This window comes from Luteimonas aquatica, from assembly GCF_022662575.1.
GTDB lineage: Bacteria > Pseudomonadota > Gammaproteobacteria > Xanthomonadales > Xanthomonadaceae > Luteimonas > Luteimonas aquatica.
This window is the reverse complement of record NZ_JALBFU010000011.1, coordinates 1-83,033: the sequence shown is the minus strand read 5'-3', so window position 1 is coordinate 83,033 and position 83,033 is coordinate 1. Positions and strand designations below refer to the sequence as shown.

71 protein-coding genes and 1 tRNA gene are annotated in these 83,033 nt (G+C 69.8%); 37 read left to right on the top strand and 35 right to left on the bottom strand.

Annotation, left to right across the window (positions count from 1 at the left end; genetic code table 11):
- The 4 genes from MD221_RS15190 to MD221_RS15175 form a co-directional block, all read right to left on the bottom strand.
- Nucleotides 1–258: hypothetical protein (locus MD221_RS15190; RefSeq protein WP_242112753.1), on the bottom strand; the 258-nt coding region annotated here is incomplete at its 3' end.
- 160 nt (nt 259–418) lie between these two features.
- A complete protein-coding gene (locus MD221_RS15185; protein ID WP_242112752.1) occupies nt 419–1,309 on the bottom strand; it encodes a patatin-like phospholipase family protein in 891 nt (296 codons plus the stop codon).
- A 13-nt stretch (nt 1,310–1,322) separates the two neighbouring features.
- Nucleotides 1,323–2,291, bottom strand: coding sequence for a helix-turn-helix transcriptional regulator (locus MD221_RS15180; RefSeq protein ID WP_242112751.1), 969 nt, complete (start codon nt 2,289–2,291; stop codon nt 1,323–1,325).
- A gap of 76 nt (nt 2,292–2,367) precedes the next feature.
- Entirely contained in the window at nt 2,368–2,715 is a 348-nt protein-coding gene (locus MD221_RS15175) for a DUF7709 family protein (RefSeq protein ID WP_242112750.1), read from the bottom strand.
- 204 nt (nt 2,716–2,919) lie between these two features.
- On the opposite strand from MD221_RS15175, the gene MD221_RS15170 reads away from it, so the two are divergent.
- From MD221_RS15170 to MD221_RS15150, 5 genes are all read left to right on the top strand, one after another.
- A complete protein-coding gene (locus tag MD221_RS15170) occupies nt 2,920–5,790 on the top strand; it encodes a molybdopterin oxidoreductase family protein (protein WP_242112748.1) in 2,871 nt (956 codons plus the stop codon).
- Nucleotides 5,787–6,578 carry a 4Fe-4S dicluster domain-containing protein gene (locus tag MD221_RS15165; protein WP_277928919.1) on the top strand — a complete coding sequence of 264 codons (792 nt, stop codon included), beginning with the start codon at nt 5,787–5,789 and terminating at the stop codon, nt 6,576–6,578. The genes MD221_RS15170 and MD221_RS15165 overlap by 4 nt, the downstream gene beginning before the upstream one ends.
- Nucleotides 6,579–6,635: 57 nt before the next feature.
- Nucleotides 6,636–7,598: a dimethyl sulfoxide reductase anchor subunit family protein gene (locus MD221_RS15160; RefSeq protein ID WP_242112746.1), complete on the top strand. Its 963-nt coding sequence runs from the start codon at nt 6,636–6,638 to the stop codon at nt 7,596–7,598.
- Between the two features lie 196 nt (nt 7,599–7,794).
- Nucleotides 7,795–8,478 carry a DUF481 domain-containing protein gene (locus MD221_RS15155; RefSeq protein ID WP_242112745.1) on the top strand — a complete coding sequence of 228 codons (684 nt, stop codon included), beginning with the start codon at nt 7,795–7,797 and terminating at the stop codon, nt 8,476–8,478.
- Nucleotides 8,479–8,616: 138 nt separating this feature from the next.
- Nucleotides 8,617–9,393, top strand: a complete 777-nt coding sequence (locus tag MD221_RS15150; RefSeq protein ID WP_242112744.1) for a DUF481 domain-containing protein — start codon at nt 8,617–8,619, stop codon at nt 9,391–9,393.
- Nucleotides 9,394–9,431: 38 nt separating this feature from the next.
- On the opposite strand, the gene hemC is transcribed toward MD221_RS15150, so the two are convergent.
- The 8 genes from hemC to MD221_RS15110 all read right to left on the bottom strand — a co-directional run bounded on the left by hemC (nt 9,432) and on the right by MD221_RS15110 (nt 18,199).
- Entirely contained in the window at nt 9,432–10,346 is a 915-nt protein-coding gene (hemC, locus tag MD221_RS15145) for a hydroxymethylbilane synthase (RefSeq protein ID WP_242112743.1), read from the bottom strand.
- A gap of 80 nt (nt 10,347–10,426) precedes the next feature.
- Nucleotides 10,427–11,164 (bottom strand): LytR/AlgR family response regulator transcription factor, encoded by a 738-nt coding sequence (locus tag MD221_RS15140; RefSeq protein ID WP_242112756.1) that lies wholly within the window; start codon nt 11,162–11,164, stop codon nt 10,427–10,429.
- 82 nt (nt 11,165–11,246) lie between these two features.
- Nucleotides 11,247–11,915 (bottom strand): alpha/beta hydrolase, encoded by a 669-nt coding sequence (locus tag MD221_RS15135; protein ID WP_242112742.1) that lies wholly within the window; start codon nt 11,913–11,915, stop codon nt 11,247–11,249.
- 57 nt (nt 11,916–11,972) lie between these two features.
- On the bottom strand, nt 11,973–13,883 hold the full coding sequence (gene mdoH, locus MD221_RS15130; RefSeq protein ID WP_242112741.1) for a glucans biosynthesis glucosyltransferase MdoH: 1,911 nt from the start codon (nt 13,881–13,883) through the stop codon (nt 11,973–11,975).
- A complete protein-coding gene (locus MD221_RS15125; RefSeq protein ID WP_242112740.1) occupies nt 13,880–15,400 on the bottom strand; it encodes an OpgD/OpgG family glucan biosynthesis protein in 1,521 nt (506 codons plus the stop codon). Before MD221_RS15125 ends, mdoH begins: the two co-directional genes overlap by 4 nt.
- A gap of 113 nt (nt 15,401–15,513) precedes the next feature.
- The gene (locus MD221_RS15120) at nt 15,514–15,981 is read right to left on the bottom strand and encodes a hypothetical protein (RefSeq protein WP_242112738.1); all 468 of its coding nucleotides are present in this window, start codon (nt 15,979–15,981) and stop codon (nt 15,514–15,516) included.
- 47 nt (nt 15,982–16,028) lie between these two features.
- Complete coding sequence (locus MD221_RS15115; RefSeq protein WP_242112736.1) at nt 16,029–17,087, bottom strand: sensor domain-containing diguanylate cyclase; 1,059 nt, start codon at nt 17,085–17,087, stop codon at nt 16,029–16,031.
- Between the two features lie 101 nt (nt 17,088–17,188).
- A complete protein-coding gene (locus MD221_RS15110) occupies nt 17,189–18,199 on the bottom strand; it encodes a helix-turn-helix transcriptional regulator (protein ID WP_242112734.1) in 1,011 nt (336 codons plus the stop codon).
- 86 nt (nt 18,200–18,285) lie between these two features.
- Here MD221_RS15110 and MD221_RS15105 point away from each other — a divergent pair, with 86 nt between their 5' ends.
- The 3 genes from MD221_RS15105 to MD221_RS15095 all read left to right on the top strand — a co-directional run bounded on the left by MD221_RS15105 (nt 18,286) and on the right by MD221_RS15095 (nt 20,166).
- Nucleotides 18,286–18,867 (top strand): DUF1579 domain-containing protein, encoded by a 582-nt coding sequence (locus MD221_RS15105; RefSeq protein WP_242112733.1) that lies wholly within the window; start codon nt 18,286–18,288, stop codon nt 18,865–18,867.
- Between the two features lie 8 nt (nt 18,868–18,875).
- Entirely contained in the window at nt 18,876–19,460 is a 585-nt protein-coding gene (locus MD221_RS15100; RefSeq protein ID WP_242112731.1) for a hypothetical protein, read from the top strand.
- A gap of 82 nt (nt 19,461–19,542) precedes the next feature.
- Complete coding sequence (locus MD221_RS15095) at nt 19,543–20,166, top strand: hypothetical protein (protein WP_242112730.1); 624 nt, start codon at nt 19,543–19,545, stop codon at nt 20,164–20,166.
- Nucleotides 20,167–20,181: 15 nt separating this feature from the next.
- Here the strand turns inward: MD221_RS15095 and MD221_RS15090 are convergent, their stop codons facing one another.
- The 6 genes from MD221_RS15090 to MD221_RS15065 form a co-directional block, all read right to left on the bottom strand.
- Complete coding sequence (locus MD221_RS15090) at nt 20,182–21,189, bottom strand: alpha/beta fold hydrolase (RefSeq protein ID WP_242112728.1); 1,008 nt, start codon at nt 21,187–21,189, stop codon at nt 20,182–20,184.
- 82 nt (nt 21,190–21,271) lie between these two features.
- The gene (locus tag MD221_RS15085) at nt 21,272–22,138 is read right to left on the bottom strand and encodes an alpha/beta fold hydrolase (protein WP_242112726.1); all 867 of its coding nucleotides are present in this window, start codon (nt 22,136–22,138) and stop codon (nt 21,272–21,274) included.
- Between the two features lies 1 nt (nt 22,139).
- Nucleotides 22,140–22,295, bottom strand: a complete 156-nt coding sequence (locus tag MD221_RS15080; RefSeq protein WP_242112725.1) for a hypothetical protein — start codon at nt 22,293–22,295, stop codon at nt 22,140–22,142.
- Between the two features lie 108 nt (nt 22,296–22,403).
- A complete protein-coding gene (locus MD221_RS15075; RefSeq protein ID WP_242112724.1) occupies nt 22,404–23,234 on the bottom strand; it encodes a helix-turn-helix transcriptional regulator in 831 nt (276 codons plus the stop codon).
- Nucleotides 23,235–23,287: 53 nt separating this feature from the next.
- Complete coding sequence (locus MD221_RS15070) at nt 23,288–24,319, bottom strand: transporter (RefSeq protein WP_242112723.1); 1,032 nt, start codon at nt 24,317–24,319, stop codon at nt 23,288–23,290.
- A gap of 439 nt (nt 24,320–24,758) precedes the next feature.
- Nucleotides 24,759–25,187, bottom strand: a complete 429-nt coding sequence (locus MD221_RS15065) for an organic hydroperoxide resistance protein (RefSeq protein WP_242112722.1) — start codon at nt 25,185–25,187, stop codon at nt 24,759–24,761.
- A 119-nt stretch (nt 25,188–25,306) separates the two neighbouring features.
- Between MD221_RS15065 and MD221_RS15060 the strand changes: the two genes are divergently transcribed.
- The 5 genes from MD221_RS15060 to MD221_RS15040 all read left to right on the top strand — a co-directional run bounded on the left by MD221_RS15060 (nt 25,307) and on the right by MD221_RS15040 (nt 30,400).
- Nucleotides 25,307–26,137, top strand: a complete 831-nt coding sequence (locus MD221_RS15060; RefSeq protein WP_242112721.1) for an AraC family transcriptional regulator — start codon at nt 25,307–25,309, stop codon at nt 26,135–26,137.
- Nucleotides 26,138–26,182: 45 nt separating this feature from the next.
- Nucleotides 26,183–26,611, top strand: coding sequence for a CopL family metal-binding regulatory protein (locus MD221_RS15055; protein WP_242112720.1), 429 nt, complete (start codon nt 26,183–26,185; stop codon nt 26,609–26,611).
- Between the two features lie 118 nt (nt 26,612–26,729).
- Entirely contained in the window at nt 26,730–28,595 is a 1,866-nt protein-coding gene (locus MD221_RS15050; protein ID WP_242112719.1) for a copper resistance system multicopper oxidase, read from the top strand.
- Nucleotides 28,592–29,599 (top strand): copper resistance protein B, encoded by a 1,008-nt coding sequence (locus tag MD221_RS15045; RefSeq protein ID WP_242112716.1) that lies wholly within the window; start codon nt 28,592–28,594, stop codon nt 29,597–29,599. Before MD221_RS15050 ends, MD221_RS15045 begins: the two co-directional genes overlap by 4 nt.
- 9 nt (nt 29,600–29,608) lie before the next feature.
- Nucleotides 29,609–30,400 (top strand): c-type cytochrome, encoded by a 792-nt coding sequence (locus tag MD221_RS15040; RefSeq protein ID WP_242112715.1) that lies wholly within the window; start codon nt 29,609–29,611, stop codon nt 30,398–30,400.
- 249 nt (nt 30,401–30,649) lie between these two features.
- Here MD221_RS15040 and MD221_RS15035 read toward each other — a convergent pair whose 3' ends face one another.
- The 3 genes from MD221_RS15035 to MD221_RS15025 all read right to left on the bottom strand — a co-directional run bounded on the left by MD221_RS15035 (nt 30,650) and on the right by MD221_RS15025 (nt 36,357).
- Nucleotides 30,650–31,882, bottom strand: coding sequence for a M23 family metallopeptidase (locus MD221_RS15035; RefSeq protein WP_242112713.1), 1,233 nt, complete (start codon nt 31,880–31,882; stop codon nt 30,650–30,652).
- 684 nt (nt 31,883–32,566) lie between these two features.
- Nucleotides 32,567–33,241, bottom strand: a complete 675-nt coding sequence (locus MD221_RS15030; protein ID WP_242112711.1) for a hypothetical protein — start codon at nt 33,239–33,241, stop codon at nt 32,567–32,569.
- Between the two features lie 74 nt (nt 33,242–33,315).
- Nucleotides 33,316–36,357: an HsdM family class I SAM-dependent methyltransferase gene (locus MD221_RS15025; protein ID WP_242112708.1), complete on the bottom strand. Its 3,042-nt coding sequence runs from the start codon at nt 36,355–36,357 to the stop codon at nt 33,316–33,318.
- Between the two features lie 288 nt (nt 36,358–36,645).
- On the opposite strand from MD221_RS15025, the gene MD221_RS17665 reads away from it, so the two are divergent.
- Both MD221_RS17665 and MD221_RS15020 read left to right on the top strand, forming a co-directional pair.
- The gene (locus MD221_RS17665; RefSeq protein ID WP_425602292.1) at nt 36,646–37,173 is read left to right on the top strand and encodes a tyrosine-type recombinase/integrase; all 528 of its coding nucleotides are present in this window, start codon (nt 36,646–36,648) and stop codon (nt 37,171–37,173) included.
- A gap of 371 nt (nt 37,174–37,544) precedes the next feature.
- Nucleotides 37,545–38,783: a HEPN/Toprim-associated domain-containing protein gene (locus tag MD221_RS15020; protein ID WP_242112707.1), complete on the top strand. Its 1,239-nt coding sequence runs from the start codon at nt 37,545–37,547 to the stop codon at nt 38,781–38,783.
- 171 nt (nt 38,784–38,954) lie between these two features.
- Here MD221_RS15020 and MD221_RS15015 read toward each other — a convergent pair.
- Together MD221_RS15015 and MD221_RS15010 are read right to left on the bottom strand one after the other, a co-directional pair.
- Nucleotides 38,955–39,027, bottom strand: a tRNA-Ile gene (locus MD221_RS15015).
- Between the two features lie 170 nt (nt 39,028–39,197).
- Complete coding sequence (locus tag MD221_RS15010) at nt 39,198–41,549, bottom strand: GH92 family glycosyl hydrolase (protein WP_425602291.1); 2,352 nt, start codon at nt 41,547–41,549, stop codon at nt 39,198–39,200.
- 281 nt (nt 41,550–41,830) lie between these two features.
- On the opposite strand from MD221_RS15010, the gene MD221_RS15005 reads away from it, so the two are divergent.
- The 4 genes from MD221_RS15005 to MD221_RS14990 are packed head-to-tail and all read left to right on the top strand — an operon-like array spanning nt 41,831 to nt 45,949.
- Entirely contained in the window at nt 41,831–43,138 is a 1,308-nt protein-coding gene (locus MD221_RS15005) for a sugar MFS transporter (protein WP_242112706.1), read from the top strand.
- Nucleotides 43,138–44,202, top strand: coding sequence for a carbohydrate kinase family protein (locus tag MD221_RS15000; protein WP_242112705.1), 1,065 nt, complete (start codon nt 43,138–43,140; stop codon nt 44,200–44,202). The genes MD221_RS15005 and MD221_RS15000 overlap by 1 nt, the downstream gene beginning before the upstream one ends.
- A gap of 39 nt (nt 44,203–44,241) precedes the next feature.
- Nucleotides 44,242–45,537 carry an AGE family epimerase/isomerase gene (locus tag MD221_RS14995; RefSeq protein ID WP_242112704.1) on the top strand — a complete coding sequence of 432 codons (1,296 nt, stop codon included), beginning with the start codon at nt 44,242–44,244 and terminating at the stop codon, nt 45,535–45,537.
- 43 nt (nt 45,538–45,580) lie between these two features.
- Nucleotides 45,581–45,949, top strand: coding sequence for a nuclear transport factor 2 family protein (locus MD221_RS14990; RefSeq protein ID WP_242112703.1), 369 nt, complete (start codon nt 45,581–45,583; stop codon nt 45,947–45,949).
- Nucleotides 45,950–46,040: 91 nt separating this feature from the next.
- Here the strand turns inward: MD221_RS14990 and rpoD are convergent, their stop codons facing one another.
- Entirely contained in the window at nt 46,041–47,897 is a 1,857-nt protein-coding gene (gene rpoD, locus MD221_RS14985) for an RNA polymerase sigma factor RpoD (protein ID WP_242112702.1), read from the bottom strand.
- A 137-nt stretch (nt 47,898–48,034) separates the two neighbouring features.
- Entirely contained in the window at nt 48,035–48,487 is a 453-nt protein-coding gene (gene dtd / locus MD221_RS14980; RefSeq protein WP_242112701.1) for a D-aminoacyl-tRNA deacylase, read from the bottom strand.
- Between the two features lie 145 nt (nt 48,488–48,632).
- On the opposite strand from dtd, the gene MD221_RS14975 reads away from it, so the two are divergent.
- The 3 genes from MD221_RS14975 (at nt 48,633) to MD221_RS14965 (ending at nt 51,667) form a co-directional block, all read left to right on the top strand.
- Nucleotides 48,633–49,553, top strand: coding sequence for a lauroyl acyltransferase (locus MD221_RS14975; protein WP_242112700.1), 921 nt, complete (start codon nt 48,633–48,635; stop codon nt 49,551–49,553).
- Between the two features lie 100 nt (nt 49,554–49,653).
- Entirely contained in the window at nt 49,654–50,139 is a 486-nt protein-coding gene (locus MD221_RS14970; protein ID WP_425602293.1) for a PH domain-containing protein, read from the top strand.
- Between the two features lie 25 nt (nt 50,140–50,164).
- Nucleotides 50,165–51,667, top strand: coding sequence for a PH domain-containing protein (locus tag MD221_RS14965; RefSeq protein ID WP_242112754.1), 1,503 nt, complete (start codon nt 50,165–50,167; stop codon nt 51,665–51,667).
- Nucleotides 51,668–51,712: 45 nt separating this feature from the next.
- On the opposite strand, the gene MD221_RS14960 is transcribed toward MD221_RS14965, so the two are convergent.
- The gene (locus tag MD221_RS14960; protein ID WP_242112697.1) at nt 51,713–52,762 is read right to left on the bottom strand and encodes a UDP-N-acetylglucosamine 2-epimerase; all 1,050 of its coding nucleotides are present in this window, start codon (nt 52,760–52,762) and stop codon (nt 51,713–51,715) included.
- Between the two features lie 135 nt (nt 52,763–52,897).
- On the opposite strand from MD221_RS14960, the gene MD221_RS14955 reads away from it, so the two are divergent.
- The 3 genes from MD221_RS14955 to MD221_RS14945 all read left to right on the top strand — a co-directional run bounded on the left by MD221_RS14955 (nt 52,898) and on the right by MD221_RS14945 (nt 56,192).
- On the top strand, nt 52,898–54,451 hold the full coding sequence (locus MD221_RS14955; protein ID WP_242112695.1) for a DUF6798 domain-containing protein: 1,554 nt from the start codon (nt 52,898–52,900) through the stop codon (nt 54,449–54,451).
- Nucleotides 54,448–55,239 carry a glycosyltransferase family 2 protein gene (locus MD221_RS14950; RefSeq protein ID WP_242112693.1) on the top strand — a complete coding sequence of 264 codons (792 nt, stop codon included), beginning with the start codon at nt 54,448–54,450 and terminating at the stop codon, nt 55,237–55,239. The genes MD221_RS14955 and MD221_RS14950 overlap by 4 nt, the downstream gene beginning before the upstream one ends.
- A gap of 134 nt (nt 55,240–55,373) precedes the next feature.
- Nucleotides 55,374–56,192 (top strand): glycosyltransferase, encoded by an 819-nt coding sequence (locus MD221_RS14945; RefSeq protein WP_242112692.1) that lies wholly within the window; start codon nt 55,374–55,376, stop codon nt 56,190–56,192.
- 24 nt (nt 56,193–56,216) lie between these two features.
- Here MD221_RS14945 and MD221_RS14940 read toward each other — a convergent pair whose 3' ends face one another.
- From MD221_RS14940 to def, 5 genes are all read right to left on the bottom strand, one after another.
- On the bottom strand, nt 56,217–57,212 hold the full coding sequence (locus MD221_RS14940; protein ID WP_242112691.1) for a glycosyltransferase: 996 nt from the start codon (nt 57,210–57,212) through the stop codon (nt 56,217–56,219).
- Nucleotides 57,213–57,317: 105 nt separating this feature from the next.
- The gene (locus tag MD221_RS14935) at nt 57,318–59,036 is read right to left on the bottom strand and encodes an ArnT family glycosyltransferase (protein ID WP_242112690.1); all 1,719 of its coding nucleotides are present in this window, start codon (nt 59,034–59,036) and stop codon (nt 57,318–57,320) included.
- Between the two features lie 102 nt (nt 59,037–59,138).
- Nucleotides 59,139–60,431 (bottom strand): 16S rRNA (cytosine(967)-C(5))-methyltransferase RsmB, encoded by a 1,293-nt coding sequence (rsmB, locus tag MD221_RS14930; protein WP_242112689.1) that lies wholly within the window; start codon nt 60,429–60,431, stop codon nt 59,139–59,141.
- Between the two features lie 127 nt (nt 60,432–60,558).
- Nucleotides 60,559–61,482, bottom strand: a complete 924-nt coding sequence (fmt, locus tag MD221_RS14925) for a methionyl-tRNA formyltransferase (protein ID WP_242112688.1) — start codon at nt 61,480–61,482, stop codon at nt 60,559–60,561.
- Nucleotides 61,483–61,677: 195 nt separating this feature from the next.
- Entirely contained in the window at nt 61,678–62,193 is a 516-nt protein-coding gene (def, locus tag MD221_RS14920) for a peptide deformylase (protein ID WP_242112687.1), read from the bottom strand.
- A 135-nt stretch (nt 62,194–62,328) separates the two neighbouring features.
- Between def and MD221_RS14915 the strand changes: the two genes are divergently transcribed.
- The 8 genes from MD221_RS14915 (at nt 62,329) to tsaC (ending at nt 70,782) form a co-directional block, all read left to right on the top strand.
- A complete protein-coding gene (locus MD221_RS14915; protein ID WP_242112686.1) occupies nt 62,329–63,510 on the top strand; it encodes a LysM peptidoglycan-binding domain-containing protein in 1,182 nt (393 codons plus the stop codon).
- Between the two features lie 79 nt (nt 63,511–63,589).
- Nucleotides 63,590–64,771 carry a DNA-processing protein DprA gene (gene dprA / locus MD221_RS14910; RefSeq protein ID WP_242112685.1) on the top strand — a complete coding sequence of 394 codons (1,182 nt, stop codon included), beginning with the start codon at nt 63,590–63,592 and terminating at the stop codon, nt 64,769–64,771.
- Entirely contained in the window at nt 64,768–65,241 is a 474-nt protein-coding gene (locus MD221_RS14905) for a DUF494 family protein (protein WP_242112683.1), read from the top strand. The genes dprA and MD221_RS14905 overlap by 4 nt, the downstream gene beginning before the upstream one ends.
- 100 nt (nt 65,242–65,341) lie before the next feature.
- A complete protein-coding gene (locus MD221_RS14900) occupies nt 65,342–65,863 on the top strand; it encodes a pilin (RefSeq protein WP_242112682.1) in 522 nt (173 codons plus the stop codon).
- A gap of 88 nt (nt 65,864–65,951) precedes the next feature.
- On the top strand, nt 65,952–66,476 hold the full coding sequence (locus MD221_RS14895) for a pilin (RefSeq protein WP_242112680.1): 525 nt from the start codon (nt 65,952–65,954) through the stop codon (nt 66,474–66,476).
- Between the two features lie 52 nt (nt 66,477–66,528).
- Nucleotides 66,529–67,416: an RDD family protein gene (locus tag MD221_RS14890; protein WP_242112679.1), complete on the top strand. Its 888-nt coding sequence runs from the start codon at nt 66,529–66,531 to the stop codon at nt 67,414–67,416.
- Nucleotides 67,417–67,607: 191 nt separating this feature from the next.
- Nucleotides 67,608–70,163 carry a DNA topoisomerase I gene (locus tag MD221_RS14885; RefSeq protein WP_242112678.1) on the top strand — a complete coding sequence of 852 codons (2,556 nt, stop codon included), beginning with the start codon at nt 67,608–67,610 and terminating at the stop codon, nt 70,161–70,163.
- Nucleotides 70,164–70,218: 55 nt separating this feature from the next.
- Nucleotides 70,219–70,782 (top strand): L-threonylcarbamoyladenylate synthase type 1 TsaC, encoded by a 564-nt coding sequence (tsaC, locus tag MD221_RS14880; RefSeq protein ID WP_242112677.1) that lies wholly within the window; start codon nt 70,219–70,221, stop codon nt 70,780–70,782.
- Nucleotides 70,783–70,830: 48 nt separating this feature from the next.
- On the opposite strand, the gene MD221_RS14875 is transcribed toward tsaC, so the two are convergent.
- Nucleotides 70,831–71,145, bottom strand: coding sequence for a hypothetical protein (locus MD221_RS14875; protein WP_242112676.1), 315 nt, complete (start codon nt 71,143–71,145; stop codon nt 70,831–70,833).
- 688 nt (nt 71,146–71,833) lie between these two features.
- Between MD221_RS14875 and gltB the strand changes: the two genes are divergently transcribed.
- The 4 genes from gltB to MD221_RS14855 all read left to right on the top strand — a co-directional run bounded on the left by gltB (nt 71,834) and on the right by MD221_RS14855 (nt 79,643).
- The gene (gene gltB / locus MD221_RS14870) at nt 71,834–76,330 is read left to right on the top strand and encodes a glutamate synthase large subunit (RefSeq protein ID WP_242112675.1); all 4,497 of its coding nucleotides are present in this window, start codon (nt 71,834–71,836) and stop codon (nt 76,328–76,330) included.
- A 145-nt stretch (nt 76,331–76,475) separates the two neighbouring features.
- On the top strand, nt 76,476–77,996 hold the full coding sequence (locus MD221_RS14865) for an FAD-dependent oxidoreductase (RefSeq protein ID WP_242112674.1): 1,521 nt from the start codon (nt 76,476–76,478) through the stop codon (nt 77,994–77,996).
- 187 nt (nt 77,997–78,183) lie between these two features.
- Nucleotides 78,184–78,996, top strand: coding sequence for a DUF4124 domain-containing protein (locus tag MD221_RS14860; RefSeq protein ID WP_242112673.1), 813 nt, complete (start codon nt 78,184–78,186; stop codon nt 78,994–78,996).
- Nucleotides 78,996–79,643, top strand: coding sequence for a DUF4124 domain-containing protein (locus tag MD221_RS14855; RefSeq protein WP_242112671.1), 648 nt, complete (start codon nt 78,996–78,998; stop codon nt 79,641–79,643). The genes MD221_RS14860 and MD221_RS14855 overlap by 1 nt, the downstream gene beginning before the upstream one ends.
- Nucleotides 79,644–79,730: 87 nt before the next feature.
- Here MD221_RS14855 and MD221_RS14850 read toward each other — a convergent pair whose 3' ends face one another.
- The 3 genes from MD221_RS14850 to MD221_RS14840 form a co-directional block, all read right to left on the bottom strand.
- Complete coding sequence (locus MD221_RS14850; protein WP_242112669.1) at nt 79,731–80,207, bottom strand: hypothetical protein; 477 nt, start codon at nt 80,205–80,207, stop codon at nt 79,731–79,733.
- Between the two features lie 25 nt (nt 80,208–80,232).
- Complete coding sequence (locus MD221_RS14845) at nt 80,233–81,438, bottom strand: LamG domain-containing protein (protein ID WP_242112667.1); 1,206 nt, start codon at nt 81,436–81,438, stop codon at nt 80,233–80,235.
- A gap of 552 nt (nt 81,439–81,990) precedes the next feature.
- On the bottom strand, nt 81,991–83,033 hold a 1,043-nt coding region (locus MD221_RS14840), incomplete at its 5' end, for an RHS repeat-associated core domain-containing protein (RefSeq protein ID WP_242112666.1).

Sequence of the window (83,033 nt, the reverse complement as noted above, 5' to 3'; positions counted from 1 at the left end):
CGGGCCGGGCGCCGCCGCGGCGAGGACGGACGGGCGCATCGCGGCGGCCGCCCGCCCCAGCCACAGCGCGAGCAGGCTGGCCAGCGGCATGCCGAGCAGCCAGAGCGGCATCCAGCCGAAGGCGGCGCTGGCGCCGCGCGCGGCCGGCAGCGAGAGCATGGCGACAGCGCCGAGGAACAGGGCGCCCATCAGCCAGGACGCCAGCGGCGAGTCGGCGGGGGGCGTGACGGCGGAAACGAACGGACGGCGGCTGGACATGGCGGCGTTCCTGGCGGCATTCCCGGAATTGGGCGTCCAGCCTCGCCGCCGGCCATCTCACGGACTGCGATGCTCCCGGGGGTGATGCTTCCGGGTGCGATGCCCCCGAGTGCGATGTCCCCGAAGCCGACGCGGCGTCCTTCGACGTCGCGTCCGCAGTTCAGTACCCGGCCGCGTCCAGCGCCTTGCGGGTCTCGGCGCGGCCGACCTCGACCAGCTCCTTGGCGCGCCAGAATTCGTAGAAATGGCAGGCATCGCGCGGAATCTCGATCACCAGCTCGGGCGGATCGAGTGCCAGCTGCACGCGCGCGAGCTGGCCCTGCATGGTGTCCAGCGACAGGCCCATGGTGTCCACCAGCCCCTTCTCGTCCGGCCGTCCGCCCATGCGCGCGTCCAGCCAGCGCGAGAAGCGGTGGCCGCGCGACCGCGGCGGCGTCTCGGCAACCTCGGCCGGCACGCCGGGCGGCTGCTTCGGCCAGCCGTTCATGTTCACCGCGATCAGGCGGTGCGCGTCGGCCATGCGCGTGGCCGCGATCGGCAGCGGCGAAAGCAGACCGCCGTCGACCAGTTCGCGGCCATGCACCAGGTGCGGGGTGAAGAGGCCGGGAATGGCGAAGGAGGCGCGCAGCGCGTCCCACAGCGGCCCCGAGCGCAGCCAGACCTCGCGCTGCCGCTCCAGGTCCACCGCCACGGCGGTGAAGGAGATCGGCAGGGTTTCGATGTCGGGATTGCCGACCACCTCGCTCATCGCCTCGACCAGGCGTTGGCCGCCGATCAGCCCGGGGCGGCCGAGCACCGGATCGAGCAGGCGCAATACGTCGCCGCGCGTCTTGGCCTCCATGCCCTCGCGGAACTCGCGCAGGCGGCCGGCGGCGAACACGCCGCCGACCAGCGCGCCGCTGGACGCGCCGGCGATGGCCACGATCTCGAAGCCGCGCGCCTCCAGCTCCTCGATCACGCCGATCTGCGCCAGTCCGCGCGCCCCGCCCGCGCCCAGCGCCAGCGCGACCGGCTCGCGCTCGGCGATCTTCGGCGGATCGGCAGGGGTCATCGGACCGCGGGCGTCAGCTGTCGTAGTTGCTCAGCGCCAGCGCCAGCAGCGCGCGCGCCTGTTCGCGCAGGGGCGCCGGCGAGGTGATCTCGGCGTCGCTGCCGTAGTGCAGCACGTCCATCAGCAGCTCGCGCGCGGCGCTGTAGGGCACCTTCAGCTCGTAGCGGCCGTCGGGCAGGAAGCGGCCCTGCTGCTGCGAATGCCAGTGCTCGTCGGCCACCCAGCGCGCGGCCTTGGCGCTGAAGACGATGGTCGCCACGCCCTTGGGCGGGCCGGAGAAGATGCCGTAGCTGCCGGCCAGATGGCGGTCGAGCTCGGCCTCGTCGATGTCGCGCGCCGGGGCCTCGAGCTGGCGCGCGCTGGCGATGCGGTCGACGGAGAAGCTGCGCAGCGCCTCGCGATCGTGGTCCCAGGCGTCCAGGTACCAGTTGTCGCGGTAATGGGTGATGCGCTGCGGCGAGACCGTGCGCCGCGATTTCTCGTCGGTGGACCGGGCGCGGTATTCGAAGCTGATCTGCTTGCGCGAGAGCACCGCCGAGCACACCGTGCGGAAGGCGTGCTCGTCCATGCGCCGGGTGCGGTGCGGGATCACGCGCACGCGCTCCATCGGCCAGGCCTTGCCGGCCGCGTGCTCGGAGAGCAGCTTCTCGATGCGCCCCTGCAAGGGCGCCAGCGCCGAGGACAGCACGCCGCCGCCGCTGCGCGAGAGCAGTTGCTGCGCGGCGAGCAGCGCGTGCAGCTCGTCGGAGTTCAGCCACAGGCCGGGCAGCTCGAAGCGCCCGCCCTCGTCGGCGTCGTAGCGGAAGCCGGCCTCGCCGTCGCCCACCACCGGCGCCATCAGGCCGTCGCGCAGGAAGGCCAAATCGCGATAGACGGTGGCGCGCGAACATTCGAGCTCGTCCTGCAGCCGCGCCACCGTCACCGGATAGCGCGCCGTCTTGAGAATGCGGTGCAGCGAGAGGATGCGTTCGTAACGGTCCATTGTCAGTGCCGTAACCGGGGGGCGAGACGCCGATCCGCCTAGCATCGCATCGGCATTGCCGCCGCCGCCAGTCCCTTTATTGTGACGCGGGGCCTTCGGCGGTCTTTTGCGCGACATATTCGGCCGCCGCCCGGCCGACGAGGGCGCGGCCAGGATTGGCGCCGGCGATCCACTCCTGCGGCGGGAACAGCGCGAACAGGCCCACCTTGACCAGGGTCGGTACCGCCAGGCGCAGCTCCCTTTCCACCTCCCCGCGCTCGCCGAGGTTGTAGCGCTCGACGTTGCGCAGCATGGCCGCGACGGTGCCGGTCTGCACCGGGCTGCCGTCGCGCAGGCGCACCACCGGCAGCGATTCGCCCTCGGCGAGGATCTTCCGGTTGACCGCGCCCAGGCGATCGGTGTTCTCGGGGGAGGGTTTCGACATGGGCTGCTCCGCGGCGCGCCGACCGCGCAGGAAAAACATGATGCCCCGCGGCCGCTTTTCAAGCCGTCCGGCGCGCGCGCATGACGGAACCGGCGCGCGCAGGCACAATGCGGCGATGCATCCGCCAGCTCCGAATCGCAGATCCGGCCGCCAGCACGCAGCCCCGCCACGCGGCCGGCGCGCCCGTGCCGGAGCGGAAGCGGCATGAAAGAGCCCGCGCTCGATCTCTCGCCCTCGCCCGGCGATCAGGTCAAGACCACCACCTGCTACATGTGCGCCTGCCGCTGCGGCATCAAGGTGTGGCTCAAGGACGCCGGCCCCCAAGGCCCGACGATCCGCTACATCCAGGGCAACGCGGCGCATCCGGTCAACCGCGGCGTGCTCTGCGCCAAGGGCGCGTCGGGGATCATGCAGCACTACTCGCCGGCGCGGCTGGACAAGCCGCTGCTTCGCACCGGCGAGCGCGGCAGCGGCGAATTCAAGGAAATCGAGTGGGAGGACGCGCTGCGCATCGCCACCGACTGGCTGCGGCCGATCCGCGAGCGCAATCCGGACGAGCTGGCCTTCTTCACCGGCCGCGACCAGTCGCAGGCGCTCACCGGCTGGTGGGCGCAGCAGTTCGGCACGATCAACTACGCCGCGCACGGCGGCTTCTGCTCGGTCAACATGGCCGCAGGCGGGCTGTACACGCTGGGCGGCTCGTTCTGGGAGTTCGGCGAGCCCGACTGGGAGCACACGCGCTACCTGATGCTGTGGGGCGTGGCCGAGGACCACGACTCCAACCCGATCAAGCTCGGCCTGGGCCGACTGAAGGCGCGCGGCGCCAAGATCGTGGCGGTGAACCCGGTGCGCAGCGGCTACGGCGCGATCGCCGACGAATGGATCGGCATCCGCCCCGGCAGCGACGGCCTGTTCGCCTTCGCGCTGATCCACGAGCTGCTGCGCGCCGACCGCATCGACCTCGACTACCTGGTGCGCTACGCCAACGCGCACTGGCTGGTGCTGCGCGATCCCGGCGGCGCGGACGACGGGCTGTTCGCGCGCGACGCCGAGGGCCGGCCGCTGTGCTTCGACCGCAACACCGGGGCGCCCGCCGACGCCAACGCCATCGGCATCACGCCGGCGGTGGTGGGCGAGGTCGCGCTCGCCGACGGCCGCCACGCCGTGCCGGCGTTCCAGCTGGTCGCCGAGCGCTATCTCGACCCGCAGTACGCGCCGGAGGCGGTGAGCGAGCGCTGCGGCATCCCCGCCGACACCATCCGCCGCATCGCCCGCGAACTGGCGGAGGCCGCCTTCGACAGCGGACTGACCCTGCCGGTGCCCTGGACCGACGCCTGGGGCCGCGAGCATCCGGAGATGGTCGGCCGACCCGTGGCCATGCACGCGATGCGCGGCATCAGCGCGCACAGCAACGGCTTTCACACCTGCCGCGCGCTGCACCTGCTGCAACTGCTGCTCGGCGCGGTGGACGCGCCGGGCTCGTTCCGCTACCAGCCGCCGTTCCCAAAACCCATTCCGCCGCCCAACCGTCCCGGCCGGACGCGCAAGGACAACGGCGCGCTCGACGCCCCGCCGCTGGGGTTCGTGCACACGCCTGCCGATCTGCTGGTGGATGCCGAGGGACGGCCGCGCCGCATCGACCACGCCTTCTCCTGGGCCTATCCGCTGGCCGCGCACGGCATGCTGCACACGGTGATCCGCAACGCCCATGCCGGCGATCCCCATCGCATCGACACGCTGCTGATGTTCATGGCCAACATGAGCTGGAACTCGGCGATGAACACCGCCGAGACCATGCGCTGGCTCACCGACCGCGACGAGGACGGCGGCTACCGCATTCCGCGCATCATCTATTCCGACGCCTACGCCAGCGAGATGGTCGCCTACGCCGACCTGGTGCTGCCGGACACGACCTACCTGGAACGCTTCGACGCGATCAGCCTGCTCGACCGGCCGATTTCCGACGCCGACGGCGCCGCCGACGCCATCCGCCAGCCGGTGCTCGAGGCCGCGCGGCAACGCGCGCAAGACGGCAAGCCGCGCGACGTGCGCGGCTTCCAGTCGGTGCTGCTCGACCTGGGCGCGCGCCTGGGCCTGCCGGGCATGGTCGACGAGGACGGCGCGCCGCTGTATCGCGACTACGCCGACTACATCGTCCGCCACGAGCGCGCGCCCGGCGTCGGCCTGCTCGCCGGCTGGCGCGGCGAGGACGGCGAGCAGCACGGCAAGGGCGCGCCCCATCCCCGGCAGCTGCAGCGCTACATCGACAACGGCGGCTTCTGGCGCGAGGAAGTGCCCGAGCACGCGCGCTATTTCAAGATGGCCAACCGCGGCTACCTGGAATGGGCGCGCAAGCTCGGCTTCGTCGGCTCCGCCGAGCCCATCGTGCTGCAGCTGTACTCGGAAACCCTGCAGCGCTTCCGCCTCGCCGCGCAGGGGCACGGCCCGCACCGGCCGCCGCCGGAGCACCGCGAGCGCATCGCCGCGTATTTCGATCCGCTGCCGATCTGGTACGAGCCGTTCGAGCACGACCAGACCAGCCGCGAGGCCTTCCCGCTCAACGCGGTGACGCAGCGGCCGATGTTCATGTATCACGCCTGGGGTTCGCAGAACGCCTGGCTGCGGCAGATCGCCGCGCGCAACTATCTCTACCTGCATCCGGACACCGCCGCGCGCCACGGCCTGGCCGACGAGGACTGGGCGGTGGTCGCCTCGCACCACGGCCAGATCACCGCCCAGGTGAAGTTCGCCGGCAACGTGCAGCCGGACACGGTGTGGACCTGGAACGCCATCGGCAAGCGCCGCGGCGCCTGGCGCCTGGACAAGGACGCGCCCGAGGGCAGCGAGGGCTTCCTGCTCAACCACCTGATCTCCGACCGGCTGCCGCGCGGGGACTACGCCAACGCCGACCCCGTCACCGGGCAGGCGGCCTGGTTCGACCTGCGCGTGAACCTGCGCAAGGCCGACGGCGCGGACCAGGCGCAGCCGCAGTTCCCGCCGCTGCCCTACGCGCCGGCCGACCCGCGCCCGCTGCGCTACGGCGCCGACCTGCGCGCCAGGAGCAAGACGCGATGACCGCGCTGCCGCCGCCGTCGAAGAAGAAGCTGGGCCTGGTCATCGACCTGGACACCTGCGTCGGCTGCCATGCCTGCGCCACCAGCTGCAAGGAATGGAACGCCGCCGGCATCGCCGGGCCGCTGACCGACGAGCGTCCCTACGGCAAGGACCCGAGCGGCGTCTGGTTCAACCGCGTGCACAGCTACGAGCTGGCCGGCGGCGACGGCGCTTGCCCGCCACCGGCCATGCCCGCGCCGCCGGCGCTTACTTTGCCGGCTCTTACTTTGCACTTCCCGCGCTCGTGCCTGCACTGCGAACAGCCGGCCTGCGTCACCGTCTGCCCGACCGGCGCCAGCTACAAGCGTGCCGAGGACGGCATCGTGCTGGTCGACGAGGACAAATGCATCGGCTGCAAGCTGTGCAGCTGGGCCTGCCCCTACGGCGCGCGCGAATACTCGGCGGTCGAGGGCGTGATGAAGAAATGCACGCTGTGCGTGGACCGCATCTACAACGAGCATCTCGACGAGGCCGAGCGCCAGCCCGCCTGCGTGCAGGCCTGCCCGACGCGGGCGCGGCATTTCGGCGATCTCGCCGATCCGGAGTCGGACGTCTCCCGGCTGGTGGCCGAGCGCGGCGGCGTCGACCTGATGCCGCAGCTGGGCTACCGGCCGACCAACAAGTACCTGCCGCCGCGGCCGCGCCGCGCCGGCACCGAGGCCGACGCCGCGGCGCCGGCGGAGGACACGCTCGAGCGCGACAAGCTGCCCGCCGCGCTGCGCTGGCTGGACCGGATGCTGTCGCGATGAGGACGATGCGCGCGGACACGGCACGTCGCGGGCGTGTCCGCCGGGAGCGATGCTGACATGCATCCGGCCTGGTCGGTCATCGTCTTCACCACACTGTCGGGCGCCGGCTACGGCCTGATGGTCTGGCTCGGCGCGCTGCAATGGATGGGCCGTTTCCCCGTCGACGGCGCGCCGCCGTGGCTGTGGGCGGCGCTGCTGCTCAAGGGGCTGGTGCTGTCGACGCTGGGGCTGCTCAGTTCGATGCTGCACCTGGGCAAGCCCGGCCGCGCCTGGCGCGCGTTCTCGCAATGGCGCACGTCCTGGCTCTCGCGCGAAGGCGTGCTGGCGGTGCTGACCGCGCTCGTCGCGCTCGCACTGCTGGCGCCCGCCGTGCTGGAGGCGGCAATGCCGCGCTACCGGCTCGCGCTGGCGCCGGCGGCGACCCGGACCCTGCTCGCCGCGCTGGTGGCCGCGCCGCTGCTGACCGTGGTCTGCACCGCGATGATCTACGCCTCGCTCAAGCCGATCCCGGCCTGGCGACACCGCCTGGTGGTGCCGGCGTATCTCGCCTTCGCCCTGCTCAGCGGCGCGGCGCTGCTGGGCGCGGCGCAGGCGGTGACCGCGGGCGCGGTGCCCGCCGCCGTCGCGATCGCGATCGCGGCGCTCGCGCTGCTGACCGGCGCGCTGAAATGGATCTACTGGCGCGACATCGACCGCCAGGCCCTGCCCGTCACGCGCGGCGACGCCATCGGCCTGCCCGGCCGCGAACCGCAGGTGTTCGAGCGTCCGCACACCGAGGGCAACTACCTCACCCGCGAGATGGGCTTCGTCCTGGCGCGCAGGCACGCCCGCAAGCTGCGCGCGATCGCGCTGTTCCTGTTCGCCGCGCTGCCGGCGCTGCTGGCCGCGCTGGCGCTGGCGGTCCCGGCGGCGGCGCTGGTCGCGCTGCCGGCGGCGGCGGTCGCGGTGCTGCTGGGGGCGATGACCGAGCGCTGGCTGTTCTTCGCCCAGGCCCGGCACGTGGTGATGCTGTATTACTGAGCGGCCATGGCCGGGACGGAGGCCATCGACAGGGCAAGGCCCGGCCGAAACGGAAGCCGCGCCCAGCCCGGCTTTCGATCCGCGCCGGGGGCATAACGTGCTCTAAACGCGGAAGGCGAAAACCTCGCGGCCGTCTTGGGCGCGTCAAGCGACGCTGGCATAATCCGGTACTTGTAACCGTTTCCAAGGTGCGCTCGTGTCCACGGCATGGTGGCTGGCGCTCGCCGGCCTGCCCGTCTTCCAGCATCCCTTGCCCGAATCGCCGGGCGAGCCGGCCCTGGTCGCCATCGCGGCCGGACGGGCCTCGCTGCGCATGCCCTGCTACGAGCTGGTCTGTCCCGACGCCGAGTGGATGGCGCCCACCCGCTACACCGCCCTGCGCGCGCCCAAGGCGCCGGGCGCGCTGCCGCGCCTGCGTCCGATGCGCACGCCGCTGCTGGCCACGCGCAGCATCACCTCGCTCTCGGCGCCCACCTCGCGCCGCGACTGGATCAATTCGGAAATCAGCAACACCAAGATCGGCACCAGCTACGGCTTCGAGGCCCTGCGCCGCCCCGGCACCGACCTGCGCGTGCAGTTGGGCACCGGCTACCGCATCGTGCCCTATGCCGATTACGGCACCGCCATGCCCGGCCCGATCGCGCGCGGCGGCTTCGTGCTGTCCCAGGACCTGAGCGACCGCGCCCGCCTCGACCAGCAGGTGATGGTGGAAACCGGCCGCCGCAACACCTACGTGCGCCAGACCATCGGCGTGGACGTCACCGTGGCGCCGCAGTGGACGCTGCGCTCGGACCTGGAAATGCGCCACGACAGCGCCGCCAACAACGGCAAGGGCGCCACCGACACCGAAGGTTCGGTAAAGCTGCGCTATTCGTTCTGACCTCCTTGCGGCGCACGTTCGACCGCGATTGCGCGTGACGTCCATCACGCGATATTCAGCCCGAACCCTTCACCCTCGCCCGGCGGGCCGCAACAGCGGCCCGCTTTTTTGCGCCCATTTCGAAGGAATTCCCCGCTCATGACCTGCAAATCTCTGCTGTCGCTGCTGCTGGCCGCGGCCCCTCTCTCCGCCCTCGCCCAGGAGGCCGCGCCGGCCGCCGATACCGGCTGGACCGCCACCGGCGAGCTCGGCCTGGCCCTGGCCCGCGGCAACGCGCGCTCGGAAAACCTCAACGCCAAGCTGTCGCTGGGCAAGGAGGACGCGCAGTGGAAGCACGCCTTCTACGGCACCGCGCTGCGCGCCAAGGGCGAGGTGACCGGCGATTTCGACGGCGACGGCATCGAGGAGGAGAAGTACGAGCTGAGCGCCAACCGCTACGAACTCGGCGCTTCCAGCGCCTACAAGTTCGACCCGCGCAACTACATCGTCGGCGCGCTGCGCTACGAGAACGACGACTTCTCCACCTACGAGTACCAGGCCACCGCCTCCATCGGCTACGGCCGCAAGTTCGTCGACAACGACCGCACCCAGTTCGTCGGCGAGATCGGCCCCGGTTTCCGCCGCGCGCGCAACGCCGAGACCGGGCAGATCGAGGACGGCGCGATCGCGCGCGGCCTGCTCGACCTCAAGCACAAGCTCACCGACAACACCGAGCTCTACAACACCTTCCTGGTGGAATCGGGCAGCGACAACACCTTCATGCAGAACGACCTCGGCGTGTCGGTGGCGATGAACGACCGCTTCGCGCTCAAGGCCGGGTTGCAGGCGCGCCGCAACAGCCAGGTCGACGAACTGGCCGGCGAGAAGAAGACCGACACCCTGACCACGGTCAACCTGGTCTACAAGATCCGCTGAGGATCGCTTCACCGGCGCCGCCTCGCGGCGCCGGCGGCTCAGCGCGGCGGCAGGAAGCGCGCCGCGCCGGCCTCGAGCAGGCGCCGGGCCACCGCTTCGCCCAGCGCCTCGCCCGCGCCCGCGCTTGCGCGCGACTGCGCGCGCACCAGCTCGCCGGTGGCGGCATCGCCCACCAGCCCGCGCAGTTCGAGCGAATCGCCGTCGAGCTGCGCCAGCGCGGCGACCGGCACGTGGCAACTGCCGTGCAGGGCGCGGTTCATGGCGCGCTCGGCCTCCACGCAGGTGCGCGTGGCCGCATCGTCGAGCACCGCGCACAGCGCATGGATGCGCGCATCGTCGGCCCGGCACTCCACCGCGATGGCGCCCTGCGCCGGCGCCGGCAGCCAGTCCGGCGCGTCGAGCCGCGCGCGGATGCGTCCGGCGAACCCCAGGCGGTCCAGGCCCGCGCAAGCCAGCACGATCGCCTCGTACTCGCCGCCGTCGAGCCTGCCCAGGCGCGTGTTGACGTTGCCGCGCAGGTCGAGCAGTTCCAGGTCCGGGCGCCGCGCGCGCAGCTGCGCCTGCCGGCGCAGCGACGAGGTGCCCACGCGCGCGCCGGGCGGCAGCGCGTCGAAGGCGCCGTAGCGCGCGCTGACGAAGGCGTCGGCGTGATCGGCACGCGCCAGGATCGCCGGCAGCGCGAACGGCGCGTCCAGCGTCATCGGCACGTCCTTGAGCGAATGCACGGCGCAGTCGGCCTCCCCGCGCAGCATCGCCAGCTCCAGCTCCTTCAGGAACAGGCCCTTGCCGCCGATCGCCGCCAGCGAGCGGTCGAGCACCTCGTCGCCGCGCGTGGACATCGGCACCAGCGTCACCGCCAGGCCGGGATGGGCCACGCGCAGGCGCTCGGCGACGTGCTCGCTCTGCCAGAGCGCGAGCGGGCTTTTGCGGGTGGCGATGCGGAGCTGGCTCATGCCGGCATTATCCGCGAAAGCGGGCGGCGAACGCAGAGGAACGGGACGCGGGCGGACCGGCGATTCGCGGCGCCCGCTCCTCAAAGATGTCGGATCGTCTCGCGCAGCTGCGCCACGCAGCGCCGGCTCACTTCCAGCGGCTGCTTGCCGTGGCGCAGGATCGCGTGCACATGGCCCTCGGCGTCGCGCCGGAGCTCGACGAATTCGTGGCGCGCCACCAGGCAGTTGCGGTGGATGCGCACGAAATGCCCGGCGAACTCCTCCTCCAGCGATTTCAGCGACTCCTCCACCAGATCCTCGCCGCGGGCGTGGTGCACCACCACGTACTTCTCCTCCGCCTGCAGGTAATGCACGTCCTCGATCGGGATCAGGCGCAGGCTGCCGCGCAGGCGCGCGCACAAATGGCTGCGCGACCTGCCGGCGGACGCGCCGTCGGCGGCGAGCGCGCGGCCGCGGCCGGCGATGAAGGTGCGGGCGCGATCGAGCGCGGCGTGCAGGCGCTCGGGGCGCACCGGCTTGACCAGGTAGTCGACCGCCGCCGCCTCGAAGGCCGACAGCGCGTGGGCGTCGTAGGCGGTGCAGAACACCACCGCGGGACGCGGCTCGAACGCGGCCAGGTGGCGGGCCGCTTCCAGGCCGTCGATGCCGGGCATGGCGATGTCGAGCAGGACCAGATCCGCGTCGTGCAGGGCGCAGGCCTGCAGCGCCTCGCGGCCGTCGCCGGCCTCGGCCACCAGCTGCACGCCGGGCTGCGCGGCCAGCAACTGGCGCAGGCGGTCGCGCGCGAGCGGTTCGTCGTCGGCGATGACCACCTTCACCCAAGCCACCTCGGCCACGGACAGTTGCCGACGATAGTAGCGATCCGGCCGCGCCGAGGCCAACGGCGCGACGCGCAGTGCGTCAAGCTTTCGCGAGGCGAAGCGACATCCAGGCGCCGAGGTCGGCGATTTCCTCGGCGCAGACCGAATGCGGCATGCGGTAGTGGTGCCAGTCCACCTGGAAACCGAGCTTGCGCAGCGCCACCGCGCTCTGCTCGCCGGCGCCGAAAGGCACCACCGGGTCCTGGGTGCCGTGCCCCATGAAGACCGGCTGCGCCTGCGCGCCCTCGGCGAGCAGCGCGGCGGCGTTGGCCGCGCCCGGCAGGTAGGTCGACAGGCCGATCAGGCCAGCCAAGGGCGCCTGCCGGCGCAGGCCGGCGCTGAGCGCGATCGCGCCGCCCTGCGAGAAACCAGCCAGGAAGATCCGCGCGGCGTCGATGCCGCGCGCGATCTCGTTGTCGATCAGCGCCTCGACCTGCGCCACCGAGGCGTTCACGCCTTCCTGGTCGGCGCGATTGGCCAGGTCCAGGTCGCGGATGTCGTACCAGGCACGCATGCGCATGCCGTTGTTGATCGTCACCGCGCGCACCGGCGCATGCGGGAAGACGAAGCGGATCGCCGGCCAGCCCTCGCGCACCAGCTCCGGCACGATCGGCGCGAAGTCGGTGCCGTCGGCGCCGAGGCCGTGCAGCCAGATCACGCTGTAGCGCGGCGCGGCGCCGGTTTCCTGTTCGATGGTGTCGAGGAGCATTGAGGGGCAGGCGCGGGACGGGCGTGCAGTCTATCCGCTTTCGTCTGCGCCCACGCCCTACTGCGCCTCGTGCTTTTCCCGCAGCTCTTGCGCGCGCACCAGCACCGCCGGCGGATCGAGCTCCTCGGGCGTGGAGAAGATCCGGTGGCGGCGCAGCCATTGCCCCGGGCCGCGCGCCGAGGTCAGCATCACGATCGGGATCGACAGCACCAGGCCGAGGATCACCGGCGCCATCCATGCCGCCAGCCCCGGCGAGATCAGGTAGGCGGCCACGCCGGCGGCCGCGCCGAACAGGCTCAGCCCGCCGTAGCTGCGCAGCAGGCCGGCGAAGGGCAGGCTGCCGTCGTCGCGGCGCTGCGATTCCCAGCCCGAATCGCGCCCGGCCAGCACTTCGGCCACGCCGCGCGATTGCACGTACATGGTCACCGGCGCCATCAGCGCGGCGAGCACGGTTTCCAGCAGCATCGCGATGAAGGCGCGCACCGCGCCGCCGCAGCCGCGGCGCATGTCGCGATCGCACAGGGTGGCGATGAACCCCATGAGCTTGGGCGAGAGCAGCATCGTCATCGTGGCGACGAACACCCAGACGAAGCGTTGCGGATCCTGCTCGCGCCAGTACGCGGTGGGCGAGAAGGCCGGGATCACGAAGTTGCCCCATGCGAAGCCGGCGTGCAGCAGCGGGATCGACAGCCCGACCAGCATCAGCATAGCCCACATCGGCGCGGTGAAGTAATGGCCGATGCCGATCAGCAGGTGCCAGCGGTTGACCCAGTGCAGGCCGCGCGCCGGCAACACCGCGCCGTGCTGCAGGTTGCCCTGGCACCAGCGGCGGTCGCGGATCAGCATGTCGGTCAGCGAGGGCGGCCCTTCCTCGTAGCTGCCCGACAGGCCGGGGATCATGTGCAGCGCCCAGCCGCCGCGGCGCAGCAGCGCCGCCTCGACGAAGTCGTGGCTGAGCACGGTGCCGCGGAAGGGCTTCACCCCGCGCAGCTCCGGCAGGCCCGCGCACTCGGCGAAGGCGCGGGTGCGGATCAGCGCGTTGTGGCCCCAGTAGTTGCTCTCCGCGCCGTGCCACCAGGCCACGCCGTAGGCGATCACCGGCCCATAGACGCGGCCGGCGAACTGCTGCATGCGCGCGAACAGCGTGCTGCCGTTGACGATCACCGGCAGGGTCTGGATCAGCGCCACGTCCTGGTGCCCTTCCATCGCCCCGGCCAGGCGCACGATGGTGTCGCCGGTCATCAGGCTGTCGGCGTCCAGGATCAGGAAATGCGGATAGGCGCCGCCCCAGCGGCGGACCCAGTCGGCGATGTTGCCGGCCTTGCGCTCGTGGTTGTTCTCGCGCAGCCGGTAGTACACGCGCGCGTCCATGCCGAGCCGGGCGCGCAGGGCCGCGAACGCCGCCGCCTCGGCGGCCTGGATCTCCGGCTTGCGGGTGTCGCTGAGCACGAAGAAATCGAAATGCGCGATGCGCCCGGTGGCCGCCACCGATTCGTAGATCGCCTGCAGGCCAGCGAGCAGGCGCTCGGGGTCCTCGTTGTAGGTCGGCATCAGCAGCGCGGTGCGCGCGCCCAGCGTCGGCAGCGGCGCGTGCGGGGACAGCCCCAGGCGCGCGCGGCGGCGCGAGAGCACCAGCACGAAGCCGGCGATCGCGCCGACGAAGGCCTGCACGATCCAGGCGAACAGCAGCACGAACAGCGCCAGCAGCGACCCCTCCAGCACGTCGATACCGTCGCCGCGCAGCAGCCACCAGATCTGGTAGGTGGCCACCAGGGTCAGCAGCACCGCGCAGCCGATCACCGCGAAGCGGCGCCAGAACATGCCGGCGGGCGTGGTCGGCAGGCGCGGATTGCGCAGCCGCCCGGCGCGCAGCGTCTGCACCGGCATCGCCATCGGCGCCTCGGGCGGCAACGGCGGCGGCGGCACGCCCATGCGCGGCGGCAGCGGCGTGCTCATGGTCGCGTTCATGCCAACCACCGGTACAGCCAGGTTTCCGACAGCGGCCCTTTCCCGTCGAACAGCCGCGCGCGCAGTTCCGCCGCGCGCGCCTCGCCCGGCTGCAGTTCGAAGCTCAGGCGCCAGCCGCGCTGGTGGCGATAGGCCACCGCGTTGCGCACCGCGCCCTGCGGGGACGTCGCCTCGATCTGCGGTTCGGCATCGGCCGGCAGCTGCGACAGGCGGCCGCCGGCCAGGTCGATCACGAACAGGCGCGCGCCGGCCTTGGCGGCGCGGCCGACGCGGGTGGCGGCGACGCGGGCCAGCTGCGGCTGCCAGGCGTGGTCGCGGCACCAGTGCAGGCGATAGCGCCAGCGATGCTCGCGCCCGGCCGCCAGCGGCTCGCGCGGCCGCCAGAAGGCGACGATGTTGTCGCTGTATTCGTTCGCCGTGGGGATCTCCACCAGATGCACTTCTCCTTCGCCCCAATCGCCGACCGGCTCGACCCACAGGCCGGGCCGGTTCTGGTAGTTCGCCTCCGCATCCATGTAGTCGGCGTAGTCGCGCTTGCGCTGCATCAGGCCGAAACCGCGCGGGTTGCGGTCCTGGAAGCCGCTGTGCTGCAGCGTCTTCGGGTTCTGCAACTGCCGCCACGCCTGCTCGCCGTTTCCGTTGAGCAGGGCCAGCCCGTCGGAATCATGCACCGCCGGGCGGTAGTCGTCGACGCCGAGGCGGTCGCTGGCGTCGAAATCGAACATGCTGGTGAGCGGCGCGATACCCGGCTTGACCAGCGTCACGCGCGGATACAGGCGCATGTCGACGTCGAACACGGTTTCTTCGCCGGGCACGATGCGAAAGCGCAGCGCCGCCGCGGCGCTGGGACCGTCGAGCAGCGCATGCACCACCATGGCCTCGGCGCCGGCGGCCGGCCGCTCCAGCCAGAACGCCTTGAACACCGGGAATTCCTCCGGCCCCGGCTCGCCCGTGCCCAGCGCCAGCCCGCGCGCCGACAGGCCGTAGTGCAGACCCTTGGCCACCGCGCGGAAGTAGCTGGCGCCGAGGAAGGCGCAGACCTCGTCGAAATAATCGGCGCGGTTGATCGGGGCGTGCAGGCGAAACCCGGCGAAGCCGAGATCGCCCACGTCGGCATCGCGCAGTGCCGGGCGCGGTGCGTAGTCGAACAGCGCGGTGGAAAACGCGACCGGCGTCGCCTTGCCCGCGTCCACGACGAACATGTCCACGCGCTCCTGGAACAGGAAGCCGCGGTGGAAGAACTGCGCCTGGAACGGCAGTCCCCGGTCGCGCCACAAGGCGCGCGCCGGGCGGTAGCGGAAGTCGCGGTAGCCGTCGTAGCCGACCTTCTCCAACGCCGCCGGCAGGCGCCGGTCCGGCGCGCGCCAGGCCGCGCCGGCCAGGGCCCTGGCCTGTGCCGGCACCGTGCCGTCGTCGAAGGCGCCGCCCGATGCGGACGATGAAAGCGTTTCCAACTCGCGCGCCAAGGCGGTCAGGGGCAACGACAATCCCGCCAGCACCACTTCGCGACGACGCACGCAGACTCCTACATGACTTGCGAGCGCGCACTATACGGAGGCGATCCGCAGCAAAACGTAAACGTGCCGCCCCGTCGCGGAGGCGCAGCCGCCCCCGCGCGATCCACGCCCGCTCAGTCGATGCGGAACACCCGCGGCTTGGCGACGTCCTCGTCCACCTGCAGGAACCAGCGGCCGGCGATGCCCGGCACCACCACCACTTCCGGCGCCTGCAGCGGTTTGCGCAGCTTCATGCTGCCCTTGAGCACCTGCCAGCGCTGGCCGTTCTCCAGCTCGAACACCGTGCCCGGGCCCCATTCGCTCACGCCGCCCTTGAGCCGGCTCTTGATGGGCTCGTCATGCAAGCCGATCAGCGACGCGGCGCCCTGCCCGCCCTCGACCGGGACGGGGCGCGCGGCCGCCTCGCGCTGCCCGGACTCGCGCAGCATGCGGTTGAGCAGTTCCAGCTGCGCCGGGGTCAGGCCAACCTCGTGCAGCTGCTCGGGCGTGAGGCGCTTCTCGATCTCGACATAGGACTGCTGCGCCGCGGCCGTCGTGGCGGCGCACAGCAGCGCCATCGCCAGGCTGATCGTCTTCCACATGTTTGCGTCTCCGCGTTCGACCGAAAACACTCGATTGTGCCGCCCGCTCATGTCGGATTTGCGACGTGCGCGTCCGCCACCCGGTTGCGACCGGCCTGCTTGGCCCGGTACAGGGCATTGTCCGCGCTTTCGATCCAGGCGGCGACGTCCAGCAGGCGCGCATCGGCCATGGCCAGGCCGATGCTCGCCGTGCAGCGGAAGTCCGGATCGCCGAAGCGCGCCTGCGCGATCTCGCGGCGGATGCGCTCGGCCACCTCGCGCGCCTCGGCCGCCGGCGTCTCCACCAGCACCAGGCCGAACTCGTCGCCGCCGTAGCGCCCGGCGGTGTCGGTTTCGCGCACGCAGGTGCGCAGCACCCGCGCCACGCGCTGCAGCACCAGGTCGCCGAAGGCGTGCCCGTAGGTGTCGTTGATCTGCTTGAAGTTGTCGATGTCCAGCATCAGCAGCGCCGAGGGACGGCCGGCGCGGCGGCCGCGCGCCATTTCCGCCGCCGCCGCTTCCTCCCAGTGCTGGCGGTTGGACAGCTCGGTGAGCGCATCGGTGCGGCTGAGCCGGCGCAGCAGGCGGTTCTGCCGCGCGACCTTGCGCCCCAGGGCGTAGCTCATCGTGCTCAGCGCCAGCGGATAGGCCAGCAGGAACGGCAGGCTGGCCACTAAGGTCGCCATCGAGCCCTGGGGCTGGAAGGGAAAGCCCAGCGCCGCCCACGTCACCGCGCAGACCAGCGCCTGCAGGGCGGCGGTCCGCGCCAGGAAGCGCCATCCGCCCACCGCGATCTTGTCGGCCGAGAGCATCACCGCGATCAGCGCGCTGGGCACCGCGTTGAACTGCATCATCGCGATCCACAGGCCGCCGAACATCGAATCGACCATCAGGCTGCGCTTCTCGGCGCGCAGCGGGAAGCGGCTGCGGCGCGCGAGGAAGTAGGCCAGCACCGGCCACAGGTAGCCGTTGAACACCAGCAGCGCCCACACCGGCGCCGAGGCGCCGTGCTCGTACAGGCCGGCGCCGACCGCCAGGCAGCCCGTGCCCAGCCCCAGCGTGCGCATGCGGTAGATGCGCGAAACGAAATTCAGGTGCTCTCCCGATCGCCTCGCCGCCTCGTTCACGTCGCCCCCCTGCCCATGCGTCCCCTAAGCGCGGCCGGCTCCGTCCCGGCTCCGCGCCATCTTAGGCGCCACCGGGACCGCGTGCGGTGAATCGGAATCCTTCACATTCCGGTTTGCCTTCGCGTCCGGCGCACGGTTGGACGGTCGCGGTGCAGCCCGGCGATCCGCGCGGCGGTGGCCGCCAGCTGCGCGCGCAGCGCCGGCGGCCCCAGCACCACCACCTCCTCGCCCAGGCGCATCAGCTCGCGGATGCCGAAACCGAAGGACTCCAGCGGCAGCTGGCAGCGCACCCATCCGCGCCGGTCGGGCTTGCCCGCGGTTTCGGCCGCCCGGCGCACCACGTAGGGGCCGAGCAGTTCCAGCATGTACACGCCCTGCGGCGAGAGCCGCACGTCGGCGAGCTCGTGGTAGACCCCGGCCTCGTACTCGCGCACCGCGCGCTCCCAGTGCGCGACCAGGTCGAAGCCGGCGGGGCGCTCGAAGGTCTCCTCGCAGATCTCGGCGTCGTGGATGTTGGCGGCGCGATAGGTGCGCACGGACTTGCCGCTGCGCGCCACCAGGTACCAGATGCCGCCCTTGAGCACGAGGCCGAGCGGCGCCAGGCGCCGCGGGCGCGCCTCGGTCTCGCCGGAGCGGCGGTAGCGCAGCCGCAGCATGCGCTCGCTCCACACCGCGCGCGCGATCGCCGGCAGCGAGGGCAGCAGATCGGCATCGTGGAACCAGGACTCGGCATCGAGATGGAAGCGCGCGGCGATGCGCTCGGCGCGCAGCTGCATGTCCGGCGGCAGCGCCGCGAGCAGCTTCAGACGCGCCGTGGACAGCGCGTCCGCCACGCCCAGCTGCGCGGCCGGGCCGGGCAGGCCGGCCAGGAACAGGGTTTCGGCCTCGGACTGGTTCAGCCCGGTGAGCATGGTGCGATAGCCGTCGCGCAGGCGGAAGCCGCCGCCGCGCCCGCGCTCGGCGTAGACGGGGATGCCGGCCGCGCTGAGCTGGTCGATGTCGCGGTGGATGGTGCGCACCGCCACCTCGAACTCCGCCGCCAGCGCGCGCGCGCTCATCCGGCCGCGGGTCTGCAGCAGCATCAGGATCGACAGCAGCCGGCTGGCCAGCATGCGTTGAGATTCTCGTTAATACATGACATCAGATGGCATGTTTCGGCGCCATGCTAGCGCGCACCGACTCCCGAAGGAAACGCCGCATGCGCCGCCATCACACCCTCCTCGCCTGCCTGCTGCTCGCCGTGGCCCCGGCCGGCGCCGTTCATGCCTCCCAGGACACGCCCAAGTCCGCCGAAGGCGCCGGCAACCTCGCCGGCCTGCACGATTTCGATTTCCTGGTGGGCGACTGGAAGGTGCGCCACCGCAAGCTCAAGGCGCGCCTGGTCGGCAGCCGGGACTGGACGGAGTTCGACGGCACGCTGAGCATGCGCAAGCTGATGGACGGCCGGGCCAACGTCGGCGACAACCTGTTCAACACGCCGGACGGCCCGTACCGCGGCATCGGCTTTCGCGCCTACGACCCGAAGACCGGGCAATGGGCCAGCTGGTGGCTGGACGGGCGCAATCCGTTCGGCGCGCTCGATCCGGCGATCAAGGGCGGCTTCAAGGACGGCATCGGCACCTTCGAGGCCGTGGACACCCTGCAGGGCAAGCCGATCCGCATGCGCGTGACCTGGTCGAGGATCACCGCCGAGACCGCGCGCTGGGAGCAGGCCTTCTCCGCCGACGGCGGCAAGACCTGGGAAGTGAACTGGGTGTCCGATTTCCAGCGCGTGCGATGAGCCCGGCCATGACCAGACTGCGCATCGCCCTCGCCGCCCTGCTGCTCGCCGCCGCCGGCGCGGCGCCCCTCGCCCATGCCTCCCAGGACACGCCCGGGTCCGCGGACGGCTCCGGCGATCTTTCCGGCCTGCACGATTTCGATTTCCTGGTCGGCCACTGGAAGGTGCATCACCGCAAGCTCAAGGACCGCCTGGCCGGCAGCCGCGACTGGGTGGAATTCGAGGGCGAGATGACGATGCGCACGCTGCTGGACGGCCATGCCAACGTCGACGACAACCTCCTGCGCGTGCCCGGCGGCGAGTACCGCGGCCTCAGCCTGCGCGCCTACGACGCGAAGACCGCGCAATGGGCGATCTGGTGGCTGGACGGGCGCAATCCCGCCGGCGCGCTCGATCCGCCGGTGAAGGGCCGCTTCCGGCACGGCGTGGGCACGTTCTATTCGAACGACACCTTGCGCGGCAAACCCATTCGCGTGCGCTATACCTGGTCGCGGATCACGCCAGGCTCCGCGCGCTGGGAGCAGGCCTTTTCCGCCGATGCCGGCAAGACCTGGGAAACGAACTGGGTCATGCGCTTCGAGAAGACGCGATGACTCGAGAGGACACGATAACGCTGCAGGACACGACGACGGACCGGCACCGTCCTTCGACACACCTTCCAACCGAGACCTTCCGATGACACGTTCCGTTTCGACCGCGCATTCGACCGCGCGCCGCAAGCTGCTGATCGATGCCCTGGCCGGCGCCGGCGCCGCCGGCCTGCTGCCTCTGGCCGGGGCCACCGGCGCGGCCGGCAAGCCCCGCGTCGCGCAGCTGCCGGCCAATCCCGCGACGCCGGCCGGCGGCATGCACGATTTCGACTTCTTCGTCGGCCACTGGCACGGCACCAACCGGCGGCTGAAGCGGCGCTGGGCCGGCAGCGACGACTGGGACGTCTTCCCGGGCGATCTGCGCTGCGAAAGCCGCATGGGCGGCGGCGTCAACATCGACGAGGTGCGCTTCGCCACCAAGGGCTGGTCGGGGATGACGGTGCGCATCTTCAATCCCGCCAAGCGGCAATGGGCGCTGTACTGGATCAACAGCATCACCGGCGAACTGTTCCCGCCGGTGTTGGGCGGCTTCGACGGCCGGCATGGCGAGTTCTACGGCGACGACAGCGACGAGGGCCGTCCGGTGAAGGTGCGCTTCCGCTGGAAAAGCATCGATGCCGACAACGCCTACTGGGAACAGGCCTTTTCCCTGGACGGCAAGGAGTGGGAAATCAACTGGACCTGCGACTTCAAGCGCATGCAGGCCTAGGCCGCGCCGGGGCGGCTAGCGAAACGCGGCCGCCTCGGGCACCCAGGCGTTCCACAGCAGGCGCGCCTCCTCGGCGATCACGTCGGGACGCTCCTCCGGCCAGAACAGCTTGCTGCGCTCCAGCCGCCTGACGCCGCGCGAGTTGCCGAGCGCGCGGTCGAGATAATCGGGACTGTGCGGCGAAAAGATGGTATCGCCCATGCCCCACACCACGCGCGCCGGCGCGGTGCTGCGCCGCAGCTGCGGCGCGATGCCGGCCAGCAGGTTGGGTTCCAGGCCGATCGCGTAGGCATGCAGCAGCGCCTTGCTGCGCGTGCTGGCCAGCAGCGGAGCGAAGTACATCTCGATCGCCTCGTCGCTCGGCTGCGCCGGATCGGCGTAGCACATGCCGCCGATCCCCTGTGCCGAGCGTGCCAGCGCCTTGTCCGCGCGCCACGGCGCCAGCCACTGGTCGGCGAACTTGCCCTGCCTGGCCAATTCGATCACCGGCAGCAGCGCCGGGGGTGGGCTGTCGGTCTCCACGTCGCAATTGGTCAGCAGCAGCGTGCGCACGCGCCGCGGATGCCGGACCAGCAGCAGCTGCGCCACCGTGCCGCCGCTGTCGTTGGCGACCAGGTCGACGCTGTCGATGCCCAGCGCATCGAGCAGGGACACCAGCATCGCGACCTGTGCCTCGGGGCCGACGTCCTGGCCGCGGGCCACCTCGGTGTGGCCCAGGCCGAGGAAGTCCGGCGCGATGCAGCGGCGATACGGCGACAGCCGCTCGAGCGCGCCGCGCCACTGGAAGCTGTTGAGCGGGAAGCCGTGCAGGAACAGCGCCGCCGGCCCGGCGCCGCGCTCGACGTAGGCGATCCTGCCGAAGGGCGTCTTGGCGAAGCGACGCGCGGCGCGGAAAGCGGGGGCGTCCAGGCGATCGCCACCGGTCACGGGCGAGACGATACCCAGGCCGCGACTAAGGCAGCCGCTGATCGCGCCCGCGGTTAAGGCGCCGCCCGCGATCTGGAGGAAATGTCTGCGGTTCATGGCAATTCCATGGAAATTGGAATGAAAAGTGACGAAAAACGGTGCGACGGGCATCCGCCGCACCGGTGCGGGCATTGCCGCGCTAGGCGCTCGCCAGCCAGTGCGCGCGCAGCGTCCGGTTGAAGGCCTCCCAGCGCTCTTCGGGAAAGAAGATGCGCGCCCCCTCGAACTCGACGCGTTCGCGCGTGCCGGGAATCGTCTCGGCCAGCCAGCGCGACCAGGCGAGGTCGAAATAGACGTCGTCCGTACCCCAGGCGATCAGCGTCGGCGCCTGCAACGCCCGCAGCTTCGCCTCGACGGCAAGCGTATGGCGCGGATCGAAGGCGGCGAGGAAGCGCTGCAGATCGCGAGTGCGCTGTTCGCTGCGCAGCAGCGGACGCAGATACGCCTCGATGTCGGCGTCGCCGAGCGACTGCGGGTCCTCATACGCCGGCCCCAGCGCCTGCGGCGAGCGGTAGACCGACTTGTCCGCCAGCATCCCTTCCAGCGCACCGCGCAGGCCGCCGGCCGCCGCCATCGCCAGGAACGGCTTGAACGCTTCCGGCGGCCAGTTGTCGTGCGTGTCGCAGTCGGTCAGGGTCAGGCTGCGCACGCGCTCGGGATGTTCGGCGGCGAAGATCTGCGCGATGCCGCCGCCGCTGTCGTTGCCCACCAGGTCGACGCGATCGATATCCAGCGCATCGAGAAACTCGCGCAGCATCCGCGCGTTCGCCGTCACCGAGACGTCCTGGTCCGGCGCGATCTCGGTCTCGCCGTGGGCCAGCAGGTCCACGGCGATGCAGCGCCGCAGGTCGGACAGGTGCGCGAGCTGGTGCCGCCACAGGTGGCCGTTGAGCAGCACGCCGTGCACGAACAGCGCCACCGGCCCGTTGCCGCGCTCGGCATAGCCGACGCGGCCGGAGGCGGTCTGCACGCTGTAGCGCGCGGGGGAGGAAAGATTGCCGTCCATGTCAGGCCTTCCCCGCCGACGCGGCCGAGGCATAGGCCTCCTTGAGTTTCTGCGCGCATTCGTCGCAGCACACTTCCACGGTCTTGCCGCCGATCTTGACCTGGAAGGCATTCTCATCGAGCGGGTAGTCGCACGCCGCACAGGTTTTCTCCGCCATGACACTCTCCGAAAGCACCCGACGTCCGGGTGCGATCAGTAGGCCACCGGGGGCCCGGGTGCCGCTGTCAGAATCTTTAGCGAGTTCCCGCCCCGGCCGGGCGCGGCCTCAGCGGTGCAGCGCCGCCTGGCGGAATTCCGAAGGCGAACGGCCGTAGGTCTGCTGGAAGGCGGCGCTGAAATGGCTGTGGCTGGAGAAGCCCAGGTCCTGGCCGAGCGTGCTCAGGTCCTCGTACTGCCCGAGCAGGTCCAGCGCGCGCGCCAGCCGCAGGCGCAGCTGGTAGCGGTACAGCGGCAGGCCTTCCACCTGCTGGAACACCTGGGTGAGGTAGACCGGCGAGACGCCGACCTCGGCCGCGATCTCGGCCAGCGTCCAGCGCCGCGACAGGTCGGAGGCCAGCACCAGCTTGGCGCGGTCGACCAGGCGCTGGCGGCCGACGCTGGCGCCGGCCACGTGCGTGGTGCGCGGCCCCAGCGCGCGCTGCGCCAGGGTCAGCGCCAGGCTTTCGGCTTCCAGGTGCTCGGCCACGTTCCGGCGCAGGCTGTGGCGCAGCATCGCCACCAGCGCCTGCGTGCGCGGGTCGATGCGCAGGCGCTGGTGGCGAAAGGCGAGATCGCCGCCTTCGCGCACCAGGTCGGCCGGCGCCAGTTCGCGCAGGATCGCCTCGTCCACCGACAGCGACAGGCTGGCATCGCCGCCGGTCACCGGATGGCTCACTTGATAGCCCTCGCCGGTGTTGAAGAACAGCACCTGGCTGGCTTCGGCCACCGCTTCCCGGCTGCCGACGTGGCGCACGTAGACGCCGCGGTAGGGAAACACCAGGTGGCTGGCGCTGGCGCACTCCTCCGCGCTCTTGTGCTTGCACTCGCCGCGGCAATACACGTCGCGCACCGCGACGATCGGCGTTTTCAGCAACAGCTGGACGGTGAACTCGGACATGCCAGGACCATCCGCGGAAGGCTCCGCCGGGCGATCTACTCTACCCGCTTGCGCTAGTCCTTGCGCCTGCCGAAGGCCAGGTACGCCAGCAACAGCGTCAGTACGATCAGGCCGACCACGATCAACAGGAAACCGTGACCGTAGTCGGACAACGGGATGCCGCCCACGTTCATGCCGAACAGGCCGGCCACCAGGTTGATCGGCAGCGCCATCACCGTGACCATGGTCAGCACGAACAGGGTGCGCCCGGTCTGCTCGTTGACCAGCGCGGCCAGCTCTTCCTGGATCAGCTTCACGCGCTCGACCAGGGCCGCCGAGTCGCCGATCGCCGTGGAGAACTCCTCGGCGGCCTGCTGCAGGTCCTGGATGTCCTCGCGGCTGATCCATTCCGGCGGGCGGTTGAGCAGGCGGAACAGCGCCGTCGGCTCGGGCGCCATCAGCCGCTGCAGCCGCACCAGCGAGCGGCGCAGCGCGCTCAGCTCCTTGCGGTCGGTGGAGATGCGGTTGGCCAGCAGCTTGTCCTCGATGCCGTCGACCCGGCGCGTGGACTTGCGCACGATGTCGCCGAGCACGTCGGCCTGGTCGCGCAGCAGGTGCGCCAGCAGTTCCACCGGCGAGCGGAAGGCATGCCCGGCACGCACCGACGCGCGCAGCTGGTCCACCGAGCGCAGCGGCCGCAGCCGCGCGCTCACCAGCAGGCGCGGACCGATGCACAGGCTGGTGGTGCCCACCTGCGAGGCATCGAAGGTGGAATCGAACAGCACGTCGTGGATCACCGCCACCAGCGCGCCGGCGTCCAGCTCCAGGCGCGTGGAGCCGACCTCGCTGCGCAGCGATTCGAAGAAGGCATCCGGCAGCGACAGCGCGCGCTGCATGTAGCGCTCGGACGCCTGGTTGGAGAGCGAGAAATGCAGCCAGAGGAAATCCTCGCCCTCGCCCTGCGCCTGCGCGGCCAGGAAGGTCGGCACGGCGTCGGTGCTGATCGGCTGCGCCGGCTGTCCGGGCGCGAAGCGGAAGCCCCAGATCAGGCCGTGCTCGTTCGAACCGTAGGTGTTGTCGATGATGCGCACGTCGCCGGCCGCCACTGTCGTGTCGCGGCTAGGCTAGCGGAAAGGCGACGCGTTGTGCCGGCCATAGGCCGCGCGATCCGGCGCAGACGCGCCGCTGCGCATGGCACGCGATGCCCGGGAAGGGCGCCTCGTCGAGAAAGAGGCGGAAGCGGCGGAGGCGGCCGCAGAGAGAGGGCGGCCGCAGAGAGAGGGCGGCCGCCAGATCCGCCGGCGGCCGGCGTCCCTGCCGGCTTGTGTCGGATAGCGCCAGCAGCGCCGCGTCCATACGGCGCCCGAAAATGCGAGTTGACCAGGGGAATGGGGTATCGCACTTCGTTGCTGGCAGGGATAGCGTGCCGCATGCGCGGGCCGATGCCAATCGGTGATCGCCGCTCCCGCGTGTCGGGTTTTTCCTACACGAATCGACCGCCGGCACGACATCCGTGCATCCTGTGTAGGAAGTCGCCGCACGACGTCAGTCGGCGACCACCAGCGTCACCTCGATGTTGCCGCGCGTCGCATTCGAATACGGGCAGACCTGGTGCGCCTGCTCGACCAGCGCCTGCACCTGCTCGCGCGGCAGGCCCGGCGCGGAGATGCGCAGCTCGGCCTGCAGGCCGAAGCCGTGCGCGATCGGGCCGATGCCCACGCGGCCGGTGATGCCGGTGCTCTCCGGCAGCGCCACCTTGGCCTGGCGGGCGACCAGCTTCAGCGCACTCAGGAAGCAGGCCGAGTAGCCGGCGGCGAACAGCTGCTCCGGATTGGTGCCGGGGCCGCCGGCGCCGCCCAGTTCCTTCGGCGTGGACAGCTGGACGTCCAGGGCGTTGTCGGAACTGACGGCGCGGCCGTCGCGGCCGCCGCTGACGCTGGCCTGGGCGGTGTAGAGGATCTTGTCGAGGGACATGGCGGTTTTCCTGATGGAGGACGGGGTGGCCGGGCTATTCGCCGGTGAACGCTACTTTGCGCCGATTGCCGAAACGAAAAGTGACATAGAATCCTGAAAACTTGATCGAGAGTACCGCCATGCCCGACCGGCTCCAGGCCCTGCTCGAACGCTTCTCCGTCCGCGCACAGATGTTCCATGCCGGCGCCCTGTGCGGGATCAACGACCTGGTGCCCGAGGACGGCACCGGCCAGCTGCACCTGATCCGCAGCGGTCCGGTCGAGGTCAGCCATGGCGGCGCCGGTAGTGCGCTGCATGTCGCCGCGCCCAGCCTGCTGCTCTACCCCCGCCCGCTGCCGCACCGCTTCGTCACCGACGCCGAGCGCGGCGCCGACTTCGCCTGCGCGCACCTGCGCTTCGACGGCGGCACCGCGCATCCGATCGCCGCGGCCCTGCCCGATGTCGTCTGCCTGCCCCTGGACGCCGTGGCCGGTGCGCGGGACGTGCTGGCGCTGCTGTTCGAGGAGGCCTTCCTGCAGCGCTGCGGCCGCCAGGCCCTGCTCGACCGCCTGTTCGAGGTGGTGCTGATCCAGATCCTGCGCCAACTGATGGAAAGCGGGCAGGCCCAGGTCGGCATGCTCGCCGGCCTGTCGCATCCGCGCCTGCGCCATGCGCTGGTGGCGATGCACGAGCGGCCGGCCGAGGACTGGTCGCTGCCGGCGCTGGCCGCGCGCGCCGGCATGTCGCGCAGCGTCTTCGCCGGCGCCTTCCGCGACACCGTCGGCTGCACGCCCGGCGCCTACCTGCAGCGCTGGCGCATCGGCCTGGCGCAGCAGGCCCTGCGCCAGGGGCTGCCGCTCAAGCGCATCGCCGACGAGGTGGGCTACGGCAGCGAGGCGGCGCTGTCGCGCGCGTTCAAGGCGCACAGCGGCGTCTCGCCGCGCGAATGGCGGCAGGCCGAAGCCGCTTGAAGCCCGGGCTCCCCGCGTTCACCGCGGCTGCGCTACCCTAGACGCATGTCCCTGCCGGCGCGCCTGCTGCGAATCGTGCTGATCCTGACCCTGGTGCTGAACGGCATCGGCTCGGCGGCCGCATCGATGCACCTGCACGCGCCGATGCCCGCGCAGCCGATGCACCATGCCGGCATGGACGGTGCGCAAGCGCCTGCGGCGCCCTGCGCCGAACACCACAAGGGCATGTCCTCCGGCGCCATGGCCGCCGCCGAACACGCCGCGCCCACGGCGCCCGTGCAGCACGACGACCCGCGCGCCCCGGACTGCTGCAAGCAAGGCTGCGATTGCGCTTGCGTGCATGCCTGCGCCTCGGCCCTGGTCGCGGCGCTCTCGCCGCCGCCGGTGATGCCGCACGCCCTCGGCGTCGCCTTCATGGCCCCCGGGCGTCCCGCCCCGGCGCTGCCGCATCTGATCCGACCTCCCATCGGCTAGGGAATCCCCGGCGCCACGCGCCGGCCGGCCGTGTCCGATGTCCCGCAGCGCGGGACTCGTCACGGCACGAACGTCCGCCTCGCGCGGACACTTCCCTGGACATTCGTGGAGTTCCCTCATGTCATCCGATTCCTTCGGCGGCGCCGACGCTGCGCGCCTTCTCTCGCGGCGACGCTTCGTGCAGGGCCTGGCGGCCGGCGGCACGGTCGCCGGCCTCGGCCTGTGGCCCAAACCCAGCTGGGCGCTCGCCGGCCCGGGCCAGCCCGGCACGCTCTCGGGCACCGAGTTCGACCTCGCCATCGGCGAAACGCCGGTCAATTTCACCGGACGCACGCGCCCGGCCATCACCGTCAACGGCTCGATCCCGGCGCCGCTGCTGCGCTGGCGCGAGGGCACCACGGTCCACCTGCGCGTGCGCAACGCGCTGCCAGCCGGTTCGATCCACGGCCACGAGACCTCGATCCACTGGCACGGCATCCTGCTGCCGGCAAACATGGACGGCGTGCCCGGCCTGAGCTTCGACGGCATCGGTCGCGGCGAAAGCTTCCATTACCGCTTCCAGGTGCGGCAAAGCGGCACCTACTGGTACCACAGCCACTCCGCCTTCCAGGAGCAGGCCGGCCTGTACGGACCGCTGGTGATCGACGCGGCCGAACCCGAGCCCTTCGCCTACGACCGCGACTACGTGGTGATGCTCAGCGACTGGACCGACCTCGACCCCGCCGCGCTGTTCTCGCGCCTGAAGAAAATGCCGGGCCACGACAACACCTACAAGCGCACCGTCGGCGATTTTGTCCGCGACGCGCGCCAGGACGGCCTGAAGGCCACCCTCGCCGACCGCCGCATGTGGGGCCGGATGCGCATGACCCCGACCGACCTGTCGGACGTCAACGCCCACACCTACACCTACCTGATGAACGGCACCACCGCGCTCGGCAACTGGACCGGCCTGTTCCGCTCCGGCGAGAAGCTGCGCCTGCGCTTCATCAACGGCTCGGCGATGACCTACTTCGACGTGCGCATCCCCGGCCTGAAGATGACCGTGGTCGCCGCCGACGGCCAGCACGTGCACCCGGTCACCGTGGACGAGTTCCGCATCGCCGTGGCCGAAACCTTCGACGTCATCGTCGAACCGTCCGGCCAGGACGCCTTCACCGTCTTCGCGCAGGATTCCGCGCGCACCGGCTACGTCAGCGGCACCCTCGCCGTGCGCGAAGGCCTGCGCGCGCCGGTGCCGGCGCTCGACCCGCGCCCGCTGCTGACCATGACCGACATGGCCATGGATCACGGCACGGGCCACGGCATGGGCGGCGCGGCCGGCGGCAAGGGCATGGAAGGCGGCTGCGGCGCGAACATGGGCATGGCGGGCATGCAGCATGGCGCCTCGGCGCCGCCGGCGGCGGCGTCCGCCGACCCGCATGCCGGCCACGCCATGCCCGGCATGCAACGCGACGCCGGCATGCAGTCCCACCCGCCCGGCGAACGCGGCAACCCGCTGATCGACGGCCAGGCGATGACGCCCACCTCGCGCCTGGACGACCCGGGCAACGGCCTGCGCGGCAACGGCCGCAAGGCGTTGAGCTATTCGATGCTCAAGAGCACCTTCGACGACCCCGACGGCCGCGATCCCGGCCGCGATATCGAACTGCACCTGACCGGCCACATGGAAAAGTTCGCCTGGAGCTTCAACGGCCAGAAGTTCTCCGATGCCGCGCCGCTGCAGATGAACTACGGCGAGCGCCTGCGCATCGTGCTGGTCAACGACACCATGATGACGCACCCGATCCACCTGCACGGCCTGTGGAGCGACCTCGAGGACGACGCCGGCGACTTCCTCGTGCGCAAGCACACCATCGACATGCCGCCCGGCAGCAAGCGCAGCTACCGCGTGCGCGCCGACGCGCTCGGCAGCTGGGCCTATCACTGCCACCTGCTGTACCACATGGAAGCGGGCATGATGCGCGTGGTGAGGGTGGACGAATGAAGACGACCGCCTTCTCCCCGAGCCCCGCCCTGCTCGCCGCCGCGCTGGCGCTCGCCGCCGGTCCGCTGGCCGCGCAGTCGCACGATCACGCGGCGATGCATCCTGCGGCCCAGTCAAAGGAACGCGCCAAGCCGACGCCTTCGCAACCGGATTCGCATGCCGGCCATCCCGCGACGCCGGCATCCGGAGCCGATCCGGGCATGGATCACGCCGCGATGGGTCACGCGCCATCGGCGACGACCTCCACGCCCGTCGATCACGCCGCGATGGGGCACATGGCATCCCCGCAAACTCCGCGCACGCCGATCCCCCCGCTCAGCGACGCCGACCGCGCCGCCGCCGTCGCGCCCGCGCACATGCACGCGATGCACGACAACGGCCTGCACAGCTACGTCCTGTTCAACCGCCTGGAAACCTGGGACGCCGATCCCGGGCGCGGCCTCGGCTGGGAAGCGCAAGGCTGGATCGGCACCGACCTCGACCGCCTCTGGCTGCGCAGCGAAGGCGAACGCAGCGACGGCCACACCGAATCGGCCGACCTGGAAGTCCTCTACGGCCGCAGCGTGGCCCCCTGGTGGGACCTCGTCGCCGGCGTGCGCCACGACTTCAAGCCGGGCGATGCGCAGACCTTCGCCGCGTTCGGCGTGCAGGGCCTGGCCCCGCAGAAGTTCGAAGTCTCCGCCACCGCCTACCTCGGCGAGCGCGGCCAGACCGCCGCCCGCCTGGAGGCCGAGTACGAACTGCTGCTGACCAACCGCCTGATTCTGCAGCCCCTCGTCGAGGCGACCCTGTTCGGCAAGGACGACCCCGCGCGCGGCATCGGCGCCGGCCTGGGCACCGTCGAGGCGGGCCTGCGCCTGCGCTACGAGTTCACGCGCAAGTTCGCCCCTTACGTCGGCGTAGTGCACGAGCGCGCGTTCGGGAAGACGGCCGACCTGCGCCGCGGCGACGGCGAACCCGGCGATGACACGCGCATCGTCGTCGGCCTGCGGACCTGGTTCTAGGAGACCGACATGACAAGCATTGCCAAGACGTTTCTCGCGGCAGGCGTCGTGCTCGGCCTGTTGGCCGCCGGCGGCGCCGTGGCCTTGTATTCCGGCGCCTACAACGTCGGGGCCGACGTACCGCACACCCGTCCGGTCTACGCGCTCCTGGACATCGCGCGCGAGCGCTCCATCGCCTCGCGCGCGCGCCAGCTGCAGGTCCCGCCCGGCCTGGACGACCCGGCCAACATCCGGCAAGGCGCCGGCAATTACGCCGCGATGTGCGTCGGCTGCCATCTGGCTCCCGGCATGCCCGACACCGAGCTGCGCAAGGGCCTGTATCCGCAGCCGCCCGACCTCACCCAGGAAGACGTCGCGGCCGCCGAGGCCTTCTGGACCATCAAGCACGGCATCAAGGCCAGCGGCATGCCCGCCTGGGGCAGGAGCATGGACGATCCCTACATCTGGAACATGGTCGCGTTCCTGCGGGTGCTGCCCAAGCTCGACAAGGTGGAGTACGACGCGCTGGTGGCCGGCAGCGGCGGACATTCGCATGGCGGCGGCGAAACATCCGATCCTCCGCATAGCGGCGGCACGGACGGACACCATCATGACGCCGGCATGGACGCGGCCAAGAAGATGGCGACGCATGGCGAGGCAGATCACCACGCTTCGCATGCCGGGCCCCATCCCGGGAGCGCTGCAGCCCTTCCCGCAGCGGCTGCCGACAAAGCCGCCAACGACGGAGGCGGCACGGAACGCAGTCCGCCGCCAGGCGAACAGGCGGAACCCGCGCATGCCGGGCACGCTCATCAACATTGACGCGTCGGGCGTCATGGAGTTTCGTTCGCCGCCAGGTGCACCATGCATCGTCCCTCACGGGAGGGACGAACTACGGGGCGTAAGGCGTGAGGCAATCAACCTGGCTCCCGCCGCCTGCTTTCAACTGAAAGCAGGCGGCGGGAAAGCCGACATGGCCCGCATTTGGGAAACGTCGACGCCTTGCATTGTCGCTCGGGGAAAGAAAGGCCAGACACGCACACCCTCTGGCGCCCCCTCGAACAGTGGCCGCTATTCGTCGAACTCGACGACGACGTTCCATCCCGGCCATTCATTGCGCCGGAGACGCGTTGCCCGCTGCGCCGGCCAGGGCGTACGCCCCAGCGCACCGATGTCCCCGTAACGCCCCAGCTCGCGCCAGCCCGACAACGCGAACGGCAGCCCTTCCCCAGCCGCCGGCTCGGCGGCATCGGCGACGTGGAAGTGCAGGTGCGGCCCGGTCGAATCGCCGGTGAATCCCAAGGCGGCGATCACCTGGCCGCGTCGCACATGGTCGCCGGCCCGCACGCGGATGCTGCCCGGCTTCAGGTGCTCATAGACGGCATAACGCCCGTCGGACAAGCGCAGCGAGACGAAATTGCCGGCAGCATCGGTCAAGGCATGCTTGCGCCGCGCCGAAACAAGCTCCGGCTCCGGCATGTCGTCGCGCACCAGCGCGACGACGGCCTCATCCACCGCCAACACCTCGTCGCCATAGCCAAGCGTGTCCGCGACGCGATCCGCATCGCCGCGACTGGTCTTCCCCTGCGCATCGGTCTTCACCCAGTCGATCGCGAAGCGTCCCGGGATGCGCGCCCGCCCGCCCGTGGCGATGACGACCCGGCGGTGCCCGCGCGGCCAGTCCGGACTATGCACCGCCACCCACGGCCCGCCTCGCAGCGGCGGACCAAGCCGCAAGGTCGCCGGAACCGCGACCGGCACCGGCGGCAGTGACAAGGTACGAGTCTCATCGCCATCGAGATAGTCGACCTCGTGACGCAACGTCCTCGACAGAGCGGCAGCATCGCCGGACAGGAAATCCAGATAGATCACCGCGCGGCGACCGGGCGCGATGCCCGCCAATGCAACCGTTTCGTCCGCACCGATCGTGACCAAGCGACGCTGTAGTTCGTCTCCTCGCAGCGTCCATGCCGGCTGGCGCTTCTGGTCGACATAGACGCGCACCTCACGCACAGTCAGTGTGCGGCCGACGAAGTTGCTCAGATGCAACTCGTACAGCCATTGCAACCGGCCATCCACAATCACCGGCCCCGGCTGCGCACCGATCCTTGCATCGAAGCCCTCGGCAGTGACCGTCAATGGCTGCGCGGCGGCCCCGAGCGCGGCCAACACGATCGTGGCCAGTGCCAGCCGGCAAATGGCTCCGATCATTCCCATATCTGCACGAACTGAACCATGAAGCGGCTTCTGTTCGAATGAATCGAAGACCTCAATCGACGCACAGTGTCGGCTCGGCTCGACCATGCGACACGCGGGTTAGGCATGTGCCCGTGAAATTATAGCTTCGATAGCAGGCGCCTTGCGTGCGCGAGCCCGCCCTGGTGCCGGAGGGCGCGACACACAACCCGGCACAATCACTGTGATCCCGGCACGCCTTTCCTGCATCCGGAGTCGGCACGCTGCAGCGCTGACTCACGATGATTTCTTCCGATCCCTCCCAGCTTCCGCCAACGGCTTTGCATGCCGCTTCGGTCTGGGCTTCGGGACCAAGATGTGAGACTGGGAATGTCGCAAGCTCCCGCTCGGTAACGCATCCGACGAGAAGGGCAGACAATGAAACCATCAATGTTTTATTCATAGGAAGGGCCACCCCGACTCGCATTTTACCCTCGCATCGAAGCCTCGACGAGAACGGCCGGCGACCGCACGGCGGTACCGAGCGCAGCAGCCACGATGGCCATGGCAAACATCAATCGACAATGGTTCGGATCCTGCTCATACGCAGATTCCGGGTCATAGATTCGCTTCGGAATGAATGCACCATCGGGCTTCAGCCGTGATGCTCAGCGCATTTTCACTGTCATTAATCGTGACGCCAGAGAACCCGCTTTTGGCCAGAATAAAACAGAATAAGTCGACTCTGACCCGTGTTTTCCACTCTGACCCGTGTTTTCCTTCGTTCTTTAGCTTTCCGCCGTTGCCGCGGTGCTATGGTGCACCCGAGCTTAAGCCGGGAATATGCAGCGACCACATGTGCCAGACGCGTATCGGGCCGGGATTGTCTCCGCTGTGATAGTGCCAGGTGCGCTGATGCATGCTGTTGCCGCATAAAGGCGCAGCGGCGGCGGGAGAAGCGAAGCAGTGCCCTTGCTGTGGGATGGTGGCTAGCGTGGCATCGGCGGCCAACTTTACTTCCAGCGTCTGGCGTGGACGCGGTCGTTGCGCCTGATAGGCGATCATCATGGCGCCTTGCATGGCCCAGGCGTAGTCGCCGACGATGAAACGCTTCAACCCTTCATCGGTATAGCGGCTGATCGGCGTCTTCATCGAGACGATTTTGGTTTCGACATAGATGCCGACGTAGCGCCGCGTTTGCTGCAAGGGCCCATCGGCCAGCTGAATTATCAGATCCGGCTGCTTGTTGATGAATTGAGCGTTGTAATTAGAGAGATTCTCTGCACGACTGACGTGCTCGAAATGCGCGCTCGAAAAACCCGGTACGACGGCCGTGGGACTCTTGAGCATCTGCAACAGCAGTTCACATAGCGCGTCGGTATAGATGTCTTCGGCTGGGTTGCCTGGTGTCGGCTTGGCTAAATGCATGGCCGGATCGCTTTCGATGACTGACCAAGCATGGACCACGGCTTGTCCAATTACTCGCATGACCCCTGCAGGAACGGGGTGCGGGAAGCCGTTGTGACGGGATACCAGCTTGACAGGGCTTCCATGCAATGCAGTCACGCACGACCTCGCACGTCGGATCCATGCCCATCGGCGGCGCCATCACGCATCGGCTCATCTGGACCACCGCGCGATAGGATGCCATGGCTACGCTTGATCAGATCCAGCGCCAGCGTGCGGGCGGCGGTCTGTGTCCAATACCGGCGCTGGTTGAGGATGCCGATGAACATCGCATCGCCGTCGATGCACTCGACCAGAGACGAGTCCAGCGAATCGGCGACACTCACACTAGTCAGTAACTGATGCATCGAGGGCCCCTGCGTGCCCCCCTCAGCGCCAAGCCTCAAAAACCGCCATGGCGACAGGGGGCTTTGCGAATACAGACGTACCTGCAAAGGGGTATCGCTCATGTCGAAGGGCAGCAGCATGCTTTGCAGGGTGTCGCAGAAGGCACAAACTTCGTCGTCTTTGGGCGGAGCGACCGCCCGATGACGCACGGCAGAAAACGGCATCGCAACCGCTAGGCGATCCCGAATCAGTTGATGATCGGCGGGCCGGAGTTGATAGATGTCCTCAACCAGCGCGTTGACGGCGATCTCAGGCGGGTTCTTGGACTTCAATGCCTTAAGCCACGCGCGCAATCGTTTGCGCTGCTCGCTGGTCAGTTGCTCCAGGGGAACAATCGGGAAGCGGTCCGCCTCTTCTTTCTGCAATGTGCTGCGCTCGCACCCCAGCTTACTGCTCGTCATGAGGATGTAGTAAAGAAACAACGAGCTGTTGAACACTGCCCACAGGTACACAGCGAGCAATTCAGGATCCGGCGCGCCGGCGCAGCTGTAACCGTTGTAGGACTCGCGGTACACCACCTTCTCGAACGCCAGCATCGCCAGTGGCCGATGTGGCCGCGTGCTGGGGGCTTCGCGAAGCAGCACCAGCGGCGGCTCGTAAATGGCCTCCTTCAGGCGGGTTCGATGAAGGCGCAGCCGCTCGAAGAGCGGTAAATCTTTCACCGGCACCACGGGCCATTGCGCGTCGGGCGGTGCCGGCATTTCCGGCAGGCCCACCATCTCCGACGCGTCCTCTTTTTCGCTGCTGGTTTGGTAGCCATGACCATGTGCCAGTTTCCACTGTGCCAAGTAGGCCGCAAGCGGTGGACGCATGGCGTGCACTGCAAATTTTGTCTGCCGCGGAGAGATGGGTTGATGAACGACCCGCTCAAGCAATTCGATATCCAGCGCGTTGCCTTTAGCTAGCGTCTTGAATAGGTGCGGGATGCTACCCACCATGGTCGGATCAGAGGCCCAAGCGTCTTTGCTGTCGATCCGAACGCGCCCCTCGCGATTGAGTCCCTGATCTTCCACCGGGGTGACCGCGTAGAACCGACTGTTCTGGTCCGAAGTCCGATTACGTGCAAACAGCAGGCAAAAATGAGCCGTCATGTTCGGCCAGACACGCGTGTTACGCAGCTCCAAGCCATTGAGCACGTAGGTCACATCTAGGCCATTGAACAAGGCCTGCCGCGCTTGCACGCCTTGCTCAGTCGTTTTTGTCAGCAAGCGTCCGTGCAGCGCAAAGGCCATGACAGCGCCCGGCTTGGCGCAGCGGGTCGCCTGCCATACGAACGGTAGATCCGGCACCCCGTCCGGATTGCTGACTGGCGTAATGCCGCGATCGGCCATCGCGCTGCGGCTGATCGCATCGATCGCCTGTTGTTTCGGCTTGTCTTTGACCGCAGTCCAAGGCGGATTACCAACGACCAGGTCGAACTGCCCAGCCAACGTAGGTGGCACCGGCAAGCTTAAGCTACCCAGATCCAGGCCGGACGTGGCATCGCGCCAATACTCGGCACTCAGCAGGACGCTGCTCTGTAGTGCCTTGAACTTCAGATGTTTCAGCTGGCCTACGTTCGGATCCAGCTCCAACGCAGTCAAATACAGCGCCAACGCACTGAGTTGCCGTGCAGCCGGATTGATTTCGATGCCGACCAACTGCGTATTGAGAATCTCGCGGATCGTCTCCGTATCAGGCTGCACGCCGGTGGCCCGCCAACGCGCCTGCACCAGACGACGAAATGCCGCAAGCAAGAACACGCCCCCACCCGATGCCGGGTCGAGCACGCGTGCGAGATGCGCCGCCGGTCCCAACATCACCATGGCGTGGTCCACCATGTATTCGGCCAAATGGCGCGGCGTGTAGTAGACGCTTTTCTCACGAGCGTCGTCTTCTTCGAACCGGTGTGCGTATTCCTCGTACACCTGACTGAGCAGTCCGACCGGAATGTAGGAGAAATGCAGGTCCGCCCAGCTGAACTGCGTCTGGTACGCCCCATCACCGACCGGTTTGTCGCCGCGGATGATCGCGCTCAGGTCCTGCAAGGCCGAGCCGCCCGGCGCTGCGGCAAGCCGCTGGAAGTAGGCTTCGCTGCCCCGATCGGGCAGCTCCAGCAGGTCACCATTGAAGGTGTCATCGAGCCAGCGGCAGCTGGCTGCCGCGTGTGCAGGCGTGGCGAGGCAATCCCGAAAATCCGCCACGCCTGGTAGAGGCTTGCGGGCCGGCAGCAGTCCGCGATCGGACAGGAAGCGTAAAAACACGGCCCGTCCCACTAGCGCCAAGGCCTCGGCTGCCGTAACCCCGCGCGTGCCGATCAACTCCTCGGTGACCGCCTTGAGCAGTTCGAGCATCAACTGATGCGTGGTGTAGCCATCGCTCCGGCTTGGCACATCGCCCACCGCCAGCCGCGCAATCAGTCCCGGTGCCAGCTCGTCCAACTGCATCAGCGGCTCGGTGCGTGCCTGCACACTAGCCAAGGCAAACACTTGCACCGTCCCTGGGCGCAGAATGGCCACGTAGGGTGCGTCCGATCGCAGGGCAAGCCTGCCTAGGGCGCGGCGCAGTTCCGCATCATCGCCAACCGGCCGACTGCTGCAGTCCCAGACATACAGCAAGGGCTGGCCTTCGTGCAGCACCACCGCGTCGGGGACTGGCTGGTCGTGCTGACGTGCCTGCATCAACCCGAGAAAATCCAGGTGCTCTGGATCCGGGTGCGCCTCCTGCAACGTGACCACATCCGCGATCGGCGTTCCGAGCGCGACGGCCAAGTGCTGCCTGGAGAGCCCGGATCTCGCCATAATCTCGCGTTCCTCGTCAGCAAAACATGCTAACCCACTGATCGGGCGGCGTACACCATGGCGCGCCATCCCCCAGGTCCGCCGCGTCGGCTCCGGCTGGCTGGAACATCCCAGGCTCGAACGCACCACTCATACCGCAACTCGGGTGGAATAGGTTGCATGCCCGTCATCGCATGAATTAAGACCGCTGAGCCCGGCGTTGCCAACCCCTTAGCTAATCGCTAATGTAACTTTAGCGCGTAAAGGATACATTAGGCAATGACATCCGCCCCGCCACTGCCTCGTCAGGTCGTCGAGCTGACGAGAATTCCCGAGCGCCACCTTTTCGCCGATCGCAATGTGGTGATCGTTGAAGCCGCGCTCCTCCATGGCCTAGGTAGCACCGAGATCGCTGCGCTCAACGCCGGCGACGTAGACCTAGCCCGACGCTGCTTCCGCCGCCCCCGATCGAAGGCATGGCTGCCGCTACACACATCGCACTGGGCCAGCTGGCACCGCCTGACGGAGAGCGCAGATCCGTCCCGACCGCTTTGTCAAAGCAAGAGCGGACGACGGATGACGCGGGTGGATATCTGGCGCGTGTTGCGCCGGGTCGGCATCGAGGGCGGGCTACAGCGGGCTCTGCATAGCCGTCGAGCACGAAAGTGGGTTGGCCATGCCTTGGCCCGTCGTGAAAGAGTCGACCCGGCGAGTCTTGCCCTGGCCATGGGTGTGTCGGATTTGCGGGCGATCGCCGCATATCTGCCGACGGGGGCGACCTGGTCGTTTCCGACCCAAGCAGTGTGATCGTCAGGCTAACCATACTCCGACTTGGCCGGGGGTCCACCTGCTCTGTAGGCCGACCGCGCTCGTCCGAAGCCATGCCGACAGGCCTTGCCTATCGATGCCCATATTGATTCATGGATCCTTCGCGGCTTTGGTTGGACCATGCGCAGCGCACAGGGGCGTAGCGGAGTAGCGATATGGCCAAAGGCAGTCGCTGATGACCGTGTTCGACTCGAAGTGGACGGGCATTGCCGTGCGTTGGCGAGGGTTAGTTACACTCCAACCACTCGCAGTGTGCCAGCGCCGGCACTCTGTTGGTACGTGATTGGACGTGCCTGCTCGTTCAATACTTAGGTTCTAGCTGAGGAAGAAGCGGGAGTCATGGAGTACACATGGGATCACTTGTCAGCCTTGCCCTAGGGCCGTTCGAGGTGGACTGGGGGAAGAACAATCACATCAATTTGCATGGTGAACTGTTCCAGCCTAGCGACATCACGCTCGTCCAAGATTTTTATGTAGACAACGACGGAGAGCGCTTCACCAAGATACAACAGGGCGCATCGAAGTTGCTGAAGGATGTGCTGCCTCGACTGGAACTCCTAGGCTACACGCTGAACGCGGTGCAGGATGAGTTCGAGTTCCTAATGAGGTTGCTGGGTGAAGAGGACGACCCGCCAATCAAATTTCATGAACTCGCCGATGCCATCAAGTGTATGGACATCGACGCAGCGGCAATGGACTATCACGAGGACTACGATTTAGGAGAGTTCTTCGCGCGGCAAGTCTTCGACCGTCTTGGCTTGGGAGCGCATGCTGCTGATTCACGAAGGTATGAGCTAGGCCAGGTGATGGAGAATCTAAGTCCATACGCCGTGCTTCGGCTCCTAGCCGAGAACCCAGACAATCTCTCGCGAGCGGTGACCTGGCACTACAACGACGTGGTCGAGAACGGCTGGGTCGATGCTGAAACCATATCCGCGAGCATTGGCAACGTCAGACGTTACCTGATTGTGACGGAAGGATCGTCAGACGTGCATATTCTGCGTCGGGCACTTGAACTCCTTCGTCCGGCAACGGCTGATTTCTTCGTGTTCGTCGATATGGAAGAGGGATATCCATTTACTGGCACTGGGAACCTGCATAAGTTCTGCCAAGGGCTCGTCGCAATAGGTATCGAGAACCGAGTCGTTGTCCTCTACGACAATGACCTCGAAGGTGCCATGCGATGCGCCGACACGAATGGGTTAAATCTGCCTCCTAACATGCGTGTGACGAAGCTTCCATCACTTCCGGCCTTGGACTCGTTTCGAACCATCGGTCCTAACGGTACGGAGCTTGCAGACATTAATGGCAAGGCTGCTTCCATCGAGTGCTATCTCGACCTGGCATTTGGCACTTCTGAGACGCCGCGTGTTCGTTGGTCGACGTACATCGAGAAGGCTGATGGGTATCAAGGGGCCTTGATGTACAAAGAATCTTATGCCCGCCGCTTCATGACACTGAGGCATCGCGAGAGCGCATACGACTTCAGCAAGCTGGAGGCAGTACTGGATCACCTATTCGAGGTTTGCTTCGCCGTTGCCGAGACCAGCAAGCTGACCGAGACGGGGCGTGAGCTTGGCAGGGTTTAGGCCGGTGCTGACCCAGTCGGCATCGTCAATCTATAAGCGAGCACTCTGTCAAAACGCCCAGAAGCGTTCACGATCACATGGTACCCGTAAGTAGACGGCCAATTTATGCTTCCTATGAGCGGCCAGGTTATGGTGCCTCCCACACCCTACGGTCTGCAGCCGACTGATTAGTGGGCCCACCAGGACTCGAACCTGGAACCAAAGGATTATGAGTCCTCTGCTCTAACCATTGAGCTATAGGCCCGCGTGCGGAAAGTGTAGTGGAGCGCGGTCCGGGACGGCTAGGCGGCGCGGGGGGAGCATGGGCGCGGCAGGAAGACGGCAAGAAGAGAAGAATTGAGTGAGGAAAAGGGCGAAAAGCCGGCCCTCACCCCTGCCCCTCTCCCGCGTTGCGGGAGAGGGGTTCAGAGGACCTCAGTGGGCGGTGGAGATCGAGTACGGCTGCCGCTCGGGATGCGTGCCCCACTCGCGGTTCGGCTCGGCCTGCATGGTGAAGCGCAGTTCGCCGCCGGCGGTCAGCTCGTCGTGGCGGAGGAAGGCGCGGTCGAGCGGTTGGCCGTTGAGGGTGGCGGCGCCGATGTAGGGGTGGTCGGCGTCCAGGCCGTTGGCGACGACGGTGAAGCGCTTGCCGTTGGGCAGGTGCAGGACGGCGCGCGGCAGGAAGGGGCGGCCGATGATGTATTCGTTGCTGCCGGGGGCGACGGGGTAGAAGCCGAGGGCGGTGAAGACGTACCAGGCCGACATCTGGCCGAGGTCGTCGTTGCCGGCCAGGCCGTCGGGGCGCGGGGCGTACTGCGAGTCCATGATCTGCTGCAGCCGCGCCTGGGTGCGCCAGGGCTGGCCGGCGTAGGCGTAGAGGTAGGCGACGTGATGGCTGGGCTCGTTGCCGTGGGCGTACCAGCCGATCAGGCCGGTAATGTCCTCCATGTGCTCGAAGATCTTCGGGTCGACCTTGGCGTCGAAGACCGCGTCGAGCCGGCCGAGCAGCTTGTCGGCGCCGCCGTGCGCCTTCGCGAGGCCGGCGACGTCCTGCGGCACGTACCAGGAATACTGCCAGGCGTTGCCCTCGGTGTAGTCGGTGCCGTAGCCGCTGGCGCTGGGGTCGAAGGGCTCGCGGAAGCTGCCGTCGCGCTTGCGCGCGCGCATGAAGCCGGTCTTGGCGTCGAAGGCGTGGCGCCAGTTACCGGCGCGGGCGCCGAACTCCTTGGCGACGTCGGCGCGGCCCATGCTTTCCGCCATGCGCGCGATGGTCCAGTCGTCGAAGGCGTATTCGAGCGTCTTGGAAGCGGCCTCGCCCTCCTCGTCGATCGGCACGTAGCCGAGTTCGCGGTACTGGCGGATGCCGTCGTAGGGGCCGTAATTGGCACTGGCCACCATCGCCTGCAGTGCTTCGTCGGCGTCATAGCCGCGGATGCCCTTCATGTAGGCGTCGGCGATCACCGGCACGGCGTGGTAGCCGATCATGCACCAGGTCTCCAGGCCGTGGAACGCCCACACCGGCAGCACGCCGTAGGGGCTTTCGCGGCGCGAGGCGAGCAGCGAGTTGACGATGTCGTTGGTGCGCTGCTCGGGCTGCACGAGGGTGAGCAGGGGGTGCAGGGCGCGGTAGGTGTCCCAGAGCGAGAAGGTCGAATAGTGCGTGTAGCCCTTGGCCTGGTGCACACCGTTGTCGGGGCCGCGGTAGCGGCCGTCGCTGTCCATGAACAGGCTCGGGCCCATGAAGCTGTGGTAGAGCGCGGTGTAGAAGCTCTTGCGCATCGGCTCGGACGCGTCGATCTCCACCGCCGACAGCGCCTGCGCCCACTGCGCCCTGGCGGCGGCGCGCACGCCGTCGAAATCCCAGCCCGGCATCTCGGCGTCGAGATTGGCGATGGCGCCGTCCTCGCTCACCGGGGAGATCGACACCTTCACCAGCAGCGGCTCGCGCAGGTCGTCGCCGAAATCGAAGCTGCCGACCAATTGCCGGCCCTCGATCTGCGCGCGCTCGGCGGGGTCCTTCTCGCCCGGCGGCGGGAAGCCCTTGTAGGGGATGTCCTGCTCGGTGTTGTGGAAGGCATGGCCGCGCAGGGGCCGGGAGAAGCGCAGGGCGAAGTACAGCTGCCGGCCCGGCGCCCACCCGCGCGTCTCGCGAAAGCCGGTCACGGTGCCGTCGGGACGCAGGCGCAGCCGCGACCAGGAGATCTTGCCGGGATAGTCGTACATCGAGGTGCGCAGGTCGATCAGCACGTGCGCCGGCTTGCCCTGCGGGAAGCGGTAGCGGTGCGCGCCGACGCGGGCGCCGGCGGTGAGTTCGGCGCGCACGCCGTAATCGTCCAGGGTGACGGCGTAGTAGCCGGGCTCGGCGCGCTCGTCGTCGTGGCGGAAGCGCGAGGTGTAGCCGCTGCCAGGCTTGTCGGGCTCGCCGCGCTCCAGCCGCACGTCGCCGGCGATGGGCATCAGCAGCACGTCGCCCAGGTCGGAATGGCCGGTGCCGGAGAAGTGGGTGTGCGAGAAGCCGACGATGGTGCGGTCGTCGTAGCGGTAGCCGGCCGCCCAGCCGTAGGCGTCCTTGCGCGGCTTGATCTGGGTGTCGGGGCTGAGCTGGATCATGCCGAAGGGCACCACGGCGCCGGGAAAGGTATGGCCCTCGCCGCCGGTGCCGATGAAAGGGTCGACCGCGGCCACGGCCTGCGCCCCGTGCGCCGGCGCGTCCGCCGCCATCGCCATCGTCCCCGCCGCCAGCCACGCGCCCATCGCCACCACCGCCCCGAAGCCGATCTTGTTCATCCGGTCACATTCTTTGGATCGTTCCAAATGAAACCCTACCACCGCCGGCCAACCGGACCATGCTGCGCCGCAAAATGCCTTGGGAAGCGTTTACCGGCACCATGCCCTCCAATTTAGACCGATCTAAAACAGATGTTCCGCCACCGCGCGACGGAAAACGGCCCCGCAATCCCCGCCCTGCCCGGCCGCCGCAAGGCGATCTCCGGCCGGGCTTTCGTGTCCGCGCCGCGCCCCATTCCCTGCCCGACCACGCCGGCCTGCGGCCGCCCCGGAGCTCGTCCATGAGCCAGCAGCAACGCGATCTGTCCCACGCCGCGGCCATCGCCGTGGTCAGCCTGATTTTCTTCACCTGGGGCGGGCTGACCAGCCTCAACGACGTGCTGATCCCGCATCTGAAAGCGGTCTTTCAGATGAATTATTTCCAGACGATGCTGATCCAGATGACCTTCTTCGGCGCGTACTTCCTGATGTCGCTGCCCTCCGGCGCGGTGGTGGCACGGGTCGGCTACAAGTCGAGCATCGTGATCGGGCTGGTGGTGGCGGCCGTGGGCGCGGCGATGTTCTATCCGGCGGCGCGGCTGCCGTCCTACCCGCTGTTCCTCTCGGCGCTGTTCGTGCTGGCCAGCGGCATCACCCTGCTGCAGGTGGCGGCCAATCCCTACATCAGCCTGATCGGCGACCCGGCCGGCGCGCCCAGCCGCCTGAACCTGGCGCAGGCGCTGAATTCGCTGGGCACCACGCTGTTCCCCTCCTTGATCGGGCCGATGATCCTCGCCGCCGCCGTGCTCGGCGCCGACCAGCTCGCCGCGATGAGCGCGACCGAGCAGGCCGCCTACCGCGCGCAGCAGGCGCAATCGGTGCAGGTACCCTACCTGGCGCTGGCCGGCGGCCTGCTGGTGCTGGCGGTGTTCGTGCTGCTGATGCGCATCCCCTCGCTGCGCGAGGCCACCGACCACGGCGACGACGCGCACCACACCTTCGGCGAGGTGCTGCGCTTCCCGCACGTGCGCTGGGGCGTGCTGGCGATCTTCGTGTACGTGGGCGCCGAGGTGTCGATCGGCAGCTTCCTGATCAACTACATCTCCGGGCCGGACACCGGCGGCCTGACCGAGGCCACGGCCAGCAAGTACTTGGCCGTCTACTGGGGCGGCGCGATGGTCGGGCGCTTCATCGGCGCCGCGCTGCTGCAGGTGGTCGATGCGCGCCGCCTGCTGGCGCTGTTCGCCGGGGTCGCCATCCTGCTGCTGGTGACCACGATGTCGAGCGCGAACGCGGTGGCGATGTGGAGCGTGCTCGCCATCGGCCTGTTCAACTCGATCATGTTCCCGACCATCTTCACCGTCGCCATCGAGCGGCTCGGGCCGATGACCAGCAAAGCGTCGAGCCTGCTGATCATGGCGATCGTCGGCGGCGCGGTGATCCCGCTGCTGCAGGGCTGGCTGGCCGACCACATTGGCATCCAGCACGCCTTCGTGCTGCCGCTGCTGTGCTACGCCTACATCGCCTGGTACGGATTGCGCGGCTCGCGCCTGGCCGGCGACCTGCCGGCGGCCGCGGGCACGGCGCGCGTCGCAGGACCGATGCACTGATGTCCGCCCAACGCACCGCCGCGCGCACCTGGGTCGCCTGCTTCGGCGAAGCCCTGATCGATTTCCTCGCCCGCCCTGCCGCCGCGCCGGGCCAGCCGCGCCAGTTCGCCGAATACGCCGGCGGCGCGCCGGCCAACGTCGCCGTGGGCGTGGCCAGGCTCGGCGGGCAGTCGCGCTTCATCGGCATGCTCAGCACCGACATGTTCGGCGACTTCCTGCTGGGGCAGTTCCAGGGCTACGGCGTCGACACCGCGCAGGTGCGGCGCACCGAGGCCGCGCGCACGGCGCTGGCCTTCGTCTCGCTCGGCCTGGACGGCGAGCGCAGCTTCAATTTCTACCGTCCGCCGGCCGCCGACCTGCTGTTCCAGCCGCAGGATTTCGATGCCGAGGCCTTCGCCGACACCGCCGTCTTCCACGTCTGCTCCAACAGCCTCACCGCGCCGGCCATCGCCGGCACCACGCTGCATGGGATGGAGCTGGCCGCGCGCGCCGGCGCACTGGTCAGCATGGATCTGAACCTCAGGCCTTCGCTGTGGCCGGCCGACGTCGATCCGACGCCGACGCTGTGGCACGCGCTGGCGCCGGCGCACCTGGTCAAGCTCAGCCGCGAGGAGTTCGCGTTCCTGGCGCGGGACGGCAGCGAGGAACGCGTGCTCGCGCGCCTGTTCGAGGGCGCGACGCAGGTGCTGATCGTCACCGACGGCCCGGCGCGCATCCGCTGGTGGACGCGCGAGGCTTCCGGCACCGCCGGCACGTTCGCCGTCGACGCGGTGGACACCACGGCCGCCGGTGATGCGTTCGTGGCCGGACTGCTGCATCGGCTGGGCACGCAAGGCATCGCCGCCGGCACGCTGGCCGCCGCTTTCGCCGACGCGTCCACGCGCGAGGACCTGCTGCGCTACGCGGCGGCGGCCGGCGCGCTCACCACCACCCGCTTCGGCGCCTTCGCGGCGCTGCCGACGCACGAGCAGGTGCGGGAGCTGATCGAGGCGGGGCCGCGCCAGGACGATCCCGCGCAGGACGGCCCGCTCCCGGCCGATTCGCGCAGAACCGGTTCGCGCTAGGCGAACGCGCCCAATCCCCATCCGCAGCAAGCCACCCTCATGAACCTGCCCGCCACGCCCGTCCCCGATTTCGACACGCCCGCCTTCCTGCGCGCGCACATCGCCGACACCATGGCCTTCTACCATCCGCGCGCGATCGATCCGGCGGGCGGCTTCTTCCATTATTTCCGCGACGACGGCAGCGTCTACGACGCCAGCCACCGCCACCTGGTGAGCAGCACCCGCTTCGTTTTCAACTACGCGATGGCCGCGCGCGAGTTCCCCGACTCGCCGCAGGCGCCGGCCTACCTGGACGCCGTGGCGCACGGCCTGCGCTACCTGCGCGAGGCGCATCGCGACCCCGCCGGCGGCGGCTACGCCTGGACGCTGCGCGACGGCCGGCCGGAAGACCGCACCAACCATGCCTACGGCGTGGCGTTCGTGCTGCTGGCCTATGCCACCGCGCGCAAGGCCGGCGTCGACACCGCGGCCTGGATGGAGGAAACCTGGCAGCTGCTGGAAACGCGCTTCTGGGACGCCGAGGCCGGCCTGTACCGCGACGAGGCCGACGCGCAGTGGCGCTTCTCCGACTACCGCGGCCAGAACGCCAACATGCACATGTGCGAGGCGATGATCGCCGCGTTCGAGGCCAGCGGCGAGGCGCGCTACCTCGAACGCGCGCTGGCCCTGGCCGAGCGCATGACCCAGCGGCAGGCGGACAAGGCCGGCGGCCTGGTGTGGGAACACTACGACCGCGACTGGAACGTGGACTGGGACTACCACCGCGACGATCCCAAGCACCTGTTCCGCCCCTGGGGCTTCCAGCCCGGCCACCAGGTCGAATGGTCCAAGCTGCTGCTGTTGCTGCACACGCACCTGGGCGGCGCCGGCAAGGCGCCCGGCTGGCTGCTGCCGAGGGCGTGCGCGCTGTTCGACGCCGCGCTCGAGCACGGCTGGGACGCGGGCTTCGGCGGCATCGTCTACGGCTTCGCCTTCGAATCGCTGCGCGCGCCGTCCGCCGACGGACGCGTGACCGTGGAAGGCGCCGCCTACATCTGCGACGACGACAAGTATTTCTGGGTGCAGGCCGAGGCCCTGGCCGCCGCCGCGCGGCTGTTCGCGGCCACCGGCGATGCCCGCTACCGCGGCTGGTACGAGCAGCTGTGGCGCTACAGCTGGCAGCATCTGGTCGACCACCGCTACGGCGCCTGGTATCGCATCCTCGACCGCGAGAACCGCAAGTACGACGACGAGAAGAGCCCGGCCGGCAAGACCGACTACCACACCATGGGCGCCTGCCACGACGTGCTGGCGCTGCTGCGCCAGGCGCCCGGGGCGTTCAGTCGCAACGGCTGAGACCGGGCCGGCGTAGGCTGCGCTCCCCTGTCAGGAGAGCGCCATGAACACCGAGCAAGTCGCCAAGCGCCTGGTCGAGCTGTGCCGCGAAGGCAAGTACGAGGAAGCCCAGAACGAGCTGTACGCCGAGGACGCGGTCAGCGTCGAGATGGAAGGCCTGCCGCAGGGCGCGCTCGGCAACGTCAAGGGACTGGCGGCGATCCGCGAGAAAGGCAAGAAGTGGGCCGCGGACATCGTCGAGATCCACGGCGGCGGCGTCGGCGAGCCGATCGTGGCCGGCGACTGGTTCAGTGTCGCCATGTCCATCGACGCCACCTACAAGAGCATGGGCCGCGTGCCGATGGAAGAAATCTGCGTGTACCAGGTGCGTGGCGGCAAGATCGTGCGCGAGCAGTTCTTCTACAACGTCTGACCGAACGCTTCACCTCGCGACTCTTCGTGCAAGGAAAAGGCCCGCCGAGGCGGGCCTTTCCGAACAACCTTTTGCAGGAGACGCAGCAGGCTTACTCGATGTCGAGGAAGCTGCGCAGCTGTTCCGAGCGCGAGGGGTGGCGCAGCTTGCGCAGCGCCTTGGCCTCGATCTGGCGGATGCGCTCGCGGGTGACGTCGAACTGCTTGCCGACCTCTTCGAGGGTGTGGTCGGTGTTCATGTCGATGCCGAAGCGCATGCGCAGCACCTTGGCTTCCCGCGGGGTGAGGCCGGCGAGCACGTCGCGCACGGTCTCCGACAGGTTGGTGTTGGTGGTCGCGTCGATCGGGGACTCCACGTTGGTGTCCTCGATGAAGTCGCCCAGGTGCGAATCCTCGTCGTCGCCGATCGGCGTCTCCATGGAGATCGGCTCCTTGGCGATCTTCATGACCTTGCGGATCTTGTCCTCCGGCATGTCCATCTCTTTCGCCAGCTCTTCCGGGGTCGCTTCGCGGCCGAACTGCTGCAGCATCTGCCGCGAGATGCGATTGAGCTTGTTGATCGTCTCGATCATGTGCACCGGGATGCGGATGGTGCGCGCCTGGTCGGCGATCGAGCGGGTGATGGCCTGGCGGATCCACCAGGTGGCGTAGGTGGAGAACTTGTAGCCGCGGCGGTACTCGAACTTGTCCACGGCCTTCATCAGGCCGATGTTGCCTTCCTGGATCAGGTCGAGGAACTGCAGGCCGCGGTTGGTGTACTTCTTGGCGATGGAGATCACCAGGCGCAGGTTGGCCTCGACCATCTCCTTCTTGGCCTTGCGGGCCTTGGCCTCGCCGTAGGCCATGGCGCGGCTGATGTCCTTGATGTCGGCCAGGGTCACGTACATCGCCTTCTCGATGGCGATGGTGGCTTCCTGTTCGGCGATGATCTGGTCCTTCACCTCGCGCAGGCCCGAGGACCACTTCTGCTTGCGCTTGAGCACGTCGTCCACCCAGCCCAGGTTGGTCTGGTTGCCTTCCCAGGCGCGGATGAAGTCCTTGCGCGGCATCTTGGCCACGCGCGTGGACAGGTCGAGGATGCGGCGCTCGTGGTCCTTGATCTCGGCCAGCACCTCGCGCAGCTTGCGCACCAGGGTGTCGGTGAGCGCGAGCGGCAGCTTGAAGGTGACGAACTGCTCGGCCATCTCCTCGCGCAGCTTGACCACCGGCTTGGCGGACGGGCCGTTCTTGGCGTAGGCCTTCTGGAACTTGGCGTAGCCGGCGGCCAGCGCCTCCATGCGGCGCGCAACCTCGGCCGGATCCGGACCGGTCGGCGCCGGCTCGTCCTCGCCGCCGTCGGCGTTGTCGTCGTCGTCCTCGTCGACCTCGGAATCGTCGTCGCTGCTGTCGGCGGCGATCGGCGGCTCGGGCTCTTCCTCGACCAGGTCGTTGAAGCCGACCACGATCTCGGCCAGGCGCTTCTTGCCGCCCTTGTGCAGTTCGTAGTCTTCCAGCAGCAGCTGCACCGACCATGGGAAGCTGGCCAGCGAGGACAGCATCTGGTTGAGGCCTTCCTCGATGCGCTTGGCGATGGCGATTTCGCCCTCGCGCGTGAGCAGTTCCACCGTGCCCATCTCGCGCATGTACATGCGCACCGGGTCGGTGGTGCGGCCGCCCTCGCCGTCGAGCGCGGTCAGCGTGGCCGCGGCTTCCTCGGCCGCGGTGTCGTCGACTTCGCGGTTGCCGGAATTGCCGTCGGCGAGCAAAAGGGTATCGGCATCCGGCGCAACCTCGTGCACCTCGATGCCCATGCCGTTGATCATGCCGATGATGTCTTCGATCTGCTCCGGATCGACGAGATCGTCGGGCAGGTGATCGTTGACTTCGGCGTAGGTCAGGTAACCCTGCTCCAGGCCCTTGCTGATCAGCTGCTTGATGTCGGACTGCGGGGCCTGACGTTCGTTGGCCATGTGGGGCGCCACCGGGGATAGGGGAGAAGGGAACCCTGCATTATACCCCCTTGTAGAGGGCGCAGGGGACGAAATGGGTGCGTCGCCCTGGCGGGCGGCGCCCGGGTGCCGGCGATCCGGCCCTGCGCGGAGGGCGGCTAGGGGCGGCCGCCGGCCCGCAACAGGAAGGTGACCGGGCCGTCATTGACCAGGCTGACGGTCATATGGGCACCGAAGCGCCCGGTTTCCACCCCTGGCGCGTGTTTTTCTCGGCAAATCGCCACCAGGCGGTCGAAAACCCGTTCAGCCTCGGCCGGTGCCGCGGCCGTGCTGAAGCCCGGGCGCATGCCGCCGCTGGTGTCGGCGGCCAGGGTGAACTGGCTGACCAGCAGCAATCCGCCGCCGCAATCGGCCAGGGACCGGTTCATCCGGCCGGCGTCGTCGGCGAAGGCCCGGTAGCCGAGCAGGCGCTCGCTCATCCGCGCGACCTCCGCCTCGCCGTCGCCCGGCTCCACGCCCACCAGCGCCAGCAGCCCCGGGCCGATGGCGCCCACGCGCTCGCCCTGGACATCGACGCTGGCGGAGGCGACGCGTTGGATCAGAACGAGCATGGGCGGCCGGACGGGGACGGTGTGCGGGGAAGCTAGCGGTTCGGCCGCGGCTTGTCATGCCGATCCTCGCGGCGCGCGGCGCAAATACCGCATGGACGCCGCGCGGATCGCCGAGCCGCAGGGCCGGGCCGGCTAGACTTTCCCGATGCCGTCCCTGATCGCCGCCCTGCTCTACCTGCTCGCCAGCGCCGTCGGCCGCCTGCCGTGGCCGTGGCTGCGCGGGCTGGCCGGCGTCGTCGCGCGCCTGTGGCGTCGCCTGGACGCGCGCGAAAGCCGGGTGGCGCTGCGCAACCTGGAGCTGGCCCACCCCGAGATGGCACCCGCGCAGCGGCTGCGCCTGCGCGAGGCGATCCTGCGCACCACCGCCTACCAAGCCCTGGAGACGCTGCGCTTCTGGACGCGGCCGCACGCGCAGAATCTGGCGCTGATCCGCGAGCGGCACGGCGCCGAGCGCTTCGCCGAGGCGGTGGCGGCCGGCCGCGGCCTGATCGTGGCGGCGCCGCATTACGGCAACTGGGAGCTGCTGAACCAGTGGCTGGCGGCGCAGGGCCCGCTGGCGATCCTGTACCGCCCGCCGGAATCGGCGGTCGGCGAGGCCTTCCTGCGCCGCGTCCGCGCCGACGGCCAGGCACGCGTGACCCAGGTGCGGGCCGAAGGGCCCGGCATCCGCCAGCTGTTCAGGCTGCTCAAGGACGGCGGCGTGGTCGGCATCCTGCCCGACCAGCAGCCCAAGGCCGGTGACGGCGAGTTCGCGCCGTTCTTCGGCAAGCAGGCGCTGACCATGACCCTGCTCAACCGCCTGGCCGAGCGCACCGGCGCGCAGGTGCTGTTCGGTTACTGCGAGCGCATCGGCACGGGGCCGGGATTCGCGCTGCGCTTCGATCCCGCGCCGGCCGAGGTCGCCTCGCCCGATCCGGCCGCGGGCGTGGCGGCGCTCAATCGCGAGGTCGAACGGATCGCGCGACGCGATCCGACGCAGTACCAATGGACCTACAAGCGCTATACGCTGCGACCGCCCGGCACGGGCGAGGACAATCCCTACCGGGACCTGGAGCTGGACCGATGACACGCATCATGGAACGATCCCGGCGCGGACGCGCGCGCTGCCGCATCGACGCGGCGCGTCCGCGATGAACGCTCCCGACATCGGCGATTCCCTGCAGGCGATGGCCCCGACCGCGCGACACGACGACGACTGGCAGCCGCTGCCGCCGCGCGCGCGCGCGCTCTACATCCTCAGCACCGCCCTCGGCCTGGGCGCGGCGGCGCTGCTGGGCGTCGGCGTGATGAGCCTTTCGCGCCTGCACCTGCTGGCGTACTTCCCGCTGTTCTTCACGCTGGCGGCGATCGCGGCCGGCGCGCTGTACGGCAACCGCCGCTACGTCAACACGCGTTGGCGGTTGAACGCCGACGGCTTCGCGCTGCAGCGCGGCCGCCTGTGGCAGGTGGAAACGCGCGTGCCGGGCAGCCGCGTGCAGCACCTGGATCTCAAGCGCGGCCCGATCGAACGCTACTGCCGCCTGGCCACGCTGGTGATCCATACCGCGGGCACCCGGCACAGCTCGGTCTCGCTCTCGGGCCTGGACGAACACGACGCGGAACGGCTGCGCGACCGGCTGGCCAGCCAGACCGACGACGATGACGACGCCTGAGCCGGCGGCGGCGCCGCCGCCGGAGATGCCCGACGCCCTGGCGCAGGAACATCGCCTGCATCCGATGTCGTGGCTGTTCGTGATGCTGCAGCACATGCGTACCTTCATCGTGCCGCTGCTGGCCTTCCTGATCTTCGGCCGCACCGACCGCAACGAACTGTGGTCGGTGGTGGCGATCTGCCTGATCGCCGCCGCCGCGTTGTGGCGCTACCTCACCTACAGCTACCGCCTCAGCGGCGACAGCGTGCTGATCCGCAGCGGGCTGCTGCACCGCACGCTGCGGCAGATCCCCTTTTCGCGCATCCACAACGTCGCCCTGCACCAGACCCTGCTGCACCGGCTGTTCGGCGTGGCCGAGGTGCGCCTGGAATCGGCCGGCGGGCACAAGCCCGAGGCGGAGATGCGCGTGCTCAAGCTCGCCGAGGCCAGCGCCCTGGAAACGCTGATCCGCCGGCGCGGACACCAGGACGCGTCGGCCGCGACGAGCGCGCCCGCCGCGCCGGCGCCGCTCGACCGGCTGCGCCCGGGCAGCGACGGCGTGCTGCTGACGCTGCCGCTGGGCGAGGTGCTGCGCCTGGGCGTGATCTCCAACCGCGGCATGCTGGTGTTCGGCGCGGCGGTGGTCGCGGTCTCGCAGCTGCGGCTGAAACTCCCGGAGGACATCAACCGGCAATGGAGCCGGATGGTGGACTACTTCTTCGGCCATTTCGGCGTCAGCCAGGTCGCGACCGTGGTGGTATTGCTGGCGGTGGCGTTCTTCGCGCTGCTGCGGCTGCTGTCGGTGCTGCTGGCGCTGCTGCAGTACTCCGGCTTCCGGCTCGAACAGGAGGGCCGGCGGCTGACGGTGACGCGCGGGCTGCTGACGCGCCTGCGCACCAGCGCCGCGCGCCGGCGCATGCAGGCCTTCCAGCTGCAGGAGACGGTGCTGCACCGCCTGTTCGGGCGGCGCACGCTGAAGGTCGACACCGCCGTCTCGGGCTCGCACCACGACGACCGCAGCTTCCGCGAGATCGCCCCGGTGGCCACGCCGGAGACCTGCGACGCGCTGGTGCGCCACGTGCTGCCCGGCGCCGCGTGGCCGCCGGCGCGCTGGCGGCCGCTGCATCCGCACGCCTGGCTGCGACTGGCGCTGCCGGGAACCGTGCTCGCGCTGCTGCTGACGGCCTTGCTGTCGTGGCGCTACGGCGCCCTGGGCCTGTGGGGACTGGCATGGCTGCTGCCGGCGACCTTCGTCGCCTGGCAGCACGCGCGCCGCGCCGGCTACGCCGTCGACGATGCCCTGGTGGCGGTGCGCAGCGGCTGGTGGTCGCGGCGCTGGCGTTTCGCCGAGCTGGACAAGCTGCAGGTGCTGCTGCTGCATCGCTCGCCGCTCGATCGCCTGCTCGGCATGGCTTCGCTGTCGCTCGATACCGCCGGCACCGACCCCACCAAGTCCGCGCTGCGGCTGCGCCACCTGCCGGTGGAGGACGCGCGCGCGCTGCTGGTCAGCCTCGACCGCGAGGTCGCCCGCCGCCCCTTGCGCTGGTAAGGCGGCCGCGCTCGGCACGATGCGGTTCGGGCGCCCGGGGCCCGCTCATTCCGGCAACAGCACCCGCATCGTCTCCCGCCCCTGCCAGCGGCGCCACCAGCCGCGGCGGCGCGGCCGCAGCGGGCCGTAGCCGCCGGCCAGCAGGCGCTCGGTCGCCTCGATCACGCGCTGCGCGGACTTGCCGTCGCGCGCGGGATGGATCTGCGCGATGTACTCGCCGATCGCCCGCATCAACGCCGGCGGCCGCGACAGGGCCAGGTCGATGGCCGCATCGACGTCCTCCGGCGCCTGCACGTCGAGCAGGGCCGGGCGCGGCCGGCGCGTGCGCAACGTGACCACGGGCTTGTCCAGCAGCAGGCATTCCTCGATCACCGAGGAGGTGTCGCAGACCAGCACGTCGGTCGCACGCAGCATGTCCAGCAGGTCGGGCGCCTCGAGGAAGCGGGCGTGCGTTCCCGCCAGCGCGCGGTAGGCCTCGAACAGCGTCGGCGGGCATTTCGGATGCAGGGTGAGCAGCCAGTAGCGGTCGCCGCGCGCGATGAGCTCCGGCAAGACCGAGAGCAGCGCCGGCGCCGCGCTCAGCGATTCGGTGAAGGTGGAGGCCACCATCGCCACCGGCCGCCCGGCCGCCGCCGCGCGCAGCGCCTCGGCGGCCGGAGAGGGCGAGAACAGCGGATCGAGCTTGGGCCAGCCGGTCTCGGCGACGGCGAAATCGCCGTGCGCGCGCGCCTGCTCGGCGAAGCGCGGCGTGGTGGCCGGGCCGTGGGTGCAATACAGGTCGAACAGGCCGCGAATGCGGAAATGGCCGCGGCCGTCGTCGTTGCGCTTGTCGATGTTCAGGCCGTGGAACAGCTGCACCTGCTTGCCCGGCAGCTGCGCCGGAATGCGATGCACGGTGGCGAAGGTGGCGTCGGCGGCGAAGGCGCGCAGCGCGGCGCGGCTGGCGATGCGCGGCTCGTCGGCGCGCAGCCGCGCCGCCACCGCGGCGTCGCAGAGCCAGCCGACGCGATGCCCGGCCGCCAGCGCCGCGGCGGCCACCGGCCGCAGCACCGGCAGCGAATACAGTTCGGAGGCGAGCAGGAGGTAGGCGGACATGGCCGACACGATAAGCCAAGCATGCGCGCACGGGGGCGGGAAGCGGGCGCAAGGCCCCCGCTTCCGCGTGCGCCCCGCTCTTCCGCGCGCGTTTCTCGCTACAGTACGCCGGCCGCTTCCGGTTCCGAGCCCCCGATGTTCCGCCCCGCGCAATCCCCGAACTGGCCGCTGACCATCGCCTGCGTGTTCGCCAGCGCCGTGCTGGCGATCGCGCTCGACCAGGGCATCCAGGTGGGGCGCGAGAACCACGCCGGGCTGATCCCGGTGGTGCGGCGCCTGCTCGATCCGGCCTATCTGCCGGGCGATTTCGGCATCGAGATCCGCGCCCACCACCATCGCATCTTCGCGCTGATGGTGGCGGCGCTGGCGCGCCCCTTCGGCGAGACCGGCGCCTTCGTCGCGCTGACCTACGCCGGCTACGCGCTGATGTTCGCCGCGCTGTGGACGCTGGGCGCGGCGCTGGCGCTGCCGCGCGGGCGGCGCCTGCTGCTGGCGGTGGCGCTGGCCACCGGCTTCGCCTTCCTCGATCACGGCGTGGAGGCCAACCGCTTCCTCGGCAACGGCCCGATCATGCCGCCGACCTTCGCCCACGCCGGCATCGTCTTCGCCGTCGCCGCGCTGGCGCGCGGACGCTGGAACCTGGCCTTCGCGCTGTCCGGCGCGGTGGCGCTGGTGCACCTGCAGATCGGCGGCATCTGGCTGGCGGCGATGCTCATCGAGGCGACGCGGCAAGGCGTTTGGCGGCGCCCGGCGGCCTGGCTGCCCGGTCTGCTGGCGGCGCTGCTGATTGCCTCGCCGGCGCTGCTGGACCTGGCAGCGCTGGCGCGCCAGGGGCTGACCCGGCAGATGGGCGCGATGCAGGACGTCGCCTTCCGCATGCCGCAGCATTTCCAGTTCCACGGCAACCGCGTGGCGGCGGTGCTGCTCTATCTCGGCCTGTTCGCCTGGCTGTGGCGGCACTGGCGCAAGCGCGGCGACGCGCGCGCGGCGGCGTTCGCGCCGCTGCTGTCGCTGGCGGTGATCCTGATGGCCTTCACCGCGCTGCACTACGCCGACTACTACCTGCTGGGCACCGGCTGGATCTCGCGCATCCAGCTGCTGCGCCTGAGCGTGTTCGTGCCGGTGCTGTCCGCCTTCGCCCTGCTCTCGACGCGCCTGCCCGGCGCGGACGGGCGCGAACGCTGGCCCTGGATCGTCGCGGCGCTGTTCGCGCTGGGGGCGATGGCCGGCTATGTGCGCAAGGGCGAGCCGCCCTCACTGCGCGTGGTCGACGCCTCGCGGGCCGAGCGCGACTGGGCGCAGGCCTGCGACTGGCTGCGCGCGCAGGGGCCGCGCGTGCTCTATGCCTCTCCGCCCGGCCACACCGGCTTCACCGCCTGCAGCAACCGCTCGACGCTGGTGGAATTCAAGATCAATCCCGACGGCGGCGCCGGGCGCGCGCAATGGCTGCAGCGCCTGCGCGCGGTCGCCGGCGGCGCGCTGCCGGCCAGCTCCAGCCGTGCGGGCGTGGCCGAGGCCCTGGATGCCGCCTACGCGCGCCTGCCCGACGCCGGATTCCAGGCGCTGGCTCGCGACTACGGCGTCGGCGCCGCGCTCGTCCCCGCCGCCAGCCCGTTGCGCGGCGAGGTGCTGTACCGCAACGCCGGCTATCGCGTGGTCGCGCTGGCCGCGCCGGGCGACGCGCCATGAGCGTGCCCGCCCGTCCCCCGATCTCGGCCTGCATCATCGCCCTCAACGAGGCCGACCGCATCGGCGACTGCCTGGCCTCGCTGGCGTTCTGCGACGAGATCGTGGTGGTGGACTCCGGCTCGAGCGACGGCACGCGCGAGCTGTGCGAGCGGGCCGGCGCGCGCGTGCTGCAGCGCGCCTTCGACGGCTTCCGCAGCCAGAAGCAGTTCGCGGTGGAACAGGCCGCGCACGACTGGGTGCTGTGCCTGGACGCGGACGAGCGCGTGGGCGAGCGGCTGCGCGAGGCGATCCTCGCCGAACAGGCCTCAGGTTTCGCCCATGCCGGCGGCTACCGCTTCGCGCGGCTGTCGGAGTATTTCGGCAGGTTCCTGCGCCACGGCAACGCCTATCCCGACCGGGTGCTGCGCCTGTTCGACCGCCGTCGCGGCGGCTGGCGCGGGTCGCGCGAGATCCACGAGACCGCCAGCGTCGACGGCCAGGTGCGCACCCTGCCCGGCGACCTCGTCCATCACCCCTACCGCTCCTTCGAGCAGCTGCTGCACAAGACCGAGGGCTACGCGCGGATGATGGCCGAGCACGAGTTCGCCCGCGGCAAGCGCGCCTCCCTGGCCAAGCTGGTGATCTCCCCGGCCTGGCGCTTCTGGCGCGGCTACGTGCTGCGCGCCGGCTTCCTCGACGGCTGGCACGGCCTGGTCTACGCCTACGTGCGCGCCAACTACGTGCGCCAGAAGACGATCATGCTGTGGCTGCTGCAGCACGGACAGCCGCTGCGCACGCCGCGCGGCTGAGCGGCGAGGCTCGTCATCGTCGCCGCGATCCCCGACAATGCCGCCGCGCCCTTCCCGTCCGGCACCGATGCGCGTCCGGGGACGCGCGTGACTCCGACTCCCGCTCCCACGCCGCCCGCAGGACGCAAGACATCATGAACATCAGCGTCGTGCTGCTGACCTACAACTGGCCCGAAGCGCTGGGACTGGCGCTGGACGCGCTGGCGCGGCAGGCGCTGCGTCCGCTGGAGGTGATCGTCGCCGACGACGGCTCGGCCGAGCCCACGCGCGCGCTGGTCGCCGCGCGCGCGAAGGACTACCCGGTGCCGCTGCGCCACATCTGGCACGAGGATCGCGGCTTCCGCGCCGGCGCCGCGCGCAACCGCGGCATGGCCGCCAGCCGCGGCGACTACATCGTGCTGGTCGACGGCGACATGGTGGCGCATCCGCTGTTCCTGGCCGACCATGCCGAGTTCGTCGAGCCGGGCTGCTTCCTCGCCGGCGGCCGCCTGCGCGCCAGCGCGCGCGAGACCGCGCGCCTGCTGGCCGGCGGCGCGGCGCGCTTCAACCCGCTGATGGACGGCATCTTCGACGCCCCGTTCGACTTCCATCGCCAGCATGCGCTGCGCTGGCCAGCGCTGGCGCGGCACAAGGCGCGCCGGCCGGGCCGGGTGATGAGCTGCAACATGAGCTTCTGGCGCGAGGATGCGCTGCGCGTGAACGGCTTCGACGAGCGCATGGAGGGCTACGGCAGCGAGGACCTGGAACTGGCCGCGCGCCTGCGCAACGCCGGCGTGCGCCAGAAGCAGCTGAAGTTCACCGCGCTGGCGGTGCACCTGGAGCACACCTCGCGCGCGCCGGCCGATCCCGACGATCCGGACATGCCCAACAACCGCCTGCTGCGCGAGACCCGCCAGCAGAAGATCACCCGCTGCGAGCGCGGCATGGACCAGTACCTGGGCGAGTTCGGCTGAAACGGCGCCCGCCGCGAACGCGGCTCAGGCGGCGATGTCCTCGATCGCGCGCAGCAGGCGGCGCGGGAAATCGTCGCGGTTGTCCTCGAACCAGCGCCGCGCCGCAGTGCCGAGCGCGTCGCTCTCGGCCGGCGACATCGCCAGGCAGCGCTCCACCGCCTCGCGCATGCCCTCGACCTCGAAGTCGTAGAGCGTGGCCAGGTGCTGGGTGCCGCTGGCGCGCGCGGGCACCAGCACACCGCGCTCGGGCGTGACCAGCTCGTTCATCGGTTCGGCGTCGGTGGTGATCACCACCGCGCCCAGGCTGAGGCTTTCCACCAGCGAGTGGCCATAGCCCTCGGTCTGCGAGGGACACAAATGGAAGCGGCTGGCGTTCTGCAGGCGGCGCAGTTCCTCTTCCTCGACGAATTCGCGCAGCAGCGTGACGTTGGCCGGCATCGGCGGCAGCTCGACGCGGCGGCGGCGCCAGACCACGGTGAGCTGCGGCCAGTGCGGGTGCCGCGCCCACAGTTCCAGCAATGGCAGCGTGCCCTTGTTGCCGCTGCGTCCCGGACCATGGAAGAAGGTCGGCGCGCGCTCCACGGCGCGGTCCAGGCGGTCCTGGCTGGTGAAGCCGACGTAGGCGGTGCGGCAGCCGAGTTCGGAGAATATCCGCTCGGCGTGGCGGGTCTTGGCCAGCACCAGGTCGAACCGCCCCAGCTCCGGCCGCCATTCCGGGCGGAACCACTCCGGATTGGGCAGCAGCACGTTGCGCCGCGCCTGGTCGAAGAATTCCGCGCGCACGTGCTCGACCATCACGTTGACGTCGAAACGGGCGTTGAGCTCGCCCTTGCGCCATCCCCGCCACAGCCGCCGCAACCGCGCATGCACGCGCCGCAGGCGGCTGCTCAGGCGTCCGCGATGCCCCAGCGCCGTGACCTCGACCTCGTGACCGGCCCGGACCAGCAGATCGGCGAGCAATTGCAGGTCGCGCGTCAATCCGGCGCCGTTGTCGCGAGCGATCAGTTGGATGCTGGTCATCGATTCGGCGGGCCGGGGCTGCGTTCCGGCCGGCATAGTACATGCCGCCCCGTTTCGGGGCCTACGCGCGGCGCCGTCGCGGCGGGGCCGCGCCGAAAGGCGCGATCACTCCTCCTCGTCGTCCGGCCCGGCCGGCGCCGCGTGCCGCGTGGAGACGCAACCGGCGATGCGCGCCTGCGCCGGCAGCAGCCACCAACTGCGGCGGTTGCCCACGCCCAGATGCAGGGCGCGCGTGCGGTCCACGCACTCGTCCAAGGCCACTTCCTGCGCCAGCAGCCAGCGCGGGGCGGCGCCGGCCTGCGCCTGCCAGGCCAGGCCGCGCCGCATCTGCTCGTCGAAGGGCACCTTGAAGCCGAAGGTGGTGGCCGGGCGGTCGGCCATCAGCAGGTTCTGTTCGCGCCAGGCGACCAGGCCGAGCTCGGCATCGGGGCCGATGCGCGCGCCGACCTCGCGCATCAGGCCGCGCGCGGACGAGGAGTCGTTGAGCAGCGGCTGCACGAACAGGCCCACCGCCACCCACAGTCCGGCCAGCGTCGCCAGCAGCGCGGCCACCGGGCGCCGGCGACCGAGCCAGAGCAGGCAGGCGATGCCCCAGACGCCGATCGGCAGCAGGGTCGCCGCCAGGCCGCGCGCGCCGTCGGTGATGCCGCGCTCGGCCGCCAGCTTCTCCTCGAAGCCCGGATGGCCGAACCACATCAGCAGCGCCAGCGTGGTGAACGCCACCGCCAGCAGCGCCGTGCAGGCCAGGGCCAGCCGCCGCGGCCACGGCCGGCGCAGGATGCCGGCCAGCAGCGGCGCCAGCGCCAGGCACAGCATCGGCAGCGCCGGCAGGATGTACATGTCGCGCTTGCCGCTGGGGATGGAGAAGAACAGCAGCACCAGCCCCCACCAGGCCAGCGGCAGCAGGTAGCGCGCGTCGCGGCGGCGCAGCCGGCGCAGCCACGGCTTGAACGCCCAGGGCAGCGCAAGCACGGTCGGCAGCCATGCCGTCGCCATCACGCTCAGGAAGTACCAGGGCGGATGCCCGTGGTCCCAGGAGGCGCCGTAGCGCTTGGCGGTCTGGCGCAGCAGGATGTCGTCGAGGTAGGCGCGGTACTCGGGCGAGTCCTGGCCGAGGGCGGCGACCAGCACCGGCACCAGCCAGACGCAGGCGGCCGCGACGAAGGCCAGCGGCCCGAGCCAGAACTTCGCGCGGCCCGCGTGCACGCGCACGCCCGGCCAGCCGCGCAGCGAGGCGATGCCGGCCGGGATCAGCATCAGCAGCGCGATCACGCCCACGCCCTTGGTGATCGTGCCCAGCCCCGCCGCCGCCCAGCCCAGCGTCCACATCCTCCAGTCCGGTCCGCCGGCGCGCGCCAGCACGTGGCGCAGCAGGCCGTAGTTGGCCAGCGTGATCCAGAAGATCACCACCGGATCGATCTGCGCCTTCTTGAACTGGTAGGTGAACTGGAAGGCGAACAGCAGCGCGTAGGCGGCATACAGGCCGACCCGCGGCGTCCACAGCCGGCGCCCGAGGTCGTACACGCACCACAGCGTGCCGAACGCGGCCAGCAGCGAGGGCAGCAGGAAGGCCACGCGCAGGTTGCCGAGCACGCTGTAGAGCAGCGCCTGCAGCCACATGAACAGCGGCGGCTTGTCCGAGTACAGCTCGATGCCGCGGTGCGGGAACAGCCAGTCGCCGCTCTCCACCATCTGCTTCGCCACCAGGGCGAAACGCGGCTCGTCGGCGGGCCAGGGATCGCGCAGGCCGAGGCCGGCGCCGAGCACCACCAGGGCGACGAGGAAGAGGATCCAGAGTTCGCGGGACGCGCGGGAAGTCGGCATGCGCGGATGATAGCGACGGGCCCTGTCGAAAAACCGTCCGATCCGGGGCGCGAGCCCGATGCGTCGAGGCCCGGGATGCCGAGGTTCAGCCGTCGACGATGCTCAGCCGCGCCTGCGCAAGCGTGCGTAGTAGAACCCGTCGCCGCCGCCTTCGCCGGGCAGGCGCTGGCGGCCGGCGCCCGCGGTGCGGCCGAAGCGCGCGTCCAGCGCCTCGGCCTCGGCATCGGGCGTGCGCGCCAGGAACGCGTCCACCTGCGCCGCGTTCTCGTCCCGCAGGATCGAACAGGTCGTGTACAGCAGCACGCCGCCCGGCCGCAGCACGCGCCAGCCGGCGTCCAGCAGGCGCGCCTGGGTCGCACACAGGGCCTGGATGTCGGCGGCGCGGCGATGCAGCGGCACGTCCGGCTGCCGGCGCACGATGCCGGTGGCCGAGCACGGCGCATCCAGCAGCACCGCGTCGAAGGCCTCGCCGTCCCACCAGGCATCGACGTCGGCGGCATCGGCCACGCGCAGCGCCGCCCGGGCGCCGACGCCGAGCCGGGCGAAGGTGTCGCGGACGCGGTCGAGCCGCTGCCGGTCGACGTCCAGTCCGGTGAGCGAGAGGCCGGGATCGCGTTCGAGCAGGTGCGCGGCCTTGCCGCCGGGTGCGATGCAGGCATCGAGCACGCGCGCGCCCGGCGCCGGCCCCAGCGCGTCGGCGACGGCCTGGGCGGCCACGTCCTGCACCGACACCTCGCCCGCGGAGAAGCCCGGCAGGGCGGCGACCGCGACGCCGGCGTCGAGGCGGATCGCGTCGGGATTCCCGGCATCGATCGCGCAGGCGATGCCGGCCTCGGCCAGGCGCGCGGCGTAGGCCTCGCGGGTGCCGTGCCGGCGATTGACCCGCAGCCACAGCGGCGCCGGCTGCGCGCTGGCGGCGAAGATCGCCTCGATGTCCTCGGGCCAGTCGGTGCGCAGGCGCTCGCGCAGCCAGGCCGGCCACTGCGCCTCGATGTCGCCGGCGGGCACGCCCTCGCGCTGCGCGCGCCGCAGCAGCGCGTTGACCAGGCCGGCCTGATGCGCGCGGCCAAGCGCGCGCGCGACGTCCACGCAGGCCGACAGCACCGCGTGGGCGGGCATCTGCAGCGGATCGAGCTGGGCGAGGCCGGCGTACAGCAGCGCGCGCAGCTCGCCGTCGCGCCGGCCCGGTGGCTTGGGCATCCACGCCGCCAGCGCCGCCTCGTAGCGCGCGCGGCCGCGCACGACGGCGAAGCAGATCGCCTCCACCAGCGCGCGGTCGCGCGGATCGGGCAAGGCCGGCAGCGCCTGCGCCAGCGCCGCCTTCAGCGAACGGCCGCGATGCAGCACCGCGTCGAGTACGCGCACCGAAGCCACGCGCGCCTGGACACCGGCCATGCGGGCGTCGCCGGAGCTCAAAAGCAGCCGCCCTCGATCCACTCCGCGCGCGGCGCGGATGCCGGGCGGCGGGAGCCGCCGAAGAGCGCGGACAGCAGGTTGCGGATCACGCCGGCCTCCGCGCCACTCAGGCGCCGACGGCGAGATCGCGCCGCGCGTTGCCGTAATCGGCGGCGGTGATGAGCTTGCCGCCCTCGCGCTGCAGGGTGCGGATGCGCAGCGCGCCCTGCGCGCAGGCGATGTCCAGGCCCTCGCGACCGAGCGCGAGCACGCTGCCGGGCGCCTGGCCGTGCGCCGTCTCCAGCGCCACCGCGGCATGGATGCGCAGGCGCTCGCCGGCGATCGCGGCCTCGGCCACCGGCCAGGGCTGGAAGGCGCGCACCTTGTCGGCCAGCGCCGTGGCCGGCAACGACCAGTCGAGCCGCGCTTCTGCCTTCTCCAGCTTGTGCGCGTAGGTCACGCCCTGCGCGGGCTGCGGGCGCGGCACCGGACGGATGCCGGCGCGCAGCAGGCCCAGGCCGTCGGCCAGCACCTGCGCGCCCAGCACGGCCAGGCGGTCGTGCAATTGCCCGCCGGTCTCCTGCTCGCCGATGGCCAGCGACTGCGTGAGCAGCACCGGCCCGGTGTCCAGGCCGGCCTCCATCTGCATCAGGCACACGCCGGTCTCGCGGTCGCCGGCCTCGATGGCGCGCTGGATCGGTGCCGCGCCGCGCCAGCGCGGCAGCAGCGAGGCGTGCACGTTCCAGCAGCCCAGGCGCGGAATCTCGAGGATCTTCTTCGGCAGGATCAGGCCGTAGGCCACCACCACCATCAGGTCCGGCTGCAGGGCCTTGAGCGCGTCGCGCGAGGTCTGCGACTTCAGCGTCTCCGGCTGCAGCACCGGGATGCCGCGCTCCAGCGCCGCGAGCTTGACCGGCGAGGGCGTCAACGCGCGCCCGCGGCCGGCCGGCCGGTCGGGCTGCGTATAGACCGCCACCACTTCCTGGCGCGCGGCGGCCGCGCGCAGCGAGGGAACGGCGAAATCGGGAGTGCCGGCGAAGACGATGCGCATGGGTCGGAAGAGTCGAAAGGGGAACCGGTGGAAGACGGCGCGATCAGCGGAGGATCGCGCCAGCGGGAAGAAAACCGGGATCGCCGCCGGTCGTCGCGGCCGCGGCCGGCGGGGCGGCGGTCCTCCGGCGCGCCGGGGTTCGCGCGCGGTCCGGTGCGCGCAAGCGCCCAGGCACCCGCCGCGCGCCTGCGGTCCTCAATCGCGATCCTTGCGCAGCTTCTCGTACTTTTTCATCGCGCGGTCGCGCTTGAGCGGCGACAGGTGGTCGATGAACAGCCGGCCGTCGAGGTGATCGACCTCGTGCTGGATGCAGGTGGCGAGCAGGTCGTCGACTTCGAGCACGAACGGCTTGCCGTGGCGGTCCAGCGCCTCGACCTCGATGCCGTCGGCGCGGGTGACGTCGGCATAGATGCCCGGAATCGACAGGCACCCTTCCTGATGGACCCGCAGCTGCTCGGTGCGCTTGCGGATCACCGGATTGATGAATACGAGCGGGCTGTCGCGCCCCTCGCTGACGTCGATGACCATGAAGCGCTCGTGCACATCGATCTGGGTGGCGGCCAGGCCGATGCCGGGCGCCTGGTACATGGTCTCGAACATGTCGTCGAGCAGCCGCTGGAATTGCGGGTCGCGCAGGCGCTCGGCGTCGACGCCGGCGGCATGGTTGCGCAGGCGCGGGTGCGGGAATTCGAGGATCGGCAGCAGGGACATGGCGAAAAAGGTGGCGATGGTCACAACAGATGACCCAGGGAGTCGATTGTAACGCCGGAAGGGTTGCCTCGGGCCGACCCCAGTCGGCTATAGTGCCCCCGCTAGATCAGGGGAAATCTTCAAGGGGAGCGGTTAATGGCTGGCAAGTTTCGAAGCCTTGCGCAAAGGCTCGGCATCGTATTCACCGTCGCGCTGCTGACGGTTGCAACCTACGCCACGGCACAGACCCTGCGCGAAGGCCACCCGGACACCTACGTGGTCAAGCGCGGCGACACGCTGTGGGACATCGCCGGCCGCTTCCTGCAACGGCCCTGGCTGTGGCCGGAAATCTGGCAGGCCAATCCGCAGATCCGCAATCCGCACCTGATCTACCCGGGCGACGTGATCAGCCTGGCCTACCTGGACCGCGTGCAGCAGGCGCAGGTGCAGCAGGGCCCGCGCACCGAGGCCCAGCCGATCAACGCGATCCCGCTGGCGGACGTGGAGAAGTTCCTCAAGGACCTGCGCGTGGTGGACAGCTTCGAGCAGCTGCCCTACGTGGTGGGCCTGGAAGAGGACCGCCTGCGCTCCACCCAGGGCCGGGTGGCCTACATCCGCGGCTGGGCCGCGGCCACGCCCGGCGACCGGTTCCTGGTGGTGCGCCCGACCGTGCGCTACCGCGAGATCAAGCGCCGCGGCCTGTGCTGCAACCGCCTGCAGAGCGCCGACCTCGATTTCCGCGGCCGCCGCACCGCCGACTTCGGCACCTACTGGTCGAACGTGGTGTTCCCGGACAAGGGCAAGGAACTGCTGGGCTACGAGCTGGTGCGCGTGAACGCCGGCACCGTGACCCGCGGCGAAGGCACCGGCATCCAGGCCAGCACCATGCTGCTGGACCAGAGCGAGCGCGAGGTGCGCATCGGCGACCGCCTGATCGCGGTGGACGCCCAGCCCTACGACCTGCAGTTCTTCCCGCACCCGCCCAAGCAGCAGACCAAGTACGGCAAGGCGCGCGTGCTGGCGGTGGCCGACGCCCTGGTGACCGGCGGCCCGCGCGACGTGATCGCGCTGTCGGTCGGCAGCCGCGAAGGCGTGGACAACGGCACCGTGTTCTCGATCTGGCGCGAAGGCAGCCAGGCCGTGGACCGGGTCGAGAAGGGCGCCGATCGCGATCCCGACACCGTCTTCTTCGAGAACAAGGTGCGCCTGCCCGACGAGTTCGCCGGCCACGTCATCGTCTTCCGCACCTTCGAGAAGATGAGCTACGGCCTGGTGATGGACAGCGTCAAGCCGACCCAGATCGGCTACCACCTCAAGCACCCGGACGCGACGCTCTAGGCGCGCAGCGGACAATCCCTACGCAACGACGCGACGGCGCCCCAGGGGCGCCGTCGCCGTTTCCGCCTACGCTATCGGCATGGACTCGACGCAACACCAGGCGCTGCTGCGGCTGCTCGCCGTCGGCGGCGCCAGCCCGCCGCGCCGCAGGCTGCTGGAGACCTTGGGCACGCCGCGGGCGGCGCTGGAGGCCGGCGCGCGCGCCTGGCGCGCGGCCGGGCTGGACGAGGGGCAGATCCGCGCCCTCGATGCGCCCGCGCCGGCCGCGCAGGCCGAGCAGCAGCGGGCGCTGGACTGGCTCTCCGCGCCCGACCACCACCTGATCGGCTGGCACGATCCGGACTATCCGGCGCTGCTGCGCCGGATCCCCGGCCCGCCCCTCGCGCTGTTCGTGGCCGGCGATCCCGCCCTGCTCTGGTATCCGCTGGTCGCCGTGGTCGGCAGCCGCTCGCCCACGGCCGGCGGGCGCGACAACGCCCGCGATTTCTCCCGCGCCCTGGCCGAGGCCGGGCTGGGGGTGGCCAGCGGGTTGGCCGCCGGCGTCGACACCGCCGCGCACGAGGCGGCGCTGGCCGCCGGCGCGGTCACCGTGGCCGTGCTCGGCAGCGGCGTGGACGTGCCCTATCCGCGCGAGAACGCCGGCCTGCACGCCCGCATCGCGGCGGCCGGCGCGATCGTGAGCGAGCACCCGCCGGGCGCGCCGGCGCGGCGCGAGCACTTCCCCAGCCGCAACCGCCTGATCGCCGGCCTGGCCCTGGGCACCCTGGTGGTGGAGGCGGCCGGGCGCTCCGGGGCCCTGATCACCGCCCGGCTGGCCGCCGAGGCCGGGCGCGAGGTCTTCGCCGTGCCCGGCTCGATCCACAACCCCATGGCGCGCGGCTGCCACCGCCTGATCCGCGAGGGTGCCGCCCTGGTGGAGGACGCCCGCGAGGTGATCGCCGCCGTCGGGCCCCTGGGGAGCGAGCTGGGCGATGCCTTGCGCGGCCGCCTGTCGGCCCCCATAACGGGGGCCGGGAGCGCCGGTTCAGGCGCCGTCAGCGACTCGCGGCTCGACGACCCCGACTACAACCGCTTGTGGGAAGCCCTCGGGCACGACCCAACCGGTATGGATCGGCTGGTCGAGCGCACCGGATTGACGGCCGCCGAATTGTCTTCCATGCTCCTGCTCATGGAGCTGGAAGGCCATGTGGTCGCCGAACATGGCCGCTATTCCCGAAAGTCCTGTCACGACGCGTCTTCGGACGCAGGCCGGGGGAAATGAAAGAGAGCATCCTGGACGTCCTGCTCTACCTGTTCGAACACTACTTCACCGAAGACGCGGACCTCGTCCGCGACCGCGACTCCCTCCAGAACGGCCTGCTCCAGGCCGGTTTCAGCCCCGCCGAGATCAACAAGGCCTTCGACTGGCTCGACGCGCTCGCCGAGCAGCGCCCCAGCGCCGCGCACCCGCGCGCCGACGGCCCCACCCGCGTCTTCTTCGGCCCGGAGCTGGACAAGCTCGACGTGGAATGCCGCGGTTTCCTGCTGTTCCTGGAGCAGCACGGCATCCTGGACTCCGACCAGCGCGAGCTGGTGCTCGACCGCGCCATGGCCCTGGACCAGGACGAACTCGACCTCGACGACCTGAAATGGGTGGTGCTGATGGTCCTGTTCAACCAGCCGGGCATGGAAGCGGCCTACGCCTGGATGGAAACCCAGATCTTCGCCGACGAGCCGGAGCCGGTGCACTGAGGCCGGCGCGCCGCGCCGCGCGCGGCCGCCCGTCCCCCGAGCCCGGGTTTTTCGGGCAAAATCCGCGTCTCCCGTTTCGCCAGGACGCCGGGGGGACGTCATGGACCAGACCGTTGGGGTCGCAGCCGGCGACTTCGAGCCGCAGGAAGCGGCAGAGACCGTTTCCGCACCGACACCGCCGCACCCCGCGCGCCGCCGATCCTCGCTGATCGCGGTGGCGGTGTTCGCCGTGGCCGAACTGCTGGTGGTCGCCGTCGTGGCGCTGCTCGGCTATCACACCTATCGCGACTACCGCCTGCGCGCCGACGTGCAGGACCTGCTGGCGCGCGTGGCGCCATTGCGCCCGGCCGTCGACGCCGCCTACGCCCGCAACGGCGGACGTTGCCTGCGCGATGCGGCCTTGGCGCGACAGCTGCGCAGCGCGCGCCCCGAGGCGGCGGCCGCCAGTCTCGCGGCCGGCGAATTCGACAACGGACGCTGCGGCATCCTGCTGGTGCTGCACGGCGGCGACGCCCTCGAGGGCCGGCAGATCCTGTGGGAACGCCGGCCCGCCGATGCCGCGTGGCGCTGCACCTCCGACCTGCCCGGCCGGTATCTGCCGCCGGCCTGCCGGCCGCGATGAGCGCCGCGCGAAGGCCATGCGCGGCCGCGGGGCTTGCCGTCGGCGCCGGACTCGGATTCACTGATCGCATCGACGGCAGGGGGCCGCCATGAATCACCGCATCGAACCGCATTCCGGCGACGCGTCGCCGCCGCCACTGCCGCCGCGCGCGCCGCAGCACGGCCCCGCGCCGCGCAAGCGCATGTCCGGCTGCCTGATCGTGCTGCTGGTCTGCGCCGCGCTGGCGATCCCGGCGATCGGCATCCTGGCCGCGATCGCGGTGCCGCAATACCAGCGCTACGTGCTGCGCGCGAAGGCCCTGCAGGCCTCGACGACCGCACGATCGCTGGCCATCGACGTCGCGCAGGAGCATGCGCGCCTGGGCCATTGCCCGGCCGCCGAGAAGGTCGATCCGCAGACGCTCGAGCTGCGTTCCGACGCGGGCATCGCCGAGATCGTGACCGGCGAATGGGCGCCGGGGCGCTGCGGCGCGCGCGTCCTGCTGCAAGGGCGCAACGGATTCGACGGCCGGCACATCGCCTGGGAATTTTCGGGCATGGACGAAAACGCGCAGTGGCGTTGCGATTCCAACCTGGACCCCGCCTATCTGCCCGCGTCTTGCCCGCAGCAGTGAACGCCCGCAAGATGCCCCCGCCCCGAGACGACACGCAAGGAACACCACAAGGATGAGCACCTGGTACTACGCCGACGCCGGTCACCAGCGCCGCGGCCCGATCGAAGCCGAGGAACTCGCGCGCCTGCGCCGCGACGGACAGCTGCAATGGGACACCCTGGTCTGGCGCGACGGCATGGCGCAGTGGCAGCCGCTGTCCAGCGTCGCCGGCGAGCTGCCGCTGCAGCAGGAAACCGCTCCGGCGCCCGCACCCGAGGCCGGCGGCCAGCACGTGACCGATTCCCCCTACGCCCCGCCGGCCGCGCCGCTGCTGCGCCAGGGCGCCGTGCACACCGGCGGCGAAGTCGTCTATGCCGGATTCTGGAAGCGCGTGGCCGCCTACATGATCGACGGCTTCATCGTCGGCGTGGCCAGCAACGTGGTGCAGGTGCCGCTGCTGCTGTCGATCGGCATGCTGGGCGCCGGCTTCGACGAGCCGACGCCGGCCCTGACCGGCGGCTTCGTGATCGTGATGATCGCCGCCTACGTGCTGCCGCTGCTGATCCAGATGGCCTACTTCGCCTGGTTCCACGCCAGCGGCAAGCAGGCCACGCTGGGCAAGATGGCGGTGGGCATCAAGGTGGTCGACGAGGCCGGCGGGCGGATTTCCTTCCTGCGCGGCGTCGGCCGCTATTTCGCCACCATCCTCAGCTCGCTGCTGCTGTGCATCGGCTTCCTGATGGCCGCCTTCACCGACCGCAAGCGGGCCCTGCACGACTACATGGCCGGGACCCTGGTCGTGGACCAGTGGGCCTATACCGACCGCCCGGACCTGCAGCGCCCCGAGCTGGGCACGGTCGCGCTGGTGATCCTGATCCTGTTCGGCGTGCTCCTGCTGGTCGGCATCGGCTTCTTCGTGATGCTCGTGGGCGTGCTGGCGGCCTCAGGCGCCGGCCACTGACCCGGCCGCCCCGGGGGGACGGACCGGGGGCAAGGCGCGCCCTTGCTTGACACGCCCCGCCGGGCGTGATTCCACTATAAAAAGCGCGTCCCTGAACGGCACGCCCTGAACGCCCGAGGCCCCGGCCTCGGGCGTCGCCTTCTTGCCCCCTGTCCGCGCGGCCTTCACGCCGCGCCCGGAATGCTCCCCCCATGCCCAAGAACCTCCTCATCGTCGAGTCCCCGGCCAAGGCCAAGACGATCAACAAGTACCTCGGCAAGGACTTCACGGTCCTGGCCTCCTACGGCCACGTCCGCGACCTGGTGCCCAAGGAGGGCGCGGTCGATCCGGCGCGCGGCTTCGCCATGCGCTACGACCTGATCGACAAGAACGAAAAGCATGTGGAGGCCATCGCCAAGGCCGCCAAGGCCGCCGACGGCATCTACCTGGCGACCGACCCGGACCGCGAGGGTGAGGCGATCAGCTGGCACATCGCCGAGATCCTCAAGGAGCGCGGCCTGCTCAAGGACAAGCCGCTGCACCGCGTGGTCTTCACCGAGATCACCCCGCGGGCGATCCGCGAGGCCATGCAGAAGCCGCGCTCGATCGCCAGCGACCTGGTCGATGCCCAGCAGGCCCGGCGCGCCCTCGACTACCTGGTCGGCTTCAACCTGTCCCCGGTGCTGTGGCGCAAGGTGCAGCGCGGCCTGTCCGCCGGACGCGTGCAGTCCCCGGCGCTGCGCATGATCGTCGAGCGCGAGGAGGAGATCGAAGCCTTCGTCGCCCGCGAGTACTGGAGCATCGAGGCCGAGTGCGCGCACCCGAGCCAGGTCTTCACCGCCAAGCTCACCAAGCTCGACGGCAAGAAGTTCGAGCAGTTCACCATCACCGACGGCGATACCGCCGAGGACGCGCGCCGCCGGATCGTCTCAGCCGCCCAGGGCGCCCTGCACGTCACCGACGTCGCCAGCAAGGAGCGCAAGCGCCGCCCCGCGCCGCCGTTCACCACCTCTACGCTGCAGCAGGAGGCCTCGCGCAAGCTCGGCTTCACCACCCGCAAGACCATGCAGGTGGCGCAGAAGCTCTATGAAGGCGTGAACGTGGGCGACGAGGGCACGGTCGGCCTGATCAGTTACATGCGTACCGACTCGGTGAGCCTGTCGGTGGAGGCGCTGAGCGAGATCCGCGACGTAATCGCCCGCGACTACGGCACGCGCGCACTGCCGGACAAGCCCAACTTCTACCAGACCAAGTCCAAGAACGCCCAGGAAGCGCACGAGGCGGTACGCCCCACCTCGGCGCTGCGCACCCCGGCGCAGGTGGCGCGCTACCTGTCCGACGACGAGCGCAAGCTGTACGAGCTGATCTGGAAGCGCGCCGTCGCCTGCCAGATGGTGCCGGCCACCCTGAACACCGTCAGCGTCGACCTGGCCGCCGGCTCCGAGCACAGCTTCCGCGCCTCCGGCACCACCGTCGTCGATCCGGGCTTCCTGGCCGTGTACGAGGAAGGCAAGGACACCAAGAACGCCGAGGACGAGGACGAAGGCCGCAAGCTGCCCAAGATGCAGACCGGCGACCGCGTGCCGCTGGAGCGCATCCACGCCGACCAGCACTTCACCCAGCCGCCGCCGCGCTTCACCGAAGCGGCCCTGGTCAAGGCGCTGGAGGAATACGGCATCGGCCGGCCGTCCACGTACGCCTCGATCATCCAGACCCTGCTGTTCCGCAAGTACGCCGAGATGGAAGGCCGCGCCTTCAAGCCGACCGACGTCGGCCGCGCGGTCAGCAACTTCCTCAGCGGCCACTTCACCCGCTACGTCGACTACGACTTCACCGCCAGGCTCGAGGACGAGCTCGACGCGGTCTCGCGCGGCGAGGAGGAGTGGGTGCCGCTGATGGAGAAGTTCTGGGGGCCGTTCAAGGAACTGGTGGACGACAAGATCGAGACCGTCGACCGCACCGAGGCCACCGGCGCGCGCGAACTCGGCGCCGACCCCAAGTCCGGCAAGCCGGTGAGCGTGCGCCTGGGCCGCTACGGGCCCTATGCCCAGATCGGCACCGCCGAGGACGAGGACAAGCCGACCTTCGCCTCGCTGCGCCCCGGCCAGTCGATGCACACCATCACGCTGGAGGAAGCGCTCGACCTGTTCCGCCTGCCGCGCAAGCTCGGCCAGGACGGCGGCGAGGAAGTCAGCGTCGGCATCGGCCGCTTCGGCCCCTTCGCCAAGCGCGGCAGCACCTACGCCTCGCTGAAGAAGGAGGACGATCCCTACACCATCGACCTCGCCCGCGCCGTCTTCCTCATAAACGAGAAGGAAGAGATCGCGCGCAACCGCATCATCAAGTCCTTCGACGGCAGCGACATCCAGGTGCTCAACGGCCGCTTCGGCCCCTACATCAGCGACGGCAAGCTCAACGGCCGCATCCCCAAGGATCGCGAACCGGCCTCGCTGACGCTGGAGGAAGTGACCAAGCTGCTGGAGGAGACCGGCAAGCCGATGCGCGGACGCTTCGGCAAGAAGGCGGCGGCGAAGAAGGAGCCGGCGGTGGCGAAGAAGGCGCCGGCCAAGAAGGCGGCCGCGAAGAAGACCGCGACCAAGAAAACGGCCAAGAAGGCGACGAAGAAGACCGCCAAGAAGGCCGCCAGGAAAACCGCGGCGCCCGCCGCGGCCGAGCCGGCGAAATCGCTGCTGACGCCGGGCAAGGTGGAGGCGGGCAAGAAGCGCGTGGTGAAGAAGGCGCCCGCCGACGACGATGCGCCTTTCTGATGCGTCCCGTTGAAGCATGCGCCGCGGCGCGCCGGGCCGCGGTCGCTCCCGGCGCATGACCGCGCAGCCTTCCCTCGCCAATGCCATCGCCATACTCGGCGACGGCGGCGTCATCGCCTATCCCACCGAGGCCGTCTGGGGCCTGGGCTGCGATCCCTTCGACGAGGCGGCGGTGCGGCGCCTGCTGGCGATCAAGCGCCGCGAAGTCGAGAAGGGCCTGATCCTGATCGCCGCGCGCCCCTCGCAGTTCGACGGGCTGGCGGACTGGGATGCGCTGCCGCCGGAGCGGCGCGAGGCCGTACTGCAGTCCTGGCCGGGTCCGCATACCTGGATCGTGCCGGCCACAGCGCGCGTCCCGTCCTGGATCACCGGCGCGCACAGCGGCGTGGCGCTGCGGGTGAGCGCGCACCCGCTGGTCGCGGCCCTGTGCGAGGCCTACGGCGGGCCGCTGGTGTCCACCAGCGCCAATCCGGCCGGCGCGCCGCCGCCCAAGCGCTTGCGCGATCTCGACCCGGGCCTGCGTGCCGCCCTCGACGCCGTGATCGAGGGCGAGGTCGGCGATCTCGACCGCCCGACCCCGATCCGCGACGCGCGCAGCGGCGCCGAACTGCGTCTTTGAGCCTTGCCGCGCGCCGCGCCAAGCGCGCAGCGAGCAAGCTCCGAATGCCTAAGTCGCCTGGATCGCCGCGCAGGACGCGAGCGGCGCTTCGGGCACGCGGCCCGCGGCCTGCTCGGCCAGCAGCGCCTCGTGGCTGCGCCTGATCAGCTGCCTGATCCGCTCGCGCGAGGTCCGGCTCGCATCGTATTGCTGCAGCGCGACCAGGAGATGCTCGCCCAGTGCCGCCCGCACGAAACAGGGGCTGGTACCGGTCTTCTTCGCGATGTCTTCGAGAATCCAAGAATCCGGAACGGAGGACGCCGCGATGCAGGCATGCGCCGGCACAAGCAGCGCGGCCAGCGCCAATACGAAACCACCTTTCATGGGAATGTCCTATCCCGCATGGCGGGAACATCGAGGTGGTCACGAGACTAGGGAGGGACTGCGTGCCCGCCAGGGGGGATGCGACGGAACCCGGCTAGCGCCGACGGAAGCGGCGATGGGCGGTGCGAGCTTGCGGCGACATCCGCGAAACCGCCCCGCAGCCAGGCGATTTTGCGCAACGGCCGGGAATCTGGCGCGACATGCGGCCGTATGGCATCGACCCGCGGGAAATGCAGCAAAGGCTGTACTGAAAGCCTGCATCGAGGAATCCGCAGGCAACGACGACGCGCATTTCGCGAAGATCCGCTAGGGCCACAGGAATAGTTGCGCCTGTAACCGAAACCCCGGCAATTCGCCGAGGACGTCCTCCGTTCGCGGTGACCGGCAATCCGCGAATTTCCTCGCCTTGCACCCGATTGCCGCATCGCACAAATTGTGATTTAGTCGAACCATGCGGAAGCGTCGCGCCTGCCGCCGGACCTGGAGGGAGTCCCGGTAGCCGGGCGCCTCGATCCCCGCGCCGCGCCCACCCCACACTGGTGCACATACGATGAGGATGTCCTCCGGCCATCCATGGCGGATCAATGTCGATGACTCCGGATGGTCCCATGCCATCCCTGGCGGCACTTTGCCGGCTTCGGATCGTCCGGCCCGGCCATCCATGGCCGGGCGTTCGTCACCGCAGCCGATGCCGATAGGGCATCGGCTCAGCGCGGCTCCTCACCCGGATCGCGGCCTTTACGACCCCGGCAACGAACACGACAGCTGCGGTTTCGGCCTGATCGCGCGCGTGCGCGGCAAACCGGATCGCGCCCTCGTGGACGGAGCACTGGAGGCGCTGGCGCGCATGACCCACCGCGGCGGCGTCGCCGCCGACGGCAAGACCGGCGACGGCTGCGGCGTGTTGCTGTGCGGCGTGGACGCGTTCGTGCGCACGCTGGCGCGCGAGGCCGGCATCGCCATCGCCGAGCAGGCGTTGTGCGCGGCCGGGCTGGTGTTCCTGCCGCACGATGCGGCCGACGCCGCGCGTTGCCGCGACGGCCTGCAACGCCTGCTGGGCGAGGTCGGCATCGCGCTGGCGGGCTGGCGCGAAGTGCCAACCGATCCGTCCGAGTGCGGCAAGCTGGCGCTGAGCACGATGCCGCGCATCGAACAGGTTTTCGTCGTCACCGAGACGCTCGAGGCCGAGGCCTTCGAGCGCGCGCTGTTCCTGGCGCGCCGCCGCAGCGAGCAGGCGCTGCGCGATGTGCCGGACTTCTATCTCGTCAGCCTGTCCTCGCGCCTGCTCGGCTACAAGGGCATGGTGCTGCCGGACGTGCTGCCGCGCCTGTTCCCGGACCTGCAGCGTGCGGACCTGGCCGCGCGCGCGGTGGTGTTCCACCAGCGCTTCTCCACCAATACGTTGCCGCGCTGGCCGCTCGCCCAGCCCTTCCGGCGCCTGGCCCACAACGGCGAGATCAACAGCATCGAGGGCAACCGCCGCTGGGCGCAGGCGCGGCGCCGCGTCTGGGCCTCGAAGCTGCTGGACGTGAGCGAGTTCGACCCGGTGGTGACGATGACCGGCTCGGATTCGCAGTCGCTGGACAACATGCTGGAATGGATGCTGCTCGGCGGCATGGATCTGCTGCAGGCGATGCGCATCCTGATGCCGCCGGCCACCCAGTCGCTGGAATACAAGGACACCGACCTCGCCGCGTTCTACGAGTACTACGCGATCAACTCCGAGCCCTGGGACGGCCCCGCCGGCGTGGTGATGTGCGACGGCCACTACGCGGCCTGCACGCTCGACCGCAACGGCCTGCGCCCGGCGCGCTGGACGCTGTCGGACGACGGCAACGGCGAGAGCACCTTCGTGATCGCCTCCGAGGCCGGCGTCTGGGACGTCGCGCCCGAACGCGTGGTGGCCAAGGGCAAGCTCGGCCCGGGCGAGATGATCGCCGTCGACCTGTACAACGACACCCTGCTCGACAACGACGCCATCGACCGCATCAACCGCCGCCGCGCGCCGTACAAGCAATGGCTCAAGCAGGGCATGCACTACCTGCATACCGAGCTGATCGATCCGGCGCTGACCGACGCGCCGTTCAACACCGAGACCCTGCTCGGCTTCCAAAAACTCTTTCAGCTGACCCGCGAGGAACAGGAGGCGGTGCTGCGCCCGCTCGCCGAGACCGAGCAGGAAGGCATCGGCTCGATGGGCGACGACATTCCGGTGGCGCCGCTGTCGCAGCGCGTGCGCCCGCTCTACGACTGCTTCCGCCAGGCCTTCGCCCAGGTCACCAACCCGCCGATCGATCCGTTGCGCGAATCCTGCGTGATGTCGCTGACCACGCAGATCGGCCGCGAAGGCAACCTGTTCGAGGACACGCCCGACAACGTCGACCACGTGGTGCTCAACTCGCCGGTGCTCTCGCAACGCAAGCTCAACCAGATCTTGGCGCTGCCGCGCTTCAAGGAGAAGTACCGCTTCATCGACCTGTACTTCGACGCCAGCGAGAGCCTGCAGGAGGCGATCGCGCGCATCCGCCGCGAGGCCGAGCAGGCCGCGCGCGAGCGCATCGAGCTGCTGATCCTTAGCGATCGCCGTCCGCGCCGCGGCACCGCCGCCATCCACGCCCTGCTCGCCACCGGCGCCGTGCACCAGCACCTGGTGCGCACCGGCCTGCGCTGTGACATCAACCTGATCGTGGAGACCGGCACGGCGCGCGACCCGCACCATTTCGCCTGCCTGATCGGCTACGGCGCCACCGCGGTCTATCCCTATCTCGCCTACCAGACCCTGCACGCGCTGGCGCGGCGCGGCATCCTCGGCGGCAAGCGCAACAACGAGCCCATGGAAGTCGGGCGCAGCTACCGCCGCGGCGTGAAGAAGGGCCTGCTCAAGATCCTCTCGAAGATGGGCATCGGCAGCATCGCCAGCTACCGGGGCGCGCAGCTGTTCGAGATCGTCGGCCTGGCCGACGAGGTGGTCGCCGACTGCTTCGACGGCACGCCCTCGCGCATCCAGGGCGCCGGCTACGCGCGCCTGGAAACCGATGCGCAGGCCCTGGCCGCGCACGGCTGGGACGACAACGCCCTGCCCGAGCCCGGCGGCCTGCTGCACTACGTGCACGGTGGCGAGTACCACCAGTTCAATCCCGACGTGGTGCAGTCGCTGCAGCGCGCGGTCAAGAGCGGCAGCCGCGAGGACTGGCGCGCCTATGCCGACCACGTGAACACGCGCCCGGCCGCGTCGCTGCGCGACCTGCTGCGCCTGCGCGAGACGCAGACGCCGCTGCCGCTGGACGAGGTCGAGCCGGTGGCGTCGATCGTCAAGCGCTTCGACTCGGCCGCGATGAGCCTGGGCGCCCTGTCGCCGGAAGCGCACGAGGCCTTGGCCATCGCCATGAACCGCCTCGGCGGACGCTCGAACTCCGGCGAGGGCGGCGAGGATCCGGCGCGCTACGGCAGCGAGCGGCGCAGCAAGATCAAGCAGGTCGCCTCCGGCCGGTTCGGCGTCACGCCCGAATACCTGATCAACGCCGAGGTGCTGCAGATCAAGGTCGCGCAGGGCGCCAAGCCCGGCGAAGGCGGCCAGCTGCCGGGCAGCAAGGTCAACGCGCTGATCGCGCGCCTGCGCTACGCCAAGCCCGGCATCGGCCTGATCTCGCCGCCGCCGCACCACGACATCTATTCCATCGAGGACCTGGCGCAGCTGATCTTCGACCTGCGACAGGTCAATCCGCAGGCGCTGATCTCGGTGAAGCTGGTCTCGCACGCGGGCGTGGGCACGATCGCCGCCGGCGTGGTCAAGGCCGGCGCCGACCTGATCACCATTTCCGGCCACGACGGCGGCACCGGCGCCAGCCCGCTCGGCTCGATCCGCTACGCCGGCGTGCCGTGGGAGCTCGGCTTGTCGGAGGCGCGCCAGGCGCTGCAGGCCAACGAACTGCGCGAGCGCGTGCTGCTGCAGACCGACGGCGGGCTGAAGACCGGCCTGGACGTGATCAAGGCCGCGCTGCTCGGCGCCGACACCTTCGGCTTCGGCACCGCGCCGATGATCGCGCTGGGCTGCAAGTACCTGCGCATCTGCCACCTCAACAACTGCGCCACCGGCGTGGCCACGCAGGACGCCAACCTGCGCGCCAACCACTACACCGGCCTGCCCGAGCGCGCCGAGTGCTTCTTCCGCAACGTCGCCGAGGACGTGCGCGAGTGGCTCGCCAAACTCGGCGCGCGCACGCTGGAGGAGATCGTCGGCCGCACCGACCTGCTCGAACAGGTCGAGGCGATGCCGCGCGCGCATGTCGGCATCGACCTGTCGCGGCTGCTGCGGCGCGATGCGACGCAGGCGGCCGCCTACTGCGGTTCGCCCGCGCTGCAGGCGCCGCCCGACGGACTGGCCGCCAGGCTCGACGCCGATCTGGCCGAGGCCATCGCCGGCGCGCGCGGCGGCAGCTTCGCCTATGCCATCCGCAACACCGACCGCAGCATCGGCACGCGCCTGTCCGGCGCGATCGCGCGCCGCCACGGCAACGCGGGCATGAGCGCGGCGCCGATCAGCGTCCGCCTCAGCGGCACCGCCGGGCAGAGCTTCGGCGCCTTCAACGCCGGCGGCCTGCACATGGAGCTGATCGGCGAAGCCAACGACTACGTCGGCAAGGGCATGGCCGGCGGCCGCCTGGTGCTGCGCCCGGCCGAGGGCAGCACCTTCGAGACCCAGGAAACGCCGATCCTCGGCAATACCTGCCTGTACGGCGCCACCGGCGGAGAACTCTATGCGGCCGGCCGCGCCGGCGAACGCTTCGCCGTACGCAACTCCGGTGCGGTAGCGGTGATCGAGGGCGCCGGCGACCACTGCTGCGAATACATGACCGGTGGCGCGGTGGTCGTGCTCGGCCGCACCGGCCTGAACTTCGGTGCCGGCTTCACCGGCGGCCTGGCCTACGTGCTCGACCTGGATCGCGATTTCGTCGACCGCTACAACCACGAGCTGATCGACATCCTGCGCGTCACCCCGGAAGGCTTCGACCACTACCGCCAGCACCTCTACGACCTGATCGAGACCCATGCCCGGCACACCGGCAGCGCCTGGAGCGCGCGGCTGCTGGAGGAATACCGCGACTTCCTCGGCAAGTTCTGGCTGGTGAAGCCGAAGGCGGCGAGCCTTGAAGCGCTGGCCGAGGAACTGCGGAGGGCCGCGTGATGAGCACAGATTTCGCGCTACGCACGCAAGCTCCCGAGATTCGCATTGCGAATCCCGGGCCCCGCTATGTGCACCCGATCCCCGCCCCTGCGAAGGGGGCTTTTCACCAGACGGTGCTCGCGGCACCACGGTCGAGGTGTGCGGCATGAGCAAAAAGCACGCCTTCCAATTCGTCGAGCTGCCGCGCGAGATGCCGCGCAAACTGGCGATTGAGCTGCGCACCGGCGGCGACTGGAACGAGCTCTACGGCCGCTTCGAGCGCGACAACGCCGCGCAGCAGGCCGGCCGCTGCCTGGACTGCGGCAATCCCTACTGCGAAGCCAAGTGCCCGGTGCACAACTACATCCCCAACTGGCTGCGGCTGGTGGAGGAAGGCCGGCTGGTCGAAGCGGCCGAGCTGTGCCACGAGACCAACCCGCTGCCGGAAATGTGCGGCCGCGTCTGCCCGCAGGACCGCCTGTGCGAGGGCGCCTGCACCCTGGAGGACGGCTTCGGCGCGGTCACCATCGGCGCGGTGGAGAAGTTCATCGTCGACAGCGCCTTCGCCCAGGGCTGGCGGCCCGACCTGTCCAAGGTCGTCGCCACCGGCAAGCGCGTGGCCGTGGTCGGCGCGGGACCGGCCGGCCTGGCCTGCGCCGACCGGCTCGCGCGCGCGGGCATCCAGGCCACGGTGTTCGACCGCTACGAGCAGATCGGCGGCCTGCTGCAGTTCGGCATCCCCAGCTTCAAGCTCGACAAATCGGTGGTCGGCACGCGCCGCGCGGTGCTGGAGGGCATGGGCGTGCAGTTCCGGCTGGGCGTGGAGATCGGCGTCGACCTGTCGCTGGAAGCGCTGCTGCGGGAATTCGACGCCGTCTTCCTCGGCCTCGGCGCCTATCGCTACACCGACGGCGGCTTGCCCGGCCAGGACCTGCGCGCGGTGCTGCCGGCGCTGCCCTTCCTGGTCAACAACGGCCGCCTGATAAGCACTCACGCCGATGCCGAGGCATCGGCGGGCGGGCTCGCTCCGCAAGGCAGGCCGATCGCGGGCTGGGAGGACCATGTCGACATCCCCGACCTGCGCGGCAAGCGCGTGGTCGTGCTCGGCGGCGGCGACACCGGCATGGACTGCGTGCGCTCGGCGATTCGCCTGGGCGCGGCCAATGTCACCTGCGCCTACCGGCGCGACGAGGCCAACATGCCCGGCTCCGCGCGCGAGGTCGCCAACGCGCGCGAGGAAGGCGTGTCCTTCCTCTTCAACCGCCAGCCGCTGGCGATCGAGAGCGATGCCGAGGGCAACGTCACCGGCGTGCGCGTGGTCGAGACCACGCTTGGCGCGCCCGATGCGCGCGGCCGGCGCAATGCCGTCGCCGTGCCCGGCAGCGAATCGACGATCGCCGCCGACGTGGTGATCATCGCCTTCGGATTCTCCCCGGAACTGCCGGCCTGGCTGGCCGAGGCCGGGGTCGAGGCCCTGCCCAACGGCCGCATCCGCGTCGGCATCGATGCCGGCGAAGGCGTGCTGCCTTACCAGACCTCGCAGCCGAAGCTGTTCGCCGGCGGGGACGTGGTGCGCGGCGCGGACCTGGTGGTGACCGCCGTGCAGGAAGGCCGCGATGCCGCGGCCAGCATCGCGCGGATGCTGCGGGCGCCCGGACGGTCGGCGCTGGCGGAGGAGCCGCGCTAAGCCGATGCCCCATTGGCATCGGCATCGGCGCCGGCTCCGAACGCCGGCCATGGATTCGGAGCCGCGCCGTCGGCGCGGGCCGGCGCATCCGAAGCGCTGGCGCTGCGCCATGGATGGCACGCATGAATGCTGAACGCCATCGCTGCGGCCGCTTCCCCGCACCCCAGGCCGCGCGCATCATGCGCGCATGGCCCGACGGTCCCGGCATCGGCTGCTGATCGCCTCCGCGCTCACCGCGGCGCTCGCCGCGTTCGGGCCCGTCGCCGCGCCCGCCGCCCCGCTCGGGGCCGGCGATACCCTCACCATCTACCGCTGCACCGATGCGCGCGGCCGCGTCACCGTGCAGGACGCGCCCTGCCGCAAGGGCGAGGACCAGCAGGCGCAGGAAATGCTGCGGCCCCGCGACCCGCCGCCCCGACCGGCCCTCACCGCCGCGCCGATCGCGCCGATGCCCGCGCCGGCGCCTCCCGCGCAGACGTTGATCGTGCGCAATCCGCAGCCGATGTTCGAATGCGTGCGGCCGGACGGCTCCAGCTATGTCAGCGACAGTGGCGAGGGCAATCCGCGCTGGATTCCGGCCTGGGCCTCCGACGACCCCTACATGCCCTATTACCCCATTCCGCTCGGCGCCGGCGGCATCTACGAATCGCGCACCACGGTGACGGGCGGACCCGCCGTATCGGCCAATCTCGAACATCGCGGCCGCGACGGCTCGGTGCAGCTGCGCATCGACAGCGCGCCGGTGGATGTCGCCGATGCCTACCGGCGCCCGCATCGCCCTCCGCGCCACTACCCGGTCTACGGCTACGGCGCCGCCGGCACCTGGGTGCGCGATGCATGCCATGCCTTGCCCCAGGCGGAGATCTGCGACCGCCTGCACGACCGTCGCGCCGAGCTCCGGCGCCGCTTCTTCAACGCCCAGCCCACCGAGCGTGCGACACTGGACAAGGAGGAGCGCGGCATCAACGCGCGCCTGTCTGCAGACTGTGGAGGGAGCTGATGTTGCGCAACACTATCTTCGTACTGCTCGCGCTGGCGTCGCCGCTGGCCGCGCACGCCCAGAACGGCGATGTCGTGATCTATCGCTGTACCGACGCCAAGGGCAAGCTGACCATCCAGAACGGCACGCCCTGCCCCAAGGGCGCCAAGCAGGAAAAGCGCACCATCCAGGGGCCCACCGTGGTGCCCGCCTACACGCCGCCGCCGAAAGCGCCCGCGCCGCCCGCACCGGCCAAGCCCGAAGCGACGCCGGCCGCCGCGCAACAGGCCTCGGCGGCGCAGCAATCCCCACCACAAACTGCCGAGAAGGCGCCTCCGGCCGAGCGCCTGCCGCCTCCGCCGATCTTCCAGTGCAACACCTGGGACAACGACAGCTACCTCAGCGAGAACGGCGACCCCAAGCCGCGCTGCGTCACGCTCACCACCACCGACCTGAACGGCGCGCCCGTCAGCCCCGGCGCCGCCTGCGAGATGAAGACCGACCAGTGCCAGCGCGTGCCCGACGGCCAGGCCTGCGAGGCCTGGAAGAAGCGCGAGCGCGAAGTGGAATCGACCTGGCGCCATGCGCGGGCCGAGGACAAGCAGTCGCTGCAGGAAGAGTTCGCGCGCGTGACGCAGATCTACGCAGACAGCAAATGCGGGCAGTGAGGCGGCACTGACGTCCAATACGCGGCGGCGGCTGCCCGGAACCAACCGGAACCGCCCGACGGCGGCTCCGGTACGCGCGTTGGATTCCTACTGCGTGGAGTCGAGCAGGAAGCCTAGTGTCCTGGCGTCGAGGACGCCCTGGCTCCCCCCGAGCTGCAGCAGCCGCGCTTCCAGATCGACGGCTGCCTGCGACTCCACCTGCGCCGCCGCGCCCTTGGCCGCCGCCATGCTCTCGCTGCGCATAGCGCGCCCTTTGAGCGTGTACTGGACGCCGGCCGCTTCCCGCCCGACCGGCTCGATCAGGATGCCGTTGTAGCCCAGACGTGGCTGATCGGCAGCGCTGGCACTGCGCGCGGCGCCATTGGCGGCCTGGCGCAAGCCATCCTGGATGCTGCGGATGGTGGCGGGATCGGTGATGGTGAGCGTCGGATTGGGTCGCCCCGAATACACCAGATAGGTAACGCGCAGCCCCTCCCCGGGTTGGGTCGCGAATGCGGCGCCGGCCGTGAAAACGCTCAGGGCCACGCCGCAGCCCAGCAGCACGAGGGAATTTCGAATTTTCATGTCCTTGCTCCTGTCTACGCGGATGTCAGTTGACCTGCTCGTGGCCGGCGCCCTGGAAGCTGTCGGACCATACTCGGAAATAGCCGCAGAAATCGCTGTACGGTCCGCGGTTGGCCGTTTCCGGATTGCTGATCGCACTGCCGGCGTTATCCAGATTGGTCGCATTGGTGCCGCCTGGCTTATGCGTCCACATGCCGTTCTGATCACGGCGATACCAGTGATAGTCGTCCCCCGGCGCCACCACGAGCGCGACCACATCCTTGTAGCTGGCGGCGCCGATCTGGCTCGGCGCGATCGGTTCCAGGCCGTCCCGTACCGCGGCAGCATGCACGGCCGAGCAACTCAGCGCGGTATACGTCTGTCCCGCGGCCCGGCCGGGCTGCGCGAAGGTATTGGTCGCCCGATTGTTGGCATAGTTGTAGCAGTTGTTGTACGGACGCCGCGCGCTGCCGTTCCAATAGCTTGGATCGTAGCTGGGAAGTCCGGGCGCCATGATTTCGGCGATCTGCGCCGCGTTCATGGCACGCTTGTAGACCATGACCTCGTCGAGCCGGTCGTTGAAGCGATACGAGCTCCAGTGGCTGCCGCCGATAGTCACGTCGCCGCTGAAAGTATTGTCGACGTTATCCATGATCGGCGTCGCCGTGCCCGCGGCCCGCCCGTCGATGTAGAAAGTGATCGTGGGAATCGGGTAGAACACGATCGGCGGCTGGCCCTTGGGTGCGCGCAGCACCGTTGCCGCAACGTGGTGCCAGCGATTCTTCATCAACGCCAACGGACCGCTGGATGCGAACGTGCTGCCATACCCACCGCCGGGACCAACCATGGTCAGCGCCACACGCTGGGTGTCCTGCACGGAGAAGGTATAGCCGGTCGTGGTGCTGCCGCCGTTGTCGAGGATGGTCTTGACGGTGCCGTCGTTGTCCATGCGGATCCAGGCGGCCACGGTGAAATCCCCCGCACCGACGTTCAGGCTCGTCGTACCGCCGGGCATCTGGTAGTAGATGCCGCCTCCGAGATTGGCGCCCCCGTCCTGCCATCCCCACGAGGCCGGCGCTCCCCAGGACACCAGTCCGTTGGCGCCGAATCCGCTGGTGTCATACGCCGTGGTCCCGGCATTCTCCAGCTTCCACTGTCCCGTCAGCGCATTGGTGCTGCCGACCGGCAACGCCTGCGTCATGAACGGCAATGCCGCCGCCAATGTCCCCAGAAGCAATCGCCCCTTCTTCATCGCCCTCTCCGTCTGCGTCCATGCGACACCGGAATGGCGCCGCCCATTCCTCAATCCGCAAAAGGACCCGGAAACCCGACATTGCCTTCCACGAATGGCTCGATCTTTCGACCAGGCGGTGAACCTGGTTCGCCGATCGATATGGGAAATCGGCAGGCGAAGGGCGACACGCCGACAGGAGTCGTCGGCGAGGAGACCCGAGAAACGTACTGCTTGTCCTGGCGAAACGGCCCCGGGCAAGCATTCCCGCGCATGCCCAGCATGGCATCCAGGCTGCCGGGAGACCGTCAAGATATCCCGCAATACCCCTCATGGTATTGGTCGACGATCTTTCCACGCGAATCCACTACCCAGAATTGCGTGCAGTGGCTGACTCCGCTGTGATCGAGGTATTTGTAGATTTTTTTCCCGTCGGGCCTCTCCAGGATCTGATCCGGCTTCCCATAGACCTCGATATGGCGCTCCATCGGCGCGCCCACCCAGGTTCGCATCGTAGCGTCCCATGAGGTGCAACCCGCCGTACAAAGTACGGCGGCGAGAAGAGTCGCTCTGCTACATCGCACCCACGGCGGCACCATAGCGGCCACCTCTCTTGTCATCGTCGCCGGAATATGCTGTAGACATGTAGAGCAGTTTCTGTGTGCTCAAGCTCGAGAACGGCAATCCGGCAAAAGCACCATAAGTGATCGCTGCCGCGGGCAACATCAGCGGGAAATTGAGGGCTTCCCTCCAGAACCCGGCGCCATTCCTGATCTGCCAGGCATCGTGCAGGCCTCCCACGGCATTGATCCCAGGCACGCGATTCGCGAATCGAGAGACCGGGCCGCCTTCCGCCATGAATCCGGGCCGCTCACTCGGATTCCCCCCCTGCGATCCGACGTTATTGAATCCTTTTTGCGGCGGCGTGAATTTATCCTTCGGATAAATGCCTTCTCCAGGCCCGATATCCAGCCCATAGCCGACCTCTCTTTCGTAATACCTCGGAAGCTCGCCAAGCGTATACATGAATGCCGCCGTCTGTGCGCCATTCGCGAACTTGCCTCCGGCAAGTCTTGAAGCCGTCCCTCCGGAAATCGCGGTGGCCACGCCTTTGGCGACAGGGTTCTTGATACCATCGATCTTCAGCGATGCCGCTTCCGTGAAGCCCGCGCTTGCGAAACCGCTTCCGAACTTGCCTCCCTGCAACACCGAGGTCACGCCTCCGGCCATGCCTTGGGCAACGATCTTGCTCGCGAATTGGCTGGCGGTGAGTCCCGTAGACCCGACCGTAGCGATATCGCCCCCGTACAAATTCTCGAAGGAGTTCGCGAAGCCCTGGGCCTGGTAATAGCTGTTGATGCCGAAGAACAAACCCGAGGCGAAGGCGCCATAGAGTGCCCCCTTCCACGTGCCTGTGGATGCATAGCCCGACGCCGCGCCGAAGGCCATCGCCACCCCCAGCTTCAGGAAGAATCCACCATCCATCCCGGCCGTGACGTATGTCCCGACGATCGCAATCGCGATACCCAGAATCTGACGGAATGAAACCGCTCCCGTCGGATCGGTATAGGCCAGCGGGTTGTTGAACACGTAGGTGTAGGCGTTCCAGCTCTGCG

Bases quoted from the DNA above. Each gene is read 5' to 3' on its own strand.
- MD221_RS15050 (WP_242112719.1), top strand. From the start codon at position 26,730: ATGTCATCCGATTCCTTCGGCGGCGCCGACGCTGCGCGCCTTCTCTCG.
- MD221_RS15040 (WP_242112715.1), top strand. From the start codon at position 29,609: ATGACAAGCATTGCCAAGACGTTTCTCGCGGCAGGCGTCGTGCTCGGC.
- MD221_RS14875 (WP_242112676.1), bottom strand. From the start codon at position 71,145: ATGAAAGGTGGTTTCGTATTGGCGCTGGCCGCGCTGCTTGTGCCGGCG.
- MD221_RS15120 (WP_242112738.1), bottom strand. From the start codon at position 15,981: ATGTGGAAGACGATCAGCCTGGCGATGGCGCTGCTGTGCGCCGCCACG.
- MD221_RS14940 (WP_242112691.1), bottom strand. From the start codon at position 57,212: ATGACCAGCATCCAACTGATCGCTCGCGACAACGGCGCCGGATTGACG.
- MD221_RS15045 (WP_242112716.1), top strand. From the start codon at position 28,592: ATGAAGACGACCGCCTTCTCCCCGAGCCCCGCCCTGCTCGCCGCCGCG.
- MD221_RS14945 (WP_242112692.1), top strand. From the start codon at position 55,374: ATGAACATCAGCGTCGTGCTGCTGACCTACAACTGGCCCGAAGCGCTG.
- MD221_RS14865 (WP_242112674.1), top strand. From the start codon at position 76,476: ATGAGCAAAAAGCACGCCTTCCAATTCGTCGAGCTGCCGCGCGAGATG.
- MD221_RS15110 (WP_242112734.1), bottom strand. From the start codon at position 18,199: ATGCTGGCCAGCCGGCTGCTGTCGATCCTGATGCTGCTGCAGACCCGC.
- MD221_RS14860 (WP_242112673.1), top strand. From the start codon at position 78,184: ATGGCCCGACGGTCCCGGCATCGGCTGCTGATCGCCTCCGCGCTCACC.
- mdoH (WP_242112741.1), bottom strand. From the start codon at position 13,883: ATGAACGCGACCATGAGCACGCCGCTGCCGCCGCGCATGGGCGTGCCG.
- MD221_RS14915 (WP_242112686.1), top strand. From the start codon at position 62,329: ATGGCTGGCAAGTTTCGAAGCCTTGCGCAAAGGCTCGGCATCGTATTC.
- MD221_RS15000 (WP_242112705.1), top strand. From the start codon at position 43,138: ATGTCCGCCCAACGCACCGCCGCGCGCACCTGGGTCGCCTGCTTCGGC.
- MD221_RS17665 (WP_425602292.1), top strand. From the start codon at position 36,646: ATGACATCCGCCCCGCCACTGCCTCGTCAGGTCGTCGAGCTGACGAGA.
- MD221_RS14890 (WP_242112679.1), top strand. From the start codon at position 66,529: ATGAGCACCTGGTACTACGCCGACGCCGGTCACCAGCGCCGCGGCCCG.
- MD221_RS15035 (WP_242112713.1), bottom strand. From the start codon at position 31,882: ATGGTCGAGCCGAGCCGACACTGTGCGTCGATTGAGGTCTTCGATTCA.
- MD221_RS14970 (WP_425602293.1), top strand. From the start codon at position 49,654: ATGGCCCCGACCGCGCGACACGACGACGACTGGCAGCCGCTGCCGCCG.
- MD221_RS15100 (WP_242112731.1), top strand. From the start codon at position 18,876: ATGACCAGACTGCGCATCGCCCTCGCCGCCCTGCTGCTCGCCGCCGCC.
- dtd (WP_242112701.1), bottom strand. From the start codon at position 48,487: ATGCTCGTTCTGATCCAACGCGTCGCCTCCGCCAGCGTCGATGTCCAG.
- MD221_RS15065 (WP_242112722.1), bottom strand. From the start codon at position 25,187: ATGTCCCTCGACAAGATCCTCTACACCGCCCAGGCCAGCGTCAGCGGC.
- MD221_RS15170 (WP_242112748.1), top strand. From the start codon at position 2,920: ATGAAAGAGCCCGCGCTCGATCTCTCGCCCTCGCCCGGCGATCAGGTC.
- MD221_RS15105 (WP_242112733.1), top strand. From the start codon at position 18,286: ATGCGCCGCCATCACACCCTCCTCGCCTGCCTGCTGCTCGCCGTGGCC.
- hemC (WP_242112743.1), bottom strand. From the start codon at position 10,346: ATGAGCCAGCTCCGCATCGCCACCCGCAAAAGCCCGCTCGCGCTCTGG.
- MD221_RS15060 (WP_242112721.1), top strand. From the start codon at position 25,307: ATGCCCGACCGGCTCCAGGCCCTGCTCGAACGCTTCTCCGTCCGCGCA.
- MD221_RS14900 (WP_242112682.1), top strand. From the start codon at position 65,342: ATGGACCAGACCGTTGGGGTCGCAGCCGGCGACTTCGAGCCGCAGGAA.
- MD221_RS15185 (WP_242112752.1), bottom strand. From the start codon at position 1,309: ATGACCCCTGCCGATCCGCCGAAGATCGCCGAGCGCGAGCCGGTCGCG.
- def (WP_242112687.1), bottom strand. From the start codon at position 62,193: ATGTCCCTGCTGCCGATCCTCGAATTCCCGCACCCGCGCCTGCGCAAC.
- MD221_RS15055 (WP_242112720.1), top strand. From the start codon at position 26,183: ATGTCCCTGCCGGCGCGCCTGCTGCGAATCGTGCTGATCCTGACCCTG.
- MD221_RS14895 (WP_242112680.1), top strand. From the start codon at position 65,952: ATGAATCACCGCATCGAACCGCATTCCGGCGACGCGTCGCCGCCGCCA.
- MD221_RS15090 (WP_242112728.1), bottom strand. From the start codon at position 21,189: ATGAACCGCAGACATTTCCTCCAGATCGCGGGCGGCGCCTTAACCGCG.
- tsaC (WP_242112677.1), top strand. From the start codon at position 70,219: ATGACCGCGCAGCCTTCCCTCGCCAATGCCATCGCCATACTCGGCGAC.
- MD221_RS15150 (WP_242112744.1), top strand. From the start codon at position 8,617: ATGACCTGCAAATCTCTGCTGTCGCTGCTGCTGGCCGCGGCCCCTCTC.
- MD221_RS15085 (WP_242112726.1), bottom strand. From the start codon at position 22,138: ATGGACGGCAATCTTTCCTCCCCCGCGCGCTACAGCGTGCAGACCGCC.
- MD221_RS14935 (WP_242112690.1), bottom strand. From the start codon at position 59,036: ATGCCGACTTCCCGCGCGTCCCGCGAACTCTGGATCCTCTTCCTCGTC.
- MD221_RS14885 (WP_242112678.1), top strand. From the start codon at position 67,608: ATGCCCAAGAACCTCCTCATCGTCGAGTCCCCGGCCAAGGCCAAGACG.
- MD221_RS14905 (WP_242112683.1), top strand. From the start codon at position 64,768: ATGAAAGAGAGCATCCTGGACGTCCTGCTCTACCTGTTCGAACACTAC.
- MD221_RS15175 (WP_242112750.1), bottom strand. From the start codon at position 2,715: ATGTCGAAACCCTCCCCCGAGAACACCGATCGCCTGGGCGCGGTCAAC.
- MD221_RS14960 (WP_242112697.1), bottom strand. From the start codon at position 52,762: ATGTCCGCCTACCTCCTGCTCGCCTCCGAACTGTATTCGCTGCCGGTG.
- MD221_RS14855 (WP_242112671.1), top strand. From the start codon at position 78,996: ATGTTGCGCAACACTATCTTCGTACTGCTCGCGCTGGCGTCGCCGCTG.
- fmt (WP_242112688.1), bottom strand. From the start codon at position 61,482: ATGCGCATCGTCTTCGCCGGCACTCCCGATTTCGCCGTTCCCTCGCTG.
- MD221_RS14995 (WP_242112704.1), top strand. From the start codon at position 44,242: ATGAACCTGCCCGCCACGCCCGTCCCCGATTTCGACACGCCCGCCTTC.
- rsmB (WP_242112689.1), bottom strand. From the start codon at position 60,431: ATGGCCGGTGTCCAGGCGCGCGTGGCTTCGGTGCGCGTACTCGACGCG.
- MD221_RS14850 (WP_242112669.1), bottom strand. From the start codon at position 80,207: ATGAAAATTCGAAATTCCCTCGTGCTGCTGGGCTGCGGCGTGGCCCTG.
- MD221_RS15135 (WP_242112742.1), bottom strand. From the start codon at position 11,915: ATGCTCCTCGACACCATCGAACAGGAAACCGGCGCCGCGCCGCGCTAC.
- MD221_RS15010 (WP_425602291.1), bottom strand. From the start codon at position 41,549: ATGAACAAGATCGGCTTCGGGGCGGTGGTGGCGATGGGCGCGTGGCTG.
- MD221_RS15080 (WP_242112725.1), bottom strand. From the start codon at position 22,295: ATGGCGGAGAAAACCTGTGCGGCGTGCGACTACCCGCTCGATGAGAAT.
- MD221_RS15005 (WP_242112706.1), top strand. From the start codon at position 41,831: ATGAGCCAGCAGCAACGCGATCTGTCCCACGCCGCGGCCATCGCCGTG.
- MD221_RS14990 (WP_242112703.1), top strand. From the start codon at position 45,581: ATGAACACCGAGCAAGTCGCCAAGCGCCTGGTCGAGCTGTGCCGCGAA.
- dprA (WP_242112685.1), top strand. From the start codon at position 63,590: ATGGACTCGACGCAACACCAGGCGCTGCTGCGGCTGCTCGCCGTCGGC.
- MD221_RS15165 (WP_277928919.1), top strand. From the start codon at position 5,787: ATGACCGCGCTGCCGCCGCCGTCGAAGAAGAAGCTGGGCCTGGTCATC.
- MD221_RS15160 (WP_242112746.1), top strand. From the start codon at position 6,636: ATGCATCCGGCCTGGTCGGTCATCGTCTTCACCACACTGTCGGGCGCC.
- MD221_RS15095 (WP_242112730.1), top strand. From the start codon at position 19,543: ATGACACGTTCCGTTTCGACCGCGCATTCGACCGCGCGCCGCAAGCTG.
- rpoD (WP_242112702.1), bottom strand. From the start codon at position 47,897: ATGGCCAACGAACGTCAGGCCCCGCAGTCCGACATCAAGCAGCTGATC.
- MD221_RS15180 (WP_242112751.1), bottom strand. From the start codon at position 2,291: ATGGACCGTTACGAACGCATCCTCTCGCTGCACCGCATTCTCAAGACG.
- MD221_RS14845 (WP_242112667.1), bottom strand. From the start codon at position 81,438: ATGAAGAAGGGGCGATTGCTTCTGGGGACATTGGCGGCGGCATTGCCG.
- MD221_RS14965 (WP_242112754.1), top strand. From the start codon at position 50,165: ATGCCCGACGCCCTGGCGCAGGAACATCGCCTGCATCCGATGTCGTGG.
- MD221_RS14955 (WP_242112695.1), top strand. From the start codon at position 52,898: ATGTTCCGCCCCGCGCAATCCCCGAACTGGCCGCTGACCATCGCCTGC.
- MD221_RS15020 (WP_242112707.1), top strand. From the start codon at position 37,545: ATGGGATCACTTGTCAGCCTTGCCCTAGGGCCGTTCGAGGTGGACTGG.
- MD221_RS14950 (WP_242112693.1), top strand. From the start codon at position 54,448: ATGAGCGTGCCCGCCCGTCCCCCGATCTCGGCCTGCATCATCGCCCTC.
- MD221_RS14975 (WP_242112700.1), top strand. From the start codon at position 48,633: ATGCCGTCCCTGATCGCCGCCCTGCTCTACCTGCTCGCCAGCGCCGTC.
- MD221_RS15075 (WP_242112724.1), bottom strand. From the start codon at position 23,234: ATGTCCGAGTTCACCGTCCAGCTGTTGCTGAAAACGCCGATCGTCGCG.
- MD221_RS15030 (WP_242112711.1), bottom strand. From the start codon at position 33,241: ATGCGAGTAATTGGACAAGCCGTGGTCCATGCTTGGTCAGTCATCGAA.
- gltB (WP_242112675.1), top strand. From the start codon at position 71,834: ATGCCGATAGGGCATCGGCTCAGCGCGGCTCCTCACCCGGATCGCGGC.